This is a genomic window from Pseudomonas sp. Xaverov 259 (genome assembly GCF_019352915.1).
Classification (GTDB): Bacteria; Pseudomonadota; Gammaproteobacteria; order Pseudomonadales; family Pseudomonadaceae; genus Aquipseudomonas.
Genome location: NZ_JAAAFV010000031.1, coordinates 356,537 through 471,879 on the forward strand (window position 1 = coordinate 356,537; position 115,343 = coordinate 471,879).

The 115,343-nt window shown below is 59.9% G+C and carries 98 protein-coding genes and 1 pseudogene (1 of these 99 cut by a window edge); 41 read left to right on the forward strand and 58 right to left on the reverse strand.

Annotated features, from left to right (window positions below; all coding sequences use genetic code 11):
• The 6 genes from K0H48_RS12080 to pepN all read left to right on the forward strand — a co-directional run.
• The coding region (locus tag K0H48_RS12080) for an ATP-binding protein (RefSeq protein ID WP_219267630.1) at positions 1-490 on the forward strand (490 nt) is incomplete at its 5' end.
• Entirely contained in the window at positions 490-975 is a 486-nt protein-coding gene (locus K0H48_RS12085; RefSeq protein WP_219267631.1) for a hypothetical protein, read from the forward strand. The genes K0H48_RS12080 and K0H48_RS12085, both read left to right, overlap by 1 nt.
• On the forward strand, positions 975-1,898 hold the full coding sequence (locus K0H48_RS12090) for a lipopolysaccharide assembly protein LapB (protein ID WP_219267632.1): 924 nt from the start codon (positions 975-977) through the stop codon (positions 1,896-1,898). The genes K0H48_RS12085 and K0H48_RS12090 overlap by 1 nt, the downstream gene beginning before the upstream one ends.
• 79 nt (positions 1,899-1,977) lie before the next feature.
• A complete protein-coding gene (locus tag K0H48_RS12095) occupies positions 1,978-2,238 on the forward strand; it encodes a YeaC family protein (RefSeq protein ID WP_017138108.1) in 261 nt (86 codons plus the stop codon).
• Entirely contained in the window at positions 2,235-3,065 is an 831-nt protein-coding gene (locus tag K0H48_RS12100) for a DUF2797 domain-containing protein (RefSeq protein WP_219267633.1), read from the forward strand. The genes K0H48_RS12095 and K0H48_RS12100 overlap by 4 nt, the downstream gene beginning before the upstream one ends.
• A 14-nt stretch (positions 3,066-3,079) precedes the next feature.
• A complete protein-coding gene (pepN, locus tag K0H48_RS12105) occupies positions 3,080-5,737 on the forward strand; it encodes an aminopeptidase N (protein WP_219267634.1) in 2,658 nt (885 codons plus the stop codon).
• Between the two features lie 46 nt (positions 5,738-5,783).
• On the opposite strand, the gene K0H48_RS12110 is transcribed toward pepN, so the two are convergent.
• Positions 5,784-6,830, reverse strand: a complete 1,047-nt coding sequence (locus K0H48_RS12110; RefSeq protein ID WP_219267635.1) for an aldo/keto reductase — start codon at positions 6,828-6,830, stop codon at positions 5,784-5,786.
• A 161-nt stretch (positions 6,831-6,991) separates the two neighbouring features.
• Between K0H48_RS12110 and K0H48_RS12115 the strand changes: the two genes are divergently transcribed.
• The 4 genes from K0H48_RS12115 to K0H48_RS12130 all read left to right on the forward strand — a co-directional run bounded on the left by K0H48_RS12115 (position 6,992) and on the right by K0H48_RS12130 (position 9,866).
• Positions 6,992-7,708 (forward strand): YafY family protein, encoded by a 717-nt coding sequence (locus tag K0H48_RS12115; protein WP_138815155.1) that lies wholly within the window; start codon positions 6,992-6,994, stop codon positions 7,706-7,708.
• Between the two features lie 51 nt (positions 7,709-7,759).
• Positions 7,760-8,095, forward strand: a complete 336-nt coding sequence (locus tag K0H48_RS12120) for a nuclear transport factor 2 family protein (RefSeq protein ID WP_219267636.1) — start codon at positions 7,760-7,762, stop codon at positions 8,093-8,095.
• Positions 8,096-8,110: 15 nt separating this feature from the next.
• Positions 8,111-9,217, forward strand: a complete 1,107-nt coding sequence (zapE, locus tag K0H48_RS12125; RefSeq protein ID WP_219267637.1) for a cell division protein ZapE — start codon at positions 8,111-8,113, stop codon at positions 9,215-9,217.
• Between the two features lie 157 nt (positions 9,218-9,374).
• Positions 9,375-9,866, forward strand: coding sequence for a GNAT family N-acetyltransferase (locus K0H48_RS12130; RefSeq protein WP_200433755.1), 492 nt, complete (start codon positions 9,375-9,377; stop codon positions 9,864-9,866).
• Between the two features lie 113 nt (positions 9,867-9,979).
• Here the strand turns inward: K0H48_RS12130 and K0H48_RS12135 are convergent, their stop codons facing one another.
• The 4 genes from K0H48_RS12135 to K0H48_RS12150 all read right to left on the reverse strand — a co-directional run bounded on the left by K0H48_RS12135 (position 9,980) and on the right by K0H48_RS12150 (position 14,772).
• Positions 9,980-10,192 (reverse strand): hypothetical protein, encoded by a 213-nt coding sequence (locus K0H48_RS12135; protein WP_219267638.1) that lies wholly within the window; start codon positions 10,190-10,192, stop codon positions 9,980-9,982.
• A gap of 142 nt (positions 10,193-10,334) precedes the next feature.
• Entirely contained in the window at positions 10,335-12,572 is a 2,238-nt protein-coding gene (locus K0H48_RS12140; RefSeq protein WP_219267639.1) for a TonB-dependent siderophore receptor, read from the reverse strand.
• A gap of 128 nt (positions 12,573-12,700) precedes the next feature.
• Positions 12,701-14,443 carry a phosphoethanolamine transferase CptA gene (locus tag K0H48_RS12145; RefSeq protein ID WP_219267640.1) on the reverse strand — a complete coding sequence of 581 codons (1,743 nt, stop codon included), beginning with the start codon at positions 14,441-14,443 and terminating at the stop codon, positions 12,701-12,703.
• A gap of 152 nt (positions 14,444-14,595) precedes the next feature.
• Positions 14,596-14,772, reverse strand: a complete 177-nt coding sequence (locus K0H48_RS12150; RefSeq protein ID WP_256666243.1) for a DUF6026 family protein — start codon at positions 14,770-14,772, stop codon at positions 14,596-14,598.
• 225 nt (positions 14,773-14,997) lie between these two features.
• Between K0H48_RS12150 and gnd the strand changes: the two genes are divergently transcribed.
• Genes gnd through K0H48_RS12165 form a run of 3 tightly spaced genes read left to right on the forward strand, consistent with a single transcriptional unit; the run spans position 14,998 to position 18,367 of the window.
• The gene (gene gnd, locus K0H48_RS12155) at positions 14,998-16,026 is read left to right on the forward strand and encodes a phosphogluconate dehydrogenase (NAD(+)-dependent, decarboxylating) (protein WP_368862134.1); all 1,029 of its coding nucleotides are present in this window, start codon (positions 14,998-15,000) and stop codon (positions 16,024-16,026) included.
• The gene (zwf, locus tag K0H48_RS12160) at positions 16,023-17,546 is read left to right on the forward strand and encodes a glucose-6-phosphate dehydrogenase (protein WP_219267641.1); all 1,524 of its coding nucleotides are present in this window, start codon (positions 16,023-16,025) and stop codon (positions 17,544-17,546) included. The genes gnd and zwf overlap by 4 nt, the downstream gene beginning before the upstream one ends.
• The gene (locus tag K0H48_RS12165; RefSeq protein ID WP_219267642.1) at positions 17,543-18,367 is read left to right on the forward strand and encodes an HAD family hydrolase; all 825 of its coding nucleotides are present in this window, start codon (positions 17,543-17,545) and stop codon (positions 18,365-18,367) included. Before zwf ends, K0H48_RS12165 begins: the two co-directional genes overlap by 4 nt.
• A 67-nt stretch (positions 18,368-18,434) precedes the next feature.
• On the opposite strand, the gene K0H48_RS12170 is transcribed toward K0H48_RS12165, so the two are convergent.
• The gene (locus K0H48_RS12170) at positions 18,435-18,695 is read right to left on the reverse strand and encodes a hypothetical protein (RefSeq protein ID WP_017138124.1); all 261 of its coding nucleotides are present in this window, start codon (positions 18,693-18,695) and stop codon (positions 18,435-18,437) included.
• A 345-nt stretch (positions 18,696-19,040) separates the two neighbouring features.
• Here K0H48_RS12170 and K0H48_RS12175 point away from each other — a divergent pair, with 345 nt between their 5' ends.
• The gene (locus K0H48_RS12175) at positions 19,041-20,366 is read left to right on the forward strand and encodes a sigma-54 dependent transcriptional regulator (protein WP_219267643.1); all 1,326 of its coding nucleotides are present in this window, start codon (positions 19,041-19,043) and stop codon (positions 20,364-20,366) included.
• 122 nt (positions 20,367-20,488) lie between these two features.
• Here K0H48_RS12175 and K0H48_RS12180 read toward each other — a convergent pair whose 3' ends face one another.
• The 7 genes from K0H48_RS12180 to K0H48_RS12210 all read right to left on the reverse strand — a co-directional run bounded on the left by K0H48_RS12180 (position 20,489) and on the right by K0H48_RS12210 (position 26,444).
• A complete protein-coding gene (locus K0H48_RS12180; RefSeq protein WP_065931271.1) occupies positions 20,489-21,787 on the reverse strand; it encodes a transporter in 1,299 nt (432 codons plus the stop codon).
• A gap of 49 nt (positions 21,788-21,836) precedes the next feature.
• Positions 21,837-22,586, reverse strand: a complete 750-nt coding sequence (locus K0H48_RS12185) for a hypothetical protein (protein WP_219267644.1) — start codon at positions 22,584-22,586, stop codon at positions 21,837-21,839.
• 37 nt (positions 22,587-22,623) lie between these two features.
• The gene (locus K0H48_RS12190) at positions 22,624-23,301 is read right to left on the reverse strand and encodes a C39 family peptidase (protein ID WP_138815168.1); all 678 of its coding nucleotides are present in this window, start codon (positions 23,299-23,301) and stop codon (positions 22,624-22,626) included.
• Positions 23,302-23,363: 62 nt separating this feature from the next.
• Positions 23,364-24,047, reverse strand: a complete 684-nt coding sequence (locus tag K0H48_RS12195) for a hypothetical protein (protein ID WP_017138129.1) — start codon at positions 24,045-24,047, stop codon at positions 23,364-23,366.
• 67 nt (positions 24,048-24,114) lie between these two features.
• Positions 24,115-24,678, reverse strand: a complete 564-nt coding sequence (locus tag K0H48_RS12200; RefSeq protein ID WP_219267645.1) for an adhesin — start codon at positions 24,676-24,678, stop codon at positions 24,115-24,117.
• Positions 24,675-25,133 carry a hypothetical protein gene (locus K0H48_RS12205; RefSeq protein WP_219267646.1) on the reverse strand — a complete coding sequence of 153 codons (459 nt, stop codon included), beginning with the start codon at positions 25,131-25,133 and terminating at the stop codon, positions 24,675-24,677. Before K0H48_RS12205 ends, K0H48_RS12200 begins: the two co-directional genes overlap by 4 nt.
• Positions 25,134-25,448: 315 nt before the next feature.
• Positions 25,449-26,444 carry a FecR family protein gene (locus K0H48_RS12210; RefSeq protein WP_219267647.1) on the reverse strand — a complete coding sequence of 332 codons (996 nt, stop codon included), beginning with the start codon at positions 26,442-26,444 and terminating at the stop codon, positions 25,449-25,451.
• 152 nt (positions 26,445-26,596) lie between these two features.
• Here K0H48_RS12210 and K0H48_RS12215 point away from each other — a divergent pair, with 152 nt between their 5' ends.
• Entirely contained in the window at positions 26,597-26,866 is a 270-nt protein-coding gene (locus tag K0H48_RS12215; protein ID WP_138815173.1) for a PepSY domain-containing protein, read from the forward strand.
• Between the two features lie 17 nt (positions 26,867-26,883).
• On the opposite strand, the gene K0H48_RS12220 is transcribed toward K0H48_RS12215, so the two are convergent.
• Entirely contained in the window at positions 26,884-32,028 is a 5,145-nt protein-coding gene (locus K0H48_RS12220; RefSeq protein ID WP_219267648.1) for a DUF6543 domain-containing protein, read from the reverse strand.
• Between the two features lie 183 nt (positions 32,029-32,211).
• Here K0H48_RS12220 and K0H48_RS12225 point away from each other — a divergent pair, with 183 nt between their 5' ends.
• Positions 32,212-33,249, forward strand: coding sequence for an Ldh family oxidoreductase (locus K0H48_RS12225; protein ID WP_219267649.1), 1,038 nt, complete (start codon positions 32,212-32,214; stop codon positions 33,247-33,249).
• 50 nt (positions 33,250-33,299) lie between these two features.
• Here the strand turns inward: K0H48_RS12225 and K0H48_RS12230 are convergent, their stop codons facing one another.
• Positions 33,300-33,620, reverse strand: coding sequence for a YqjD family protein (locus K0H48_RS12230; protein WP_056860283.1), 321 nt, complete (start codon positions 33,618-33,620; stop codon positions 33,300-33,302).
• 163 nt (positions 33,621-33,783) lie between these two features.
• Between K0H48_RS12230 and K0H48_RS12235 the strand changes: the two genes are divergently transcribed.
• A complete protein-coding gene (locus K0H48_RS12235) occupies positions 33,784-34,038 on the forward strand; it encodes a hypothetical protein (protein WP_003190904.1) in 255 nt (84 codons plus the stop codon).
• Here the strand turns inward: K0H48_RS12235 and K0H48_RS12240 are convergent.
• On the reverse strand, positions 34,031-34,930 hold the full coding sequence (locus tag K0H48_RS12240; protein ID WP_219267650.1) for a LysR family transcriptional regulator: 900 nt from the start codon (positions 34,928-34,930) through the stop codon (positions 34,031-34,033). The two genes, K0H48_RS12235 and K0H48_RS12240, sit on opposite strands and share 8 nt — an antisense overlap.
• Positions 34,931-35,021: 91 nt before the next feature.
• On the opposite strand from K0H48_RS12240, the gene K0H48_RS12245 reads away from it, so the two are divergent.
• Positions 35,022-35,948 carry a carbon-nitrogen hydrolase family protein gene (locus tag K0H48_RS12245; RefSeq protein ID WP_219267651.1) on the forward strand — a complete coding sequence of 309 codons (927 nt, stop codon included), beginning with the start codon at positions 35,022-35,024 and terminating at the stop codon, positions 35,946-35,948.
• 110 nt (positions 35,949-36,058) lie between these two features.
• Here the strand turns inward: K0H48_RS12245 and K0H48_RS12250 are convergent, their stop codons facing one another.
• From K0H48_RS12250 to K0H48_RS12260, 3 genes are read right to left on the reverse strand one after another with little or no spacing between them, the layout of a single operon-like run.
• Positions 36,059-36,610 (reverse strand): GNAT family N-acetyltransferase, encoded by a 552-nt coding sequence (locus K0H48_RS12250; protein ID WP_219267652.1) that lies wholly within the window; start codon positions 36,608-36,610, stop codon positions 36,059-36,061.
• 5 nt (positions 36,611-36,615) lie between these two features.
• Positions 36,616-37,077: an LEA type 2 family protein gene (locus tag K0H48_RS12255; RefSeq protein ID WP_017138141.1), complete on the reverse strand. Its 462-nt coding sequence runs from the start codon at positions 37,075-37,077 to the stop codon at positions 36,616-36,618.
• 13 nt (positions 37,078-37,090) lie between these two features.
• Complete coding sequence (locus tag K0H48_RS12260) at positions 37,091-38,518, reverse strand: nucleobase:cation symporter-2 family protein (protein WP_138815179.1); 1,428 nt, start codon at positions 38,516-38,518, stop codon at positions 37,091-37,093.
• 235 nt (positions 38,519-38,753) lie between these two features.
• Here K0H48_RS12260 and K0H48_RS12265 point away from each other — a divergent pair, with 235 nt between their 5' ends.
• Positions 38,754-40,379 (forward strand): methyl-accepting chemotaxis protein, encoded by a 1,626-nt coding sequence (locus K0H48_RS12265; RefSeq protein WP_219267653.1) that lies wholly within the window; start codon positions 38,754-38,756, stop codon positions 40,377-40,379.
• 152 nt (positions 40,380-40,531) lie between these two features.
• Here K0H48_RS12265 and K0H48_RS30930 read toward each other — a convergent pair whose 3' ends face one another.
• The 3 genes and pseudogenes from K0H48_RS30930 to K0H48_RS12275 form a co-directional block, all read right to left on the reverse strand.
• Complete coding sequence (locus K0H48_RS30930) at positions 40,532-40,996, reverse strand: M10 family metallopeptidase C-terminal domain-containing protein (RefSeq protein WP_307877365.1); 465 nt, start codon at positions 40,994-40,996, stop codon at positions 40,532-40,534.
• A gap of 18 nt (positions 40,997-41,014) precedes the next feature.
• Positions 41,015-41,614: pseudogene (locus tag K0H48_RS30935) on the reverse strand (M10 family metallopeptidase C-terminal domain-containing protein); the annotation flags it as partial.
• 984 nt (positions 41,615-42,598) lie between these two features.
• Positions 42,599-43,714, reverse strand: a complete 1,116-nt coding sequence (locus tag K0H48_RS12275) for a Gfo/Idh/MocA family protein (protein ID WP_219267654.1) — start codon at positions 43,712-43,714, stop codon at positions 42,599-42,601.
• 285 nt (positions 43,715-43,999) lie between these two features.
• On the opposite strand from K0H48_RS12275, the gene K0H48_RS12280 reads away from it, so the two are divergent.
• From K0H48_RS12280 to K0H48_RS12300, 5 genes are all read left to right on the forward strand, one after another.
• Entirely contained in the window at positions 44,000-45,052 is a 1,053-nt protein-coding gene (locus K0H48_RS12280; protein WP_219267655.1) for a YCF48-related protein, read from the forward strand.
• Positions 45,053-45,066: 14 nt separating this feature from the next.
• Positions 45,067-47,442 carry an RND family transporter gene (locus tag K0H48_RS12285; RefSeq protein WP_219267656.1) on the forward strand — a complete coding sequence of 792 codons (2,376 nt, stop codon included), beginning with the start codon at positions 45,067-45,069 and terminating at the stop codon, positions 47,440-47,442.
• A gap of 188 nt (positions 47,443-47,630) precedes the next feature.
• Positions 47,631-47,927 carry a DUF5629 family protein gene (locus tag K0H48_RS12290; protein ID WP_200434153.1) on the forward strand — a complete coding sequence of 99 codons (297 nt, stop codon included), beginning with the start codon at positions 47,631-47,633 and terminating at the stop codon, positions 47,925-47,927.
• The gene (locus K0H48_RS12295; RefSeq protein ID WP_219267657.1) at positions 47,914-49,089 is read left to right on the forward strand and encodes a lactonase family protein; all 1,176 of its coding nucleotides are present in this window, start codon (positions 47,914-47,916) and stop codon (positions 49,087-49,089) included. Before K0H48_RS12290 ends, K0H48_RS12295 begins: the two co-directional genes overlap by 14 nt.
• A gap of 155 nt (positions 49,090-49,244) precedes the next feature.
• A complete protein-coding gene (locus K0H48_RS12300) occupies positions 49,245-49,424 on the forward strand; it encodes a hypothetical protein (RefSeq protein ID WP_056860271.1) in 180 nt (59 codons plus the stop codon).
• Between the two features lie 128 nt (positions 49,425-49,552).
• Here K0H48_RS12300 and K0H48_RS12305 read toward each other — a convergent pair whose 3' ends face one another.
• The 4 genes from K0H48_RS12305 to K0H48_RS12320 all read right to left on the reverse strand — a co-directional run bounded on the left by K0H48_RS12305 (position 49,553) and on the right by K0H48_RS12320 (position 55,495).
• Complete coding sequence (locus tag K0H48_RS12305) at positions 49,553-50,146, reverse strand: glutathione S-transferase (RefSeq protein ID WP_219267658.1); 594 nt, start codon at positions 50,144-50,146, stop codon at positions 49,553-49,555.
• Positions 50,143-53,781 carry an AAA family ATPase gene (locus tag K0H48_RS12310; RefSeq protein ID WP_219267659.1) on the reverse strand — a complete coding sequence of 1,213 codons (3,639 nt, stop codon included), beginning with the start codon at positions 53,779-53,781 and terminating at the stop codon, positions 50,143-50,145. Before K0H48_RS12310 ends, K0H48_RS12305 begins: the two co-directional genes overlap by 4 nt.
• Entirely contained in the window at positions 53,778-55,019 is a 1,242-nt protein-coding gene (locus tag K0H48_RS12315) for an exonuclease SbcCD subunit D C-terminal domain-containing protein (protein ID WP_219267660.1), read from the reverse strand. Before K0H48_RS12315 ends, K0H48_RS12310 begins: the two co-directional genes overlap by 4 nt.
• A gap of 176 nt (positions 55,020-55,195) precedes the next feature.
• Positions 55,196-55,495 (reverse strand): hypothetical protein, encoded by a 300-nt coding sequence (locus K0H48_RS12320; protein ID WP_219267661.1) that lies wholly within the window; start codon positions 55,493-55,495, stop codon positions 55,196-55,198.
• 430 nt (positions 55,496-55,925) lie between these two features.
• On the opposite strand from K0H48_RS12320, the gene K0H48_RS12325 reads away from it, so the two are divergent.
• Positions 55,926-56,492, forward strand: a complete 567-nt coding sequence (locus K0H48_RS12325; protein WP_219267662.1) for a hypothetical protein — start codon at positions 55,926-55,928, stop codon at positions 56,490-56,492.
• A 331-nt stretch (positions 56,493-56,823) separates the two neighbouring features.
• Here the strand turns inward: K0H48_RS12325 and K0H48_RS12330 are convergent, their stop codons facing one another.
• The 8 genes from K0H48_RS12330 to K0H48_RS12365 form a co-directional block, all read right to left on the reverse strand.
• Positions 56,824-58,464, reverse strand: coding sequence for a BatD family protein (locus tag K0H48_RS12330; protein ID WP_219267663.1), 1,641 nt, complete (start codon positions 58,462-58,464; stop codon positions 56,824-56,826).
• Positions 58,461-60,200, reverse strand: a complete 1,740-nt coding sequence (locus tag K0H48_RS12335) for a tetratricopeptide repeat protein (protein WP_219267664.1) — start codon at positions 60,198-60,200, stop codon at positions 58,461-58,463. The genes K0H48_RS12330 and K0H48_RS12335 overlap by 4 nt, the downstream gene beginning before the upstream one ends.
• Positions 60,197-61,285: a VWA domain-containing protein gene (locus K0H48_RS12340; RefSeq protein WP_219267665.1), complete on the reverse strand. Its 1,089-nt coding sequence runs from the start codon at positions 61,283-61,285 to the stop codon at positions 60,197-60,199. Before K0H48_RS12340 ends, K0H48_RS12335 begins: the two co-directional genes overlap by 4 nt.
• On the reverse strand, positions 61,278-61,772 hold the full coding sequence (locus K0H48_RS12345; protein WP_219267666.1) for a DUF4381 domain-containing protein: 495 nt from the start codon (positions 61,770-61,772) through the stop codon (positions 61,278-61,280). Before K0H48_RS12345 ends, K0H48_RS12340 begins: the two co-directional genes overlap by 8 nt.
• On the reverse strand, positions 61,769-62,701 hold the full coding sequence (locus tag K0H48_RS12350) for a DUF58 domain-containing protein (RefSeq protein WP_017136649.1): 933 nt from the start codon (positions 62,699-62,701) through the stop codon (positions 61,769-61,771). Before K0H48_RS12350 ends, K0H48_RS12345 begins: the two co-directional genes overlap by 4 nt.
• Positions 62,702-62,706: 5 nt before the next feature.
• Positions 62,707-63,666, reverse strand: a complete 960-nt coding sequence (locus K0H48_RS12355; protein WP_003174327.1) for a MoxR family ATPase — start codon at positions 63,664-63,666, stop codon at positions 62,707-62,709.
• A 192-nt stretch (positions 63,667-63,858) separates the two neighbouring features.
• The gene (locus K0H48_RS12360) at positions 63,859-64,209 is read right to left on the reverse strand and encodes a hypothetical protein (RefSeq protein ID WP_219267667.1); all 351 of its coding nucleotides are present in this window, start codon (positions 64,207-64,209) and stop codon (positions 63,859-63,861) included.
• Positions 64,210-64,334: 125 nt separating this feature from the next.
• Positions 64,335-66,053: a DUF6543 domain-containing protein gene (locus tag K0H48_RS12365; protein ID WP_219267668.1), complete on the reverse strand. Its 1,719-nt coding sequence runs from the start codon at positions 66,051-66,053 to the stop codon at positions 64,335-64,337.
• A gap of 481 nt (positions 66,054-66,534) precedes the next feature.
• Here K0H48_RS12365 and K0H48_RS12370 point away from each other — a divergent pair, with 481 nt between their 5' ends.
• A complete protein-coding gene (locus tag K0H48_RS12370; RefSeq protein ID WP_138815196.1) occupies positions 66,535-71,403 on the forward strand; it encodes an NAD-glutamate dehydrogenase in 4,869 nt (1,622 codons plus the stop codon).
• A 189-nt stretch (positions 71,404-71,592) separates the two neighbouring features.
• On the opposite strand, the gene K0H48_RS12375 is transcribed toward K0H48_RS12370, so the two are convergent.
• From K0H48_RS12375 to K0H48_RS12395, 5 genes are all read right to left on the reverse strand, one after another.
• The gene (locus K0H48_RS12375) at positions 71,593-72,201 is read right to left on the reverse strand and encodes a hypothetical protein (RefSeq protein ID WP_219267669.1); all 609 of its coding nucleotides are present in this window, start codon (positions 72,199-72,201) and stop codon (positions 71,593-71,595) included.
• A 232-nt stretch (positions 72,202-72,433) separates the two neighbouring features.
• A complete protein-coding gene (locus K0H48_RS12380) occupies positions 72,434-73,384 on the reverse strand; it encodes a tetratricopeptide repeat protein (protein ID WP_219267670.1) in 951 nt (316 codons plus the stop codon).
• Between the two features lie 189 nt (positions 73,385-73,573).
• Positions 73,574-74,260: a GntR family transcriptional regulator gene (locus K0H48_RS12385; RefSeq protein WP_219267671.1), complete on the reverse strand. Its 687-nt coding sequence runs from the start codon at positions 74,258-74,260 to the stop codon at positions 73,574-73,576.
• 17 nt (positions 74,261-74,277) lie between these two features.
• Positions 74,278-74,979, reverse strand: a complete 702-nt coding sequence (locus K0H48_RS12390; protein ID WP_219267672.1) for a FadR/GntR family transcriptional regulator — start codon at positions 74,977-74,979, stop codon at positions 74,278-74,280.
• A gap of 172 nt (positions 74,980-75,151) precedes the next feature.
• Complete coding sequence (locus tag K0H48_RS12395; RefSeq protein ID WP_200433441.1) at positions 75,152-76,477, reverse strand: C4-dicarboxylate transporter DctA; 1,326 nt, start codon at positions 76,475-76,477, stop codon at positions 75,152-75,154.
• A gap of 217 nt (positions 76,478-76,694) precedes the next feature.
• Here K0H48_RS12395 and K0H48_RS12400 point away from each other — a divergent pair, with 217 nt between their 5' ends.
• Positions 76,695-77,324: a DNA-3-methyladenine glycosylase I gene (locus K0H48_RS12400; RefSeq protein ID WP_219267673.1), complete on the forward strand. Its 630-nt coding sequence runs from the start codon at positions 76,695-76,697 to the stop codon at positions 77,322-77,324.
• A 158-nt stretch (positions 77,325-77,482) separates the two neighbouring features.
• Here K0H48_RS12400 and K0H48_RS12405 read toward each other — a convergent pair whose 3' ends face one another.
• The 8 genes from K0H48_RS12405 to K0H48_RS12440 all read right to left on the reverse strand — a co-directional run bounded on the left by K0H48_RS12405 (position 77,483) and on the right by K0H48_RS12440 (position 84,962).
• Positions 77,483-78,250 (reverse strand): SDR family oxidoreductase, encoded by a 768-nt coding sequence (locus tag K0H48_RS12405; RefSeq protein ID WP_056860254.1) that lies wholly within the window; start codon positions 78,248-78,250, stop codon positions 77,483-77,485.
• A gap of 22 nt (positions 78,251-78,272) precedes the next feature.
• Positions 78,273-79,340, reverse strand: a complete 1,068-nt coding sequence (locus tag K0H48_RS12410) for a phosphotransferase family protein (protein WP_219267674.1) — start codon at positions 79,338-79,340, stop codon at positions 78,273-78,275.
• Between the two features lie 130 nt (positions 79,341-79,470).
• Positions 79,471-81,363 (reverse strand): pilus assembly protein TadG-related protein, encoded by a 1,893-nt coding sequence (locus K0H48_RS12415; protein ID WP_219267675.1) that lies wholly within the window; start codon positions 81,361-81,363, stop codon positions 79,471-79,473.
• 90 nt (positions 81,364-81,453) lie between these two features.
• Positions 81,454-82,404 (reverse strand): 2-hydroxyacid dehydrogenase, encoded by a 951-nt coding sequence (locus K0H48_RS12420; protein ID WP_219267676.1) that lies wholly within the window; start codon positions 82,402-82,404, stop codon positions 81,454-81,456.
• A gap of 96 nt (positions 82,405-82,500) precedes the next feature.
• Positions 82,501-83,025 carry a cysteine hydrolase family protein gene (locus tag K0H48_RS12425; protein ID WP_219267677.1) on the reverse strand — a complete coding sequence of 175 codons (525 nt, stop codon included), beginning with the start codon at positions 83,023-83,025 and terminating at the stop codon, positions 82,501-82,503.
• 182 nt (positions 83,026-83,207) lie between these two features.
• The gene (locus K0H48_RS12430) at positions 83,208-83,822 is read right to left on the reverse strand and encodes a TetR/AcrR family transcriptional regulator (protein ID WP_219267678.1); all 615 of its coding nucleotides are present in this window, start codon (positions 83,820-83,822) and stop codon (positions 83,208-83,210) included.
• A 135-nt stretch (positions 83,823-83,957) separates the two neighbouring features.
• Complete coding sequence (locus tag K0H48_RS12435) at positions 83,958-84,404, reverse strand: hypothetical protein (protein WP_219267679.1); 447 nt, start codon at positions 84,402-84,404, stop codon at positions 83,958-83,960.
• A gap of 57 nt (positions 84,405-84,461) precedes the next feature.
• Positions 84,462-84,962 (reverse strand): DUF4822 domain-containing protein, encoded by a 501-nt coding sequence (locus tag K0H48_RS12440; protein ID WP_219267680.1) that lies wholly within the window; start codon positions 84,960-84,962, stop codon positions 84,462-84,464.
• Positions 84,963-85,377: 415 nt separating this feature from the next.
• Between K0H48_RS12440 and K0H48_RS12445 the strand changes: the two genes are divergently transcribed.
• Positions 85,378-86,655, forward strand: coding sequence for a serine/threonine transporter (locus K0H48_RS12445; protein ID WP_219267681.1), 1,278 nt, complete (start codon positions 85,378-85,380; stop codon positions 86,653-86,655).
• 200 nt (positions 86,656-86,855) lie between these two features.
• On the opposite strand, the gene acnB is transcribed toward K0H48_RS12445, so the two are convergent.
• Positions 86,856-89,465, reverse strand: coding sequence for a bifunctional aconitate hydratase 2/2-methylisocitrate dehydratase (acnB, locus tag K0H48_RS12450; protein WP_219267959.1), 2,610 nt, complete (start codon positions 89,463-89,465; stop codon positions 86,856-86,858).
• Positions 89,466-89,859: 394 nt separating this feature from the next.
• Here acnB and K0H48_RS12455 point away from each other — a divergent pair, with 394 nt between their 5' ends.
• Positions 89,860-90,330, forward strand: coding sequence for a DUF1289 domain-containing protein (locus K0H48_RS12455; RefSeq protein WP_219267682.1), 471 nt, complete (start codon positions 89,860-89,862; stop codon positions 90,328-90,330).
• A gap of 136 nt (positions 90,331-90,466) precedes the next feature.
• On the opposite strand, the gene K0H48_RS12460 is transcribed toward K0H48_RS12455, so the two are convergent.
• Positions 90,467-91,330 (reverse strand): universal stress protein, encoded by an 864-nt coding sequence (locus K0H48_RS12460; protein ID WP_219267683.1) that lies wholly within the window; start codon positions 91,328-91,330, stop codon positions 90,467-90,469.
• Positions 91,331-91,479: 149 nt separating this feature from the next.
• On the opposite strand from K0H48_RS12460, the gene K0H48_RS12465 reads away from it, so the two are divergent.
• Positions 91,480-92,082, forward strand: a complete 603-nt coding sequence (locus K0H48_RS12465; protein ID WP_138815212.1) for a tRNA-(ms[2]io[6]A)-hydroxylase — start codon at positions 91,480-91,482, stop codon at positions 92,080-92,082.
• Here K0H48_RS12465 and K0H48_RS12470 read toward each other — a convergent pair.
• The 5 genes from K0H48_RS12470 to K0H48_RS12490 are packed head-to-tail and all read right to left on the reverse strand — an operon-like array spanning position 92,038 to position 97,349.
• On the reverse strand, positions 92,038-93,237 hold the full coding sequence (locus tag K0H48_RS12470) for an MFS transporter (protein WP_219267684.1): 1,200 nt from the start codon (positions 93,235-93,237) through the stop codon (positions 92,038-92,040). The genes K0H48_RS12465 and K0H48_RS12470 overlap by 45 nt on opposite strands.
• 44 nt (positions 93,238-93,281) lie before the next feature.
• Entirely contained in the window at positions 93,282-93,668 is a 387-nt protein-coding gene (locus tag K0H48_RS12475) for an ectoine synthase (RefSeq protein WP_219267685.1), read from the reverse strand.
• Positions 93,669-93,680: 12 nt separating this feature from the next.
• Positions 93,681-94,799, reverse strand: a complete 1,119-nt coding sequence (locus K0H48_RS12480) for a hypothetical protein (RefSeq protein WP_219267686.1) — start codon at positions 94,797-94,799, stop codon at positions 93,681-93,683.
• Positions 94,792-95,796 (reverse strand): class I SAM-dependent methyltransferase, encoded by a 1,005-nt coding sequence (locus K0H48_RS12485; protein WP_219267687.1) that lies wholly within the window; start codon positions 95,794-95,796, stop codon positions 94,792-94,794. The genes K0H48_RS12480 and K0H48_RS12485 overlap by 8 nt, the downstream gene beginning before the upstream one ends.
• Positions 95,797-95,813: 17 nt before the next feature.
• Complete coding sequence (locus K0H48_RS12490; protein WP_219267688.1) at positions 95,814-97,349, reverse strand: class I adenylate-forming enzyme family protein; 1,536 nt, start codon at positions 97,347-97,349, stop codon at positions 95,814-95,816.
• A 565-nt stretch (positions 97,350-97,914) separates the two neighbouring features.
• On the opposite strand from K0H48_RS12490, the gene K0H48_RS12495 reads away from it, so the two are divergent.
• Together K0H48_RS12495 and K0H48_RS12500 are read left to right on the forward strand one after the other, a co-directional pair.
• The gene (locus K0H48_RS12495; RefSeq protein ID WP_219267689.1) at positions 97,915-98,622 is read left to right on the forward strand and encodes a winged helix-turn-helix domain-containing protein; all 708 of its coding nucleotides are present in this window, start codon (positions 97,915-97,917) and stop codon (positions 98,620-98,622) included.
• On the forward strand, positions 98,623-99,900 hold the full coding sequence (locus tag K0H48_RS12500) for an ATP-binding protein (RefSeq protein WP_219267690.1): 1,278 nt from the start codon (positions 98,623-98,625) through the stop codon (positions 99,898-99,900).
• A 142-nt stretch (positions 99,901-100,042) separates the two neighbouring features.
• Here K0H48_RS12500 and K0H48_RS12505 read toward each other — a convergent pair whose 3' ends face one another.
• The 3 genes from K0H48_RS12505 to K0H48_RS12515 form a co-directional block, all read right to left on the reverse strand.
• Entirely contained in the window at positions 100,043-100,834 is a 792-nt protein-coding gene (locus K0H48_RS12505; protein ID WP_219267691.1) for a MipA/OmpV family protein, read from the reverse strand.
• Between the two features lie 17 nt (positions 100,835-100,851).
• Positions 100,852-102,675 carry a serine hydrolase gene (locus tag K0H48_RS12510; protein ID WP_219267692.1) on the reverse strand — a complete coding sequence of 608 codons (1,824 nt, stop codon included), beginning with the start codon at positions 102,673-102,675 and terminating at the stop codon, positions 100,852-100,854.
• 94 nt (positions 102,676-102,769) lie between these two features.
• Positions 102,770-103,258 (reverse strand): GFA family protein, encoded by a 489-nt coding sequence (locus tag K0H48_RS12515; protein WP_219267693.1) that lies wholly within the window; start codon positions 103,256-103,258, stop codon positions 102,770-102,772.
• Between the two features lie 91 nt (positions 103,259-103,349).
• Between K0H48_RS12515 and K0H48_RS12520 the strand changes: the two genes are divergently transcribed.
• From K0H48_RS12520 to K0H48_RS12535, 4 genes are read left to right on the forward strand one after another with little or no spacing between them, the layout of a single operon-like run.
• Complete coding sequence (locus K0H48_RS12520) at positions 103,350-104,465, forward strand: AAA family ATPase (RefSeq protein ID WP_219267694.1); 1,116 nt, start codon at positions 103,350-103,352, stop codon at positions 104,463-104,465.
• Positions 104,462-104,908 carry a hypothetical protein gene (locus K0H48_RS12525; RefSeq protein ID WP_219267695.1) on the forward strand — a complete coding sequence of 149 codons (447 nt, stop codon included), beginning with the start codon at positions 104,462-104,464 and terminating at the stop codon, positions 104,906-104,908. Before K0H48_RS12520 ends, K0H48_RS12525 begins: the two co-directional genes overlap by 4 nt.
• Positions 104,895-106,700 (forward strand): hypothetical protein, encoded by a 1,806-nt coding sequence (locus K0H48_RS12530; RefSeq protein WP_219267696.1) that lies wholly within the window; start codon positions 104,895-104,897, stop codon positions 106,698-106,700. Before K0H48_RS12525 ends, K0H48_RS12530 begins: the two co-directional genes overlap by 14 nt.
• Complete coding sequence (locus K0H48_RS12535; protein WP_219267697.1) at positions 106,693-109,587, forward strand: bpX6 domain-containing protein; 2,895 nt, start codon at positions 106,693-106,695, stop codon at positions 109,585-109,587. Before K0H48_RS12530 ends, K0H48_RS12535 begins: the two co-directional genes overlap by 8 nt.
• Here K0H48_RS12535 and K0H48_RS12540 read toward each other — a convergent pair.
• Positions 109,574-110,473 (reverse strand): LysR family transcriptional regulator, encoded by a 900-nt coding sequence (locus K0H48_RS12540; RefSeq protein ID WP_219267698.1) that lies wholly within the window; start codon positions 110,471-110,473, stop codon positions 109,574-109,576. The two genes, K0H48_RS12535 and K0H48_RS12540, sit on opposite strands and share 14 nt — an antisense overlap.
• 264 nt (positions 110,474-110,737) lie before the next feature.
• Between K0H48_RS12540 and K0H48_RS12545 the strand changes: the two genes are divergently transcribed.
• The 5 genes in view from K0H48_RS12545 to K0H48_RS12565 are tightly spaced (at most 28 nt apart) and all read left to right on the forward strand, a layout consistent with a single transcriptional unit that may run on beyond the window.
• Positions 110,738-111,556, forward strand: a complete 819-nt coding sequence (locus K0H48_RS12545; RefSeq protein WP_219267699.1) for a MaoC family dehydratase N-terminal domain-containing protein — start codon at positions 110,738-110,740, stop codon at positions 111,554-111,556.
• Between the two features lie 28 nt (positions 111,557-111,584).
• Positions 111,585-112,748, forward strand: a complete 1,164-nt coding sequence (locus K0H48_RS12550) for an acyl-CoA dehydrogenase family protein (RefSeq protein ID WP_219267700.1) — start codon at positions 111,585-111,587, stop codon at positions 112,746-112,748.
• A gap of 10 nt (positions 112,749-112,758) precedes the next feature.
• Complete coding sequence (locus tag K0H48_RS12555) at positions 112,759-114,108, forward strand: MmgE/PrpD family protein (RefSeq protein ID WP_219267701.1); 1,350 nt, start codon at positions 112,759-112,761, stop codon at positions 114,106-114,108.
• A 9-nt stretch (positions 114,109-114,117) separates the two neighbouring features.
• Entirely contained in the window at positions 114,118-115,311 is a 1,194-nt protein-coding gene (locus tag K0H48_RS12560) for a CaiB/BaiF CoA-transferase family protein (protein ID WP_219267702.1), read from the forward strand.
• A 15-nt stretch (positions 115,312-115,326) separates the two neighbouring features.
• A protein-coding gene (locus K0H48_RS12565; protein ID WP_219267703.1) for a CoA ester lyase crosses the window boundary here: on the forward strand, positions 115,327-115,343 show its 5' portion. It continues 799 nt past the right edge of the window; the window shows 17 of its 816 coding nt (coding positions 1-17); it begins with the start codon at positions 115,327-115,329; the stop codon falls past the right edge of the window.

Here is a 115,343-nt window from a genome sequence, read left to right on the forward strand (position 1 = left end):
GGTCAGCCAGTTTTTGTCTGAGATGGACGGCTTTACCAATGACAACCACGGCGTACTGATCCTTGCCGCGACCAACGTGCCGTGGTCGGTGGATTCGGCATTCCGTCGCCCCGGCCGCTTTGACCGGGTGCTGTTTGTGCCGCCACCGGATCGCGCTGCGCGCGAAAGCATGCTCAAGGTGATGATGAAAGGCCGGCCGATGGCGGATGATATCGACTTTGCCTTTCTGGCCAAGAACACCTCAGGCTTTTCCGGCGCGGACCTCAGTGAACTGGTGGAAACAGCCGCTGATGAGGCCATTGAAGCATCGATTGAAAGTGGCACCGAACAGTCTATTTGCGACCGCCATTTCAAGGCAGCGTTGAAAGATGTACGTGCCACCACCCTGGAGTGGCTGACCACCGCGCGCAATTACGCGCGATACGCCAATGAAGGCAATCAATATGACGAGGTGCTGGCCTTCCTCGACAAACACGGGAAGGGTCGCTGATGGCGCAGTACGGCGGATATCGCATTGAAGACGAACCGCGCCCGGGCGCCCTCGCCAAGTGGGCCGTTTCCCCGCTCTGGCCATTGCTGGGTTTGATGTTGGGCGGAGCATGGCTGGGCTTGCCATGGTTTGTGTTCAATTCCATTGCCGTCGGCAGCCCGACACGGGTGCGTGAATGGATCCTGGCTGGTGTGGCGCTGGTCGGCAGCCTAATGATCGGCTTGGGGCTGATGCAATTGGTGGGTTTTGGCTACGTCCAGACCCAGGCTGAAATTCAATACGCGTTGCTGGTGCTGGTCGTGTGGAAATTGAGTATTGGCTACATGCTCTATATGCAGCAGAACGCGACCATCGAGATTTATCAGTACTACGGCGGCGTGCTCAATCGCTTTGGTCTTCCATTGGCGTTGATCGGTGGTTTTGTGCTTAAGGGCATGGTTGTCAAATGGGTGCCCAGCACCCTTTGGTATCTGGTGGTGAGCTGATGAATACCGACTATCTGTTGCAATTGGCTTATCAGCGTCTGCAGGCTGATCACAATGACGGCGCCATCGACGCGCTGCGCCAACTGTTGGCCAGTGATCCGCACTCGGCCGAAGCCCATGCACTGCTGGCTATCTGTTTGATGAACATGCGTCGCGTCCATGCGGCCAAGCGCGAAGTGCAATTGGCGCTGGCCGCCGACGCGCAGTTACCAATGGCCCACTACGCCGCTGCCCAGGTGGCGATAGCCATGCGCAAATTCAGCTTGGCCCAGGAACATTTGACCCAGTTATTGGATATGGAACCGCTCAACCCCAGCAATCACCGCTGTCTGGCGGAGCTTTATCAGTTGACCGGCCGTCTGGCCCAGAGCCGTGAGCCGCTGGAAAAAGCGCTGGAGCTGGCCCCTGATGATGCCGCCAATTTGGTAGCCATGGCGCAGTTTCATCGTACGAGCGCTCACTGGGATCAGGCGTATCAGTTCGCGCGCGAGGCGTTGCAGGCCGATCCAGGTAACGCGGGCGCCGTGGTGGTGCTTGGCCATTTACTGCTGCGCGAAGGCGATATCAATAGCGCCCGTGACCATGCGATCTGGGCATTGCAGGAAAACGCCACGAACGTTGCGGCACTGCATCTCCTGACGGCAGTAAAAGCCCGCAGTAATGTGTTTTTGGGGGCCTGGTGGCGTTTCAATAATTGGATGAGCGAGCGCAGCGCTACCCGGGCCATTGTCCTGCTGCTGTTTATGTTCGTGATCTATCGTGTGGTAGTCATCACCCTGACGGCCCATGATTACCCCCAGTTGGCCCAAATGATTGATTGGGTATGGCTGGGGTTCGCTGCCTATACCTTCGCCGCGCCGCAGATCTTCCGGCGTTTGCTCGAAAAGGAGTTGGTCCAGGTCAAGTTGTCCAAGGAGTTCTGACGTGTCGTTATCGAGCCCCACCGTCCATTGTCATCATTGCATTCGCTGAACCAGCGACCGTTATAAAGAGGTTGTGCACATGTCGTCCTTTGCTGAAATGATCGAAAACATCACCCCGGACATCTACGAGAGCCTCAAGCTGGCGGTGGAAATCGGCAAGTGGTCCGATGGCCGCAAGCTCACCGCCGAACAGCGCGAGCTGTCGCTGCAAGCGGTGATCGCCTGGGAAATCCAGAACCTGCCCGAGGAGCAGCGCACCGGCTACATGGGCCCGCAGGAGTGCGCGTCGAAGTCGGCGCCGGTGCCGAACATCCTGTTCAAGTCGGATGCGATCCATTGATTGAAATTGGTCGCGGTGCAGTCAGCAAAATGTCGGCGCAACTCGGTGAGCCGACCGTTCAATACGCGTTTCGCCTGGGCGACATCGAGGTGCCGGTCAACCCGTTGATTGGTACCCACGTGCGCCTGGAATACCTCGGTGCCATTCATTGCAGCCATTGCGGCCGCAAGACCAAGACCAGTTTCAGCCAGGGTTATTGCTACCCATGCATGACCAAACTGGCCCAGTGTGACCTGTGCATCATGAGCCCCGAGCGTTGCCACTACGACGCCGGCACCTGCCGTGATCCGGGCTGGGGCGAACAATTCTGCATGACTGACCACGTGGTGTACCTGGCCAACTCGTCGGGCATCAAGGTCGGCATCACCCGCGCCACCCAGTTGCCGACCCGCTGGCTCGACCAGGGCGCCAGCCAGGCGCTGCCGATCATGCGCGTGGCGACCCGTCAGCAGTCCGGTTTCGTCGAAGACCTGTTCCGTAGCCAAGTGGCCGACAAGACCAACTGGCGTGCTTTACTCAAGGGCGATGCGCAATCGGTGGACCTCAAGCAGGTGCGCGATGAGCTGTTCGCCACCTGCGCCGACGGCTTGCTGGGTTTGCAGGAACGCTTTGGCTTGCAGGCCATCCAACCGGTAACCGACATCGAGCCGATCGAAATCCGTTACCCGGTCGAGCAATACCCGACCAAGATCGTCAGCTTCAACCTGGACAAGAACCCGATTGCCGAAGGCACGTTGCTGGGGATCAAGGGCCAATACCTGATCTTCGACACCGGCGTTATCAACATTCGTAAGTACACGGCCTACCAGCTCGCCGTGCATCAGTAAAAAGGATGCTATCCATGCGCACCGAACAACCGAAGATGATCTACCTGAAGGACTATCAGGCGCCGGACTACCTGATCGAAGAGACGCACCTGACCTTCGAGTTGTTCGAGGACCACAGCCTGGTCCATGCGCAACTGGTGATGCGCCGCAACCCCGAGCGCGGCGCCGGCCTGCCGCCGCTGGTGCTCGATGGCCAACAGTTGGAGCTGTTGACGGTCAACCTGGGTGACAAGCAGCTGACCGAGGCCGACTACCAGTTGACCGACAACCACCTGACCCTGCACCCGACCCGCGAAACCTTCACGGTCGACACCAGCGTACGCATCCATCCGGAAACCAACACCGCCCTGGAAGGCCTGTACAAATCCAGCGGCATGTTCTGCACCCAGTGCGAGGCCGAAGGTTTCCGCAAGATCACTTACTACCTCGACCGCCCGGACGTGATGAGCACCTTCACCACCACGGTGATCGCCGAGCAACACAGCTACCCGGTGCTGCTCTCCAACGGCAACCCGATTGCCAGCGGCCCGGGTGAAGACGGCCGCCACTGGGCGACCTGGGAAGACCCGTTCAAGAAACCTGCCTACCTGTTTGCGTTGGTGGCCGGTGATTTGTGGTGTGTTGAAGACACCTTCACTACCATGACCAACCGCGAAGTGGCGCTGCGCATCTACGTCGAGCCGGAAAACATCGACAAGTGCCAGCACGCCATGACCAGCCTGAAAAAATCCATGCGCTGGGACGAAGAAACCTACGGCCGCGAGTACGACCTCGACATCTTCATGATCGTGGCGGTCAACGACTTCAACATGGGCGCCATGGAGAACAAGGGCCTCAATATCTTCAACTCCAGCGCCGTGCTCGCCCGCGCCGAAACGGCCACCGATGCTGCTCACCAGCGCGTCGAGGCGATTGTTGCCCACGAATACTTCCACAACTGGTCGGGCAACCGCGTGACCTGCCGCGACTGGTTCCAGCTGTCGCTCAAGGAAGGCTTCACCGTGTTCCGTGACTCGGGCTTCTCCGCCGACATGAACTCGGCCACGGTCAAGCGCATCCAGGATGTGGCCTACCTGCGCACGCACCAGTTCGCCGAAGACGCCGGCCCCATGGCCCACGCGGTGCGCCCGGACAGCTTTATCGAGATCTCCAACTTCTACACCCTGACCGTGTACGAAAAGGGCTCGGAAGTGGTCGGCATGATCCACACCCTGCTTGGCGCTGAAGGCTTCCGTAAAGGCAGCGACCTGTACTTCGAGCGCCATGACGGCCAGGCCGTGACCTGCGATGACTTCATCAAGGCCATGGAAGACGCCAATGGCGCCGACCTCAGCCAGTTCAAACGCTGGTACAGCCAGGCCGGTACGCCGCGTCTGGCGGTGAGCGAGTCGTTTGATGCCGCGGCCAAAACCTACAGCCTGACGTTCCGTCAAAGCTGCCCGGAAACCCCGGACAAGGTTGAGAAGCTGCCGTTTGTGATTCCGGTGGAATTAGGCCTGTTGGACGGGCAGGGCGCAGGTATCGCCTTGCGCCTGGCCGGTGAAGCGGCAGTTGGCGGCACGTCGCGGGTGATTTCGGTGACGCAAGCCGAGCAGACCTTCACCTTCGTCGATATCGCAGAAAAGCCGTTGCCTTCGTTGCTGCGTGGCTTCTCGGCGCCGGTGAAACTGAGCTTCCCGTACAACCGCGACCAACTGATGTTCCTGATGCAGCACGACAGCGATGGCTTCAACCGCTGGGATGCCGGCCAGCAATTGTCGGTGCAAGTGTTGCAGGAGCTGATCGCCCAGCATCAGCAAGGCCAGGCCTTGAAGCTCGATCAGCGCCTGATTGACGCACTGCGCAGCGTCTTGAGCGATGAAAGCCTGGACCAGGCCATGGTCGCCGAAATGCTCTCGCTGCCAGGCGAAGCCTACCTGACGGAAATCAGCGAAATCGCGGATGTGGAGGCCATCCACGCCTCCCGTGAGTATGCCCGTAAGCAACTGGCCGAGCACCTGTTCGAAGCGCTGTGGCTGCGTTACCAGGCCAATCGCGAGCTGTCCAAGCAAACGCCTTATGTGGCAGCGGCCGAGCACTTCGCGCGGCGCGCCTTGCAGAACATCGCGCTGTCGTACCTGATGCTCAGCGGCAAGCCTGAAGTGTTGGCCGCCACCCTGGATCAGTTCGACACCAGCGACAACATGACCGAGCGCCTGACGGCATTGGCGGTGCTGGTGAACTCGCCGTTCGAGGCGGAAAAAGCCCAGGCGTTGGCGGTGTTTGCCGAGAACTTCAAGGACAACCCGTTGGTAATGGACCAGTGGTTCAGCGTGCAGGCGGGCAGCACGTTGCCGGGCGGGTTGGCGCGGGTCAAGGCGCTGATGGAGCACTCGGCTTTCAATATCAAGAACCCGAACAAGGTGCGCGCACTGGTGGGTGCATTTGCCGGGCAGAACCTGATTAACTTCCATGCGGCGGACGGCTCGGGTTATCGCTTCCTGGCGGACCTGGTGATCCAGCTCAATGGCTTCAACCCGCAAATCGCTTCGCGCCAGTTGGCGCCGTTGACTCGCTGGCGTAAATACGACAGCGCCCGTCAGGCGCTGATGAAGGCGGAGCTTGAGCGCATTCGCGCCTCCGGCGAGCTGTCGAGCGATGTGTTCGAGGTGGTCAGCAAGAGCCTTGCATAAGTTGGGCGCATAAAAAAACGGCCTGAACAGGCCGTTTTTTTTCGTCTCAAATAACCGGTGGTCGCGGTGTGTCTGCGCCGTGGTCGAGCGCGAAGCGCTCCGAGATAATCCCGTGGGGCACGCCCAGTGGGATCGCGCCGGCGCTGTCCAGGCGGGTCACTTGCTCGGTCGACAACTGCACCTTGAGCGCGCCTAACGTGGCATCCAGTTGCGCGCGGGTGCGTGAGCCGAGGATCGGGATCAGCGCCGTAGTCGAACGCCGGGCCTTTTCCCGCAGCCAGGCGATGGCGACGTGGGTTGGGCTTGCCTCCAATTCGCTGGCAACCGCCAGCAAGGTATCGAGCACGGCCGTTTCGCGCGCGCTATGTTCGGAATGGATGAGCATGCCCAGTTTATTGGCGCGATTGTCGTCCAGGCTTTCACGGTATTTGCCGGTAAGGAAGCCACCACCCAACGGCGACCACAGCGTGGCGGCCAGGCCCAAGGCCTCGGCCATCGGCAGCACTTCACGTTCGGCGCTGCGTTCGACCAGGCTGTATTCCACCTGTACGCCAATGATCGGCGCGAAGTTGCGCACTTCTGCCAACAGGTCGGCGCGGGCGATGCGCCAGGCCGGGAAGTTCGACAGGCCGGCATAGTGGATCTTGCCGGCGCGCACCAAGTCATCGAAGCCGCGCAGTATCTCTTCCATCGGCGTGACGTTGTCGCTCATGTGCGCCCAGAGCAAGTCGATGTGCTCGGTGTTCAAGCGTTTGAGGCTTTCTTCGACCGCCCGCACCATGTTCTTGCGGTTATTGCCGAGCTTGATCGTGCCCTCATCGGACGGTTGGGTGCGCAGGCTGTACTTGGTGGCAACCACCAGGTTGTGGCGCTCGGCGGCGATAAATTCCCCCAGCAGCTTTTCGGCCTGGCCGAACTGGTAACCGTTGGCGGTATCGAGGAAGTTGCCGCCTGCTTCGAGGTAGCCGTCGAATATCTGCTTGGCTTCATCGCGCTCGGCGCCATGCCCCCAGCCCGTGCCGAAATTGCCGGTGCCCAAGGCCAGTTCCGATACCTGCAGACCGCTGCGGCGGCCAAAGACTTTATTGCGCATACAAAGACTCCTGAAGGGGATGTGTGATTTATAAATGTCTGCAAACATGTATTAAATATGATCCTGGTAATTTATTCGGTCAAGGGCCTTTTTTACTGCTGACGTTTTCTGACAGGGGGCTCTGCTAAGCTGCGGCACTTTTCTTTTTCGGCGGGGCCAACGTGTCGCGTACCACTCGTTTACTCACGTTGTTGCAGGCCCTGCGGGGCAAAAAACGGCCGGTGACAGCAGCCGTACTCGCTGCGCAGTTGGAGGTGTCCGAGCGCACGCTGTACCGCGATATCGCCGAGTTGACGGCACTCGGCGCGCCGATTTTTGGTGAGGCCGGGGTGGGCTATGTGCTGCGCAGCGGGCTGTTTTTGCCGCCATTGATGCTCAACGCCGAGGAAACCGAAGCCATCGTGTTGGGCTTGCGCTATGTGGACCAACGCGGCGATGACGTGCTCAGCCGTGCGGCCGCCAATGCCTTGGCGAAAATCGCCGATGTGCTGGATCCGGCTGCCCAGGAAGCCTTGCGTAACCCCACGCTGCTGCCGGGGCCACCCGGCTTTGGCTACCCGGAAAACCGCGTGCCGCTGAATGTGTTCCGCGAGGCTATTCGCAACCAGGCCAAGTTGCATATCGATTACGCCGACGCCAGCCAAACCCAGAGCCAGCGGCTGATCTGGCCGCTGGCATTGGGGTTTCTCAATGAGGTCCGTGTGATCGTGGCCTGGTGCGAGTTGCGCGGCGCTTATCGTACGTTTCGCACCGATCGGGTGGCCGCAGCAGACGCCCACGGTGAGCGTTACCCAGGCCGGCGCAGCGACCTGCTGCGCGGCTGGCGCAAGTTGATGGAACAGAATGATGCGGGACCCTTTACTCCTGACAAAAACTGACACACCTCTGGCTTAGCATGGCGCCATAAATCACTAAAAAGGAGCTGTACCATGTCTTCTCCAACGTTGGCCCCCGCCATTGCAGCCTACATAGCCGCGACCAATACCGGCGACACCTCAGCGATTGCCCAGTGTTTTGCCGACGATGCCAATGTGTTCGATGAAGGCGAACATCAGGTCGGCCCGGCAGCCATTGCCCGCTGGGTCGAGGACACCGGACGGCGTTATCAGCCACGTGTTGAAGTGATCAACGTGCAACATCGCACCGGCAAGGTTTTGGTCAGCAACGTGGTCTCCGGCAATTTCCCCGGTAGCCCACTGGAGCTGCGTTACACCTTCCGCCTGAACGCGCAGGGCAAGATTTCACGGCTGGATATCTCGCTGTAAGTCATACTGGCACGCATGACTTTCGACTCGCCGCTCGCCGCCTACCAACACGCCATCGCCCAGCAAGGCTTCGTGCCCGACGATGCCCAGCATCGGGCGGTACAGGCCCTGCAGATCTGCTTTGAGGCCTTGCACCAAGGCCGCTCGCCGATTCCCGGGGTTTACCTGTGGGGGCCGGTGGGGCGGGGCAAGACCTGGCTGATGGACCAGTTCTATCAGAGCCTGCGCGTTCCCGCGCGGCGCCAGCATTTTCATCACTTCATGGGCTGGGTGCACCAGCGCTCTTTCCAGCTCAGTGGCATCCAGGACCCCTTGCAGGCATTGGCGCGCGAACTCAGCCAGGACGTGCGCGTGTTATGTTTCGACGAACTGTTCGTCAACGACATTGGTGACGCGATCATCCTCGGCCGCCTGTTCCAGGTGATGTTCGAGGAAGGCGTGGTCATGGTTTGCACCTCCAATCAACCGCCGGACGATCTGTACGCGGGCGGCTTCAACCGCGAGCGCTTCCTGCCGGGTATCGAGGCGCTCAAGCAGCATATGCACGTGGTGGCAGTGGACGGTGATGAAGATCACCGTTTGCATCCAGGTGTGGGGCTGCAGCGCTATTGGGTCAATCAGCCGCAAGCGCTTGCCACACTGTTCAAACAGTTAAGTGAAGGCCAAGTGACCAGCACCGGCGCTGTCAACGTCGGGTACCGTTCGATAGTGGCGGTGCAGTCCAGCGACACGGTGCTCTGGTGTCGGTACGCCGAGCTGTGCGAGCAACCCTTGGCGGCGATGGACTTCATGCAGCTGTGTGACCGCTACAAGGCGATCCTGCTGGGTGAAGTGCCCAACCTGAGCGCACAAAAACGCCCGGCGCGGATTGCCCGTGGCACCGAAGATGCGGCGCAGCGCGTGGTGGCGGGTGATCGTGAATTGCCTGAATTGTCGGTACACGATGACAGTGTGCGGCGCTTCATCGCACTGGTGGATGAGTGCTACGACCGCAAGGTGCCGTTGTTTATCGAGGCCCAGGTGCCGTTGGCAAGCCTTTATACCGAGGGTTATCTGGAATTCGCGTTCCGGCGCACCCTGAGCCGGTTACAAGAAATGCAACTGCAGCGGTTCGGCGCCTAGGAAATATCCCAGGCCAGAAGTGCTTGTTGGGGGGCACAACCTTCGTTATTTCCGTCAGGTATTTGTAGCTAATCTCCTTCATCTGCGCCTGGCTCCCCGCTTACAATCGTCCCTTCAAAGGGAACCGATTCCCTTGTTGTCGTGATTGAGGAAGGAAATGGACACCCCAGACATCCTGGTGCTGCAAGCCAGCTACACCAACCCCGTGCATGCCGAAGCCATTGGCCAGGTGCTCAACCATTACGCTGAAGACCCGATGGGTGGCGGTCACACGCTGCCAGCCGATCTGCTGCAGCAACTGCCAGCCGAACTGGCCAAGCGCCCCCACGCTTTCAGCGTACTGGCGTTTGTCGGCGGGGAGCCGGCGGGTTTGGTCAATTGCTTTGAAGGGTTCTCGACGTTTGCCTGCCGCCCGCTGATCAACGTACACGATGTGGTGGTGATGAATCAGTTTCGTGGCCTGGGGCTGAGCCAGAAAATGCTGCTCAAGGTCGAAGAGATTGCCCGTCAGCGCGGTTGCTGCAAGATCACCCTGGAAGTGCTCGAAGGCAATGACGTGGCGCAAGCGGCCTATCGCAAGTTTGGTTTTGATGATTCGATCTTTGATCCCGCCCATGGCCGCATGCTGTTTTGGAGCAAGCCGCTTTAATCACGATGGTTAATATAAACAGCATAAAAAAAGGCGCCATTAAATGGCGCCAAATTAACCTTTGCCAAAGGAGCGGATTGGCACAGGGGCATGCGGATTAACTAAAGATTAAATCAGCTGTTAGGTTGTTGCTCGGCACTGGACTGTTCGGTCTTTACATTCTTGCCGTCAGCCAGTGCGGTTTTGTCTGTGGTGCCGTGAATTTGCTGCTGGGTGAAGGCGAAGTTGTTGTAAAACTCCTTCGAGCGCTCTGAACCGCCCTCTGCGAAGGCGGCTACGGAGGTCAGGCTCATCAGGCTGGCAAGCATCAAGGTCGAAAGTTTCATGGCAGTATTCCCATTAAGAGTGAGTGGTGTCTGATCGCTCCGTGATCCGATTCATGGAGCGACTATGGGGCTGTCTTATTAAGTGGGAATTAACATGGAACTGCCCCGAAGTTAACGTTTTTGTTAACTTCGGGGTTGCCATTTATAGCCGCCAATCCACTGCCAGCGTGATAGAGCGCGGGTCTCCCCAATACACGCCATTATAAAAACCGACGCGCTCGTAATATTTTTTATCAAATAGATTATTGACGTTGATCGACGCCGAAACATGTTCGTCGAATTGGTAGCGCGACATCAGGTTGACCACGGTGTAGGCCTGCTGCGTAATTTTGGTGCTTTCGGTCACCAGGCGCCCGTTGCTGTCCCGGGCACCGGTAGGGCGTGGGGCAAACTTGTAGAAATCGCTCTGCCAATTCACCGCGCCACCCACCGTCAACCCGCGCCATTGGCCCGGCAGGCGATACGCCGTGGACAGTTTCAGCAGGTTGAGTGGCTGGTCAGTGTTGTTGCGCTGTTTATCACCATTGACCGAGTGGGTGTAGGTGTAGCCGGCCGTGAGGTTCCAGTCCGGCATGACCTCGCCCGATGCCTCCACCTCAAAGCCCTGCACCTTGTTGCCCTTGCCGCCGGACTTGTAAAACTGCTCGCGCGTGACCGGATCCGGCGGGGCGCTGTTATCGAGTTCGGCGACGTTATCCTGGGTGCTCCAGAAGTACGCGGTGGCCAGGTTCAGGCGCTCATTGAGCAGGCTGCCCTTGAGCCCGACTTCGTAATTGCTGCCCACCACCGGCTCCAGGTACTTCTTGCTGGAATCGCGCTCATCCTGAGGGTTGAAGATATCCGTGTAGCTGGCATACACGGTGTACTCGGGGGTGATGTCGTAGAGCAGCCCCGCATACGGCGTCCACATATCGTTGTGGGTCTGGCTGGTTTTGGTCGATTGGGTCAGCTGGTTATTGTCGCTGTACTGCGGCGAGACGCTTTCGATTTCCCAACTGCCATAGCGGCCACCGAGTACCGCGTGGAGTTTGTCGGTGAGGCTCAGGCGCGTCGCCAGGTAACCGGCTTTCTGTTTTTTGCTGCTGTGTTCGCCTTTGAGGCCGGTGGTGCGGTCGGGGAATTTTGGGATGCTGCCCATGTGTTGCCAGTCTTTGATGTCTTCATAGCCATCGGGGGTGCTGTAGCGCTGAAACGGCGATGAGTCGCGCTGCTCGGATTCGCCATACCCCGCCATCAACTCATGTTCACGGCCAAGCAATGAATAGGTCCCGGCAAGGTTGAAATCCACCACGTCCATTTTTGATGTGCCGACCATCTGGTTGGTCCAGGCGTTCATGCCGCTGCCATCCGGGTTGGGGTAGCCGGCGCCGCCGTAGTACACCTTGCCATCAGTGTCACTCTGGCGATGCGTGTAGGCGGCTTTGAGGCGCCAGTCGGCGGACAGCTTGTGATCGATGGAGGCGAAGGTGGTCTTGTCTTTGAGCGGCCAGGAACTCCAGTCGGCCGCCAGGTTGGCCGAACGTGACAGCCGCGCCTTGCTGCCATCGCTGTTCCAGTAGGGCAGGGTGCCCCAGGAGGTGCCTTGCACATGCTTGTTCTGATAGTCCAGGCCGACGGCGACCACCGTGTCGTCGGTCAGGTCGCCCTCGAGGATGCCGTAGCCGACCTCCCGCTGCATGGCGTAATTGTCGCGATAGGACTGGCTGTCGCGATAGGCCAGCACTGTGCGCCCGCGCAGTCGCCCATCAAACGCCAGGGGGCCGCCCACATCAACGTAGCTGTAGTAATTGTCATGGCTGGCGCCGCTGACGCCGGTCTTGGCTTGCCAGTCGGCGGTCGGGCGCTTGCGGATCATGTTGACCGTGGCCGACGGGTCGCCCGCGCCGGTGGTCAGGCCGGTGGCACCGCGCACTACCTCTATGCGGTCGTAGATGATGGTGTCGGCATCCGGCTTCATGCGCCCGTAGGTGCTGAGCATGCCGTCGACCTGATAGTTGCTGATCGAATAGCCGCGGGAAGAGTAACCGACCCGATCCGAATCCATGTGCTGCACCGTTATGCCTGTGGTCTGGCGCAGCACGTCAGTCAGCGTATTGAGGTTGAAGTCATCCATCTGCTGACGGGTAATCACCGAAACCGATTGCGGGGTTTCCTTGATGGACATGTTCAGCTTGGTGGCCGTGTTCATCGAGCCGGTGGTGTAGGCCCCGGTGTGTTCGGTGGTCGCGCCCAGGCCTTCGGCGGTGATGCTGGTGGCACCCAGCTCAAGGGCGCGTTGCGGGGCGTGCTCGGGATCGGTTTCAGCCAGCAGGTCCGGGCTCAGCGTGACGCTGAGCAGGCCAAGGGTGAAGGTCATGGAACGGGTAAAAGGCGCGAACATCGCGGCAGACTCCTTGTCGTCTTTGCGGCCTTCTCAGTAAGAGAAGGCCTTGGCTCAAAGACGAAAGGGCGCGCGGAACTTTAGGCTTAAACGAGAATGATTGTTATCTTTCTGTTACAAGGCTCAGTCTATTTTGCTACCACTTCAGAGGCGTCCGGCTTCTTTGGTTTGATCAGGCTGAAATCAATCAGGCCCTTTTTCTGCCCGATGTAAGGGTCACCAATCAGCAGCGGGCGTGGCTTGAAGCTGTCGTTCACCAGGCTCTTGCTGCGGTCCCACTCATCGAAGCTCAAACCGGCCATGTCGGCCCAGGTGTGGATCAACTGCGAGCTGCTGTAAGGCCGCTGCAAGTCGCTGGCAAAGCTCCAGTCATGGGTTTCGCGCCACTTTGGCGAGGCGTAGGCCATGAACGGGATTGTGTACATTGGCGCCGTCGGTTTGCCTTCATTACGGCCCAAGGTGCTGTGGCCGGCCGAGTCGAACACGTCTTCGCCGTGGTCCGAGAGGTACAGCAGGAAGCCGTTGGGGTCGGTCTTGGCGTAATCCTTGATCAGGCTCGACACCACGAAATCGTTGTACAGCACCGCGTTGTCGTAGCTGTTGTAGGTCGGCAGCTGATCATCGCTGACACCGGCGGGTACGCCCTGGCGATCGGTGAACTTGTCGAAAGTCGGCGGGTAGCGGTACTGGTAGCTCATGTGCGTGCCCAACAGGTGCACCACGATGAACTTGCGCTCGGCAGGGTCGGCCAACGCCTTGGCGAACGGTGCCAGCACGTCGCCGTCGTATTGGCGGGCGTTCTGGTTGCGGTTGTTGTTGAGGTACACCTGCTCGTCAGCCTGCTCGGAAAAAGTGGTGAGCATGGTGTTGCGCTTGGTCATGGTCTGCTGGTTGGTGATCCAGTAGGTCTTGTAGCCCGCCTGTTTCATCACGCTGACGATCGACGGCGTCTTCAAGTACAGGTCGGGGTTCTCTTCGTCGGCAAACGTCAGCACCTGCTGGAGCGCTTCGATGGTGTAGGGGCGCGGTGTGATGACGTTGTCGAATACCGCCAACTGGTCGCGCAGCTTGTCCAGTTCCGGCGTGGTATTGCGCGGGTAGCCGTAGAGGCTCATGCGCTGACGGTTGGTGGACTCGCCGATCACCAGCACCAGGGTCGACGGCTGGTCGGCCATGGTGTCCTTGAGGTTCTTCAGGGGCGGGATTTTGCTGGCGCTGGTGAGCATGCCCTGCATGCTGTTGAGCTGTTCGGTGTAGCGGCGGTAGGCAACGATCATCTGCCATGGCACGGCGGGTTCGACGCGGCTTTCGAAGCCGTCGATGGCCAGTTCCATGGTCGGGTTGGTCGCAATCTGCTTGACCAGCGGGTAACCGACCACGGCCAGCACAATCGCGGTGGCTGCCAGTAGCGCCTGGCCACGCGGCAGGTAAACCGGACGCAGGCGGGTCCAGAGGAACACGGCCACGGCGGTATGGGCGATAAACGCCAGCACGATCCACCAAGCGAAGTACTGAGTCGCGTATTCGCCCGCTTCAGAGATGTTCGACTCGAACATAATGAAGATGACGCTTTGTGAAAATTCCTGCTGGTAGATGAAGAAATAACCCAGGCTGGCCATCGAGCAGGCCCACAGCACCACGCCGATCAAGGCCGCGAGCAAGCGCGTGCGCTTAGGGAACAGCAGCATCGGCGCGAGCCAGAACGCGCTCAGGAAGAAGGCTTGGCGAAAACCACTGAAACCGGAGGTGCCGGTCAGTTGGATCAGAAGTTGGGTAATACCCGAGAAATACCAGAAAAACAGGAACAACCAGCCAAGACCGGCCCAATCAAAGCCTTTCGCAGACTTGGTGCTGCGTTTGAACATCGCCATCCAGTACTCCAACCCGATAATTGCTCAGTCGCTGCGCAGGAATGCACGCGACAGTGGGCCGCCGCGTGTGCGTGGCCCTATTCGGCGGGAGTATCGGGAGGAGGATGTGAAAACTTCGTGAGTTATTTCTAAAGGCTTTGTTCAGCCTGTGTTCAGCAAAGTGCGGGCTGGGCGCCGGATGCCAGGTTGACCTGCGCTTGAAGGTGTGCGCGCAGGCGCAGGACTTCCTGCTGCAGTTGATCGCGCTCTTCTTTCAATTGGCGCAATTCATCGCGACGGACGCTGACGTAGAGGGTCTGTGGCGGTCGGGTCATCTGTGCTGTGCTCATTGCTTACCTCGCAAATAGCCGGTAGATCGCGGTGCCGGAACGCGTCAATCGAGGTTCTCGGCAACAGTCGGAAGCAATTCTGAATTCTTTTTTGGGTCAATGGAACTTTTTTATTTTTGGTGGTCACTGTGACTTTTTCGGCGGTGATGCTGAAACGATGGCATTTTTTTGTCATGAAACTACACGGATCCGCTCTGGACTAACCCTCATTAGCCTCATTGCGCTATAAACTATGTCACACATTTATTTAGCAGTAAGGAGCATCAGCACATGCAACTGGGGATTATCGGACTAGGCCGCATGGGCGGTAACATTGCGCGGCGCCTGATGCTCAATGGGCATACCACCGTTGTATACGACCGTAACGAAGCATTCGTCAAAGCCTTGAGCGAGGAGGGCGCCACCGGCGTCGCCGACCTCAAGGCCCTGGTAGCCGGCCTGCAAAAGCCGCGCGCTGTATGGGTGATGTTGCCGGCAGGCGCGCCCACCGAAGACACCATCAATACGCTCAGTGAGTTGCTCGAAGACGGTGACGTGATCATCGACGGCGGCAACACCATGTACAAAGATGACATCCGTCGCGCCAAGGCCTTGTCGGAAAAGGGCCTGCATTACGTCGACGTCGGCACCTCCGGCGGCGTCTGGGGCCTGGAGCGCGGCTATTGCATGATGATCGGCGGCGACGTCGAGACCGTGCAGCGCCTCGACCCGATCTTCGCCAGCCTGGCACCGGGCCTGGGCAGCATCCCACGCACCAAGGACCGTTCGGCCTCTGCCGACAGTCGCGCCGAACATGGTTACATCCACGCAGGCCCAGCCGGTTCCGGGCACTTTGTGAAGATGATCCACAACGGCATCGAGTACGGGATGATGCAGGCCTTCGCGGAAGGCTTCGATATCCTCAAGACCAAAAATTCGGAAAGCCTGCCAGAGCACGAGCGTTTCGACCTCAACGTTGCCGACATCGCTGAAGTCTGGCGCCGTGGCAGCGTGGTTTCGTCCTGGTTGCTGGACCTGACCGCTGATGCATTGGCCACCGACCCGAAACTCGACGGCTACTCCGGCTCCGTGGCCGACAGTGGTGAAGGCCGCTGGACTATCGAGGCCGCCATGGAGCAAGCCGTGCCGGTACCGGTGCTGTCCACTTCCTTGTTCGCCCGCTTCCGTTCCCGTCAGCAGAGCACCTACGGTGACAAAATGCTGTCTGCCATGCGCTTCGGCTTTGGTGGCCACGTGGAGACTTCCAAAAAATGACCGCTAACGGCAAGAAACCCAAGGCCGAACCCGCTCCACCCACTACCTTGTTTCTGTTTGGCGCCCATGGCGACCTAGTCAAGCGCCTGCTCATGCCGGCGCTGTACAACCTGAGTCGCGACGGGCTGCTGGGCGACGGCCTGCGCATTGTCGGCGTTGACCACAACGCCATCAGTGACGCCGATTTCGCCAAGAAGCTTGAGGACTTCATTCGCACCGAGGCCGCCAGCAAGGTCCGGGGCAATGCCGAAAACGCCCTGGACCCCGAGCTGTGGGCGCAGTTGGCCAAAGGCATCAGCTACGTCGAGGGCGACTTCCTCGACGACAGCACCTACGCCGACATCGGCAAGAAGATCGCCGACAGCGGCACCGGTAATGCCGTGTTCTACCTGGCCACGGCACCGCGCTTCTTCGGTGAAGTGGCGCAGCGCCTGGGCAGTGCCGGTTTGCTCAACGAAACCGATGACGGTTTCCGTCGTGTGGTGATCGAGAAACCGTTCGGTTCGGACCTTGCCACCGCCGAAGCACTCAACGCGTGCCTGCTCAAGGTAATGAGCGAGAAGCAGATCTATCGCATCGACCATTACCTGGGCAAGGAGACGGTGCAGAACATCCTGATCAGCCGTTTCTCCAACGTGCTGTTCGAAGCGTTCTGGAACAACCACTACATCGACCACGTGCAGATCACGGCGGCGGAAACCGTCGGTGTCGAGACCCGGGGTAATTTCTTCGAGAAAACCGGCACCTTGCGCGACATGGTGCCTAACCACCTGTTCCAGCTGCTGGCGATGGTGGCCATGGAACCACCAGCGGCATTTGGCGCCGATGCAGTGCGCGGTGAAAAGGCCAAGGTGGTGGGTGCGATCCGCCCGTGGTCATTGGAAGATGCGCGCGCCAACTCGGTACGCGGCCAGTACAGCGCCGGCGAAATCGGCGGCAAGTCGCTGCCCGGTTACCGTGAAGAAGCCAATGTTGCGCCTGACAGCAGCACCGAGACCTTTGTCGCCCTCAAGGTGATGATCGACAACTGGCGTTGGGTCGGTGTGCCGTTCTACCTGCGTACTGGCAAGCGCATGAGCATTCGCGACACCGAAATCGTGATCTGCTTCAAGCACGCGCCGTATGCGCAGTTCCGCGACACGGATGTGGATGAGCTCAAGCCCACCTACCTTAAAATCCAGATCCAGCCAAACGAAGGCATGTGGTTCGACCTGTTGGCCAAAAAGCCCGGGCCGGCCCTGGAAATGGCCAACATCGAATTGGGTTTCGACTACAAGGACTTCTTTGAAATGCAGCCGTCGACCGGGTATGAAACCCTGATCTACGACTGCATGACCGGTGACCAGACTTTGTTCCAGCGCGCTGACAACATTGAAAATGGCTGGCGTGCGGTGCAGCCGTTCCTGGATGCCTGGAAGGAAGATGACGCGATACAGGCCTACAAGGCCGGTGAAGATGGCCCGGCGGCGGCCGATGAGTTGCTGGCCCGCGATGGTCGCAGCTGGCACAGCCTAGGATGAGTGATGCAGCGATTCATCCCATCCAGTTGGTGCTCAGTGATGTAGACGGGACCTTGTTGCACCCTGACCACAGCCTTAGCCAGCGCACCGCCGACACCGTTCGGGCGTTGCGTGACGCCGGGGTATTTTTCAGCCTGGCCAGCGGGCGTCCGCCCAAGGCCATGCTGCACCTTATCGAAACGTTTGGCATCGATGTGCCGGTAGCCGGTTTTAACGGTGGCACGTTGATCAACCCGGATGGCAGCATCCTGGTTGCTCATCACCTGCCGGCGGAGGCAGCGCTGGTGACCCTGGCGCTGTTTTCGGCCGAGTTGGACGTGGAAGTCTGGGTGTTCGCCGATGGCGATTGGCTGCGCCGTGACCCGCCTGGGCCAATGGTGCAGCGCGAAGCCGATGGCTTGGGCTATGGGCCAGTGGTGGTGGAGAGTTTTGAGCCGTACCTGGACCGGGTCGACAAGTTTGTCGCTGCCAGCAACAACACGCAGTTGTTGATCGAGCTGGAAGCGCAGTTGCAGCCCAAGGTGCAGGGTTTGGCGCAGGTATCACGCTCGCAGCCGGTGTACCTGGACGTCACCGCCATGCTCGCCAACAAGGGCGAGGCGTTGAAAACCCTGGCTGCGCACCTCGGCGTGCCGATGCAGCAAACGGCGGCTATCGGCGACGGCGGCAATGACCCGGCGATGTTTGCCGTGGCGGGTTTGTCGATTGCGATGGGGCAGGCGGAAGAAACCGTCAAGCGCCAAGCCAGTGTGGTCACCGGCAGCAATGTCGAGGACGGCGCAGCCGAAGCGATCGAGCGCTTTATTCTCGCACCGCGATAAGTTGCTGAGGTTGTGATGTTCAACTTCCGATCATTGTTCGGCAATGATCGGAAGTTATTGCCCAGTCTTACTTCTGCATAACCCATGACTGTAACTGGTAGCCGTTTTTGTCGAGCTCGGCACGTGCCTGCAACAACAATTCTTCCAACTGAGCCGGGTCGGTATAAGTACTCGAAGACAGCTGTTTGCTGCCGATGCGGGTATTGGTACGGTCGATGACGCTCAGGCTGAGGGCGCCATTGCCATCGTGCCAGGCCACGCACTGAAAGGGCTGGAAGGCACGGTCTGCGATCAAAAGAGCTTCGTTGATGCGGAGCGGGGCGTTCATGTGGGTCTTCTCTCTAAATGCCCAGTCAGTTAAGTACCGTCGGTTGGGCGAGCCAGACGGTGAGTTACTTGTACTGATGCACGATGGCAGGGTACGGGTCACATCTTAGAGCAAGAAATTTCAACTTTTCGTGATTGACGTCATGTAAGCGGCTGTTTTGAAAGCGCATTGAGTGTGGCGGTCACGGTTGATTTTTTTGTCCGCAGCGACGCCGAGATGGCTTTGTGCCCAGACTTATAGCGAAACGGTACAAAGGCTGCGTCAATAACTTGCTAGTGTTAGCGCCAGGCCGCACAAACCGTTGTTTATAAATAACTTTAACAATTTTGGCGCCAAGGAATAGTCATGGTTGTTACACCTGTCCAACGACGCTTGCTCGTAGTCGACCCGTGCGACGATTGCCACCAGCTATTGCCCGGTCTGCACAGTGCGGGCTGGGAAGTGGACAGCTGTGCGCTCGCCGCCGTAGGCGACAGGTCGTGTGATGTGGGGCTGTTGCGCCTGCAGCCGTATCACCTGGAGCGCCCCGAAGCGGTCAAGGAGTTGATCAGCCGCAGCGGCACCGAATGGATCGCCGTGCTCAGCCAGGACGTTTTACGCCTGCAAAATGTCGGCGATTTTGTCTGTGAATGGTTTTTTGACTTCCACACCCTGCCGTTTGATGTAGCTCGCGTGCAGGTCACCCTGGGGCGCGCATTCGGCATGGCGCGCTTGCGCGGCAAAGGCCACGCACTGATCGACGCCCAGGAACATGAGCTGCTGGGCGATAGCCGGCCCATTCGAGAGCTGCGCAAATTACTCGCCAAGCTGGCACCTACAGAGTCGCCGGTGCTGATCCGCGGCGACAGTGGCACCGGCAAAGAGCTGGTGGCCAAGACCCTGCATCGCCAATCCCAGCGCCATGCCAAGCCCTTTGTCGCGATCAACTGCGGCGCGATTCCCGAGCACCTGATCCAGTCCGAGCTGTTCGGCCATGAAAAAGGCGCGTTCACCGGCGCTCACCAGCGCAAGGTTGGGCGTATCGAGGCAGCCCACGGTGGCACATTGTTTCTCGATGAGATCGGCGACTTGCCCATGGAGCTGCAAGCCAATTTGCTGCGCTTCCTGCAGGAAAAGCAGATCGAGCGCGTCGGTGGCAGCCAGCCCATTCCGGTGGATGTGCGGGTGCTGGCAGCGACACACGTGGACCTGGAAGCGGCGGTTGCGAAGGGCACCTTTCGTGAAGACTTGTATTACCGGCTGAATGTCCTGCAGGTGCTAACCGCCCCACTGCGCGAGCGGCACGGCGACGTGGCGATGCTGGCCAACCATTTCTCACGCTTCTACAGCCAGGAAACCGGGCGCAGGCCGCGCAGTTTCAGCGAGGATGCCCTGGTTGCCCTGGGCCAACACCCGTGGCCGGGCAATGTGCGCGAGTTGGCGAACCGCGTGCGCCGTGGCCTGGTACTGGCAGAAGGGCGCCAGATCGAAGCCGGTGACCTGGGGTTGCAAGGTGAGCAGGCAATTGCGCCGCCGATGGCTACACTGGAAGATTACAAGCACCGCGCTGAACGCCAGGCGTTGTGCGATGTGCTCAACCGACACAGCGATAACCTGAGTATCGCGGCCCGCGTGCTCGGCGTGTCCCGGCCGACGTTCTACCGGTTGCTGCACAAACACCAGATCCGCTAGGGCGGGTAAACCGAAAAGCCCCGCAACGACCCTTATCGTTGCGGGGCTGATCGTTCCCACGCTGATCGTTCCCACGCTCCGCGTGGTAATGCCTCCAAGGACGCTCCGCGTCCCCACTAACGCTAAAAGTAATACGGAAATTTCAAGCTGAACGTAAAGTCCGGCGCATCATCCGTCATCCCAATCGACAGGTTCGGCACGATCGTCAGGTTATCCGACGCCGCAATCGTCATGCCCACGTTGAAATACCCGGCGTTGGCATCGCTGGATACCACCGATTGCCAGTCCTGGCCGCTCTGCTTGACCTTGCTTTTGCGTTGCACCAGGTCAGACACCGAGAACGACATGCTCATCTTCTCGTTGAGCGCGAAGGCCACCCCGACACCGAGCTGGAAGCTGTCACCCAGGCTGACTTTGCCCGGGATCTTCTGATTGAGGTTGGGGCTGATATCGCTGAACGAGTCTTCGAAGTTATGGGTATAGGACAGCGAACCGAACAGCACCGCCGGGTCGAACGTCTTGACCAGCGAAATGCCAGGCGTGACCGACCACACCCCGTTACCGGTCGGCAGGCTTTCCGGCACGGCGAGGTTGTTGTTGCTGGCTTGCTCGATCAGCTTGATGCCATAGGGTTCCTTGCCGGTGGGCGCCTTGACCCGCAGCGACACCACCGCATCCGGCAGGCTGGCGCTCTCATCGAGGAACTTATAGGCGATGCCGAAGTTGACATCACCAATGGTGGGATCGCGGCTGACGGAGGCTTCCGAGGTATTCTTGGCATCGCCGCCGGCACCACCAGACTGGTACGTCGCTTCGCGATACACCACCGGCACGTTCAGGTCGAACTGCCAGCGGTTGTCCAGGTTATAGCGGCCGGTGAGGTCCAGGGTCCAGCTGTCCGACTTGATCCGGTCCAGGTTGATATTGCCCAGGAAGATCGAGTCCAACGCCAGAAAGCCGTTGAGTGACAACTGGCGCGCGTCATAGCGGGCGTAGGTGAGCCCGGTTTCAAAGCTGAACTTGCCATTGCCAAAAAAGCCGCTGGCCTCGTTGTACAAGTTGCTCACACTTTGTGCCGGGGCGGAATCGTCCTTCAGGCTTTGCCCGTAGGAACTGCTGCCTGCCGCGCCACCGGATGCGGCGGCTGCGCCCACGCCGGCCACCGCCGTACCGCCTTTTTGGAAGTCGGCGGGGGATTTGGCCAGGCGTTTGGGCGTCGGTGTTGCGGGCTGATCTTCTACTTGCCTTACGCGTTGCTCCAATACGGCCAGTGCTTTTTGCTGCACTTCATAACGTTGCTTGAGCTCCAGCAGTTCCTGCTTCAGTGTTTCGATATCGGCATCCGGCGCGGCGTACAGCACCGAAGCGGGCAGGAGCGTACTCAAACAAATTACGGCACGTAACGATAAAGATCGATGCATGAAATAAGCCGTCCCTTTCTAATGCGTAAGTGTCGAGGCTCAGCGTAGTTCAATAACCGGAAGGGCGTAGGCCTTTGAGTTGGTCCAGGTTCAGGTTCTGCGTGATGTTGTTCAAACCGTTGTTGCCCATGACCACATTAAGTTGGGTCAGGTTGTTCACGAAGTTGCTGTTGCCTTGAATAACCGTGCCTTGCAGCACATTGCCGGCACCGATTTGCTGCACCACATTGCCTTGATTGTTATTGGCCTGGAGAGCCATTTGCAGCCCGCCGTTTTTAGCCGTGACCGTGACCTGGCCGGCGGCAGTGCCACCCGTGATCGGCTGGCCGGCCATCAGTGCCTGGCCCGACTGCACGTAATTGGCTGGCGCCAGGCCGTTTTTCGTCACGTTGATATCCACGCCATTGTTGGCCGTGTTGCCATCGCCCGCTGCGCGCACGCTTTGCGTGACACCCTGGCCAGTGCCGAGGCCGGCGCCGCCGATAACGGTGCCCTTGCCATCAGGCTGTTTGATCACCCCAGTGCCGTCGTTACCGGTGATTTGCACATAAAACTGCGGCGTGACGGTGGAGGCATTGACTTGCATGTTGGCGGTGCCGGTCACGGTCGCGCCGGCGGCATTGGTCCAAGTGCTGCTCATCACTATGCCAAAGCTGATAATCCGCCCGGGCATCACATAACGCCCGCGCAACTCGGCCATTTCCGCGTCCTTGAGCTCGATCGGCTTGAATGCCGAAGAAGCATAGGCAGGTGCTGCGGCTGCCAGGCATATCACCGTCAGCCAGCGTCGAGTGTTCATCGTTTGCTCCTGGAGCGTCCTGCTCCTTATTGCGCTTCTAGAAGAAGTCGCTCTGGATAAAACCGAAGTCCATCAATTCACTGTCGCGTACCGGGCTGAACTCGTTGAACTGGTTCTTGGCCGTCAGCGGCGCGCGGGGTGTGAGCAAGGCGTTGGTCTTGTCGTAACCCTCACCAATCACCGCAAACACAATGCCGTTCCAACCCTTGACGAAGTCGTCCTTGGCATAGCGCTTGTTGCCCAGCACGGGATCGCCGATATACACCCAGTCTTTGTCGGCCCGTTGCAGCACGACAAAGTGCTTGTAGCCACGAATGTCCAGCAACACCACCACCGGCACTTTCACGGTGACCAGCACTTCAGGCGTGATCCGGTAACCCTTGGCGCGCATGTGGATGCTTTCCAGGTAGCGCTTCATGTCCAGCATCGAGAAGCCTTGGGTGCGCACCAGGTCCTGGTCGGCGTTGACCAGCATGCCCTTGATCACGTGGTCTTCGTCCACGTCCATCCAATAGGCTTGGCGCAGGATGGTCGCCAGCGCGGCGGCGCCGCAGCTGAAATCGGTTTTCTGTTCCACCAGGTTGGCGAACTTGCGCTCGCGGATGCTTTCGACCTTCTTGTACACCACCGCGCCGTTTGGCATGACAACGGCCATTTGCGCCGCCCATGTCGGGCCGGTGAGTGCAAGCAGAAGGAAGGCAGCTGTGAGGCGCATGATCGTATGACCTGCTGGACACTGGAAATAAAAAGGGCCTTGTTGCCAAGGCCCGATCTGAATCAGAAGCGAGTGATTGCTACGTTGTTCTGACCTTGGTTGTTGCTGCCCGACAGAACGTTGGAGTTCGAGACCCCAGAGCTGTAGTTCATCGAGTTGTTCACGCTGGCGTTGTTGACCACCGGTTTGGTGCTGCCCCAGCCGTGGCCGCTGGCCAGGTTGAGGGTCAGGTTGCCCGACACATCCTGCACGCCAGTGACGGCTGCAGCACCGCTGTCGCCATTACCCGAAGCAATTGCAACGCTGTTGCTGCCTTGGTTGGAGGTGCCCGATGCGGCGTTCAACTGAATCACGCCGGAAGCGTGGTTGCCGCTGTCGTTAAGGGAAGCGTTGTTTCGAGTGCCGCTGTTGGCCACAAAGTTTCCGGTGTTCGATTGAGCGGTGCCGGTGGCGGCGAATACGAAATCCGCATCCCCGGAAACGATGGCAACGTCGTTTTTGCCTTGGTTGTTGTCGCCGCTCAGCACGTTGCCGTTGGCCACGCCACTGATGTTGTTGTAGGAGTCATTGGCCGACGCGTTGTTTTTGGTTTTGTCATTAAGTACCACGTTGCCATGGTTGCTCTGACCGTCCTGTGTGGTCGCAGCAGCCGTGGTAGGCGCGTGATAACCGCCCGCTTGAGCAGCAACAGCCATGAGCGCAGCGAGAGCGAAAGCCAGTGGTTTAAGAGCCATTGAAGTTTTCATGGTGTATCTCCTTGCTTCTAATTAGTTGGTTAAGTGTTGGTACGGTCTAGCTATGGACTCAGCTCCATCAGTTGAGTCGTAAGTTCAGGGTGTTAGCCACTCGGTTCCCCACCCCGGCGCTCTGGTTGACCTGAACCACTCCACGGCTGCCGGTGAAGGCCTGGTCGCTGGTAACGACCTGGCGGCTGCCAGTGGTAGGGGTCAACCCTGAGTCGGTTGCAAGCGCAACGTTCTGTTGCGACATGACGCTGTCGTCGATGCTTTGCGGGCCAGCATTCACGCTGATGCGCACGGCATTGATCATCTGGTTCTGGGCCCCGGCGGACTGGTTGACGCTCAGTGCACCGTTGCCATTACTGAAAGAGTTACGCTGGATCGCGGCGTTGGCGTTCAGGGAGCGGTCGGCGGGCGCGCCGCTGATTTTTTGCGTGACCGCAATGTTGGCCTGGGCGTTATGCCCCACCGCGATGGCGACGTTGTTGCTCAGTTGCTGCTGGTCGCCGGCGGCCTGGTTGATCGTCACCACACCGTTGTATTGCTTGCCCGAGTTATCAAGGGTTGCGTTGTTGTTGCTGTCGGCCATCGCCGCAGTGCAAGCGAGGGCTGCAAGAAGCATCCAGGAGTGGTTCATTTCATCGCTCCCCCAACCATGCCGCTGATGTTGTTCAGCGGCGCGAGGCCGCTGGAGATCGCGCCGTTGACGGTGCCAGCAATGCTGCTGCCACTGCTGCCGTGGCCGGCCGCGCCGGCGGCGCCCAGGTTGCTGGTGCCACCAATGTTGTTCAGGCCGGGAATGCCGCCATTGGGCATAATGCTGCGCGTAATGCTTGAGCCACTGCTGATACCGGCAATGTCGTTATCGCTGAGCTCATGGTTCATGGCGCGATTGACTTGAGCCGACGGGTTGGCATTGACGGTGTTGGGGTAGGGGTCCTGGCCGCGTGGGCGACCTATTGCATAAGGTTGAACCTGGCGTTCAATCACGATCACGCCATCACCTGCCGCAAGCACGGGAACGCTCACGCTGGCACTCAGTGCACAGCCGATCAGCAGGAGGCTCAGTGAGCCTGGATTGTGTGTGTCCATGGCAGTGTTCCTTATTCTTCACGCTGACCCTAAACAGCGTTGCCAGGAACAGAGCAGAACGCGTGCCGCTTTTTATTTATTGTTGATATTCAGAAGGTTGGCGTTAAATCGAGGCAAAGTGATAACGGTGCTGTTTCATCGTTGAAACAGTGTCGCCGTCAACAGGCATGCCCGGCCAAGCCTCAAGGGTGTCTCAGCGATGTAACACTGCACGTGACAAAGCCATGAATGCGCACCGGGCGGGCGATTCAAGCGAGGGAGGTGTTTCAAAAATGGACACTTTGGGCGCGAGCGAACCGGCTGTTGCGGGCAGGCTCAGCCCTTGGGCGTTTTACGCGGGATGGAATTGAGTACCGGGTTGCCGTCCTGGTTCTGGGTCAGGTAGACCGGCAGCACCTTGGGCAGGGAAGGCACGAGGTTGTTGACCTCATTGATGTTGTAGATGCCGCCGATGCGAATCGCCCCGGTACTGGCATCGGCCAGCATCACCGGTTTGTTCAGGTAGCGGTTGATCAGCGGCAACGCGTCCGTCAGGGCCAGGTTGTCGAGTACCAGTTTGCCCTGGCGCCAGGCCAGGGCCGCATCATTGGGATTAATCGCCGCGATCTGCGGGGTGGCATCGCCCAGGTTGTAAGTGGCCTGCATGCCTGGGGTCAGGGGCACGCTGGCGTGCTCCTTGTCGCTGGAAATCTGCACCGAGCCCTCAAGCAACATCACCCGCACCTGGTCTTCATATTTCCAGACATTGAACTGAGTGCCGGTCACCCGCACTTGGCCTTCGCCCGCCTTGACGACAAACGGGTGAAGGCGGTCATGGGTGACTTTGAAAAACGCTTCGCCCTTGTTCAAGGTCACGCGGCGTTGGTCCTTGTAATGGCTGTAGACCAACTCGGTGCCCAGGTTCAATTCAACCTGGCTGCCGTCGCCGAGGGTTACTTTGCGCAAGCCAGTATCGGCTTCGAAGTGCTCGTAGGAGCTTGGCAACCAGCCCGCTTCCCAGCCGGTAAAGGCGGCCAGCGGCAGGGCGGCGAGGCATAGTGCGGCAGCCACTGCATAGGTGCGCAACCGGCGGCGTGGCTTGAATGGCAGCACCACAGCAGCAAGTTCGCTGCGTGGCAGGTGGTCAGCCACGTCCCAGATTTCCAGCATGGCGGCATACTCAAAGGCATGCAGCGGGTGGGCATCGTGCCACTGTTCAAAAGCCCGACGTTCGCCCGCCGTGCAATCACTGGCATGCAGACGCATGCACCAATGCGCGGCGGCATCGGTGATCGCGTCATATTCGTCTTCTGAAAGGGGCTGTTGAGTCATTAAACCGTCCTGATTTCCCACATTCTAACCTCCCAAGGCGGATGGCGAGAACAGCCGTCATGGCGATTGCACATCAATTGGAACTTATTCTCGTTTGTAAATATCAGAAAACACAGGACACGAGTCCGTCATTCCCACAATGGAGAACGAATATGCTGAAGAAAACCTTAGTCGCCCTGTGTGCAACCACCGCACTGCTCAGCGCCGGCGCCGCCCTGGCCGATAAGCCGGGCGCCGGCTGGATCACCATCGAAAAAGCCATTGAAACCGCCAAGACCAAGGCCGGATACATCGAGGTCTACAGCGCTGAAGCCGATGACAACGGCTATTGGGAAGTCAAAGGGCGCAAGTCCGATGGCATCGTGTATGAAGCGCGTATCGATGGCGCTTCCGGTAACGTCCTGCGCGACCAGAAAGACTGATCCTCCCCGCCGGGGGCTTACGCCCCCGCATCCAGCATGCGACCCAGTTCCGTAATCAGGTAAGTCAAGGAGTCGGCATTGGTCAGGATAGTGTCGAAACGCTTGTCGACATCGCTCATGAATGCCACACGGGCGTCTGCAAGGGTCTTGGCCCCAGTGAGGTTGAGGGTTTTTTCCCGAAGATCTTCAGTTGACGTGCCAGGCCCGTAGTCCTCCCATGTCGCCGTGTAATCATCCCAGGCTTTGAACAGCATGTTGGCAGGCGTCTGCGTGGACAGTGCGTACTTGCGCAAGTCTTCCAGCTCGGTTTTCAGCGCTTGAGAGCCGCGCTTGGCCGTATCTATCAGGTCGGGGAAGGGGCGAACGGTATCAAGGTAGGCGAGATCTTCGGTGTTGAGCTTCAGGTGCGTCAATTCGTGGATCAGCACGCTGGCCCTCGCGTGGGGCGAGATGTCGAACGGAGAACTCAAGCGGCCACGGTAGACGTTCATGTTCGGATAGAAAAACCGCTCGAGCAAATAAATCCTGCGCTCTGGGTCACCGACAATAGTAAAAGCGTATCGATGGTCCATATCTGATCGGCTGGTACCACTGACAAACCGCATTGAATCCCTGCGGGTCAAGCTCGAATCGCACAGCTCCTCCAGCATCCCATGGACGATGCTCTTGAGCCTGTCTACTTGGGCAGCGCTCAAACTGAAGACGCCGAACATCTCGCCCAAAAAAAGGCCCATGCGGCTATTGGGGTCGCGTTGTGCTGAGAACAGCACAAGGTTGCGATGACAATTGTTGGTGTAATAAGTCGCAATATTCAACGCTTCATTGATCACTTGGGCTTGCCAGCTCGACAGTGCGGCAATTTCCAAAATACCTCTTGCTTCGATATTGATCGCGTCCTGTTCGCCGCTGCGCGTCCTCATGCGCGACAGGGTTTTGCCGAAACGTGGAATGTGCTGGTTGAGGTCCAATACCCATTTGCCCTGTTGGTTTCGGCCTGCAAAAGGGCCTTTCAGTTGATCTTTTTCCAATCGCCAATGTTTTGCGGTTTTCTTGACCGCATACACTTTGCCTGCAACGGGCACATAGTTTTTCAATGTTGTCTTGTCCGTGTAAACGTGACTGGAAGCATCAAGCTCCAGATCGGTCAATGCTACGTCGTGTTCTTCCAAAGGCTGCAGCCGCGTGCGTGAAGGGGCAGTGACGCGCAGGGAGGACAACTGCGTGGCGGTGGGCAGGGTTTCATCCGACAAGTCGGCTTCGGTCACTTCTGTCTCGTTGGGCGGCGGCGCTTGGGTGCCCTCAAGCTCGCTACGCAGCGCAGCCATTTGCGCCACGCCCTTGATGAAGTCCTTCAGAGCGGCTTTCCATTGGTGCAACTGCAATGCGTCGGCTGAGCGTTTGAACAGCGAGTAGCTGCGCCACACCGTCAGCGGGTATACGAGCTTTCCGGCCATGAACTGCACAGCCTTCGGGATGCCCTCGCCCAGCAGATGCGTGACTCTGTCCCAGAGTGACTTGGCGCCGTCCTCGAACTGGCTGGCAAGCATCTTGAGCAATATCAAGGTGTTGTCATTGAACAGAAGGTGCAGGGCATTGCCGGTGACCGCGGTGAAGGCCAGCCGGATGTCGAGGGGGGTATGACGGTTGTTTTGCAGCAAGTTTCGGTACGTAGCCTGATGAGGCGCCTCCAGGTGCTGGATGATTGAATCCTGAAGCTCTCCCGGCTTGCCCACCTCATCCAGCAGGGCTTGCTCGTTCTTGTACTCCTTGAGCACGTGGCTGTCGCTGTAAGGCGCAAACATCACCACCGGGCCAGCACTGCCGGCTGCTGGGCCCACCAGGTACATGCCCAGCACCTTGGCGGGCGTAGCCCCTTCGGTTGCAATCAACTCCAAGGGCCGAAACGTGGCCGCTGCGCTGTCCAGCGCCGCTCGCGCCACGGCGTCGGGCATGTCGAACACCTGTTGCACGCTACTCAGCGCCTGCGCTGTCAGCCGTTCTTGTAGCCTTTGCTCATGGGCGTACTGCAACGTCTGCCAGGGCAATTGTTGGCAAAACAAGCGCCGGCGTTTGCGCCCCTCATCCGTTTTGGGGTCCAGCCGGCTTTGCACCAGCTTCTGATAGACGCTTTTCAGATCGAGCTGGCGGACCATTTGCACCACGGCACTGGCATCCAGTGAGGCGGGCAGGGCAGTGGCGGTCCGTGAGCGGGGGAGAATGTTTTCGGCGTCCAGATCCGGCCAATGGCGCAAGGCAAAGTCGGTCAGGCTGTCGACATGCACGTCAAGGGCCTGGTGTACCGGAATCTGCACGTTATCGGGGTCCAGAGCCTGTCCGGGAAAGCGCGCCTTAAGCAAGGCCAGTAGTGCCGTGTGCGTATGCGTGCGCATTGAGGTGATGCCGTGCAGGTAGTCTTCTGCGTCCGGGGCGCTGTTGTGATACTGCTCGAGCAGTTCGGCGTGATGGATCTGATCCTTGGCAGGCGCCATGCCCAGCCAGACCGGCAGGGCCTGTTGATGGGCCATGGCACTCGCCACCGCCAGGGCCCGCGTAAGGTTGGTGGGTGCAGATTGCTCCAAGGCCGCGTCGATACGGTCTAGCAGGGCGGTAGCGGGCAATTTAATCGAAATCAATTGATCGATACTGTGCATGACATGGTCGCCGTAGGTTTTCAGGCGGTTGTCCAGCACGTTGTCGTCAATGCGTTGCAACTGGCCCAACTGATAAACCTGGTGTGGCGTACGCAATGAAAGCGCCAGGTTTTCCAGCAGGGGCAAGCGCTTGATCGGGTGCTGCAGACGTTGTGTTATCTCCTCGCGCAAAGCTTGCACAGAAGCGAACACTTCATACCCGCGTCGAGGCGTCCAGAGCACGGTCTGGCCCGAGCGCTGCGGGTCGATACCACCGCGCTCGGTCAGTACAAACAGGTTGGCCAGGGTGTGGGCGGTGTTGGATGTGCCCTGGTTCAGTGTCAAGGCGTAGGCATCTGGCAGGAATCCGTTCAGCGCGTGTCGGGTCAAGCGTACAAGGCTGTCGGTGCGTAGCAGAGTATCAACCACCGCCTCGCTGTCAGGTGGCAGTGTTTTACCCAACAGCCTCAGTTCGGCCTCACTGCGCAAGCCAAGCAACATCAAGTGCGCGTGTTTTTGGCTCATATTGCTCAGGTATAGAAGTGGAAGCTGGCGCATTTCGTGGTTGGCAAATACCTTCAACACTTGTTCATTGATCATGTTGAAGGTGCTCAGGGTCATGCTGGGCAACTTCAGGGCCAGATGCGGTTCGAGCTGTTGGTAAAACCCGGTGGTGCTGATGTTGGGAACGTTCGAAGTTTCACCGCTCAGGCGCTTGATGAAGTGGTCAACCATGCTCACGGACGTCAATGGCGGGCGCTCTTCGCGCTCCTGGGCATGGGTTGGGTAGGTGTTGATATAGATCTCCTCTGCCTTGAACGCGAGGCGCTGTGCTTGCAGTTCTGCATTCAAGGCGAGGGCGGCCATTGAGCGTAAAGTCGGGTGTTGTTTGCGCTCGGTTGTCAGCGCTTCTTCAGCGGCGCGCAGGCGCTGCAGGTGCAGTTTTGCGCGCTCGGCCTGCACCGTTGACGGCCGATCGTTACCGCTGGTGACGGGGTGCATCGTCCAGCGCCCGGCGGTTTCCAGTGCCGCCAGGCGACTGTCCAGCATCGTGCGAATATCCAGGGCGCAATCGAGCAACGCGTCCAGGTTTACCTGCCCATCACTGCGCCGGAAGAGGTCCATTGCGTGGTTCATATTGCTGACCTGCTTGGCCGCAATGTCTTCGAGCATGCCGGAAAAAACGTTGCCCGGAACCGGCTGGGCGGCGATGTCTATCCGGTTCAGGCCAATAAAAGTGTCGCGCTCATCCAGCGACAGAAAATTGAGCAACTCATCTTCGTGGCCTGCGGCCTTGAGCATGCTCTGTAACGTATCTTTGAGCGCCTGCATGTCCTTGAGTACCTGCACCCCACGCGACTGCGTGTACAGGTAGGCGTGGCTCTCGCTGATCAATAGCGTGCTGGCCAGTTCCACATAGTGCTGGTAGGGCGCATGCAGGCGTACTTTTTCCACGCTTAGTTTCTTGGCGTAAGCGTTACGGGTGCGCTGGTCTGGCAGAAACAATGCCTGAAGGGTGTGGCTTTCATCGGCGTTGAGGATTTGCTCCTGGCGCTTGAGCAAGACATCCAGGCGAAATTTATCCGCCATCACCTGGGTGAAGAGTTCCAGGCGTGAGGTTTCGTTGCCGATGTCCTCGTTCCAATAAGTCTTGAGCAGGCTGTCCAGCAGTTTTGACAGGCTGCCCGAAGTTTCTTTGATCAGGGTTTCCCAATACTGCTGATCTTGTTCGCGTTCTTCCGGGGTGAAGGCGCTGGTGATGTGTTTCGGGTTGTAATATTCACGGGTCTGGTCCTTGGGCCAGGCATGTTTCACATAAAACTGCAGGAGCGCTTCTCTCAACGGCAGGGAACTGACCCAGCGACGCTGACCGCCTGCCGGGTCCTGGATAAAAAAATCTACCCGTGTATCGCGTTGATCCAGGGTGGGGAAGTACGAGCGCGCCATGATACTGAGCAGCGTGTCGAGCATGCTGTACAGCGTGGGGGTCTTCTGCAACTGCTCCAATACGACGCGCACGTTGTCTTGCTGGCAGGCCTGGAGGGCTTGCTCCTGGTCTTGCATGACGGCGCCTTCGACAATGCTGGTGGTCAGCGTTATTGCCGTGCTGGCGGGCAAGGCGTTGCGCTGCGCAATCGACAGAAAGCTCATCAATTCGACACGCTGCAGCGCATCCGACAATTGCTCGGTGACCTCGGCAAGCAGGCTGGCAGGGTTGTCAAACACCTGAATGCCGCCATACGGCGTGTAAAGCAGCGCTTTTTTGTCGTCCGGGGTCGGGCTCATCAAAAAGGCGCCGGCAAGGGGGATAGGCGGCTGGCCCGATACGTTGATCAACAGCCTTTCGACACTCATGGGGTAGGTTTGCCGCTCAGGGTCTTTGCGTGCGGCATCGGAGGCCTGGTACACCGTGTGCAGCCAGTCGAGGTCTTTGACGCTAAGCCCCAACGCGCGCTCACGTTCGCTCGGCGAGTTTCTTTTAATCGGCAGCAGGAATTCGTCAAAAAAGTACGCAGGGGTTACGCCGGTCATGGGCTTGCTCCATCGAGTAGGGGAGCGACAGGCTAAGGACGCCTGAACGGCGGGAGGGGGTAACTATTGAGGCCCGTCGCAAGTTGACAGCAGGCACTGTGCGTGGTGTTTAATCGAACACTTGAATGTCCATTCGTTGCCTCTCCTAATCATAAAAACGTAATCATAAAAACGGAGCTTCAAATGTCTGCGCAGTCTCCGACAGTGGCCAAGGCTTCAACCGCAATCGGCTTCACCGAGTTAGTGGGCTTGCTACACCAGGTCTTTGTTCGGCATGGCACCTCGGCGCAGGTGGCCGCGATCCTTGCGCACAACTGCGCCAGCGCCGAACGTGACGGCGCGCATAGTCACGGCGTGTTTCGTATTCCAGGCTATGTGTCGACGCTTAACAGCGGCTGGGTCAATGGCAAGGCTGTGCCTGTGGTCGAGGACGTAGCCTCGGGCTTTGTGCGCGTGGACGCCGATAACGGCTTTGCCCAGCCGGCACTGGAGGCCGCACGCCCGCTGTTGGTAGAGAAGGCGCGCAGTGCCGGGATCGCGCTGCTGGCGATTCGCAACTCCCACCACTTTGCGGCACTCTGGCCCGATGTCGAGCCTTTCGCCGAGGAAGGCCTGGTAGCCCTCAGCGTGGTCAACAGCATGACCTGCGTGGTGCCCCATGGCGCGGATCGACCGCTGTTCGGCACCAACCCCATTGCCTTCGCCGCGCCGCGCGCCGATGGGCCACCCATCGTGTTTGACCTGGCCACCAGCGCGATTGCCCATGGCGACGTGCAAATCGCTGCACGCAAGGGCGAGCGCTTGTCGCCGGGCATGGGCGTGGACAGCCTGGGCCAACCGACCCAAGACCCCAAGGCCATTCTTGAAGGCGGTGCGCTGTTACCGTTTGGCGGCCATAAAGGCTCGGCACTGTCGATGATGGTCGAGTTGCTGGCGGCGGCGCTCACGGGCGGTAATTTTTCGTTCGAGTTCAATTGGGCCGATCATCCCGGTGCGCGAACCCCCTGGACCGGCCAATTGTTGATTGTGATCGACCCGAGCAAAACCGCCGGGCAAGGCTTTGCCGAGCGCAGCCAGGAGCTGGTGCGGCAGATGCATGCGGCGGGGTTGCGGCGGTTGCCAGGGGATCGGCGCCATCGCACACGGGCGAAGTCGCAGGAAACCGGCATCGAGATCGATGCGCAGGAACTCAAGCAGTTACAGGCACTGGCAGAAGGGTAAAAGAAAAGGCTGCGCCAGTGGCGCAGCCTTTATCACGCAGCCTCTATGTCTTAGTTACGACGACCCAGCAACAGGCCGACCACCAGGCCAAAACCTGCGGAAATCGCCACGGTCTGCCATGGATGGCCACCAATATAGTTCTCGGTGGCGTCCACTACCGGCTTGCTGCGTTCACGCACGTTGGACACCGAATCCAGCGCTTGCTTGAGCTTGATAGCGACCTGCTCGCGCAGCGTCTCACCTTCTTCGCCTACCAGCGAAGCGCTGCTTTTGAGCAGCTTGTCCGACTCTTCGATCAAGGCCGTCAGTTCACTGAAAGCTTGATCCTTGATTTGATCTTCGACAGCTTGGGCGGCAGTTTTGCGGGCCATTGTGTGACTCCTTGCGAGTGAATGTGACAGTGAACAATGGAGTGTCGGGCTTGGCTAAAAGTTGCAGTTTTTTTGCTGTGAGCGGTTTGCGGGCAAAATCCGAATCAGGATATTTCGACCTACAGTGTAAGATGTCACCTATTTGTGCAGCAGGTAATTCAACATGAGCTTCAATCTGGCCAACAAAACCCTCGCCGAACGCGCCGAGCTGGAAGATGAAAAGTCCCGCCTCTACGACCTGTGGCAAACCAACCTGGGCAAGGCCAAGGGCGAAGCCGCGCGTTTGTTCGGCGAGCGTGCCAAGCGCAAAGGCAAGTGGGCCGAATGGGTGCGTGCCGAGCTTGATGGCATGTCGCCGCCGGAGTTTTCCAACATGGTGCGCAGCGAAGTCAACAAACTGATGGCCGCCGCTAAGTAAAGCTGGCCACAATCGCTTCGCGTACTTTGAGCAACAGCGGATCCAACTGCGCCTGGGTACGCCAGCCCAGCTCCACCGGGTAGCGTGGCAACGTCAGTGGGCAGGGCAGTACGCGCAAGCCGGTCATCTGCGCAATCGCCTCGGCGGCATGCCCGGGGATGGTCGCCACCGCCGCACTGCCCTTGAGCAAAAACGGCAGCCCGGCGAAGTGGCTGGTGGACGCACACACCTGGCGGCTCAACCCGTGCGCCGCCAACCCTTCATCGGTAATCCCGATAAACCCGCCCGACGACACCAGCACATGCTCGCGTGCCACGAACTCCGCAAGGCTGATGCCTTCTTGGCCCGGCGCCAGGCTGTGCGGGTCGACCAGACAGCGGTAATCGCCTTCGCCCAGCACGTGCCGGCTCAACCTGCGCTCGGCAAAACCGCCGGCGGTAATCGCCAGGTCCAGGCTGCGCTCAAGCAGCGCGCCTGCCACGATCTGGCTGTGGGTCTGGCGGAAAATCACGCGCAGTTTCGGCGCACGCCGGGCAATTTCTGCCATCAACTGCCGGCCATGGGCAATTTCGAAGTCATCGGACAAGCCCAGTACCACCGAGCGCCCCTGATAATTCGGGTTGTCCGGGTTAATCATCTCCAGGCTTTGTCGACAACGGTCCAGTGCCTCGCTGATCACCGGTTTCAACTGGTTAGCGCGCAAGGTCGGCGCCAGCCCACGCCCGGTGCGCACGAACAGCGGGTCGCCATACAGGTCACGTAAACGCCGCAAACCGGCGCTGATCGCCGATTGCGTGACGCCCAGGCGCAAGGCTGCGCGGCTGGCGCTGGACTCATCGTGCAAGGCTTCGAAGGTTTTCAACAGGTTCAGGTCAACCTGGGCGATATTCATTTGGTTCATATCATTTAGCACTGAGGAGGGCTTTATTCATGATTGCCGCTCGCCGGAGAATGGGCAACCCCCTTTATCTGGAGTGAACCTGATGCCCATTTCTACCGTGGCGGCGTTGCAGATCGGATCCTTGCCGGGTGGCAAGGCTGACACCCTGGCCCATATCCTCACCTATGAGGACGCGATTGTGCGCAGTGGCACGCAATTGGTGGTGATGCCCGAAGCGTTGCTCGGCGGTTATCCAAAGGGCGAAACCTTCGGCACGCAATTGGGCTACCGATTGCCGGAAGGCCGCGAAGCCTTTGCGCGCTATTTTGCCAATGCCATCGATGTGCCGGGCGCCGAGACCGAGGTGCTGGCCGGGCTGTCCGCGCGCACCGGTGCCAGTCTGGTACTCGGGGTGATCGAGCGCAGTGGCAGCACGCTGTATTGCACCGTGCTGTATTTCGAACCCACCGGCGGCCTGGTAGCCAAGCACCGCAAGCTGATGCCCACCGGCACTGAGCGGCTGGTCTGGGGCACGGGCGATGGTTCGACCTTGCCGGTGATCGACGCTGCCGTCGGGCGCTTGGGCGGCGCGGTGTGCTGGGAAAACATGATGCCGCTGCTGCGCACGGCGATGTACGCCAAGGGCGTGCAAGTGTGGTGCGCGCCCACGGTGGATGAGCGTGAAATGTGGCACGTGAGCATGCGCCACATTGCCCATGAAGGTCGCTGCTTTGTGGTGAGTGCCTGCCAGGTGCAGGCCTCGCCGGCGGCGCAGGGTGTGAAGATTGCCAACTGGCCGTCAGAGCGCCCGTTAATCGCCGGCGGCAGTGTGATTGTCGGGCCGATGGGTGACATCCTCGCCGGGCCGCTGGTGGGGGAAGAGGGCTTGCTGACCGCGCAGATCAACACCGATGATCTGGTGCGGGCGCGCTATGACTATGACGTGGTGGGGCATTACGCGCGGCCGGACATATTTGAGTTGGTAGTGGATGAACGCGCCAAACCGGGCGTGCGCACACTGACAGATTAAACACGGTAAAAATGTGGGAGCGGGCTTGCTCGCGAAAGCGGTGGGTCAGTCACCCTGGATACTGCCTGAAAAACCGTCTTCGCGAGTAAGCCCGCTCCCACATTGGACTTTCACTGTTTGGAAGATCTGAATGCCAACCACTCTTGGCGGGTAATCTCCCAAATGTCGCGTGGCAACCTACCTTCTACGAACTCACCCATCTGCGTGCGGATCAAGCGCATTCCCGTGCGCTCGGAAATCCGCCGCGACGCCTGATTAGGCGCGGCCTTGGGCACGCGCATCAGCGGACGTTCGAGCACATCGAACCAGTACTCCGTCACCGCCGCACAGGCTTCGGTCATAAAGCCCTGGCCTTGCCATTGGGGCCCCAGCCAGAACCCTCGGTTGTCGTCTTGCTCGTCCGTCAGGTTGATATTGCCGATCAACTGTTGCGGCGCGTGTTTAAGACGGATCGACCAATGCCATTGGTCGCCACGGGCCATGCCCGGCAATGCCACCTGTTCCAGATAGCGGCGAGCGCCGTCGGCCGGGTACGGCCAGGGCACCTCGGCATTCAGGTAACGCACCACATCCCAATGTGCGAATTGTGCTTGGGTGTCCTCGGCATCCTCCAGGGTCAGCGGGCGCAGGATCAGTCTTTCGGTGAATAACGTCGGTTGCATGGCCGTTACCAGGTCGCGGTGTTGGGCAGGTCCAGGGTGCCACGCTCCACAAAGCGCATAGTGCCGAACAGGCCACCTGCGAGTTTGCCGCGCAGCGTATAAGGCAGGTTGTTCAGGCTTTGGGTCTGGCTCAGGCCCAAGGTCTGACGCAATACAGAAAACGCCGAAACGCTCACCGGCACCATCAGCACCGTCTCGGAAAAGCGTGGGATGCTTCCGGCCTGATCGCTCACGCCGGACGCCAATGGGCGCCCATTCACGTCCAGGTCCAGGGCCACACCACTGTAGTCGATCGCCGTTTCGTTGGGGTTTTGCACCCGCAACTTCACGGCGAAACGCACTTCCAGGTCCTGGCTTTGCAGCGGCTCGATACCCACCACACTGATATTGACCGGGTCGCGATTGGGAAACAGCGCGCAGGCGCTCAGGGTCAGCAGCAGTAACGATAGAACCATGAGCTTGCGCATAACAAAGGTGCTCCTATTTCGTGACGTCCGGATCCTGCATGACCTTGAGGGTAGAGGACTCCGGATCAAATTCATCCTCTTCCAGCTCTAAGAACTCCTCCGGCAGGAAAATGTTCAGCAGGATTGCACAGAACGCACCCACCGTGATCGGCGATTCAAAGATGTTGTGCAGCGCCTTGGGCAGGTCGCGCAGCACTTCCGGCACGGCGGCCACGCCCAGGCCCATGCCTAAGGAGATCGCCACGATCAGCACATTGCGCCGGTGCAGCCCGGCTTCGGCGAGGATCTTGATCCCGGCCACGGCCACGGTGCCGAACATGATCAGCGTGGCACCGCCCAGTACCGGCTTGGGCATCAGTTGCAGCACTGCGCCGATCATCGGGAACAGCCCCAGCAGCACCAGCAGGCCGGCAATAAAATACGCGACATAGCGGCTGGCCACGCCGGTCAGCTGAATCACACCGTTGTTCTGGGCGAAGGTCACCATTGGCAGGCTGTTGAACGTTGCCGCCATCGCCGAGTTGAGGCCGTCGGCCAGCAGGCCGGACTTGATGCGCTTGATGTACAGCGGACCCTTGACCGGCTGCTGGGAAATCATCGAGTTGGCGGTCAGGTCACCGGCAGCCTCCAGCGGCGAAATCAGGAAGATCACCGCCACCGGTATAAACGCTACCCAATCGAATGAGAACCCATACTTGAACGGCACCGGCACACTGATCAACGGTACTTGGGGCAGGGCAGCCAGATCCACACGGCCCATCATCCAGGCCACGACAAAACCCAGGCTCAGGCCGATCACGATTGAGCCCAAACGCAGGAACGGATTACTGAAGCGGTTAAGCACCACGATGGTCAGCAGCACCAGTGCGGCCAAGCCCATGTTGCCCGCTGCGCCCAGATCGCTGGCACCATAGCCGCCGGCCATGTCGGTGACCGCCACTTTGATCAGTGACAAGCCCATCAGGGTAATGATGGTGCCGGTCACCACCGGGGTAATCAGTTTGCGCAGCTTGCCGATGAACTGGCTCAGCACCACCTCGATAAACGCGGCGAAAAAGCAGATGCCGAAAATCGTCGAGAGGATCTCATCGGTGCCGCCGCCTCGGGCCTTGACCATAAAACCCGCGCTGAGAATCACGCTGATAAACGAAAAGCTGGTGCCCTGCAGGCACAACAGGCCGGAACCCACCGGGCCGAAGGTGCGCGCCTGCACAAAGGTGCCAAGCCCGGACACGAACAACGCCATGCTCACCAGGTAAGGCACTTCGCTTTCCAGGCCAAGCACGCCGCCGACGATCAGCGTGGGCGTGATGATGCCGACAAAGCTGGCAAGCACATGTTGCAGCGCGGCAAAAATCGCTGCGGTGAAGTGCGGGCGGTCTTCCAGGCCGTAGATCAGGTCGGATTTATAGCGCGGGCGAGGAGCTTGAGCGTCAGACACAATGCGGGCTCGGGTCAGAAAATGGAGGCGCAGGATGCCAGAAAGTGCCAATCGTCAGAAGTGTAAAAAAATATTTATAAACCGCCTGCATAAAACCCGAAGGGCTGCCGATACTCCGTATAGGCCCACACAACTATTACAACAGTGGTGACCAAGGTCTGAGCAGCGCGTTGACGCTGACTGATCGTTTCGCGGCAGGGACGCTCGCAAACACTTCTTCTGAGAGCAACCCCCTATGTCCCTACGTCACCTGAATATTGCCCCTCGCGCGTTTCTCGGTTTCGCATTCATTGCGTTGTTAGTGGTGCTGTTGGGGGTGTTTGCGGTCAACCGCATGACGCAGATCCGTCAGTCGTCGGTGGACATGACCTCCACGCAATTACCCAGCGTCACGTACCTGGGCAACATCACCGAAAACGTGCTGCGTTTGCGCATCCTCTCTTTTCGCGTGCTGGTCAACCGTGAGCCAGCCGGCCTGCAGGAAGCCGAAACCCGCATGGGTGTGCTGGTCGACAAGGTAAAAACCGCCCAGGCCGGGTATGCGCCGCTGCCGGCCGGGCCGGAAGAAGCCGCGTTGTACAAGACATTTGTCAGCACGTTGGACAACTACCTCAAGGCCCAGGCCGACATGCTGGCCTTGTCCAAACAAAACAAAGTCGATGAAATGCGTACGTTGATCAACACCCGCATCAAGGACGGCACCGACCTGATGGGCGAGCAGCTCAACAAGCTGATCGCCATCAATGCCGCCGATGCCAAGGATGCCGACACCTTGGCCGGGTCGAGTTATCAAGGCGCGATCACCGGCGTTATTGTCTTCTCGGTCGCGGCCGCCGTGCTGACCGTACTGCTCGCCTGGCTGCTGACCCGCAGCATCGTCACACCGCTGCGCAAAGCCGTGGAAGTGGCCCAGACCATTGCCAGCGGCAACCTCACCACCGTTATCAAAGACGCCGGCAAGGATGAGCCTGCGCGCCTGCTGGGCGCCTTGTCGGCGATGCAAACCAACCTGCGCCAGACCATCCAGCACATCGCCGGCTCGGCCACGCAGCTGGCTTCTGCCGCCGAAGAACTCAGTGCCGTTACCGAAGAAGCCTCCAAAGGCCTGCAACAGCAAAACAATGAAATCGACCAAGCCGCCACGGCCGTCAACGAGATGACCGCCGCCGTCGAAGAAGTGGCGCGCAATGCGGTGTCCACCTCCGAAGCTTCCGGCCAGTCCAACCAGGCGGCGCGGGAAGGGCGTGACCGCGTGGTGGAAACCGTCGGCGCAATCCAGACCATGACCCAGGATGTGCAAAACACCGCCCTGATGATTGAAGGCCTGGCCACCCAGGGCCGTGATATCGGCAAGGTGCTCGATGTGATCCGCGCAATTGCCGAACAGACCAACCTGCTGGCGCTCAACGCAGCGATTGAAGCGGCACGGGCCGGTGAAGCCGGGCGTGGGTTTGCCGTGGTCGCCGATGAAGTCCGCGCCTTGGCGCACCGCACGGCGCAATCGACCCAGGAAATTGAAAAAATGGTCGCCGGTATCCAGAGCGGCACCGGCGAAGCCGTGCAGTCGATGCAGCAGAGCAACCAACGCACCCAGACCACCCTGGAGCTGGCCCGCGCGGCCGGTGTGGCCCTGGAGCAGATCACCCAGTCGATCAGCCTGATCAACGAGCGCAACCTGGTGATCGCCAGCGCCTCGGAAGAACAGGCCCAGGTCTCCCGTGAAGTGGATCGCAACCTCGTCAACATCCGTGACTTGGCGACTCAGTCGGCGGCGGGTGCTAACCAGACCAGCGCGGCCAGCCATGAATTGTCGCGCCTGGCGGTGGATTTGAATGGGATGGTCGCGCGGTTCGTTATCTGATTGGTCGGGGTGAGCCGCCCTGACACTGCTTACTTTTCAAGCCCTTTGAGACGGTCAGTAATGACCGTCATTCAAACGGTTAAGGCCAATCATATCCTGGCTGTTGATCGGCTTGAAACTTTTGATCAAAAAGTCAGACTGGCGATTTCCCGTCATATCGACACCCACTTGGTGTTGATACTTACATTGTCGACCAGGCCGCCAACGCTGGAGCGTGAACCCGGCATAAGGTTGATGCGTTGGTTGTGGTCGAAACCTGAAAAGTCCAAGGTGTCATTACCTTTAGGGTCTATCACAGTCAAAGCAGGTTTATCGGTGGAAGAGGTCAGCCGCATGCCTGGCTTAGTGGTCGTGGCGTTGAACTCGAAGACGGTATCACCGGTATCACCGGTATCAACTTTATCGCGTAATGCGAGTGGGAGCAGGTTCAATGTAGGCGCTGGCTTTTTATTAATGTGCCAAGGCGCCGGGCTGGGCGTTGCCTGAGGGGTGGGTGATGCCGTCGGTGATTGTGAGCCCGCGTTAATCAAAATGTCAGTGGGCTTTATTGGGCTTTTGCTCATAATCAACAGCACGGACTTAGCGTTGCCATTTACATCAAGAATCAACCAGTGCATCTTGACGTTTTTATCATAGCCCAGCAGCAGTTCGCCTTTGCGCCCGCTCAGCTTGCCGGCTTGATCAGTGGGAACGATGGTGAAGATGGGGTTTGATATACCCGCGTTTTTCAGGACCTTGGAAAGATCAATTTTGTCGACACCACTGACGAAGTCGTTAAGGATGTCCGGGTTTTTCAGCGTCGAGTCACTGGCCCGCTTGTAGACAAATGTATCAGCGCCGCCGCCGCCGTACAGCGTGTCGGCGCCGGCGTTGCCGGTGAGGCGGTTGCCGACCTGATTGCCGATCAGCACATCACGCCCTGAGCCACCGATGGCGTTTTCTACCACAACGCCCTTGGCGATAGACACATTACCTTTCCGGTCGCCGACGTCTGAAAGAGACTCGGCATTCAGATTGATCTTCTGGTCTTGTGCGTAACCGGAAAAATCCAGAGTGTCGTTACCCCCGTTGTCCCAGACGCAAAAGGCCGCCAGGTCGCTGGAGGAGGTCAGACTATAGTAGTCACGCTCGGCGTTGGCGTTGAATCCATAAGTCGTATTACCCCTTCGGGTATTGTTATTGGCGCCGTAGAGTTTTTGAGTAGCTGCAATGTCGCCCATCATTGGGGTGGAGGTACTTTCCGACCATTTAAAGCCTTTTTCGTCAGGGCGCGCCCACCAATTAGTCGTGTAAGACATGGCGGTATGGGTTTTATTGTTCTCGGGATACTGACCCTGCGGATGGTCGAGTCCCAGGCTATGACCGATTTCGTGAATCATTGATGAGTTTATAGGTAAGCCTTTTTCACCCACTCCGATCGCGATGCTCATGCTGCTGGTATCACCAACCGGCAGGTTGGCGACACCGCCCACCCCGGGGCTGCCTTGAACTAGTATGGAGGCGTCCGCGCCTTTGCCGTTCTCGATAAAGGTAACCTTGGCGACATCTTCCCATGCGCGAATTGAATCTCTGAAGGCTTTTTTTCTGCCCTCGCTGAACTCCATTGCTCCAGAATTTTTGCGCCAGGCATGTTCTGGATTGGACAAGTCAATAAATTTATAGGCGACCGTTATCTTGCCATCGCCGTTTGTATCGGCGAATTTAAATCTTCTACGGATCAAATCTTTTGCAACTTTATCTGAGACTGAAGGAGGGGCAGGACTGTTAACTGTCGACGCGGTCGTATGATCGGGTGCAGACAGGGATGCGCCAAGATTTAACGGAGCAGGTGGGTGGGGTCGAATATTCAATGGGTTAACGCTCGATAAGTTTATAAGTGGCTAAGGTAATAAGTAATTTGAAGAGGTCGGGCAATAAAATGAGGGGTTTTTGCAGAGGGTGCAAGCAGGTAAATATTTCGCTGTGTGAGTTATTTGTTTAGGGTATTTCGAGGTGTAAGGGGGGGGTTGAATGTTGATGTTATTGCACGCGAAAGTGAATAAGTGATGGGTCGAATAGAGGAATGTAGTTGCGCGAAAAGTGGCTGGATCAGCCATTCATGTTTAACCATCACCGCGCAATGGTTTCGTCCGCTTAAACTCAAGGTGTAAGTAGCTGAGTTTGATAGTGGGTGGGTATGCACGGTGCACACCCACCCGGTTGGCTAGGACTGGCGCAGTTTAAAGCGCCCCTACGTTGACCCAGCGTTCTTCTTGAGCCGCCAGGCGAATCGCCGTTGCCACCCGCTCCACCGCCCAGGCGCCGTCAAAGTCGGTACCGTGCGCGCCTTGCCCCGCCAGCGCCATGATCAGCTCCTGCACTTCCAGGGTCTTCAGCTCGTTGTAACCCAACTGATGCCCGGCGGCCGGGCTGAACGCGGCATAGCCGGGCAGCGCAGGGCCAGCGAGTAAACGCTGGAAGCCGTCCTGGCCGGCGCGGCATACGCGCAGTTCATTCAGGCGCTCCTGATCGAACGCCAAGGTGCCTTGAGTGCCGCTGATTTCAAAACTCAGGTGGTTCTTGTAACCCTGCTTGAGCCAACTGCTGCTCACCGTACCGCGTGCGCCATTGGCGAAGCGCAGCAAGGCATGCACCTGGTCATCCACAGCGATCGATTTCCGGTCGCTGCTGCCTTTGACGGCAGGGCGTTGGGCATGCACGGTTTGCGTGTCGGCACACACGCTCACCACGTCGCCCACCAGGTAACCCGCCATCGACAGCAGGTGGCTGCCCAGATCCGCCAGCGCGCCACCGGCATGTTCCACTTCACAGCGCCACGACCACGGCGAGGTCGGGTCGGCCATGAAGTCTTCGCTGAATTCGCCCTGGAAGCTGATGATCTCGCCCAGTTCGCCGTCGACAATCATCTGTCTGGCCAGGCCAATCATTGGGTTGTGCTGGTAGTTGTAACCCACACGCGTGACCACGCCAGCCGCACGTGCAGCGCGGCGCATGGCGTCGGCCTGCTCCAGGCTGACGGCCAAGGGTTTTTCGCAATACACCGCTTTGCCCGCCGCAATGGCCGCCATCGCCATGGGGTAGTGCAAGTGGTTGGGCGTGGTGATGGCCACCACATCGACGTTCGGGTCATTGACCAGCGCCTGCCAGTCACCGTGGGCCTGGGCAAAGCCCCAGGCCGTGGCGCAACGCTGGGCGCGTTCGGTGTCGGCATCGGCCAGCGCCGCCAGCTTGAGGTGTACCGGCAGTTCGAATACCGCGCGGGCATTGTTGAACGCCAACGCATGGGCGCGTCCCATGAAGCCTGTGCCGATCAAGCCGATTCCGAGTTCACGCATCGCCGTGGTCCTTTGGATTATTGTTTTCAGGAGGGTTATTAATGGAATAAAAATTCCCATAATTCAATAGATGGAATAAAAATTCATTAATCAGCCTGGGTAATGCAGGCATATTCAGGCCAGCGCCAAACACCCTCAGTTAACAAAAGATAACGTAGCGCCGATTGTCAGACGATTCCAAAGCCCGATAGGATGGCCCCTGCTTCCTCCAGGCGCTCTAGATTGCAGGTTTCAGAGCCCGGGAAGGCGAGACCACCTAACAATAATAAATGGGGAGAAAGGTCTATGAGTGAGCCTGTCATGGGTTGGGCTGTTTGCCGCCCGCGCGCCGCACGCAGGGTTGCGATGCTGGCCACAGCGCTCTCGCTGCTTGGGGTGTTGTCCACCCCCGCGCTGGCAACCGGCGACACCAGCAGCGCACAGCCGGTATTTGCAATTGAGTCCCCCAAGGCCGCCAAAGGCCTGATGATCGACGTGGTGCATGCCGGCAAGCGCCTGGTGGCGGTCGGCGATCGCGGGCACATCCTGTATTCCGATGACCAGGGCAGTACCTGGACCCAAGCCAAAGTGCCGACCCGGCAACTGCTCACGGCGGTGTATTTCGTCGACGACAAACACGGTTGGGCGGTGGGCCATGACGCACAGATCCTGGCCAGCACCGACGGTGGCGCCACTTGGGCCCAGCAATACCAGGACCTCAAGCGCGAAGCGCCGCTACTCGATGTGTGGTTCAAGGATGCCGAGCACGGCCTGGCCGTGGGGGCCTACGGTGCGCTGATCGAAACCACCGACGGCGGCAAAACCTGGGACGACGTGAGCGATCGCCTCGACAACGAAGACCAGTTCCACCTCAATGCCATCGCCGCTATCAAGGGCGCCGGCCTGTTTATCGTCGGCGAGCAGGGCAGCATGTTCCGCTCCAGCGATGACGGTCAGACCTGGGAAAAACTCGAAGGCCCTTATGAGGGCTCGCTGTTCGGCGTGATCGGCACCGCCCAGCCGCAGACCCTGTTGGCCTATGGCCTGCGCGGCAACCTCTACCGCTCCAGCGATTTTGGCAGCACCTGGGAGCAGGTCGAGTTGAATGCGGCGCGTGGTGCTCTGGAGTTTGGCTTGTCGGGTGCGACGTTGCTCGATGACGGCGCCATCGTGGTGGTCGGCAATGGCGGCAGCGTGGTGATCAGCCACGACGACGGCCAGACCTTCAGCGTATTCAACCGCCCGGATCGCATTTCGCTCTCCTCGGTCACGGCAGCGGGCAATGGCAACTTGATTCTGGCGGGCCAGGGCGGCGTTCGTGTTGCCAAGCCAACCGGCGCTGAACTCGAAAAACAATAAGAAGGCGGGAAAGAATGAGCAGTCATCACAACGATAAAGCGACCTTTCTTGAGCGCCTGATCTTCAACAATCGCCCGGCAGTCATCGTTATCTGCCTGCTGGTGAGTATTTTCCTGTTCTGGCAGGCGACCTTGATCCGCCCGTCCACCAGCTTTGAAAAGATGATCCCCCTCAAGCACCCCTTCATCGAAAAGATGATGGAGCACCGTAACGACCTGGCGAACCTGGGCAACACCGTGCGCATCTCGGTGGAGGCCAAAGACGGCGATATTTTCACTAAGGAGTACATGGAGACCCTGCGTCAGATCAACGACGAGGTGTTCTACATCTCCGGTGTTGATCGCTCGGGCCTCAAGTCGTTGTGGAGCCCCAGCGTGCGCTGGACCGAAGTCACCGAAGAGGGTTTTGCCGGCGGTGAAGTGATCCCGCAAAGCTACAACGGCTCGCCGCAGAGCCTCGACCAACTGCGCAACAACGTGCTCAAGTCCGGCCAGGTTGGGCGTCTGGTGGCTAACGATTTCAAGTCGAGCATCGTCGATATTCCGCTGCTCGAGTCCTACCCGGACCCACAGGACCAGGGCAAGCTGATGGCCCTGGACTACCGTAAGTTTTCCCATGAGCTGGAAGACAAGATCCGCGACAAGTTCGAAGCGCAAAACCCTAACGTCAAAATTCACATCGTCGGTTTCGCCAAGAAGGTCGGCGACCTGATCGACGGCCTGGTGATGGTGGTGCTGTTCTTCGGCATCGCCTTTGTGATCACCTTGATTCTGCTGTTGTGGTTCACCAACTGCCTGCGCAGTACCGTCGCCGTGTTGAGTACCACACTGGTGGCGGTGATCTGGCAATTAGGGCTGATGCACTTTTTCGGTTTCGGCCTGGATCCGTATTCGATGCTGGTGCCGTTTCTGATCTTCGCCATCGGTATTTCCCATGGCGTGCAGAAGATCAACGGCATCGCCCTGCAATCCAGCGAGGCAGATAACGCACTGACCGCCGCGCGGCGCACGTTCCGGCAACTGTTCCTGCCCGGCATGATTGCGATCCTCGCCGACGCCGTGGGCTTTATCACGTTGCTGATCATCGACATCGGCGTGATCCGCGAACTGGCCATTGGCGCCTCCATCGGCGTGGCGGTGATTGTGTTCACCAACCTGATCCTGCTGCCGGTGGCGATCTCCTATGTCGGCATCAGCAAGCGCGCCATCGCCAAGAGCAAGAAGGACGCGCACCGCGAACACCCGTTCTGGCGCCTGCTGTCCAAATTCGCCAGCCCGAAAGTCGCGCCAGTCTCGGTTCTGCTGGCGCTGGTCGCCTTCGGCGGCGGCCTCTGGTACAGCCAGAACCTCAAGATCGGCGACCTCGACCAGGGCGCACCGGAACTGCGCCCGGATTCGCGCTACAACAAAGACAACAATTTCATCATCAGCAATTATTCCACCAGCTCCGATGTACTGGTGGTGATGGTCAAGACCAAGGCTGAAGGCTGCTCGCGTTATGAAGCCATGGCGCCCATCGACCAACTGATGTGGAAAATGCAGAACACCGAGGGCGTGCAGTCGGCGATCTCGCTGGTGACCGTGTCCAAGCAGATGATCAAGGGCATGAACGAGGGCAACCTCAAATGGGAAACCCTGTCGCGCAACCCCGACGTGCTGAACAACTCCATTGCCCGCGCCGACGGTCTGTACAACAACAATTGCTCCCTGGCACCGGTGTTGGTGTTCCTCAACGACCACAAGGCCGAAACCCTCGACCGTGCCGTGCATGCGGTGCAGGACTTCGCCAAGGACAACAACAAGGATGGCCTGGAATTTATCCTCGCCGCCGGTAACGCCGGGATCGAAGCCGCCACCAACGAGGTGATCAAAGAGTCGGAGCTGACCATCCTGATCCTGGTGTACCTGTGTGTGGCGACCATGTGCATGATCACCTTCCGCTCCTGGGCGGCGACCCTGTGCATCGTGTTGCCGCTGGTGCTCACTTCGGTGCTGGGCAACGCTCTGATGGCGTTCATGGGCATCGGCGTCAAGGTTGCGACCTTGCCGGTGGTGGCGCTGGGTGTGGGGATTGGCGTGGACTACGGCATTTACATCTACAGCCGCCTGGAAAGCTTCCTGCGCGCCGGCCTGCCGTTGCAAGAGGCGTACTACCAGACGCTCAAGTCCACCGGTAAAGCCGTGTTGTTCACCGGTTTGTGCCTGGCCATCGGTGTGTGCACCTGGATCTTCTCGGCCATCAAGTTCCAGGCCGACATGGGCCTGATGCTGACCTTCATGCTGCTGTGGAACATGTTCGGTGCGCTGTGGCTGTTGCCGGCGCTCGCACGGTTCCTGATCAAACCCGAGAAGCTGGCGGGGCAGAAGGGTAACTCGTTGTTTGCGCACTAGGGATTTAACGGTTTTACTCGGTCAACCTGTGGGAGCGGGCTTGCTCGCGAATGCGGTGTATCAGTCGCCAGATGCATAGACTGAACGTCCGCATTCGCGAGCAAGCCCGCTCCCACATTAATTCCTGCTCCAACCTATAGGTTACCGCGTGGGCTATCATTGGCACTTTCCCCAAATGATTGACTGCCATGACTGCCGACACCGCTACCTTGCTCGATGCTTTTGAAGACTGCCAGATGGTCGAAATCGATGGGCTGCACACCTTTGATTTCAGCCTGGATGACCAGAAACTGTTGATCATTTGCATGGACGGTCGCGCCGAAAAGCGCTGGAGTTTCAGCCTGGAGCAAGTCAAAGCGGCCACCTTTGATGACACGTTGCAAAGCTGGACCCTTACCGGTGACTCGGGCGAGCATCGCCTGGTGTGCATGAGTGGCGTCACCGGCAACAATAACGACGAGGACGAAGCGGATGATGATGCGTAAATTCTGGCCCCTGCTGATGGCCGGCAGTGTCGGTGCGATGTCGGTGCAAGCCGCGCCGGCCGATACCTATGAACTGCTGGTGGGCAGCTACACCGCCGGCACCAGCGAAGGTATTTACCGCCTGCAGTTTGACAGCCGTACCGGCCAGTTCAGCGGTAAACCGGTGCTGGCGGCCAAGGCGGCCAACCCCTCGTGGCTGACGATCTCCAAAGACCAGAAGCACCTGTTTGTGGTCAATGAAAACGGCCCAGGGCAAAAAGACCCGGTCGGCCGTGTCAGCAGCTACAGCATCGACCCGCAGAATCATCAGCTCAGCCTGATCAACCAGGTGCAGAGCCTGGGCAACGAACCGACCCATTCCAGCCTGGCCGCTGATGGCCGTTACCTGTTCGTCGCCAACTATTCGGTACTGGAAGATCCGGGCGGCAGCCTGGCGGTGCTGCCGGTGGACGCCAATGGCAAGCTGTCGGCGCCGGTGCAACTGAGCGGGCACCCGGCCAGCCGCGTGAACCCCGAGCGTCAGGCCTCCAACCACGTACACTCGGTGGTGTCGTCGCCGGACGGCAAGTATGTGTTTGTGCAGGACTTGGGCGCCGACAAGGTGTTTGCTTACCACTACGATTCCAAGGCCAACCACGAACTGCCCTTGACCCCAGCCGATCCCGCCTTTGTGCAATTGCCACCGGGCAGCGGCCCACGCCACTTGTTGTTCAGCGCTGATGGCAAGCATGCCTGGCTGACTACCGAGATGAGCGCTCAGGTCGCGGTCTACGATTACAACGATGGCAAACTCAGCCAGACCCAGTTGGTGGATTTTGCCGCCGGGCAGCCAGTCTCTGACAAGGCCGGTGCGGCCGTACACGCCTCCAGCGACGGTAAATTCCTGTATGTGAGCAACCGCGGCACCGCCAACCAGATGCTGGTATTCAGCATTGACCCGGCCACCGCGCACCTCAAGGAACTGCAACGCCGTTCCGTGGAAGGCGACCACCCGCGCGAGTTCAGCCTGGACCCGAGCGGCAAGTTTTTGCTGATCGCCAACCAGAAAAGCAATGAAATCGTGGTGGTTGAACGCGACCCCAAGACTGGGATGCTGGGTAAAACCGTGCAGAAATTGCCGATCGATGCCCCCAGCGACCTCAAGTTCCTGGTGCGTCAATAAGCCACAGGCCCCGCACTGCGGGGCCTGACCCTTTGTATTAATTCTATTAATAGCGGCTACTGTTTCAAAGCATTTCTAAGGTTCAACCCTCGGGCGTAAGTTTGGTTCCAAGGCCTTCCCGGCCACCTAACCAAACGAACACAAGGGTTACCGCCATGAACTTGAACCTCTTCTCCATCATTGCCGCTTCCGCTGTTTCCGCCACCGTGGCATTGCCTGCTGCTGCCAGCGTGGAAGTCTCCGGCAAAAAATCCAGCACCACGGCCTACACCCAGAAATACCTGCAACAAAGCGCCAACTTCTATGCCGCACTGGACCACAAAGCCCAGCACTGACTACCAAGCAACACAGATCAAATGTGGGAGCTGGCTTGCCTGCGATGAAATCAACTCGGTGTATCAGTTGCACCGAGTCGTCGGCATCGCAGGCAAGCCAGCTCCCACATTTTGATTTGCGTGCAGCTTTAGGGCTTTGCCATTACCGCTACAAACAACGGCGATTCCAGAAAGCGCTGCAACCAATGCTGCAACCGCTCGTACGGCGCCTGCGCAAACCATTCGCGATCCACATGCGCAAACTGGCGCACAAACGGCGCCAGTGCCGCATCGGCCAGGCTCAAATGCTCGGCCATCAAGTAGTCATTTCCCGCCAGCAAACCTTCCAGCGTGTGCAAAAACACCTCGCCCTCAGCCCGATAATGTTCCATCGGCTGCTCCGGGTAGCGCTCGGCGTACTTGTATCGATTCAAATGATGTTTGAACACCTGGTCGTTCTCGGCGATCAGTGCCTGAACCCTCGGGTCGCCCTGTAGCAACCAATCATCAGGGTCGTGCTGCGCCAGTGCCCATTGCATGATCTCCAGGCTTTCCTCGATCACCCGGCCGTTCACACACAGCACCGGCACCGTGCCTTTGGGCGACAGCGCGAGCATCTCGGCCGGCTTGGCTTTGAGGCTCACTTCGACGATGTGCACGGGCACACCCGAATAGCGCAAGGCCAGGCGCGCCCGCATCGCATACGGGCAGCGCCGAAACGAATACAGCAACGCCTCGCTCACTTCACCTCCAGCGTACTCAAGCCATTGCCCTGGCGCTTGACCTGGATCTGCACCGGGATGCGTTCATGCATTTCCTGCACGTGGGAGATCACCGCCACCTTGCGGCCCTGGGCCTGCAGGCCGTCCAGCGCGTCCATTGCCAATTGCAGTGATTCGGGGTCGAGGCTGCCAAAACCTTCGTCGATAAACAGCGACTCAATCTTCAAGGTGCTCGACGCCATCGACGCCAGCCCCAATGCCAGCGCCAGCGACACCAGGAACGTCTCGCCCCCCGACAGCGAATGCACCGAGCGCAATTCGTCACCCATCTCGGTGTCCATCACCAACAGCCCCAACATGCTGCCGCCGCGCTTGAGGCGATAACGCCGCACCAGTTGGCGCAACTGCACGTTGGCGTGGTGTACCAGCAAGTCGAGGTTGTAGGCCTGGGCGATCTTGCGGAACGTGTCGCCGGTGGCCGAGCCGATCAGCGCGTTCAGCCTTGCCCAGCGCTGCCACTCGTCATAGGCCTTGGCGATATGCTCGCCCAGTACATGGTTGGCGTCCTGGCGACGTTGGTCTTCAGACTGGCGCGCACGCAATTCGGCGCAGCGGCTGTCGCCCTCGGCCAGTTGCTGATTCAGTGTGGCGAGACTGCTGTCCAGCTGTTCGGCGTCCAGGTTGCCATTGTGCAAGGCCTGGTGTTCGGCCAGGCGTTGTTCGCGCTCTTGCAGCAACACCTTGGCTTGCTCGACGGCTTTTTCGCTGTGCTGCAACTGCTGGCGCAAGGCGCTGACTTGGCTGTCATCAAAGGCCAGCAAACGTGTAAGCCCGTCGTTATCCAGTTGCGGGTGCTGCGCGCGCCATTCACTCAGGCGCGCGTCGAGGGCCTGCTGCTCGGCGGTCAGCGCCTGTTGGCGTTCCTGCAGGGCCTTGAGGTCGGCGGCCAATTGGATCAAAGCATCGCGAATCGCTTGCAGTTGTTGGTTGGCGTCGCTCTCGTGCTGGCGTGCGTGCGCCACAGCCTGATCCAACTGGTGCTGCCAGTGTTCGGCACTGGTGTGCTCGCCGAGCAAGGCGGTGAGTTGTTCCTGGGCCGCCTGTTGCTGTGTCGCCAGTTCGGTGACTTGCTGTTGCAAGGTTTCCAACTGCTGCTGGCGATGCTGTTGGTGGGTCTGCTCTTTTTCGATGGCCTGCTGACGTTCGTGTTGTTCAGCCAACTCATCACGCTGATGGCCCAACTGTTCCAGGCGCTGGCTGACATGCTGGTCGAGTTGCATAAAGGTCGCTGCCGGTTCACGGCGCAAACCGTCAAGCGTGTCGGCAGGCAGCAGGCCGGCGAAGGCGTGCAGTTCTTCGTCCAGGCGCTCACGGTCGTTGGACAGTTCGCGCTGCTGGTCCACCAGCAACTGGCGGGCTTGCTGGCTGGCATCCTGGGCGGCTTGCAGTTGTTGCTGCAAACGCCCGGCATTTTGTTGCAGGTTGAGCAGGGCGCCTTGGCGTTGCTCATCCTGGGCGATGCTTTGCGTCAACTGATTAAGCTGCTGGGCCAGCCAGGCGCTGCGCTTGGCGGCGTCCTGATTAAACAGCGAGGCCGACAATGGATGCGCTTGCAAGCTGGGGGCAAGGCCCTGTTGTTGCGTCGCCAATAGTTCCTGCTGTTGCAGGAACTCCTTCTGCTGGGCGATCAAGCCGCCCACTTCGCCACGCAGCTCGGTGAGTTTTTCTTTCAGCGTATCAACGGCTTTCTGCGCTGCGGCTTCTTCGTGTTCGTCATGGCGGCCAAGGCTTTGCAGCAAGGCCTCGGGCTGGTGATACGGATGCTCATGGCTGCCGCACACCGGGCACGGTTGGTCGTCCTGCAACTGCTCGCGCAACTCCTCGACGCTGGCACTGCGCGCCAAGCGCTGGCGCTCCAGCAGTTGCTTGGTGACCAACAGGGTTTGCTCGGCCACCGTGAGGTCGGCCTTGGTTTGCAGGCCCGTCTGGTTCAGTTGTTCACGTTGCTGCTGCGCGTCTGCGAGTTTTTGCGTCAGCGCGGCACTCTGTAGATCCAACTGTTGTTGGCTGTCCCACAAACGTGTGAGGTCTTCGAAGGCGCGTTGCTGCTTGCGGTTGTCCTGCAGCAGGCTTGCGAGTAATTGGACCTGCTCGGCGACGGCGTGCGGTTCGGCACCGGCTTCCTGGTACAGCAGGTCCAAGGCTTCTCGTTGCTGGGTGAATATTTCGGCAGCGGTAGTGGCGCGCTCCTCGAGTTGCGGCAGTTCTTCCTGGCCCTTTTTCAGGCGACTGCCAATCACCATCAGATGTTGCAGGCGCTCGCGTTGATAGGTCCAGCCCTCACTCAACGGTGCCAGGGCGGCGCTGCGTTCAAGCTCGGCCGCCAGGCGCTGCAAACGTCCTGCGACTTGGGCTTGTTTTTCCAGCAAGCCATTGAGCAAGGTCTGGCCCTGCGTGCAGGCGGTGTCCTGCTGTTGTTGGTCGTCGCTGCGTTTGGCCAGGTCTTTGCTCAGGTGAGCGAGGGTGCTCTGCTGTTCAACCGCCTGGCGCAATAAAGGCACGGCGTCGGCCTGGTGTTTCAAGGCGTCAGCCAAGGCCACTTGGGCGGCGGCCTGCTGCTGTTGCGCGTGCTCCTGACGTGTATGCAACGCGGTTTGTTGCTCAAGGTGCTGTTGGATCTGCGCCGCAAGTGGCGTGAGCAAGGTGTCGAGTTCAGCCAGGCGTGCGAACTGATGGCGTTGCGGGGCTAATTGCTCCAGGCGGCTCAGGTCCTGGCGTTGCTGGCCTTGGCCTTCCCACTGTTGTTGGGCTTGCTGCAACTGTTCGGTGGCGCTGAGCTGGCGCTCCTGCCATTCGCGCAGCTCCTTGAGCCAGGTGTGTTGCAGCTCCAGCTGCTTGAGTTGGGCCTGCTGGGTCTTGAGTTGCTGCTGCTCCTGGGCCAATTGCTGGTCAAGTTCGGCGCGGGCCTCGGGCTCTAGCGGCACCAGGCCGGTGGCCTGGTCTTGCAGCTGTTTATGCGCGTCCCGGGCATCCTTGGCCTTGTCAAAGGCGCGGCGGCCAAGCTGGGTGTACAGCGCGGTGTCGGTGAGCTTTTCCAGCAGTTCGCTGCGCTCATTGTCATTGGCCTTGAGGAACGCGCTGAACTCACTTTGCGCCAGCAATACGGCACGGGTGAACTGCTCGAAGTTCAAGCCCAGGGCCAGTTCCAACTGGGTTTTGTATTCGGTTTTCTGGCTGGCCAGCAGTTGGTCGCTGTCCAGGTCGATCAGGCTTTGCCGGCTGTTCTGCAACTTGCCGCTGGCCTTGTCACGGGCACGGTTGGCTTCCCAGCGCGCCCGGTAGCGACGGCCGTTGACGCCGACGAAATCCACTTCGGCATACCCACCGCCGGTGCCACGGCGGATCAAGGTGCGCGGGTCACCGATGGAGATATCGCTGTCGGCATCCGGCATCTTCGCCTGGCCGGTGTCGCCCAGGCGCGGCACGGCGCCAAACAGGGCCAGGCACAAGGCATCGAGCAGGGTGCTTTTGCCCGCGCCGGTTGGGCCGGTAATCGCAAACAGCCCGGCGCTGGCCAGAGGCTCGGCGGTAAAGTCGATTTCAAAGGGCCCGGCCAGGGAGGCGAGGTTTTTCAGGCGGATGGCGAGGATCTTCATGGCTGTTCGCCCTCCTGTTGTACTTCCTGGAGCAGCACGGCGAAATCCTTCAAGGTCTGTTCATCCACGTCACTGCCGTAGTTGTCCTGCCAGGCGCGGCTGAACAGCTCCTGGGGCGTGAGCTGGTCAAGTTCGACCAGGCGCTCGGCGTCCGTCTCGTCGCTGCCGCGTTTGCCCGCGTATTCGGCGGCGATGCGCACCAGGCGCACGGCCTTGCCTTGCAGGGCGGTTTCGATTTGCTGGCGCAGGTCCGGTTGCGGCTCGTCGAGGCGCACGCGCACTTCCAGCCAAGGGTGGCGCTGGGTTTCGGCGAGCAGGTCGATGTCGGGCAACTCCGCCAACTGCGCGAGGATATCCGCCAGTGGCGCGGCGTCCAGGCGTTGCAGGTTGACCGAGCGCGGGATCAGGCGCGGCTCGACACCCACCAGCCGTTGGCCCTGGAAGGTCACATCGAGAATCTGGTGCTTGTAGCCGATTTCGGAAAACGACAGCGGAATGGGCGAGCCGCTGTAGCGAATGCGCTCCTCGCCATTGACCTGCTGCGGCTTGTGCAAATGGCCCAGCGCGACATAACTCACGCTGGCATCGAACAGGCTGGCAGGCAGTGCTTCGGCATTGCCGATAATCAGGCTGCGTTCGGAGTCTTCCGACACCGAACCGCCGGCCATATGCGCATGGCTGATGGCAATCAGCGCCTGACCTTTTTTGCGTTTGGCATTGGCGGCCGCGATCAGCCATTCGTGTACTTGGCCGATGCCGCGCAAATAATCATCACCCAAGTGCGCGCCGGTCACTTCCGCCGGGCGCAAAAACGGCAGCGCCAGGCACCAGGCGGCGATCTTGCCTTTGGCGTCCGGCAGCGGGATCAGCAGGCGCTCGGCGTCCAATTGGCCATCATCCAGCCACAGCACGCGACCCAACGCATGGGTGCGCAAACGTCGCATCAACGGCGCGGGCAGCTCGATACGCGAACCGGAGTCGTGGTTGCCGGCGATCATCACAATGGTGAGTTTGGGGTTTTGTTCGTGGGCACTGATGATGAAATCGTACAGGCGCTCCTGGGCCTTGAGAGGCGGGTTGACCGTGTCGAAAATGTCGCCAGCGATCAGCAGCGCATCCGGTTGCTCGGCTTTGAGTTGGCCCAGCAGCCACTCGAGAAAACACGCGTGTTCGTAGTCGCGTTCCTGGCCGTGAAGGTTTTGGCCAAGGTGCCAGTCGGAGGTGTGGAACAGACGCAAGGCGAACTCCGTGGAGAAGATGAAAAGGAGGGGAGTTTACCTGTAAAACACACACTCGGTGCTCGCGGGTGACCCAGGTCGAATGTGGGAGCGGGCTTGCTCGCGAATGCGGTGGTTCAGTCAGTACATGTGTGACTGACACACCGCATTCGCGAGCAAGCCCGCTCCCACAGGGGTTACGCGGCGTTCATGCACTCCAGTGCGCGGTCGGCAAGGGTTTTGGCCTGGTTGATCAAGTGCTCGGTGGCGCCGGCCATGTGGCGTTCATCGCCTGTGAGCGCCTCGCGGGTGCTCGCTGCGGTGGCGGCTGCACAGCGCAGCAAGTCGCAGATTTGGGCGAGGGCGTCTTCGAAGCTGAGGTCGTGATGCACGGCGAAGGACGGCGGTGCGGCAGGTTGCAGGTAATGGCTGAGGGCGCGTTCAAAGATTTCGCGGTCGGGGGTGAAGCGGGGCGGGTCTGGGACGATTTTGGTCATGCGGATATTCCTACTGAAAAAGGAGCCATCCGGATGTCGGTCTCACTCGACAAAAGGGTGGCAGCTATGTGCAGGGTGAGAATACCGGACAGTAGGACTCCAGCCAGACCGAAGTCTGCCTGCACACAGCCGCCATAGAGCATGTTGCTCGCGGTTGCGGCGCTTGGCGCCTACTGGTTCACAGGTTCTCACACCCGATCGCTGATATGCAGCGACGGAGCGAAGGCTAGCCAGTGAAGTGAGCAGGCGCAAGGCCAAAGGATTGTCTAGGAAACTTCCCGCAAATTAAAGGGACATGGACTGCTGGCCTTTAATAATGCGCAACAATCCTTGGCATTTAGAGGGGAACCGGTTGCCTGGCGGCTGCCAACTACCTCGTGTGCCCCGCTTGGCGGTGGCCTCTCTCTATGTATTTTCAGGGGTTGTTCAGATGCTTAATTTTTCTATTGGTTTTCAATTCGTCAGGCCTTTGTTTGAGCAACTGCTAAGTCCTGCAAAAGTAACTGTCGCGCGCTCTACTTCTACAGTTGCCATCACCGGTGAAAAAGTCTTGGGCAGCGTGCCCACGCAGAACGTCCAGCGGCCCGAGAATGATCGTCGTAGCGCCGAGCAGATTATTCTCGACAACCCCATTCTAAAAAATCTGGGGCCTCAAAAAGACATCCACCTGGCACTCATCAAGGAACGTCTGGGTGACTGGACCGCCAGCAACGCTGACCCGGCGTCGAGGGCGGACGCTGCCTACAATGCTGCCCGGGTTCTCAACTGGATCGATACGTCGTTGACCGCAATAGGCGAAGACCGTGGTGAATACTCGAACAACGGCGTCCTGGAGGGCTACACCAGTACCGGTTACGCCGCATTCGGCACGCCAGCCGGGGCGTGGGAGGGGTTTATAGAGCATGGCTACGACATCCTGAATCGCGATCGTCGTCTGGAATGGACCAATGACGCGAATGTGACCGCTGAAGGCAACTACCGCGACACTTATCGTTAACGTTTGACTGAGGCTTGACCGCCGTTTAGGCCTGCCCGCACCACACCAACTGTGGGAGATGGGAAGTCTGTCGCACGCGGGCTGTTGTGGCGAGCAGGCTTGTCGAATCGTCGCACCGCCTGCGTTGGGCTGCGAAGCAGCCCCAGTAAAGGCACCGCAATTTTCCTGAAAGTACTCAGCGTCTGGGTTTGGGGCTGCTTCGCAACCCAACGCAGGACAAGCCTGCTCGCCACAGGAGAAATTGGCCGCCTTCAAAAGTTGTGAAAGTACCTATGGCCATCGCAGGCAAGCCAGCTCCCACAGGGGTTTTGTGGTGTGAGCTGGATCAAGATTACTTGGGATACAGCGGCGGCAAGCTGGTGCTATCCGTCGCCGTATCTTGCTCGCGCTCAACCATCGGGATGGCCTTGACCGCACGCCACAGGTCTTCACCCAGCCAATACTGGCCGCTCTCGCTGTACAGCGCGCCGTTCAGACCATCCAAGGCGTCCGACAACGGCACAAACCGCGCCGCCATATCCGCCAAGGTGTCCGGCTGTTGCCGCGCCCAGGCATCCAGCGCCTGGCGCGTGGCTTGCGGGTCGTTGGCCTGGGTGGCGCGCTTGAGGTCGTCCAATAGCGAGCGCGGGCTCGGGCCGGTTTGTACGGCGCGTTGCACTGCGGGTTGGCGACGCGCGCGCCACCACAGGCCGAAACCCAATAGCGTAGTGCAGGCCAGTATCAAGGTGCTCAGTTGCCACAGCCACAGGCGGTCATCGTCCGGTGCGGTAATCACCGTTGGCGTGGCGGGCGTGTCCACCACCAGGCTTGGGTTGGTCGCCACTTGCAGCGTGCGCGCGGGCAGGCTGGTGCGTTCCAGGTGATCTTCGTGGGTGTTCCACCACACCACTTCCACGGCGGGCATTTCCACGCTGCCGGAGCGGGTGGGCACCAGGGCTTCGCGGTCTTCACGGCTGCCGATCAGGCCACGGTCACTGTTCTGGTTAGCGAGCACCGGTTGGTCCGGGTAGCGGCGCAGGCCGTTGATGTCGCTGGTGGGCAGTGCCGATAGTTGTGCGCTGGACAGGCCTTCGGCCTTGACCGTGAGGCTGCGGGTCAGGGAGTCGCCGACCTGTACATGGTCAGGTTCAGGGTTCCAGGCTTCGCTCAGGGTCAGGCTGCGCGCAGGCAGCCAGGCGGCGTCGGTGGGGTAGAATTCCGGCTTGGGTTTGACGGTAAGTGCGATCTCGGCCGAGCTTACGTGAATCAACTTGCCCGGTTTGGTGCCTTGCAGCGTGTTCTCTTGTGGCGGACGCGATTCCACCAAGGTGGCGCTGAAGGTCTGCGCCGGTATCACCAGGGCGCCGCTGTGCTGCGGGTAGATCGCATAACGGGTTTCGATCACGCCGTGGCGAATACTGTTGATGACCTTTTCGTAGGTGCGCGACTCGCCTAGTTGTTCAATGCGCGCATCCGGGATTTGCAGCGGCGTGAGGCTGCTGTCGTCGTACAGCGACACCGAGTGGTACACGCGCACGGTCAACAGCGCCTGGGCCTGCACGTACACACTGCGCTGGTCGAGGTTAGCTTCGATAAATACCGGCGCGAGTTCGGCGCTGGTGTTCTGGCTGGCGGTTTCCAGCACTTGCAGGCTGATCGGCTGGGTCTTGAGCTCGCCCACTTGCAGCGGCGGAATCACCACGGTGCCGTTTTCCTTGGGTAGCAGCGTGATAATCCAGCGCGTGGTGGCGTGGTTATCGCCGCCCAAGGTGGTGAGCTGGTTGATCTGGCGCGTGCCGCTGACTTCAAACTGCGCATCCAGCGGTGACAAGTCGGGTTTGCCGAACTGAGTGACGTCGCTGGACTCCACCGTCAACTCCACCGTTTCCCCGGAATTGACGCGGCTGCGGTCGACACTCGCCACCAGGTTAGCCGCCTGGGCGTGGCCTGCCGAGAGAGCAAGCAGGAGCAGAAGGGTGGTGCGGCGGCTCATTGAGTCTTGTCCTGATGTTGTTGCTGTTCGTACCAGAATTTACGCCGCAGCAACTCGCCGGGGTTGTCCGGGATCTGTTGCAGCCATTGCTCAAGCGCCTGGCGATGCTCGCCATCGATGCTCGCATCGGCGGGGCGCAGGGGCGGGGTGGTGGTGTGCTCGTCCCCCAGCTCGCTGCCCGGTACGTCGTTGCCGCCGGCTTTGGGGGTGGCGCCCGTCTGGTTATCGCCGGCACTGGCCTGGCCTTGGCCCTGGGGCGATTGCTCGCCGCCCGTGGCACTTTGGCCGCTGCTGCCCGGTTGCGCAGTTTGGCCGGGTTGAGTGGTTTCGTCATCCTCATTTTTGACAGGCTTGGCCGGTTCCGGTTGGGCTTTTTCCTGGATCAGGGCCTCTACCAGCGCTTTGTTTTTCAGCGCCGGTTGCAGGTCGGGCTGGGCTTCGAGCGCTTGTTCATAAGCGTCGATGGCGGCTTCCAGTTCGCCGGATTTGGCCAGGGCATTGCCGCGATTGTAGTGGGAATACGCGTCATTGCCCTGGGCAAAACGCTTGATAGCCTCGGCATAGTTGCCCGCCTCATACAGGGCAACGCCTTGCCACTGCGGGTCTTCGAAGTGTTCGGCGGCCTCGCTCGGGCGTTTTTTCTTCAGCAGGTATTGGCCTTGCTGGTCGGGACGCAGCCACAGGTCCTGGAGTTCAAAGGCATAGCTGGGCTGCGGCGCGCCCAACAGCAGCAACGGCAAGCAGAACAGCCAGCCACGGCGGCCCGCACAGGCGGCGAGCAGCAGCAGTGGCAGCAGCAGCCAGTAACCTTGGTCGGCCCAGGTGTCGAGGTGCAGCAACTGGCCGTCATTGCGCAGTTGTTGCGGGCCGTCGAGCAGGTTGAGCTGGCGCAGGTCTTTGTCGTCCAGGCGCGCGGAGCGGTAACGCCCGCCCATTTCACTGGCGAAGGCCTTGAGCGTCGGGCTGTCGAGGCGCGGTACCAGGATGGCGCCCTGGTCATCTTTGAGGAACTCGCCACTTTCCTGGGTCACCGGCGTGCCTTCGCGGCTGCCGATACCGAGGATCGACAGGCTCGGGGCCTGGGCGCTCTGCAACTGCAGGCGGATGCCTTGGCGCTCCTGTTTGGACAGCGACGAGCCGACCAGCAACAGGCGCCCCTGGCCGAGGCCGGCCTGCTTGAGCAGGCTCAGGGCTTTTGCTACCGCCAGGTCGGCGCGATGGCCGGGCTCGGGCATGATCGAGGGGCGCAGCGCTTCGAGCAGGTTGTGGCTGGTGGCCAGGTCGTCCGACAGCGGCACCAGCGTGTGGGCGCTGCCGGCATACACGACGATTGCGGTTGGCGCGTTGTCGCGCGCTTGCAGTAAGTCGTAGAGCTTGCGCCGCGCCTGTTCCAGGCGGTTGGGCGGGCTGTCGGTGGCAAGCATTTCCGGGGTCAGTTCCAACAGCACCACCACCGGGTCGGCCGGTTTCTGGCTGTTCTGTTCAACCCTTTGCCAACTGGGACCCAGCAATGCCAGCACGGCCAGCAGCCAGGCGATGCCCAGTACCACCCACGGCGATTTGCTTTCGCGGCCATTGCCGCCACTGAGCAGCACCGCATGAAACGCCGGCGGCAAAATCATCTGCCAACGCCCGGCGCGCTTTTGCCGGTGCCACAGCTGCCACAGCAGCCAGCCGAGCAACGGCAGCAGCAACAACCACCAAGGGCGGAACCAGTGTGGCCACAGGTCGATCATCGACGCCTCCGCAAGCGCAGGCGTTTAAGGCGTTGGCGCCATTGCGGGTGCTGTTGCAGGAAAATGCCCTTGGTCGAGAGTTTGTTGAAAGCGCGTTGCAAGGCGTTGTTGGGCCAGCGTTCCTGCACCACCAGCAACATGCTCAGGATCAACGCCAACGCCAGCGGCGCGCTATACAGCGCCTGGGCCGGGCGAGCCTGGGTCGGCTGTTGCGCGACGGGCTCGAGCTGGTCCAAGGTTTGTTTGATTTTTTGCAGCTCGTCGCCGTCGCGGGCGCGGAAGTAGCGGCCACCGGTGGCGTCGGCGATGGCCTTCAAGGCCGGTTCATCCAGGTCCAGGCTCGGGTTGACGCCCAAGATGCCCAACGAGCCGGTTTGCTCCGGGTCGGCGCCGATGCCGATCGGGTAGATTTTCACGCCTTCTTCGGCCGCCAGGCGCGCAGCGGTCAGCGGGTCGATCTGCCCGGCATTGTTGGCGCCATCGGTGACCAGGATCAGCACGCGGCTTTGCGCCGGGCGCTGGCGCAGGCGTTTCAGGGCCAGGCCTATTGCATCGCCAATGGCCGTGTTTTTGCCGGCGATGCCGATACGGGCTTCATCCAGCCAGGTGCGCACGGTGCGTCGGTCGAAGGTCAACGGGGCTTGCAGGTAAGCCTGGCTGCCAAACAGGATCAGTCCTACGCGGTCGCCTTCGCGGCTTTCCAGGAAGTCCCCGAGCAAATGCTGCACCAGGCTCAGGCGGCTGACGTCATCGTCCTGCCAGTGCATATCCGGGAAGTCCATGGAGCCGGACACATCCACGGCCACCAGCAAATCACGGCCGCTGGCGGCAATCGGCAGCGGTTCGCCGAGCCATTCCGGGCGCGCGGCGGCGGTCAGCAGCAGCAGCCACAACACTACAAACGGCGCTTGCTGGCGCCAGCCGGGCAGGTTGACCCGCGCACGGCGGCGCGCCAGGCCTTCAAGGTCGGCCAGGTAGCTGACCTTCAGCGCGGGTTCGCCGCTGTCGGCCACTGGCAGGATGAAGCGCATCAACCACGGTAAGGGCAACAGGGCGAAGATCCACGGCCAGGCGAACTCAAACATGTTTGCGAATCCAGGTATCGACGGCTTGGGTCAGGCCGGCGATGGCCTTGTCGTCGAGTTTGCATTCGGGTTTGTAGGCGCCTTCGACCAACACCATCCAGCGCGTAAGGCCGGCGGCCGGGCAACGGTTGTCGAGGAATGCCAGCCATTTGCGGCCGTTGAGGGTGTGGCTCTGGCTGTAGGGGTAGTCGTTGCGGCACAGGCGCTTGAGCAGGCCATTGAGTTGTTGCAGCCAGGCACCGGCGGGTGCGCCGTCGTAGGGTTTGGGCATCAGCGCAAGTTCAGCCAGGGCGGCGATGCGCAGCGGGTCCAGCGGTTGTTCGGCGCGGGCCACGGGGCGGCGGGTGGGCAGGAAGCGGCGCGACCACCACAGGCCCCAGCCCAGCAGTGGAATCACCAGCAGCAACAACCACCAACCCGGCGCAGGCGGCCAGAACCCGATGGCCGGCGGGGCGATCAGTGGCTGCAGTTGGTCAAGGCTGCTCATTGCTTTTTAACCGGGCGTTGCGGGTTGAGGTATTCGCGCAGTTGCTCGACCATTTCGCTTTGGGTGCTCAGGGGCATCAATAGAATGCGTAGCTTTTGTGCCAACAGTTCCCAGCGCGCAATGCGTTCCTCGGCCTGGGCTTTATAAGCTTGGCGCAAATCGAAATTCAGCGTGTCCAGTTCCAATTGCGCGCCGCGCTCGGCAAAACGCAGCAGCCCGGCGGCGGGCAGGGCGTGGTCGAGCGGGTCGGAGATCGGCAACAACAACAGGTCGCAATGGCGTGACAGCAGGCTCAGTTGTTGCTCGGCGCCTTCGGTCAAGGCGCGCTCATCGCAGATCACAATCACCAGGCTGCCCGGGCGCAGCACTTCACGGCCACGGCGCAGGGCCATGCCCAACGCGTCGGCTTCGGGGCGGCTTTCGGTATTCAGGCTCTGGTTCACGCGCACCAGCCGGTTGAGCAGTTGCAGCAGGCTTTGCTTGCTGCGCCGGGGCTTGATTTCGTAGTGCTCGCTGTCGCCGAACACCAACCCGCCGACGCGGTCGTTGTGCCCCAGCGCGGCCCAGCCGATCAAGCTGGCGGCCTGGGCGGCGAGCACCGACTTGAACATTTGCCCGGAGCCGAAAAACAGCCGGCAGCTTTGCTCGACCATGATGAAAATCGGCCGTTCTCGTTCTTCATGGAACAGCTTGGTGTGCGGCTCCTGGGTACGCGCCGTCACGCGCCAGTCGATGGTGCGCACGTCGTCGCCGGCCTGGTACACGCGCACCTGGTCGAAGTCGACCCCGCGCCCACGCAGCTTGGAGTGGTGCAGGCCAATCAGCGGGCTGCGCTGGCTCGGCGTGGAAAACAGCTGCACTTCGCGCACGCGGTGGCGCATCTCAATCAATTCGCTGAGCGTGACGCGGATTCCATCGCCGGCATTCATGGGGTTCAAGCGACGGCAACGACGTCGAGAATGCGTTGCACCACGCGGTCCTGGTCAATGCCGGCCGCTTCGGCCTCGAACGACAGGATGATGCGGTGGCGCAGCACGTCGAACAGCACCGCCTGGATATCTTCCGGGCTCACAAAATCACGCCCGGCCAGCCAGGCATGGGCGCGGGCGCAGCGGTCGAGGGCGATGGAGCCGCGTGGGCTGGCGCCATAGGCGATCCACTCGGCCATTTCGGGGTCGAACTTGGCCGGGGTGCGTGTGGCCATGACCAGTTGCACCAGGTATTCCTCCACCGCATCGGCCATGTACAGGCCAAGGATTTCCTTGCGCGCCGCAAAGATGGCCTGTTGGCTCACACGCCGCTCGGGCTTGGTTTCGCCATTGAGCGCTTCGCCACGGGCTTGTTGCAGGATGCGGCGCTCGACGGCCGCGTCCGGGAAGCCGATCTTGACGTGCATCAGGAAACGGTCGAGCTGGGCTTCGGGCAGCGGGTAAGTGCCTTCCTGCTCGATGGGGTTTTGCGTGGCCATGACCAAAAACAGCGGCGACAGGTCATAGGTGCTGCGGCCCACACTGACCTGGCGCTCAGCCATGGCCTCGAGCAACGCCGATTGCACCTTGGCCGGGGCGCGGTTGATTTCGTCCGCCAGCACCAGGTTGTGAAAGATCGGGCCTTGCTGGAACACGAAGCTGCCGGTTTCCGGACGATAGATCTCGGTGCCGGTGATGTCGGCGGGCAGCAGGTCGGGGGTGAACTGGATACGATGGAACTGCGCTTCAATGCCTTCGGCCAGCTCTTTGATGGCCTTGGTCTTGGCCAGGCCCGGTGCGCCTTCGACCAGCATATGGCCGTCGGCGAGCAGGGCGATCAGCAGGCGATCGATGAGTTTTTCCTGGCCGAGAATCTGCGTAGAAAGAAAGGTTCGCAGCGCAAGCAGCGCTTCACGATGTTCCATCGATGACGGTTCCTGGAGAGATGAGCCCCAACGTCGAGAAAATCCGCCGGGCCTGGGGCGTCTACTTTAATGCATCGTGGGGTGTAGCGACTAACGGCTCGGGAGGTATTTTTAGCAAAACTTGTAGGATTTTTGTGTGCAGGGCACAAATTCCACTGAGGGTTGCTCAGCATCTGTGGGAGCTGGCGTCGTTTAAATCCGGATAAAGGTGCCGGTGTCTTTAAGTATGTTCTGCAAGGTTTCTTCCACTTCAGCCATATCCGACACAGCGGTGGTGTGGGTGATCTCCAGACAGTCTTTGCCACCCAGCGCATCGGCATCGCCAGCTGCCAGTTCAATCACCAGGGTGGTATCACCCAAGGTGACTTTCAACCCATCCAGGGTCGACGGCTCATAGTCCCAGGTCAGCTCAACCTCATCTTCATCCGGGTAACGGCTGAGCATGAACATTTCGCCATTTTTGCCGTGGCAACACAGCATGGCCATGTTGTCTTCTTCTTCGTCGCAAGATGTGGCGATCAGGTGGGGGGTGGTCAGTTGCATGGGCAGTCCTCTATAAAGCAGCGTACTCGAACGACGGGGGTAATTTTGCCATCGTACAAACGTTTACGCTGCTTTTAAGTAGATTGGATTGCCCCTGCCACCCCAGATGTCGCACTTGCAGTGGGTTATTTCGACAAAATAGTTGCCTTTAACACGGTTTTTATCGGTCCGGTGATGGGCTCTGCAGCCTTGCCAACCCCCGCAGTAAATAGTGGCTTGAACGCATTGAATACACCGAAAGTAATCCTGTCATCGGCGTTTGCGCGGTCGTTGGCTTTGTCGTGAATACCCACGCCCGCTTCCAGCAATCCGGAACCCACACTCAGCGCCGTCAGCACGACGCCCACGGGAGGCAGTGCCAAGCCAATGGGGGTTGCAAGCAGAAGCGCGCCATCCAACCATTTTTTTGCCTTAAGAATTGTCTGCTTGTTGTGGTCTGTGTTCAGCACGAACTCCTGGTCGGTACTGGCTTTCATGCTTTTCTCTGTGTGCTCTTGAACCTCTTTGAAGGGGTCGCCCGTGATCTTTTTGCCATCAAATACGCCACCCTCTTTCCAATAGCCTTGCCCTTCCAGGAAGTCCACAGCGCCTGGCTCTTTAATGTGCTGCCGAATAAGATCCAGTCGCGCATCGAAGCCTCTTTTAAATAACGAAGACGAAGCATCCTTTGGCGAGAAATGTTTTTTGAAAGCGGCAGCTTTATCGTCGTCAATCAATTGGCTGGCCAGCCATTTATTCATCGCTTGCGGCGAATCGAACGAGTGGATGGGGGACGAATTGCCTGGAATGTATAGAAGCGTTTTCTGAGTATTGACGTCTCTGGTATAGAAAATGTCAGTGGAGTGGAAGCCATTGAAACTCAGAAACTTGGTCTCCAGGCTTGGGTCTGGCGTGTGCGGTTTAACCAGTGTTTCAAGTCCTGCATCCAGATAGGTTTGGTTGCCGGGTATGCCGACGAGGTTCATGGCGATCTTTGTGCCTACCTCGTCCAACGAGCGCTCATGATGTTGGGCGTGCGCAGCATTAAGGTAGGAGACTTTGGCAAGTGCCGTATAGGACTCACGGGTTTCAGGCGACCACTTGAAGTTCAGGTACTGGTCGTAGGGTTTTTTATACGCATGCTCCCAGACCATTTTTTTGAAGTCTGCCGGTGGGATCTGAACATGTTGGCCCGCGCCGTAAGTGGCGGGTGCGTCGGGCGAGGGCTCAGCCACAATGCCGTGATAATAAGTATTGAAATTGCCCACGAGTGGCCGTGGGAAAGTGCCGTCCCAATTGGGCTTTTCCGTGTGGCGTGAATTAGGCTGTATATCGAAGGGTTCGGTAGGTTGTCCTTCGGGCGCCTCTTGCTTTCCAGTCATCCCCTTAGGCCGTGGCGTGTGTTGAATATTCAGGCGTGCCGCATCGGCCAGGGAGATTTTTTGTGTGATGACCGCCTTGTGAGGCGTGGTGTTTTTGTCATAAGCAAAAGTTACCAGAAAAGTTTTTTCCGGATCGACGTCGGCCCCCCACTTTTGTTTAATCTGTGCTGCCACATGCTCTGAGGTATGTTGAGTGGCGGACATGAAGGGTTTGGACTTGTCGGCTGCATACCTGTCGAGCGCGTTGTTTCTTTTTAATGGCTCGGAAAAATAAGAGGCTGGCCTGCTATCGTGTTGCACGGCAGGTTGTTCTGGCGGGACGGTCTGCTCGCCCCACTTCAACTCCGGACGATCCCAGTTTAATTCAGGGAGGGAAGGGTTATTATGGGCTTGGCGCGGTGTTGGGTAAGTGGGAACGCCATACGGTACACTCGGGGAGACGGTGATAGTACTCTGACTGACAGTTGCACTTATGCTGGTCATACTAAAAGCTCACTTCTATTAATCAGTGGGCCGTCCGTGGTGTATTTGCGCAATCGATGCTGTAGGCATCGAGTCAGTTCTAATTGGTCGATCGAGCCGTATTCACTCCATTCAAAGTGCCTATGGCCTCAACAGAAAAAATCTATCGACCTACGCGCCCAGGTGTAGAGCGCTAGAGAATGTTCAGCGCTGCCTGCCCTTGACCGAATATGTCGCCGTACGGAAAGCAACCGTCTTCCTACACTCGTTAAGCTGCGCAGTGGATGCGCCACCGTCAGGCCGTTGACCTGCCCGTCGTTCCGTCACCTGCCAACCGGCGCATCCGATGTGACTTGATCGCCTTGCGCAGCTTCACCCACCTGTCACCCTGATTCGTTTAAGGTGCTTGTTATCAGTACCGACGAACAGAGCTGACGGTCTCCTCGCAAGGGGATAACACGCGACGCTTCCATCAATAACAAGCCCAAGCGGAGTACCACAGATGGCGTTCTTCACCGCAGCCAGCAAGTCCGACTTCCAGCATCAACTGCAAGCGGCACTGGCGCAGCACATCAGTGAACAGGCACTGCCACAAGTGGCGCTGTTCGCTGAGCAATTTTTCGGCATTATTTCCCTGGACGAACTGACCCAGCGTCGCCTTTCCGACCTGGCCGGTTGCACCCTGTCTGCCTGGCGCCTGCTTGAGCGCTTTGACCACACCCAACCGCAAGTGCGGGTCTACAACCCCGATTACGAACGTCATGGCTGGCAATCGACCCACACTGCGGTCGAAGTGCTGCACCATGACCTGCCATTTCTGGTCGACTCGGTACGCACCGAGCTGAACCGCCGTGGCTACAGCATCCACACCCTGCAAACCACCGTGCTCAGCGTGCGTCGCGGCAAAAAAGGCGAGTTGCTGGAAATCCTGCCAAAAGGCACCCAGGGCGAAGGCATTCAGCAAGAATCGCTGATGTACCTGGAAATCGACCGTTGCGCGAATGCCGCCGAACTCAACGTGCTGAGCAAAGAGCTTGAGCAAGTGTTGGGCGAAGTGCGCGTGGCCGTGGCCGACTTCGAACCGATGAAAGCCAAGGTCCAGGACCTGCTGGCCGGTATCGACGCGAGCCAGTTCAGCATCGACGGCGAAGAAAAAGCCGAGATCAAGAGCTTCCTGGAATGGCTGGTGGGCAACCACTTCACCTTCCTCGGCTATGAAGAGTTTGTGGTACGTGACGAGGCGGACGGCGGTCATATCGAATATGACACCGGCTCCTTCCTCGGTCTGACCAAATTGCTGCGTGCCGGCCTCACCGCCGAAGACACGCGCATCGAAGATTATGCCGTGGCCTACCTGCGTGAACCGACCGTGCTGTCGTTCGCCAAGGCCGCACACCCAAGCCGCGTACACCGCCCGGCTTACCCGGACTATGTGTCGATCCGTGAGATCAGCGCCGACGGCAAGGTCATCAAGGAACACCGCTTCATGGGCCTCTACACCTCGTCGGTGTACGGCGAAAGCGTGCGGGTTATCCCTTACATCCGCCGTAAAGTCGCGGAAATCGAGCACCGCTCGGGCTTCCAGGCCAAGGCGCACTTGGGCAAAGAGCTGGCCCAGGTGGTTGAAGTGTTGCCGCGTGATGACCTGTTCCAGACTCCCGTCGACGAGCTGTTCAACACCGTGATGTCGATCGTGCAGATCCAGGAGCGCAACAAAATCCGCGTGTTCCTGCGCAAAGACCCGTACGGTCGTTTCTGCTACTGCCTGGCCTATGTGCCGCGCGATATCTATTCCACCGAAGTGCGCCAGAAGATCCAGCAAGTGCTGATGGATCGCCTGAAAGCCTCGGACTGCGAGTTCTGGACCTTCTTCTCCGAGTCCGTACTGGCCCGTGTGCAGCTGATTCTGCGGGTGGACCCGAAGAACCGCCTGGACATCGACCCGGTTCAACTGGAAAAAGAAGTGGTGCAGGCCTGCCGCAGCTGGCAGGACGACTACGCCAGCCTGGTGGTGGAAAGCTTCGGCGAAGCCCAGGGCACCAACGTGCTGGCAGACTTCCCGAAAGGCTTCCCGGCCGGTTACCGCGAGCGTTTTGCCGCGCATTCGGCCGTGGTCGACATGCAGCACCTCAACAGCCTGACCGAAGCCAACCCGCTGGTGATGAGTTTCTATCAGCCGCTGGGCCAGGTCTCCGGCCAGCGTGAGCTGCACTGCAAGCTCTACCACGCCGACACGCCACTGGCGCTGTCGGACGTGCTGCCGATCCTGGAAAACCTCGGCCTGCGCGTGCTGGGCGAGTTCCCGTACCGCCTGCGTCACGCCAATGGCCGTGAGTTCTGGATCCATGATTTTGCGTTCATTGCCGCCGAAGGCGTGAACCTGGACATCCAGCAGCTTAACGACACCCTGCAGGACGCGTTCGTGCACATCGTGCATGGCGATGCCGAAAACGATGCGTTCAACCGCCTGGTACTCACCGCCGGCCTGCCTTGGCGCGACGTGGCGCTGCTGCGTGCTTACGCCCGTTACCTCAAGCAGATCCGCCTGGGTTTCGACCTGGGTTACATCGCCAGCACCCTGAACAACCACACCGACATCGCTCGCGAGTTGACCCGGTTGTTCAAGACCCGCTTCTACCTGGCGCGCAAGCTCACCGCCGACGACCTGGAAGACAAGCAGCAACGCCTGGAACAAGCGATTCTCACGGCCCTGGACGATGTTCAGGTGCTCAACGAAGACCGCATCCTGCGTCGCTACCTGGACCTGATCAAGGCCACCCTGCGGACCAACTTCTACCAGACCGACGCCAACGGCCAGAACAAGTCGTACTTCAGCTTCAAGTTCGACCCGCGCGCGATTCCTGAGCTGCCCAAGCCGGTGCCGAAGTTTGAAATCTTCGTGTACTCGCCGCGCGTTGAAGGCGTACACCTGCGCTTTGGTAACGTTGCGCGTGGCGGCCTGCGCTGGTCCGACCGTGAAGAAGACTTCCGCACCGAAGTGCTCGGCCTGGTAAAAGCCCAGCAGGTGAAGAACTCGGTGATCGTGCCGGTGGGCGCCAAAGGGGGCTTCCTGCCGCGTCGCCTGCCATTGGGCGGCACCCGTGACGAGATCGCGGCCGAGGGCATCGCCTGCTACCGCATCTTCATTTCGGGCCTGTTGGACATTACCGACAACCTCAAGGACGGCGCCCTGGTGCCACCGGTCAACGTCGTGCGCCATGACGACGATGACCCGTACCTGGTCGTTGCGGCGGACAAGGGCACTGCGACCTTCTCCGACATCGCCAACGGCATTGCCATCGACTACGGCTTCTGGCTGGGCGATGCGTTCGCGTCCGGTGGTTCGGCCGGTTACGACCACAAGAAAATGGGCATCACCGCCAAGGGCGCGTGGGTGGGCGTGCAGCGTCACTTCCGTGAGCGCGGCATCAACGTGCAGGAAGACAGCATCACCGTGGTGGGCGTCGGCGATATGGCCGGTGACGTGTTCGGTAACGGCTTGCTGATGTCCGACAAGCTGCAACTGGTCGCGGCCTTCAACCACCTGCATATCTTCATCGACCCGAACCCGAACCCGGCGACCAGCTTCGTCGAGCGTCAGCGCATGTTCGAGCTGCCGCGTTCGGCCTGGACCGACTACGACACCAGCATCATGTCCGAAGGCGGCGGGATCTTCTCGCGCAGTGCCAAAAGCATCGCCATTTCGCCACAGATGAAAGCGCGCTTCGACATCTCGGCCGACAAGCTGACCCCGACCGAACTGCTCAACGCCTTGCTCAAGGCGCCGGTGGACCTGTTGTGGAACGGCGGTATCGGGACTTACGTCAAGGCCAGCACCGAAAGCCATGCGGACGTGGGCGACAAGGCTAACGACGCGCTGCGCGTGAATGGCAACGAGCTGCGCTGCAAGGTAGTGGGCGAGGGCGGTAACCTCGGCATGACCCAGCTGGGTCGTGTGGAATTCGGCCTCAATGGCGGCGGTTCCAACACTGACTTCATCGACAACGCCGGTGGTGTGGACTGCTCCGACCACGAAGTGAACATCAAGATCCTGCTCAACGAAGTGGTGCAGGCCGGTGACATGACCGACAAGCAGCGCAACCAGTTGCTGGCGAGCATGACCGACGAAGTCGGCAACCTGGTGTTGGGCAACAACTACAAGCAGACCCAGGCGTTGTCCCTGGCCGCCCGTAAAGCCTACGAGCGCGCCGCTGAGTACAAGCGCCTGATGAGCGACCTCGAAGGCCGTGGCAAGCTGGACCGCGCCATCGAGTACCTGCCGACCGAAGAGCAGCTTGTCGAGCGCGCTTCCACCGGTAAGGGCCTGACCCGTCCCGAGCTGTCGGTGCTGATCTCCTACAGCAAGATCGACCTCAAGGAAGCCCTGCTCAAGTCGCTGGTGCCGGATGACGACTACCTGACCCGTGACATGGAGACCGCGTTCCCACCGAGCCTGGTGGCCAAGTTCGGCGAAGCCATGCGTCGCCACCGTCTCAAGCGCGAGATCGTCAGCACCCAGATCGCCAACGACCTGGTCAACCACATGGGCATCACCTTCGTTCAACGACTCAAAGAGTCGACCGGCATGAGCCCGGCGAACGTGGCCGGTGCTTACGTGATCGTGCGTGACATCTTCCACCTCCCGCACTGGTTCCGTCAGATCGAAGCCCTGGACCACCAGGTTTCTGCTGACGTGCAACTGGAGCTGATGGATGAACTGATGCGCCTGGGCCGTCGTGCCACGCGCTGGTTCCTGCGCAGCCGTCGCAACGAGCAGGACGCTGGCCGTGACACCGCGCACTTCGGTCCGCACCTGGCGGCGTTGGGCCTCAAGCTCGACGAACTGCTGGAAGGCCCGACCCGCGAAGGCTGGCAGAACCGCTACCAGGCCTACACCGAAGCCGGCGTACCGGAGTTGTTGGCACGCATGGTTGCAGGCACTACCCACCTGTACACCTTGCTGCCGATCATCGAAGCCGCTGACGTGACCGGGCATGACGCCGCCGAAGTGGCCAAGGCCTACTTCGCCGTCGGCAGCGCGCTGGACTTGCCGTGGTACCTGCAGCAGATCAGCGATCTGCCGGTGGCCAACAACTGGCAGGCCCAGGCTCGCGAAGCGTTCCGCGACGACGTGGACTGGCAGCAACGGGCGATCACCATCTCGGTTCTGCAAATGGCCGATGCGCCACAAGACATGGAAGCCCGCGTGGCCCTGTGGCTTGAGCAGCACCAGGACATGGCCGATCGCTGGCGCGCAATGATGGTCGAAATCCGTGCAGCAGTCGGCACGGACTACGCCATGTATGCGGTCGCCAACCGTGAGTTGCTTGACCTGGCGTTGAGCGGTCAGTCGGTGCTGCAACCGGCTTGATCCCGCTGTAAATCAAAAAGCCCCCGCATCGTGAGATGCGGGGGCTTTTTTGAATCACACGATTGATCAAACACTTAAATCAACTGTGGGAGCTGGCTTGCCTGCGATAGCGGTCTTTCAGTGAAAGCAGGGCTAGCTGACCCACCGCTATCGCAGGCAAGCCAGCTCCCACACTGTGTCCAGGCATTCTCACGCGCCGGCAGCGCCCAAACACGGCTGGATAACTTGTTTCAACCCACTGTTGTTTGCCGGCAATGTGAAGGTTGCCGTCAGCGGCTGGCCGCCTGCCATGGCAGGCGCCAACAAAAGTTTCAACGTCTGGCCCCGTGCGGCATCACTGGCCCAGTAGGCCAGTTCATCGCGCGGCACCTGAGTGCTGAACGCAAAGATCGTCCCTATCTGGAAAGACCCGGCGTAAGCCCAAACGCCGCTGACCGCAAGCTCGATGGCCGTGCGAGTTCCCGTAGTCATACGCAACGGCCCATTAGTGCTGGCGTCTTTGCCATGAAATGGCTCAATGTCGAAGCCCAGCACTTCCGGCGTTATTTGCAACGCCAGCCCGGCCGTTGGGTTGCGTGGGTGACAGCTGATTTCCAGGCTGGCCTTGGTGTGGAAATCGTTATAAGCGCTGTCACCAAAAGTCCGTGCGGTGGTCAACATCGGGCTGTCGACGTCGGGCCGCTCAAGCAACCACACGGGGTTCGCAGGCGTAATGATTAGGTCGTCACTGGCCTGTGCAGACGCATAGAGTGCTGGGATGAAAAGGGCGGTGACCAGTGCAACGGTAAAGGTTTTCATAACAGTATTAATCTACGTTAAGGGAATGACCACATTGTGCAGAAGGACGGCCATTTTATCTGTCAGCAAGTTCGCAAAGGCCTTCGCATGGTTTAACGGCGGCTGTAGGCCAACAAGACTGATGGGGCAAGCACCTCAACGAGGCTGTGGCGCGGCCTTGCGTTGAACAGCAGCCCCGGTTTGCAGATAATCCAGATGCGCGGGCTTTTTTATTGACGTCGATTTCAAGGTGTCAAAAAGGGCTGCCCACGACGATCATCGGTTGAAGCACACTGAATACCTTTGGCGTGGTTTCCTGAAGGTCGGTAAGGATAGCTTCATAGTCCACAGTATTTGGCAAGTGATGCATCAAGGCCCAATAGTCCGATTCAATAATGGGAAGTTGCATCGCACCTGCCGTTTCCTGCAGCACCAATTTAAATAAGGCGCAGGCTTTGGGCAGGTTTCGTTCAAGCCCATACGTGCGGTGGGTCTTGGTCTTGTCTCGGGATAAGCCTGCCAGTGCGTAGGCATACTCAATCAGCCCATCCAATTGTCCCATCTCAGCCAACTGAATGATCCGCTTCTGCTTTTGTTCGGTACTCACCGTTCCGTCTTCTGCGAAGGCGAGTCTGTACACGGCTGGGCGATGCCCTGCGTCGGCAGAACGTTGGATCAGATCTGCGATCACTGCCTCTCGATTCTGAGTATCGGCTAACAGTTTCGGTGTCTGCTCGTAGGCTTGGGCGAGCTCATAGAGCGCCCAGGGATCGTCTGTGGCGGCAGCTTTGTTCAGCCACTCGATTTCCAGTGTCATAAAGTACAGGTAGATCATTGCAGGGACGGTATTGGCGTTTGCGGCGTTGGTTGCCAACTCCTTGGCTTTTGCCAGCGACTCGTTGTCTCCCAGCCGCATCAGCGCCGGTATGTGGTTCTGCGCGGCAGCAAGCAAAAGCCATTGCCTGGTGGCGGTTGTCACACGGCGTGCTCCTCCGTCCAGCACCGATTGGCAGGTGGCCATTGCGTATTGCGAATCCAGGTCTCCGGCGGCACCTGCTATGGTCAGGTGGAATCTGGCTTTCTTGTATCGGCCCAATCTGAACAGCGCGAACCCGGTGTCTTTGGTCGTTTGCGTCAATTCATTAAGCGTTGAGTTCAATTGGCTCGGGAGCGTGCTGGCCTCAGCTTGCAGTTGTGTGATCAACGAAAACAGAGGTGTCAGTACTTGTTATTCGGTGGGCATATCTCATACCTGTAATAAGCACTCAATTTGTGCGACATACAGGTTATGCAGAGCGCCTGGGGCCAGGGCGTTAATTACTTACTGCGCTGCGGTTTGGCAAACACTGAAAGGCGCCGCCGCTCCCACCGAATGACCTTCATGCAGGTGAGATCACTGGTGTTTCAATAGTTTGCTCTCAAGGTGATCCAGATGGCGGGTCATCAGGCTTGTCGCACTGTTCACGTCGCGTTGCTCGATTGCGTCGACAATTGCAAGATGCTCCTGCCACGCGCAGTACGTGCAGGCTCTCGCTTCATATTGAGCGATGATCAGCGAAGTCAACGGCACCAAGCTGTTGAGAAATTGCGCCAACGGCGCGTTGCGTGCCATCGCTGCCAATTGCAGGTGGAACTCCCCCGATAACCGAATCGCCGGGCCGCGCTGGTCGCGTTCGATGCAGTCGCGTTCCCGCGCGATCAGCTCGCGCAACTGGCGAACTTGCGTCGGCGTTGCGTTCACGCAGGCCAGTTGTACCACGGTCATTTCCGTGAGCCGCCGGGCTTCGAGAATCTGCCGCGTTTGCTGCGCATCCGGTGCCGCCACCTGGGCGCGCTGGTTGGGGCGCAGGATGATCACTTGCTGATGGGAGAGTTTAGCCAGCACGCGGCGAATCACGCTGCGGCTCACACCAAAGGTTTCGCCCAGGCTCTCTTCGGTAAAGCGGCTGGCCGGGGCGATGCGTTGTTCGAGGATGGCGTCGAACAGGCGTGGGTAGATGTCATCCACCGAAGGTTTTTTACCGCCAACCAGGCGCAGGGCAGGGAGGACGGCATTGCGTTGCAGGGCGTGGGCGTTCATGGCCGGTCTCCAAAAAATCAGCTGCCCAGATGGTCGTCCGGGATATTCAAACGAATGCCCATGCGCAGGCCTTCCTGGAGAATGTGCCGACGCATTTCGGCGCTGGCCAGGGCGCTGTTTTTGTTGCGAATGGCGCGCACCACGGCGTCGTTTTCCTGCAGGCGTTCGGCCAGGTGTTCAGGCGAATTGCGCAATACCTGGGCGCTTTGCTTGAGGGCGTTGCTGGTCTGCTGCACCACGTTCTGGAAGATCGGGTTGGAAGTCAGCGCGAACAACTCTTCATGAAAGCCGATGTAAGCGTTCATGCCGGCTTCGGCATCACCGGCATCCAGGGCTTCGCGCATGTCCATCAAGGTCAGGCGCAATTGGCCGACTTCCTTGCTGCTGATGGACTGGGCCACCAGGCCGACAATGAAGGGTTCGAGGGTGTAGCGCAGTTGCAGGATATCTTCGAGGCTGGCGTCGGCCACCGCGTCGCTGGCGTGCGGTTCGCTGACGCTGGTTTCCAGCACGACCACGCCTTTGCCGGGCATCGAGCGCACCAGGCCGAGGGTTTCCAGCACGATCACGGCTTCGCGCAGGCTCGGGCGGCTGATGCCCATCTGCTCGGCCAGTTCACGCTGGCCGGGGAGCATATCGCCCTGGCGCCACTGGCCCCGCTTGAGTGCGGCGCGCAGTTTTTCTACGACTGAGTTGACGACGGTTGAAGTGCTGATCACGTCTACGTCTCCTTGGATGTTGCCAATACGATGGTCAAATTAGCGATGATCAAAATGTGGGAGCGGGCTTGCTCGCGAATGCGCAGTGTCAGCCAATGGATTTATCAACTGACCCGCCGCTTTCGCGAGCAAGCCCGCTCCCACATTTGATTTGTGTCGCTCATAGACTGGATTAAAACTCCTGATGCGCCGGCAGCACCGGCTTCTTGGCCTGGAAGGCATACCCTTGCTGGCCATCGAGCACCTTGTTGGCACGCTCGATATCAATATCTTTTTCCCAACGGGCGATGGCCACGGTGGCGACGCAGTTGCCGATCAGGTTAGTCAGCGCGCGGCCGATGCCCATGAACCAGTCCACCGCCAGCACCAGCACCAGACCCACCACCGGAATCGCCGGGATCGCGGTCAGTGTGGCCGCCAGAATCACCAGCGCCGAACCCGGAATGCCGTGGGCACCTTTGGAGGTGATCAACGACACCAACAGAATGGTCAGCAAGTCGGTCATCGACAGCGGTGTGCCGGTGGCATTGGCGATAAACACAATGGCCAGGGTCAGGTAGATCGAGAAACCATCGAGGTTGAACGAGTAACCGGTCGGAATCACCAGGCCGACGGTGGAGCTGCCAATGCCCAGGTGTTCCAGTTTACGCATGATCTGCGGCAATACCGCGTCGGAGGAGGCGGTGCCCATCACGATCAGCAGTTCTTCACGCAGGTACTTGAGCAGCGGCAACATGCGCAGGCCCGACAAGCGCATCACCAGGCCCAGCACCAGCCCGACAAAGGCAAAGCAGGTCAGGTAGAACAAGCCCACCAGGCTGCCCAGGTGTTGCAGTGAATCCAGGCCATAGGTGCTGGTGGTGAAGGCGATGGCGCCGAATACGCCGATCGGCGCCAGGCGCACGATCATGCCCATGATGCGAAAGATCACATGGCTCAGCTCGTTGATCAGCCGCGAGATGCCGGAAGCGGCTTCGCCGACCAGGTTCAGCGCGCTGCCGAACAGCACCGAAAACAGCAGCACTTGCAGCACATTGTTGTCGGCAAAGGCGCCGATCACCGAGTTGGGGATCAGGTCCATCAGGAACTGGCTGGTGCCGCGAATGTGCTGGCCCTTGTCGGCCAGCTCGTTGAGGCCGGCGGACGACAGCTGCTCCAAGTGAATATTGGCGCCTTGGCCGATACCGGTGCTGAAGGCCATGATCAGACCGATCACCAGGGCGACGGTGGTCAGTACTTCGAAGTAGATCACTGATTTCAAGCCGATGCGCCCGACTTTCTTCAAGTCGCCAGCACCGGAAATACCGCTGACCACCACGCAGAATACGATCAGGCCAATCAGCATTTTGATCAGCTTGATAAAGCCGTCACCCAGGGGTTTGAGTTGCGAGGAGAATTCGGGAAGGGCCAGGCCGCAAATGATGCCGAGCATCAGGCCAATCACGACTTGCAGGAAAATCGAACGCGAGCACCATCTGAGCATGGGAGGGATCTCTATTCGGTGCCCTGGTGGTTCCAGGGCTTAATTGTTGTGGTCTTACCGGTAAGTCCAGTGCGCGGCCAGTCTACGCTGGGTTTTTTTCAAATCACAAGTAAATATTCGACGGTTGTCAGGTCCCGGTCTGACCAGTTGGTCGGTAAGGGCGATGCTTGAGCGGTTGGCAGGCGGGAATTTTTTTCGCTTATCATCCGCGCCTTGATTGGCGAGGTGATGCATGGATAAACCGGGACTGACCACCGACGCAGCCGGGCAGACGCACTGCACCTGGCGCACGGCCGCCGCCGAATACCCGCGTTACCACGACAGCGAGTGGGGCGTGCCGGTCGCAGACGATATCCAGCTGTACGAGAAGATTTGCCTGGAAGGCTTTCAGGCGGGTATGGCGTGGATCACCATTTTGCGCAAGCGCGAGCAGTTTCGCGCAGCGTTCGAAGGCTTTGATTTTCGCCACGTTGCGCACTACGGCGAGGCCGATATCGAGCGGCTGATGAACGACCCAGGCATCGTGCGCAACCGCGCGAAGATCGTCTCCGCCATCAACAACGCGCGCAGGGCCTGTGAGCTGGTGGACGAAACCGGTTCACTGGCGCGCTGGTTGTGGGCGTTTGAACCCACGCCAGAGGAACGCCCGGCGGTGGTGGACATGGCTTACTGGACCGGCAACCCGACGTCACCGGCGTCGATGCGTTTGTCCAAAGCCTTGAAGAAGCGTGGCTGGACCTTTGTTGGCCCAACCACGATGTACGCGCTGATGCAGGCGATGGGGATGGTTAATGATCATCTGGAGGGCTGTGTTTGCCGACCGCGCATAGAGGCGCTACGGCAAGAGTTTAAGCGTCCTTGAGCTAATGAGGGCGCTTGCTCCCGCTGGATTGCGAGCGGTTACACGATTTTTTAGGGGCGCTTCGCACCCCAGCGCAAGCAAGCTTGCTCGCCACAGTAAGCTTGCTGGCCACAGTAAGCCCGCTCCCACAGGGTTTTTGTGGGGGCTGCAAGGTCAGGTCAGGACAGGAAGCCACCGTCCACATTCAATGACACACCGGTGGTGTAGCTGGAGGCGTCACTGGCCAGGAACAGCACCGCACCGGCCATCTCGCTCGGGTCGGCCACGCGCTTGAGCGGGATCTGCGCCAGGGCCATCTTCAGGATCGAGTCGTTCTTGACCAGCGCCGAGGCGAATTTGGTGTCGGTCAGGCCCGGCAGCAGGGCGTTGCAACGGATGCCGAATGCGGCGCACTCCTTGGCAAACACCTTGGTCATGTTGATCACGGCGGCCTTGGTCACCGAGTAGATGCCCTGGAATACTCCTGGGGAGATGCCGTTGATCGAGGCCACGTTGATAATGCTGCCGCCGCCGTTGTCGCGCATCAGCTTGCCGGCTTCCACGGACATGAAGAAGTAGCCGCGAATATTCACGTCAACGGTCTTCTGGAACGCGCCCAGGTCGGTGTCCAGCACGTTGCAGAATTGCGGGTTGGTCGCGGCATTGTTGACCAGGATATCCAGGCGCCCGAACTGCTCACGGATGCCGGCGAATACCTGGGTAATCTGCTCCATTTCGCCAATATGGCAAGCCACGGCAGTGGCTTTGCCGCCGGCGGCGATGATTGCGTCGGCCACGTGCTGGCAGCCTTCGAGTTTGCGGCTGGAGACGATCACATGCGCGCCTTGCTGGGCCAGCAGCTTGGCGATGGCTTCACCAATGCCACGGCTGGCGCCGGAAACAAATGCGATCTTGCCGTCAAGGTCGAACAGATGGGTCTTGGACATGCTGGGTTCCTTGCTCTTGTAGTCAGAGGGCTGATTTAGCGATGACATTCAGGCTCATTTGCTCCAGCAGCTTGTTCATATGGATGAACTGCGCAAAGCGTTTGTCCTGGGTCTGGCCGTGGAAAAAGCGGTAGTAGATCTGCTGCACAATGCCGGCCAGGCGGAACAGGCCGTAGGTGTAGTAGAAGTCGAAATTGTCGATCTGGATGCCCGCACGCTCGGCGTAGTAATCCACAAACTGGCGGCGCGTGAGCATGCCGGGCGCGTTGCTCGGCTGGCGGCGCATCAGTTGCACGGGCGCAGGGTCTGCGGCTTCGATCCAGTAGGCGAGGGTATTGCCCAGGTCCATCAGCGGGTCGCCCAACGTGGTCAGTTCCCAGTCCAGTACGCCGATGATCTGCATCGGGTTGTGCGGGTCGAGGATCACGTTGTCGAAGCGGTAATCGTTGTGCACGATGCTGGAAGTCGGGTGGTCGGCCGGCATCTTGTCGTTGAGCCACGCGCGCACCTTTTCCCAGCTGGGTGCGTCGGGTGTCAGGGCTTTTTCGTAGCGGTCGCTCCAGCCGCGGATCTGGCGTTCTACATAACCTTCGGGCTTGCCCAGGTCGGCCAGGCCGCAGGCGGCGTAATCGACTTGGTGCAGTTCGACGAACTTGTCGATAAAGCTTTTGCACAGCGCCTCGGTCTTGGCCGCGTCCAGGCCCAGTTCGGCCGGCAGGTCGGAGCGCAGGATGATGCCGTTGACGCGCTCCATCACATAGAACTCGGCGCCGATCACCGACTCATCAAGGCAGTGCATATAGGCTTTGGGGCAATACGGGAAGCCGTCCTTGAGCTGGTTGAGAATGCGGTACTCGCGGCCCATGTCGTGGGCGGACTTGGCCTTGTGGCCAAACGGCGGGCGGCGCAGCACGAATTCCTGGCCGGGGTATTCCAGCAGGTACGTCAGGTTGGATGCGCCACCGGGGAATTGGCTGATTTTGACCGGCCCGGCAAGGCCCGGAATATGCGCCTTGAGGTAGGGATCGATGAGGCTGGCATCAAGTTCTTCGCCGGGGCGAATCTGGGTCGATTGGTCGTTAAGCGCCATGCTTATCCCTTCTGCTTATTCTAAAGGCCTTGGACTATTGGCTAATCTAATGCGCACCGCCGCCCATCGACAAGGTCGGGGCGGCTTAATAGGTTAGCGTGTTGCACGATGATCAGCGGGCCTGATGTGCTCAAATCACCAGCATGGCCCGGCCACCGGGGTTGCAGGACAGGTTGGCACCGATTTCGACTTTTGCCAGGTCGATGCCAAGGCCGGCGAGCAGGTTGTTGACGATGGGGTCGAGCAGCGGGCCGAGCAGCCCGGCAATCAAGCCGCCCAGGGTGGTGAGCAAGCCGTTGACCACGCCCGTGACCAGGCCCAGCACCGCGCCCAACAAGCTGGCCATTTTGGGCGGGTGGTTGATCAGTTGGATGCCGGTGAGTGTGTCCTTGAGGCTACTGACCGCGTTCGAGCTGGCGAATGCGTAATAGAGCGGTTGCTGGTTGATCGCGGGCGGATCGGTGTAGGTGTGCGCCCGCGCGGTTTTCAGCACGTCACTGTCGATTCGGATGCCCAGGCCGCCCGCCGCAAAGGCTTGCCTGTCGCCACACACGCCCGTGCCGCGCTTGCAGGTTTTAGTGCCGATATCCACCACCGGGTACTCGTCCACCTTGAGTGTTTCTGTGGACGAGTACAGATTCTTGGGGTCAACCTGGCCAATCATCGCGCGCAATGCCGAGGTTTCGCCGAGTACCGACAACGACTTGTTGCCGCTGTCGCAACTGTAGCCAGTGACCCTGGCGCTGCCGCCAGCGGCTTCGAGGGCAATGTCGAGGGTGTCGCCGATTTGCAGGCTGGCGACCAGGCAACAATTGGGGTCGAGCAAGCCAAACAGGCCGCCCAACAGGTCACTGAGCGCTTGCACCACGCCACCCAGCAGGTTGTTGACCAGCGTGACGATCGGCAGTTTGACCGAGATCAAGGTGCGCACTTGGGCGGTGCGCACATAGATGGGCTGCTTGGCGATATCTTTCGGGTTACCGATGCTGGAAACCTGCCCGGGCTCGATCACTTTGGTCGACACGGTCACGCCGAGCAGGCCCAGTACATCCACCGGCAACTCCACGGCAACTGCGCTGGCCTTGTTCGACAGCTGCACAAAGCCCTGGATCAGGTTGAACAGTTGCAGGTTCACATCCAGCGCACTTTTGTCGGTGCCGTTCTGGATGTTGATCAGGTCGCCCAGGTGCAGGATCTGCGTGCCCGGCGCAATCAGCTTGATGGCTTCCAGGTTGTTGATCACCACTTTGACCGCATCACCGCCCAGCTTGAGCACATCAATGGCTGCCTGGATCAGTTGGCCGACAGTGGCGTCGGTCTTGAGCAGTTGGTCGTAGTTACCGGCGCTGACTTTCAATTGGATGGCCAGCGCATCCAGGTACTTGAGCAAGCTGATATCGGTATTGAGCAAGCCGTTCCAGCCTACTGCGTCCAACTGCAACTTGCCTCCCAGCAGGCCGCCGATCAAGGCGTTGAGGGCGACGGACTTGGTGCTGTCCACTGTCAATAAGGTGCTGCGAACCGTCAGCTGGGCAACCGTGGGCGTTGGCGCGGCGGCGACAGCGGTGGCGCTCAGCAGTGTTGTCAGGTTGACGGGCTGGCGCGAGAACAGCGTGAGCAAGCCATGGGCGAGGCTGGTGTGTACGCGATGGGTAGCAATCACCCGGATAGCATCGGTTTTGCTCGGGTCGGCGCTGAACGTGCGCATAAAGTCCGCGCCGGTGGCCAGGGTGCCGCAGGCGGTCGCCAGCGTGCGATTGTCGTCAAGGCTAAAGTTGTTGCGCGCCGCGCTTTCGGTCGCAAACTGCGCAGCATTGTTAGTGGGCGCCGCGCATTTGCCGCTGCGGCTCACCGCTTCCAGCGCGGCCGTATCGGCCACGCGCTGCAATTTGCGCTTCTCCAGGTACAGGCGACCGCTGTCGACCACCAGCAGCAGAAACAGCAGCGCAATACCGAGGGTTACCGCGCCTATCAGGCCGATGGCGCCGCGTTGGCGCGCCGGGCCGAGTCCATGGCCAATCATTGTGCGTTCCTTCGCCGGTCCTGCACCGACGTCCTGAGCTTCCCCGCAAGCAGTGTAGTCAGGTTTTGCGTCAGCGCTGGCTAATCGCTACTAGGTGCGTGGCGGCAGGGTAACCGGCGTGAGCACCGGGCGGCCGGCGAAGTATTCCACCAGGTTATCGGCCACACGTTGCACGGTGTCGTGGGCCGCTTCCGGCGACAGGCCCGCCACATGTGAAGTGAGTACGGTATTGCTCAGGCGCTTAAGGGCCTCGGGCACTTTCGGCTCATCGTCGAACACATCCAGCGCCGCACCGCCGATACGCCGTTGCTCCAGCGCAGCCACCAGGTCGGCGGTCACTACCACGCTGCCGCGTCCGATGTTGACCAGGTAACCGTTCGGCCCCAAGGCGTCCAAGGCATGGCGATCAATCAGGTGACGGGTGCTGGCCCCGCCGGGTGTGGCCAGGATCAGGAAGTCCGAGGTGCGCGCCAGCTCTACGGCGGTTGCGCAGTAGGTGTAGTCCACATCATCGCGAGGCTGGCGGTTGTGGTAACTCACCTCCATGCCAAAGCCGAGGCTGGCACGTTTGGCAATCTCCATGCCCACTGCGCCGAGGCCGAGGATCCCCAGTTGCTTGCCGCCCAGGGAAGGGCGCATCACTTTCGGCCATTCACCGCGCCGCACTGCCGCATCGGTCTGGGGAATGCCGCGTACCAGCGACAGCAGCAACGCCATGGCGTGGTCAGCCACTGACGGCGCATTCACGCCGGCGCCGTTGGTGACCACGATCCCGCGATTGCTCGCCGCCTGCAGGTCCACGTGCTCATAGCCGGCGCCGATTACGCAGATGATCTCCAGCAGCGGCAGTGCCGCGATTTCCTCGGCATACAGCCCCAGCGGGCCACGGGTGAGTACCGCCTTGATCTGCGCGCCGTGGGCTTTGATCGCTTGGGCACGTTCGGCCGGTGTGGGCGCCAGAATCACATGAAAGTCGTTGCTCTCGATGATTTGCAGGTATTCATTGATGGTTTCAACCAGGACCAGAACAGTGGTGGACATCGGAAGGCTCTTCCTGAAGGGTTTGATAGGAGGAGTATGCGGGATTTGTAAGACGGAACGATTTGTTCAATCAGAAAAAATCCCGCACGGGCGCGGCTAGAACTCGACGTCCTGGGCTTTCACCCGCTTCACAAATGCCCCCGCCAAGGTTGCATTGTGATGCTCGATGATCGCCTTGGCCGGCAACGTCGGAGTGTCCATGCAGGTATGGCCGTCTTCGGGCAGTACCACCGAAAACCCAAGCTCCACCGCCACTCGGCACGTGGCGTCGATGCAAAACTGGGTTTTCATGCCGACCACCACCAATTCATCCACCTGCGCTGCCGCCAGTTGTTGCGCCAGCTCAGTGCCCAGGAAGCAACTTGGGTGGGTTTTGTTGAACAGGCGGTCGCGGGCTTCGTCCACGTCGAGACCGTGCCACAGTTGCCAGTGTGGGCTGCCAGCCGCAATCGGCGACCCCGTCGGGCCAGTATGGCGGGCCACGAAGATAGGGGCGTTGGCCTGGCGGGCACGCTGGATAAGCTGGTTGATGGTGCCGAGCACGCGTTCGCGCTCGAAGGGCTGTTCCGGCCCATCGTATAAACCGGTTTGCATATCGATGATCAACAGGGCGTTTGCCATGGTCTTGCTCCTTGCAGTGGCCAGCGGGCGGGGCAATAAAAAGGCCCCGTCCATTGCTGGCGGGGCCTTGGGGTGTTTCTGGGTGTTTTTAGCTTACGCACCCACAGCCACCGCACGACCCGCCATAAGCGGTCGTGGTGGTGGTGCGGGTGAGGCGGCGCTGAATCAGGTTCATGGCCCGATCATGCTGGGGCGGATGCGTGGCTGTCAACGGCGCTGTCCGAACTCTGCTCTTGCAGTAGGGTGTTTCTTGCAGCTTCGAGGAATTCATCTGACAAGCTGCTGCCGCGTGTGGCACGGGCGAGGGTGACGGCACCAATCATCATTGCGTACTTGGCGAGCATGGCCTGACGGTCTTCATCCTGAAGCTGCGCAAAAACCTCCAGTGACTGTTCAACGCCGTCGATAAAGGTGTGTTGCAACGCTGTGTCGGCGGGCTCATGGCACATGTCCGGGGTGAAGGCCGAAATGGGGCAGCCGTCGCCAGGATTGTCACGGTGGTGGGTGGATAAATACGGACGCAGGATGGCCTCACGGGCAGCATGCACATCATCACTGCGGCTGATTTTTTCCTGCCAGCCCAGGTTCGCTTGTTCGAACGCCTTTTGGCACGCCTCAGTGGCCAGTGCTTCCTTGGACGCGAAGTGCCCATAGAAACCGCCGTGGGTCAGGCCAGCCGCAGCCATCACGTCCGACAGGCTGATACCGTGCAACCCGCGCTCGCGAAACAGGTGCGTGGCCGCCTCCACAATGATTTCGCGGTTGAGTTCGGCTTGTTTACGGGAGACGCGAGGCATGGCGGGGCTCTCAGGATGCAGGCGGATACTGACTGAAAAGTACAGTAACGGGACCGATTCGAAAATAGATTTGTTGTGGAATGTATTCTCCGCGCGATGCCGCAGATTTCTCAAGCGGCAGCCGCCACACTGCCATTATTGGGCGGGGTCCGCCTGCCGCGCCTGGATTTGCTCTGCCTGCGCGATCGGCCGGAAATCATAGGTAGGATAAAATTCCGTTGTGTATGCGCCCCAGGCAGTGCGCTCTATCGCCAGATTGACCTCTGCCAGGCGCGAAGCCGGCAGGCGTAGCACAACGATCTGTCCGATACCCATGGTTACATTCCAACTGACCACTTCAACCCCGGCTGGAGGAAATGCCTTGTGAAACGCTTGCTTGGCCAATTGTGTCTTCAATTCGCTCAAGGGCCGCGACTGATCATGTTTGAGAAACACCGTTAACATAATGGCGTTATCAGGGGTGGCAGCCACAGTGTTTACGCTGGAGGAAGCGGTGGTGTTGGCAGTGGCTGCTCCGGGCAACAGCGCAATACTCAACAGCACAGGTATTAACAGTGACAGGAGGGCGTTGAATGGGTTCATCTTGAGCACCTTGCAGGCTATGAATTTACAGGTCGTAGTGTCTGGCGTGAGTGTTCATTAGTTCGACAGTGCAGTTTTTATCGGCCCGATATAAGGCGCATGCACGACATAAATTCGAACAAGAGGGTTGTTGGCAACCATGTCGCGAGGTACTTCACGAGAGTAGGTGAACTCGTTCTTGTCGAGTTTTTCCAGGCGCCTGACCACGGTTTTGACCTGGCCCACATCGGGCACCAGAATATGGGTGTTCTTGTCGCCGGTGACCAGGAAGTAGCCGCCACCGCCATCGGCGTATTTTGAAAGCCCGGTGTCCGCGTAGAAGAACTCATAGCGGTTGCGCTGCGGGTCCCACATTGATATGCCCACCACACCGGGGTAGTTGGCCTTGACGTCCTTGTCTGGCGCACCCTCGATATAGACTTTGGTGGTCAGCCATTGCGGGGAAGAGGCCAGCGCCTGCACATCCCGGTCAGGTTCGGTTGCCGTTGCGTAACTTTCGCTGGATTTAAATAAGCCGATTAGAAACAGGCCGGTTAATACAATACTGAGCGTTCTCATTCTTGAACTCCTGAGGCTGTTGACAAAGAGTCTGGCATGTTTTTTTTGTGCGAGGGGCGGGACGATCTTAGTTTGTGCTCTGGCGGCGGCTCAATAGTTATGTATGGTCCTGTAACAGTTAAGAGTCTATTTCAGTGGAAATGTAATTTAGATGTAGGGTGTGTCTGTTTTTAATGTCGGACACTTCTTTTAAGTTGTTTTTTAAACGGGTTGGGGCGACTCCATAACCTGCCGAAGCCTCTGAAAACTGCCGTCCGCACCCCTCCTTGAGCGGCTGCACCGCTCAACCATTCCTCAGCTAAGTCTTTGCTTATTCGAGAGAATCCCGGACAATCCGGCCCCTTCTATGGTCGAGGCGCTGCCTGTCAGGTTTTTCTGACTCGCCCCGGCCGTGTAAATGCGGAGATCCGACCGGATGAATGATCAGGCCAATAGCGTCGACGAACGCTATGCAACGACACCTGCAACCCTCACAAGCTGGAGCCGCCAGGACACCACCTGGATGCTCGGCCTGTTCGGCACCGCCATTGGCGCCGGTACTTTGTTTTTGCCGATCAACGCGGGCCTGGGCGGCTTCTGGCCCCTGGTGATCCTGGCATTGCTGGCGTTCCCGATGACGTTCTTCGCTCACCGTGGCCTGACGCGTTTCGTGCTGTCCGGCCGTGCCGGCTCCGACATCACCGACGTGGTCGAAGAGCATTTCGGCCTCAAGGCCGGTGCGCTGATCACCTTGCTGTATTTCTTCGCCATCTTCCCGATCCTGCTGATCTACAGCGTGGCCCTGACCAATACGGTCAGCAGTTTCATGGAGCACCAACTGCACATCATGCCGCCTCCACGCGCGATCCTGGCCTTTGTGTTGATCCTCGGCCTGCTGGCCGTGGTGCGTTGCGGTGAGCAAGTGATCGTCAAGGCCATGAGCCTGATGGTGTATCCGTTCATCGTCGCCTTGCTGTTCCTGGCGGTGTACCTGATCCCGCACTGGACCGGCGGCATCCTCAGCACCGTCAGCGAAGTCCCGGCGCCCTCCGTGCTGCTCAATACCCTGTGGCTGGCGATTCCGGTGATGGTGTTCTCATTCAACCATTCGCCGATCATCTCGGCCTTCGCGGTTGACCAGAAACGCCAGTACGGCGCCAACGCCGATGCGCGCAGCTCGCAGATCCTGTGCCGTGCGCATCTGTTGATGGTGGCAATGGTGCTGTTCTTCGTGTTCAGCTGCGTACTGACCCTGTCGCCAGCACAACTGGCTGAAGCGAAAGCGCAGAACCTGTCGATCCTGTCGTACCTGGCTAACCACTTCGACAACCCGACCATCGCCTTTGCCGCGCCGTTGATTGCGTTCGTGGCGATTGCCAAGTCGTTCCTGGGCCACTACATCGGCGCCAGCGAAGGGCTCAAGGGGCTGGTGCTAAAAACCGGTCGTCGCCCGGCTGCCAAGTCCCTGGACCGCATGACCGCCGCCTTCATGCTGGTAGTGTGCTGGCTCGTTGCCACGCTTAACCCGAGCATCCTCAGCATGATCGAAACCCTCGGCGGCCCGATCATCGCCTCGATCCTGTTCCTGATGCCGATGTACGCCATCCGCAAAGTACCGGCCATGGCCAAGTACCGTGGGCAGGCGTCGAATGTGTTTGTGACGGCAGTAGGCTTGGTGGCGATTACGGCGTTGGTGTATTCGCTGGTTGCTTGAGCCTTGATGCGGTCTGTATGACTGCACAGGTTTAAAAATGTGGGAGCTGGCTTGCCTGCGATAGCGGTGGTTCTATCACTGTATTTGGTGACTGATCCACCGCTATCGCAGGCAAGCCAGCTCCCACAGTTGTTTGTATTGCAGGCATAAAAAAACGCCGCGCATCTTGCGATGCGCGGCGTTCTTTAAATCACCACATCTTAGGCTTGAATCACCGGGATGTTGGCGCTTGCTGCGATCTTGCGGAACTCGGCGATCTGGTCGAAGTTCAGGTAGCGGTAAACGTCACTGGCCATGGTGTCCAGTTTCGCTGCATAACCCATGTACTCTTCGACGGTCGGCAGGCGACCCAGAGTGGAGGCGACTGCCGCCAGTTCTGCCGAGGCCAGGTAGACGTTCGCGCCATCACCCAGACGGTTCGGGAAGTTACGCGTCGAAGTCGACACAACCGTCGAGTTCGGCTCTACACGTGCCTGGTTGCCCATGCACAGCGAGCAGCCCGGCATTTCCATGCGCGCGCCAGCCTTGCCGTAGATACCGTAGTAGCCTTCTTCGGTCAGTTGGTGAGCGTCCATCTTGGTCGGCGGCGACAGCCACAGACGGGTTGGCAGCTGACCCTTGACCTGCTCCAGCAGCTTACCGGCCGCGCGGAAGTGACCGATGTTGGTCATGCACGAACCGATGAACACTTCGTCGATCTTCTCGCCGGCAACACTGGACAACAGACGGGCGTCGTCCGGGTCGTTCGGTGCGCAGAGGATCGGCTCGTTGATTTCGGCCAGGTCGATCTCGATGATTTCGGCGTATTCGGCGTCGGCATCGGCTTCCATCAGCTGCGGGTTGGCAACCCAGGCTTCCATCGCTTGGGCGCGACGTTCCAGGGTACGTGCATCGCCGTAGCCTTCGCCGATCATCCAGCGCAGCAGGGTGATGTTGGAGTTCAGGTACTCGGTGACCGAATCCTTGGACAGCTTGATGGTGCAACCGGCAGCCGAACGTTCAGCCGAGGCGTCGGACAGCTCGAAAGCTTGTTCCAGCGTCAGGTCGTTCAGGCCTTCGATTTCCAGGATGCGGCCGGAGAAGGCGTTCTTCTTGCCTTTCTTCTCTACGGTCAGCAGGCCAGCCTGGATCGCGTAGTAAGGAATGGCATGAACCAGGTCACGCAGGGTGATGCCAGGTTTCATTTTGCCTTTGAAGCGCACCAGGATCGATTCCGGCATGTCCAGTGGCATTACGCCAGTGGCTGCGGCGAACGCGACCAGACCGGAACCGGCCGGGAACGAGATGCCCATCGGGAAACGGGTGTGGGAGTCACCACCGGTGCCGACGGTATCCGGCAGTAGCATACGGTTCAGCCAGCTGTGGATGATGCCGTCGCCTGGACGCAGCGAAACACCGCCACGGGTCATGATGAAGTCGGGCAGGGTGTGGTGGGTGGTCACGTCGATCGGCTTGGGGTAAGCCGCGGTATGGCAGAACGACTGCATTACCAGATCGGTCGAGAAGCCCAGGCACGCCAGGTCTTTCAGTTCGTCACGGGTCATAGGACCGGTGGTGTCCTGAGAACCCACGGTGGTCATCTTCGGCTCGCAGTAGGTGCCAGGACGAACGCCTTTGCCTTCTGGCAGACCGCAAGCCTTGCCGACCATTTTCTGTGCCAGGGTGAAACCCTTGCCGGTGTCGACAGGCGCTTCTGGCAGTTTGAACAGGTCGGTAGGGCCCAGGCCCAGTTCAGCGCGCGCCTTGTCGGTCAGGCCGCGACCGATGATCAGCGGGATACGGCCGCCGGCGCGAACTTCGTCCAGCAGAACCGGGGTCTTCATTTCGAAGGTGGTCAGGACTTCGTCGGTGCCGTGTTTGCAGACTTTGCCAGCATGCGGGTACAGGTCGATCACGTCGCCCATGTTCATGTTGGTAACGTCGAATTCGATTGGCAGTGCGCCGGCATCTTCCATGGTGTTGTAGAAGATTGGAGCGATCTTGCTGCCGAAGCAGAAGCCGCCGGCGCGCTTGTTCGGCACGTTAGGAACGTCGTCGCCGAAGAACCACAGTACCGAGTTGGTTGCCGATTTACGCGACGAACCAGTACCCACCACGTCGCCGACGTAGGCGATCGGGAAACCTTGGCCGCGCATCTCTTCGATCTGCTTCATCGGGCCGGTTTTGCCTTGCTCGTCCGGCACGATGCCTTCGCGTGCCATTTTCAGCATGGCCAGGGCGTGCAGCGGGATGTCAGGGCGGGACCAGGCGTCCGGGGCAGGGGACAGGTCGTCGGTGTTGGTTTCGCCGGTGACCTTGAAGACGCGCAAGCTGATCTTGTCGGCCAGGGTTGGGCGGTTGCGGAACCACTCGCCGTCAGCCCAGGACTGGATCACGCCTTTGGCGTGCTCGTTGCCGTTCTTGGCTTTTTCGGCCACGTCGTGGAACGCATCGAACATCAGCAGGGTGTGCTTGAGTTGGGCGGCTGCGACAGGGGCCAGCTCGGCATCGTCCAGCAGCTCGACCAACGTCACGATGTTGTAGCCGCCTTGCATGGTGCCAAGCAGTTCAACAGCGCGTTTCTTGTCGATCAGGGGAGAAGTGACTTCGCCTTTGGCCAGGGCGGACAGGAAGCCGGCCTTGACGTAAGCAGCCTCGTCAACGCCTGGTGGAATGCGGTTGGTGATCAGGTCAACGAGAAATTCTTCTTCGCCAGCCGGAGGATTCTTCAGCAGCTCGACCAGGCCTGCGGTTTGTTCGGCGTTAAGCGGCTGGGGAACGATACCCAGTGCTGCGCGCTCTTCGATATGTTTGCGGTAGGCTTCAAGCACAGTTATTACCCTCATCAGTGGTCCCACGGGACGCTCATCCAGAAATGAACGGCACGCATGCGCTCGGGGGCTTTTTGGGCCGCAAAGCCAGCGCTGCCGGCATTCCTCACAGAAGCTGCTTTCAAAGTTTTACGCCTGCAGAACGGAGCTGATGAGGGTTGGCGCGGGCTCTGACCTACCGGGTCGAACCTGCGCCAACACCGTTCTGAAGGAACGACTGTGCTCGTGACGCTTTGAAAACAGCTTCCAGCGGATTATTGGCGCCTTACAAGGCCGGGTGATTCTACGGCAAAAAAAATCTAAAGGTAAGTTACCTAACCAAGTTTGCTGGGTGATCAACCTTAGACAAAGGGCTAACATGGTGCACCGTTTCGCTGATTTGTGTGCCTTGCCCATGTCCAACCAAGCCATCAAGACCCCCTGCGTTGGCCTGTGCTCCACGGTATACGGCGATCTCGTGTGCCGCGGTTGCAAGCGTTTTCACCATGAGGTGATCCAGTGGAATGGCTACAACGAAGAACAAAAACGTGCGGTATGGCTGCGTTTGGAGCAACTGTTGGTGCAGGTGATGGCCGGCAAACTGGAAGTCTTCGACCCCAAGCTGCTGCGCGCGCAGCTTGAGCAGCGCAAGATTCGCTTTGTGCCACACCAGTCCGAGTACTGCTGGGCGTACCAGTTGATCGCCCGAGGCGCGCGGGTGATTTCCAACCTCGAAGCCTATGGCATGGTGCTGCTGCCGGAGTTTCGCGGCTGGGCACTCCCGGATCTGCGGGATGCCATCGATCGTGAGTTCTTTATCTTGTCCGAGGCGCATTACCAGCGCTATATCGCGCCGGGGTTCCTGAAGGACGCACTGGGCCACTGACCGCAGAGGTCAATGTGGGAGCTGGCTTGCCTGCGATGGCGGTAGATCAGCCAAGGGTGTTTTGACTGAAAGGTCGCTATCGCAGGCAAGCCAGCTCCCACATTTGATCTCCATGGTCTGAGGAGGCTATGTCAGGTCAGGCCTTGGTAGCCAGTTCCTGCAGATGATCCATCAACTCCTGCGGCTTGAGCACCAGCACATCACCTTCCACCGCATCCAGCACCACCTCCGCCGTATTGCCAATCAGCGCTCCGGAAATTCCTGTCCGCGCCACCGTGCCGATAATGGTCACCGCCGCCTGCAAGCTGTGCGCGGCATGGGGAATCAACACATCCGCCGGGCCTTCCTCGATATGCAGGTGGGTGTCGTCGATATCAAACTCAGCCTGGAACGCCTTGCACTGCTCGCGATAGCGCGCCTCGATGGTTTCCTTGAGCTGGAAGGTCGGGTCTGCCGCCGATAGCATCGGCGACGGGTGGGCACTGATCACGTGCAGTTGCGCCTTGGCCAAGCGGGCTATGTCGAAGCCATGGTCGATGATGGTGTTGTGCAGCGCCTGGTGCTCGCTGTCGTTGTTGCCCACATCAATCGCCGCCAGCACCACCTTGCCGGCCCAGGGCGTCGAAGTTTTCACCAGCAGCACCGGAGTAGGGCAGTAGCGCAGCAGTTTCCAGTCTGCCGGCGTCAGCAGAGCCTTTTTCAAAGGGCTGTCTGGAAAGTGCTGCTTGATCACCAGGCCGCAGCCTTCGGCCTGCTGCACGTCGATGATGGTTTCATGCAGGCTGTCATTCCACGCCTGCTCGGTGGTCACGCTGTAGCCGTCCTCCTGCAGGCCGGACTTGAGCAGGCTCAACAGCGCCGAATGCTCGTGCTTTTTGTCGCATACCAGCAAATGCAGGTGTGCGCCGGTGACCCCGGCAATCAGCTTGGCACGCTTGAGGGCCAGGCTTTCTGAATGCTCAGGTTCGATAACCACCAGGATGCTGCGGATGGCTTGCATGGTCGGGGTCTCCAAAGGGTGGGCCTGGAACAACTATAGTTGCTGCCTGCCAGACGTCATGTTGATGCACATCAAGGCGCGCGACTGGTGGTCTGCGGCGGGGTCGGTATAATCGCCGGCCTTTTGTGATCCTTTTGCCCGTGAGCCCGATGAACCTGCCAGAAATCCACGAATTCCTCGGCTGCCGCACCCCTGATGCCTGGGTCCAGGCCGCGTTGGCCGATCAGCACACCCTGCTGATCGACCACAAGAACTGCGAATTCAAAGCCGCCAGCACCGCCCTCAGCCTGATCGCCAAGTACCACGCCCATGTGGACCTGATCAACATGATGTCGCGCCTGGCCCGTGAAGAGCTGGTGCACCATGAACAAGTCATGCGCCTGATCAAAAAGCGCAAGGTCGAGCTGCGTCAACTGCATGCCGGCCGTTATGCCTCAGGTTTGCGCAAGGTGGTGCGCAGCCATGAGCCGGTCAAGCTGGTGGACACGCTGGTGGTCGGCGCCTTTATCGAGGCGCGCAGTTGCGAGCGTTTCGAAGCCCTGGTGCCGCATTTGGACGAAGAACTCGGCAAGTTCTACTTTGGTTTGCTCAAAAGCGAGGCCCGGCACTTCCAGGGTTACCTGAAGCTTGCCTACCAGTATGGCGATGCCAAAGACATCGCCCAGGTCATCGAACGGGTGCGCGCCGCCGAGCAGGAACTGATCGAGTCACCCGACATCGAGTTCCGCTTTCACAGTGGCGTGCCAGCCTGAGGCGACGGCCACGCCGATCAGCGCGGTGATCCCGGCTAGCAGCAAGATCACCGTTTGCGTGCCCAGCGGCGCCGCCAGCACGGCAATCAACAAACCCGCCAGCGGCTGCGCCAAGTTGTTGAGCAACGTAATCACGCCGACTGTCTTGCCGAAGTCCTGCACCGGGATCACTCGCTGGCGAGTGCTGCGCATGTACACGTTGAACATCTTGTCGAAGCCGGTGATCAGCAAAAATCCCAGGGTGTAAGCCCACAAGTTGGGGCTGACGGCCATGATCACTGCCCCCGCCGCGATCATTGAATACGACAGCCCGCCCAGCACCTTCAGCGGCAGGCTGGAGCGCGCCAGGTAAAACAGAATGACGATGGTCACCACCGCGCCGGCAGCCTGCAACAGTGCATAGGCATCTTTGCCGGCGGCGAACAGGCCAGTGACCATGGCCGCAGACGTCGCCAGCGTGACCCCGATAATCAGGTTGACGCCCACCGCCAGGGCAATGACCCGCTTCAGTTCCGCCAGCTTGCGGATGTGCCCGACGGCAATGCGCAGCGGCTGCAGCCAGATATCCTGATGCTGCTCAAAGCTTTCCAGGCTGACCGTGGTGTTGCGTTGCCACACCAACATCGCCAGGTCCGCCAGCACAAACAGCCCGGCAATGCCCACCACCACCCACGGCCACGCCCACACCTCCAACATCAGCGCCGCTACCAGTGGCCCCAGCACCAGGCCGCTCTGGTCGGCGATCTGCGAGTAGGACAAGGTCTTGGCATAGGTGTAATGCTTGAAGATATGCGGCATCACCACTTCACGCGCCATGATGCCCTGGGTCGTCAACACGCCGCACAGCGCAGACAGGATCACCAACCAATAGATACCGTCGAACACGCCATACAACACCACCGCCACCACGCACGCCAACGCGCGGTAAACCTGGCTGATATGCAGGATGCGCACCGGCGAGAACTTGTCGCACAATGCACCGCATACCGGGAACGCCAGGTAACGCGGCAGTGACTCGACAAAGAACGCCAAGCCGGCCCACGACACACTGTTGGTGGTTTGGAACACGATCAGCGGCACGATAAACAACAGAATCTGGTCCGCCAGCCGCGACAGGAACAGCGAGATAAAAAAAGCCAGGTAGTCCTTGCGCATGGTGCTCTCGTATCAATGGATCAAAGCGTCAACAAACCGGCTGCTTAATAGCTTGAGCCGGCGGTATCGGTGAGGTTATGGCGCTCATCGCCACGAAGCGGCGGGTTGAACACGCTCACCAGTATCAGATCCTGATTCACGCCACCGCGCAGATAATGCCGGTCATGTTGGTCCAGGACATACATATCGCCCGGGCGGATCGGGTAGATATTGCCGTCCATATCTTCAACCTCACCTTCACCAGCGATGCAGTAACAGGCTTCCAAGTGATTGCGGTAGTGCAGCAGCGACTCTGTGCCAGCACGCACAACGGTATGGCAGACGGTATAGCCCATTCCGTCTTTCTCCGTCAGCAGGCGGTGACTGGTTCCAGCGCCCCATTCAACAAAGTGAGCGGTGTTCTCAATATCGGTCTTGTTGCGAACAAACATGGTCGTCTCCTGTTAATGCTGGGCGTTAAGGCAGTGATGGAGTTCTGAGGTGGCGCTCGCCAACATGGCCGAGTCCCAGTGCACGTCACGGTGGGCGGCCATGGTCTGCAGGTCGCGCCAATGCCTGTGCAACGGGTTCTCGGTGGTCATCAGCGAGGCGCTGCTGTGTTCGACCAAACGCCGTACTGCTTCGACGCATTGGTGGGTGAGGTAGCTGCGATCACGCTTGAGGGCCAGCAACTCGCGCTCGGTGAGCGCGCGTTGTGCCTGGCCCGACGCATGCAGACGATCGACCAGTGAATCAAACAGCGCACCGGCTGCTGTCAACTGCGCGCCACTGTGGGCCGCGCGCTCAAGGGCGATGGCGCAAGGGGCTGTGGTATCTCGTGCCAGTGCCTGGAGGTGCAGCTCATAAGCGCCCTCGGCGCATCCCAGAATTGGGCCGATGATCGACGTCGTGATGAAAGGCACGATGGGTACGCAGTACAGGTACTCGTGCCCGGCCCCAGCCGGCCGGTGGCCAAACACGTGTTGAAGTGGAAACACTTCGTGATGAGGCACCAGCAGATCGGGTGTCACTACATCGTGAGAGCCTGTCGCGCGCATGCCCGTGGTATCCCAGGAATCGAGTACAACGACGTCTTTTTTCGCTATGACAACCAGGCAGCGTTCGCTGGCGCCGGCCGTGGGATGGTTGGGGCATGGGGCATTCAGGATCAACCACGTGGCATGTTCGATGCCGGAACTGAAGCGCCATTGACCACTGACGCGCATGCCCTCAGGTTCAAACCAGAATCGACTGTCCAGGCCTGCTGACGCGGAGGCAAATAGTTGGGGCGTGCCTGTACGGTAGAGTTTCGCCTCGAAGGCCTGGTTCAGGCGTGCGGCGATGGCGGCATGTCCGCCCACCAGGCTAATCAACCAGCCCGTCGACGCACATGCCCTGGCTGCCGTCCTGGATGAGCGCACCAGCGTTGGCCAGCCAGGCAATGTCGGTTGCGCCCGGCGCGGGCACACTAACGACAGCAAGCCGCTGGTGTGCAATTCACTGAGTGTTTGATCGCTCAATTGGCGATTTTTGTCGGCCAGGGCTGCGCGTTCGCGCCACCTTGATAGATAAGCTTCAGGCATTGGGCGCTTCCTTTTGTGTCTGCTTGCCCAGGCAGGCGTGTTCGAAGCAAAAGGAGCGCGGTTGGTTGACTGGGCCAAGCAAATCAATGAATTGCTCAATATGGTCGAGTTCGTCTGAGGCAACGAACTCGCAGAAGTTGGTGCTGTTCCATAGCAGGAACACGTACTTGAAGTGCCGCTGAAGGGCTGCCACCAGCACGTCCATGCACACTTGGCCGTTTGCCATCTGATCGAGCATTTGCAAGCGCTTCCACTCGATTTCTGCGGCGGTGAAGTAACGCGTCTTGAAGTCCTGGTCCTTCAACGCCTCTCGGCGCAGATACTCTTGAGGGTCGACGTGATTGACCTTTTCTAAAAAGAACGCGAGGCCGCCTGGCTTGAGTAGCGGTTTGACATGGCTGAGCTGTAAGTCGCGGTCCTGGGTGTAAAACTGGAAGGCCGCGGTTTCGTAAAGGTAATCAAAACCTTCGGCAAATCGTGCAAGAGGCGGTGAGCCAAGTAGCGCCGGGCTGACTTTGAAGAACGACTCCGGGTAGAACAGCGAGTGTTCGGGGCTTGCAAACCGGTCGAAGGCGAGCTGATTGGCACGGTTAGGCGAGCAGGTCAGTGTCTGCACCAGGCCGGCAGAGTGAGCTGCCAGCGCGCGGCCGTTGCTGCCGTCGAAGGCGTCGACTTCAAAAAAACTGAAGCGTTGCTCCGGCCCTGTGCGGCGGGCCTGGGAAAGCCGGGTGAGCGCCACACCAATGCGTGCCATTTCCTCAAGAATGTACGGCACGCTGGCCAGGAAATGTGAAAACAGTGGGCCGGCCTCAGCTACCAGTTGATCGTGATAAGCGACGACATCGGCGTCAACGATTGTCTCGCGCAGGTGGCTGGTGAGTGGGCGCGAAGGAACCTGTGTGGAGCCAGTGGCCAGGCTGTGAAAATGCTCGGCCAGTTTAAACATCGAGCTGTTTTGTAAGTCTGTTTCGAGCCTACTGTTGTGCAAGTGATCCATCGAATCGCTCCTTGATGTCAAGCCAGGCCTTTGCCGGTCGTCTTGCCTGAATCGGTTTGCGGCAATGCGTCCATAAACGCCCACTGCGCAGGGACCATGTGCCAGTCCATATGCCGTTTGCAGTATTCATGCAGTGCGGCTTCGCAACTTGAATCATGGTTGCGCTCCAGCACCACACAAGCCTTGGGCAAAAATCCGGCAGACTCATCCGCCACAGGCACTACAACCACTTGGGCGACGGCCGGGTGAGAGGCCAGGCACTGCTCTATTTCGCGCGGGTTGACATTCCATATGTTGCGTGCAAATACATCATCCTTGCGGGCGACGTAATAGAGAAAGCCTTGATCGTCTCGCTTGAAGAGGTCGCCCGTGCAATAGAATCTTTGTGCACCGACTACACCGGTCTTGATAGCCGTATGAGTAGCCTCGGGCATTTTCCAATACTCCAGCAACAGGTAGTCGCTGCTCACCCAAAGTTCACCAATAACTCCCGGCTGTGTTATCTGTTTGCCTTCCTCATCGACAATAAGTGAGGTGACGCCGGGTAAGGGTTTACCAACTGAAGTGGGGTATTTATCAATGTAATCAGGTGGCAAGTAGCTGACCCGTTTGCATTCGGTCAGCCCATAGTTGGAGTAAATCTGAACAGCGGGAAGTGCAGCACGAATGCGTTTTATGTGGCGGGTATACAGCGGCTGGCCACTGCTGGAAATGTAGCGCAGACGAGGCAGTTGACGTTGCCAGTGTTGTTTTGTTTCGGCCAGCAGGAAAAATATCGGCGGGAAGATGTGCATGCCAGTCACCCCTTCGCGTTCCGCGACCTTCAGCACCGCGTCTGCATCCTGAGGCGGGCGACTTTCAATGACCGACGTGCCACCGAAATACAAGGGCATCAGGATGTTGTACACGCCGTAATCGGAAGCCAGTGTGGAATAGCTGAGGATCACGTCGTCGGGTGTGTTGTTCAAATAGGCGGTAACGCTCGTCGTTGCGGCAACCATGATTGAGTGGTTAACGACCACACCTTTTGGATTGAACGTCGAGCCGGACGTATAGAAGATCGAGGTGATGCGGGCGTTGTCCTGCAGGTCGGGAAGTGCTGCCTGCGCAACGTCGGGCGCCAATACGGCGTGGTCTAGAGAGATGACCTCAGGCGGCGTTGCCTCAGCGTCGCCGATCATTATTATTCGTTCTAAATCGGTGTCCCGACCCAGTGTTTCCAGCGCCTCGCAGCCTTGGGTGATGAGGACCCTGGCACCGGTATGCTTGAGTTGGTGAACCAGTTTCTCGCGGCTGTAAGTGGGGTGCGTTGCCGCCGTAATTGCACCCACGCGCAGGACGGCGAGATAAGCGGCAATGAGATCGATGCAGATCGGTGAATACAGGGCGACGCGATCGCCTGGTTGAACACCGCTGGCGACCAGCAGTCGGGCTATTTGTGTCGTTCTTGCTTGAAGCATTCCATAGCTGCAATGGACGGCATCGAGCGCAACAGCGCACTTGTGCGGGTGGCGGGAGGCGTTATGTTCGATGACCTCGTGATACAAAAGCATGGTGTGTACCTGTATTCAATAACACGCTTAAATAAAGACAGAACGGCTGTGTAAGCGCGGTTCGCTAAATTAAATAAGGGCTGTGTTTGAATAAGGCGCTGAGGTAAGCACCAGGGGTAGCAATCGATAAAAGTTGCGAGTGCACGATATCACCCCTTTGATATTTATTTTAATTATCTTCCATGACTTTCATCGGCAGGTGTCGCTGAAAAGTGCATGGATAGTTTCATTGGCGTTGTTGGGCTGTCAACGACGGCCGCGTCACTGTTTTGTCACTGCGTCGTGACAATTTAAGGCGTTTGCTCAATAAATGTTAGTGTCGAAACTTCCGAAAATGACGTGAGTTATGGCTGTCAGAAAAATTACGATTTTTCTTGGGCAAGGCTGCGAACGCCGCGATTTGATACGTTAAAAACTCCGGGTGAAATGTTAAAAACCTTTAAAAACATGAAGGTTGTTCGAAAGCCCCACAGAAAGGCGTTTTTTGCTGCGCCCAGTACCTTTTCAGGCCAGCTTGCCACCTATAATGCTCACACTTCAATCCGCGCATCCACACTGAGAACTTATGGAAAACCTGGGTCTGGGCAAGGTCCTGCTCGTTGAGGACGATGAAAAGCTGGCAGGGCTGATCGCGCACTTCCTGTCGCAACATGGTTTCGAGGTGCGCGTGGTGCATCGGGGTGATGAGGCTTTGGCGGCCTTTCTCGACTACAAGCCGAAGATTGTGGTGCTCGACCTGATGCTGCCGGGCCAGAGCGGGCTGCACGTGTGCCGGGGGATTCGTAACGTGTCCGACACGCCCATCGTCATCCTTACCGCCAAGGAAGATGACCTGGACCACATCCTGGGCCTGGAGTCGGGCGCCGACGACTACGTGATCAAACCGATCAAGCCGCCGGTATTGCTCGCCCGCCTGCGTGCCCTGCAGCGCCGCCAGGTGCCGGAGCCCACGGTGCGTGGTGCGCTGGAGTTCGGCCGGCTGTCAATTGATCGCAGTTGCCGGGGCGTCAGCCTGGGCGGTGAGGCCATCGACCTCACTACCATGGAGTTCGAATTGCTGTGGCTGCTGGCCAGTCACTCGGGGACTATCCTTTCGCGCGACGACATCCTCAACCGCATGCGCGGCATTGCCTTTGACGGCCTGAACCGCAGTGTCGACGTGTACATCAGCAAGTTACGCAGCAAGCTCAACGATAATCCGCGCGAACCGGTGTGCATCAAGACCATCTGGGGCAAGGGGTATCTGTTCAATCCGTTTGCGTGGGAGGTCTAGATGCTGCGCCTGTTTCTGCGCCTGTATGTGATCCTGGCGCTGGGTTTGGCCGGGGCGATCTGGCTGGTCAACTACACCTTCGATGAGTTACTGCCCGAGGCCAACGAAGTCTATAACCGCGAAGCCTTGCGTGGGCCGGCCTATGGCCTGGTCGAGCAACTGCGCCCGGTGCAGGGCGCGGCCCGCGATGCGCGCCTGGCTGAGCTGCAACCCCATTATGGTTTGCGCCTCAAGCTGATACCGCGCGACACCCTGGCGCTCAATGACCGCGAACAGCAACTGTTGGCGGGCGGCCAGTTGGTGGTGCGCGGCGACTTCATGGAGTTCCTGACCCCCATTGATGGCGGCCCGCAACTGCTGCAGATCAAGCTGCCGGAAGAACCCAAATGGTTGTACCTGTGGGCCTATGGTTTCCTGGGCGTGAGCCTGGCCATCGTCCTGTATTTTTGGGTACGCCCGCATTGGCGTGACCTCGAGCATATTCGCCTGGCCGCACAGCGCTTTGGCGATAACGACCTCGCCTCGCGCATCCTGCTGCCACGCCGTTCGACCGTGCGAGAGCTGGCCGGGCACTTCAACCAGATGGCCGAGCGTATCGAAAGCCTGATCGCCAACCAGCGTGAACTGACCAACGCGGTGTCCCATGAATTGCGCACGCCGATTGCGCGCCTGTCATTTGAGCTGGATCAGCTCAAGCAGCAGGCCGACCCGCGCCAGAGCCGCGAATTGATCGCTGATATGTACTCGGACCTTGGCGAGCTGGAAGAAATGGTCTCCGAACTGTTGACCTATGCCAGTCTGGAGCGCGGCGCCACCCAGGTGACGCGGGAAAATATCGAAGCGCATAGCTGGCTCGACAGCGTGATCGGCAGTGTGGCGCTGGAGGCCGAGGCGGCGGGGGTGCAGTTGTCGTTGCGCACCTGTGAGGTCGACTTTATCCAGATCGAACCGCGCTTTATGGCGCGTGCAGTGATCAACCTGCTGCGCAATGCCATTCGTTATGCCGAGCGCCGTGTAGAGGTGTCGCTGGTCAAGTTCGGTAATGGCTACGAAGTGCGGGTCAATGACGATGGCCCTGGAGTGCCGATGGAGGGGCGGTCGAAGATCTTCGAACCGTTCCTGCGCCTGGATGCCAGCCGCGATCGCCGCACGGGAGGCTTTGGCTTGGGCCTGGCGCTGGTCAAGCGTGTCAGCCAGTGGCACGGCGGGCAGGTGGAAGTGCTGGATTCGGAGTGGGGCGGGGCGTCATTCAGGATGACCTGGGCCTACGCCGAGTAACCCTTGAAACCCACACTGAATGGGTGTGACAACCCCTTCAATGTGGGAGCTGGCTTGCCTGCGAATGCGCGGTATCAGTCAACAGATCAATTGACTGACACACAGCAAGTCTCCTCCCACAGATTCTGATTGGGCTATCCGATCAGAACGTATATTCCAAAACCCCCATCACCGACGTCTGCAACCGTCGCTCCACGATCGGGCTCTTGCCCGCTTCATCCGCCAGGTACTGCACATCCAGCAAGGTTGAGAACTGGGTGTGCTCGCTGATCGGCAGGCTCCACACCAGGTTCATGCCATTGCTGATGTTGCCCGCGCCGGCCTTGTAGGCCTTGAAGCGGCTTTGCGCGGCCTGGCCGGTGGTCACGCCATACCAGGTCTGCAAGTAGTTGCGGTCGCCAAAGTGGCTGCTGAGGCTGGCATCCACCGAACCGTAGCGGCCTTCATACAGGTTGGTGCCCAGGCTCAGTTCCAGGTGGGTGTAGGCCTTGCCGGTGTCTTTGCGGTCGTTCTCCTTGAGTGCATGTTCCAGGGTCGCGCCAACAATCACACCGCCCAGGTTATAGCTGGCGCTGACGCCCAATTGCGGGCGGGCCTTGATCTCGCCCATGCCTTTAAGGCGTTTGGAGCCGGCATGCAGGCTTTCGTTTTTGTCCTTGCGCGCGGCGCTTGCGCCGACATACGCGCTGAAGCTCAGGGCATTGCCTTCGTAACCCCAGCCCAGGCCCTTGTCGGTGTCGAGGAAAATCCCCCACGGGCTCACGACTTTGCCGCCCAGCAGTGGCGCGGTCATGCGTTCGTCGCTACCGCTGTAGCGCGGCAGGTTGCCTACGCCGGCCTTGAGGCTGTATTGCCAGTCTTCGGCAATCGCGGTGTCTGCAGCCGCGAGCAGGCACAGCGAGGTGAATGACAGGCAGAGGTTTTTTGAGCGCATCTGGGTATTCGTCCTTGTTAAAAATTCAACAGGTTGTTGGGCGATTGCGTGCGTTTGAAGGAGTAACCCGAGGCGCTGAGGCCGTTGACCTGGCGGCTTACGGTATCGCCCAGGCCGTAGCCGTTGCCGGCCAGCACCGCGTGGGCGTTGTCGACGGGAAGCAGGATGTAGTCGGTGAGTGGCTCGTTGTGCAGTTGGCCGCGAATCACCAGGAAGCCTTCCTCCAGGCGCACGCTGATGCCGCTCAACGGCGCGTCGGGTTCATGGGTGTTGAGCACCTGATAGGTGCCGATGGTGGAGGCCCAGGCCAGCGGCAGCGGCGGCGGGTCGATGCGTTCACCGATGGCCAGGCGTTGGCCATGGCTGCGGGCCGTGAGCACTTGGCGACCCTGCACCGTGACCACGTCCAGTTGTACGCGGCCCAAATCACCGAGGTCCTTGAACCAGAGGCCGAAGACTTTTTTCTGCGCGCGCAGCCAGCCGTGCTCGTCGCGCAACAATTCGAAGTCAAACCCGGCCAGTTCACCGGTCAGCCGATCGCCCTCATCCTTGACCCGGAACACGCCCCAGGCCGTGGCATAAAACCCGGCCAGGCGCTTGCGGTCGACGGCGGCGGGTACCTGGCGCAATTTGAGCCCATGGCTGGGCGCCTGGCAGTCGTCGGCGCACACGGCCTGCCCGGTTTGCGCCTGGAGCATCAGGCGCAGGGTTTCGGTGGCCAGGCGCGCGACCAGTTCTTCGGCGTTGCTGTCATTGGCCATGATGATCACCGCCAGTTGCTGGTCTGGCAGCACGCTCAACTGCGCGGCAAAATCATCGCCGCCGCCACTGTGCTGGTAGGTGCGCACGCCGGGGGCGACGGGTTCATCGCCGCAGGGTGCGAGGAACCAGCCCAGGCCCATCTGGCAATCGAAGTCCAGGGCATTGCCAGTGTTTTGCTGGGTGAACATCTGATCAATCGACGGGCTCTCAAGCACACGGGTGCCTTTATAGAGGCCATGGGCAAACAGCATCTGCACGTAGTGGCTGAGGTCTTTGGGGCTGGCCCACAAGCCGCCGGCCGCCAGGTCACGCACCTGGGCATCGGTACTTGCCACGCCGTCTTCGTACCCGAGGGCGCGAAAGCTCAACTGCGTGCCGGTGCCGACAAAACTCGACTGGTTCATCTCCAGGGGCTTGAGCAGGCGGCTTTGCAACTGGGCTTCGAAACTTTTACCGCTGCTGCGCTCAATGGCTGCGCCGACCAATGAATAACCGAGGTTGGAATAGGCCACCTGCGAGCCCGGCGGGCTGCTCAGCCATACGCCGGACACGCGCATCGGCATCTGGCCCATGGCATAGGTGCTGCGCACGTCACGCAAATGTTCGCTGGGCAAGCCGGATTGATGACTGAGCAAGCGGCGCAGGGTGATGTCGCGGTCGGCGGCGGCCTGGTCAGTGTGAAAGCGCGAACGCACGTAAAATTCGCGCAAGGTCTGCTGGATCGGTGCATCGAGGGCCAGGCGCTGTTGCTCGACCAACTGCATCGCCGCGGTGGCCGTCAGTAGCTTGGAAATACCGCCGGCGCGAAACGCCGTGTTGGCGGTCACCGGCACCCCCTGGGCCTTGTCGGCCAGGCCAAAGCCGCGCGCCCAGATCAGCTCCTGACCATTGACCAGCGCAATTGACAGGCCCGGCACATTCTCCCGCGCCATCTCCTTCGGAATACGCGCTTGCAGGTAACGGATGATCGCGCCGTAATCGCCCTTGGGAATCGCCGGCGGGGCAGGCGGCTGCACGTGGCAGCCGAGCGTGCCGAGCAGGCAGCCCCATAACGGAATACCGCGCAATGTGCGAAACATGAAGAGCACCCGAAAGGTGGTTTGGATGCTCGAATGCTAGGGCCAAGCCGGCCAACAATCTTTGAGAGCTTTGTCGAGAAACTGTCAAAGAGTGTTAACGCGTCAGCCCCAAACGTTCATGCCACTGGGCGATGGATTCTTCGGGGTATTCGTCGAACTGCAAATCGCCTTTGCGCACACTGACTTCGACCCATGGCGCCTTTGACCCGAGCATCAGGTGGGTGTGTTCCGGCGGCACCGGCAACGGCGTGTCGATGGCCGAGGCAAACGGGTGGATCAACTCCGGCCATTCCGGGCTGAACAGCCACAGGGCGCTGGCGCACTGCGAGCAAAAATGCCGTTCGGCAGTGCTCGCGTGCGCACGGCTGGCGCCCTTGGGCTTGAGGCGGGCGTGGTAGATCGAGATGTGTTTGCGTCCCTGCACCTTCAGGCTTTGCGTATCGCCGGCAAGGTTGATCGCATAACCACCGCCGCCTTGGGTCTTGCGGCAGATCGAGCAGTAGCAACGCTGATAAGGGTAGGGATGCTGGCTGTTCAGGCTGAATGTTACGGCGCCGCAATGGCAGGATCCTTCGAGTTGCATGAGCTGACTCCTCAAGGCAGTTTGTAACAACGCTTTGCTAATACCTTAGCCTCAGGCAAGATTCCCCGCTTTGGTTTCAGGGAAGATACCCATGATTGCTCAGTTGCAAAGCGCTGCCACGCAAATCCGCCACGCTGTGCGTAAGGCGACCGAAGGCTTGGTCGGGCGCGAGCAATTGGCCGAGTTGATTGTGCTGGCGGCGGTCGCCCAGGAACACATTCTGGTGATCGGCCCGCCTGGCACGGCCAAGAGCGCCGTGGTGCGCCGTGTGGCGCAGTCCATGGGTGGGCGTTACTTCGAATACTTGCTGGGGCGCTTCACTGAGCCGTCGGAGCTTTTTGGTGCCGTAGACCTGAAGAAATTGCGTGAAGGCACGGTGGAAACCGACGTCAGCGGCATGCTGCCGGAGGCCGATATCGTATTTCTCGATGAAGTCTTCCTGGGCTCGACCGCCATCCTCAATACCTTGCTGGGCGTGCTCAACGAGCGCCGCTTTCGCCGTGGCCATACTCAAATTCAATGCCCGCTGCGGGTGTGTGTCGGCGCGGCCAACGGCTTGCCGGACGATGAAGCACTGGCGGCGTTTGGCGACCGCTTCCTGTTGCACCTGTTCGTCGATTCAGTGCCGGACAATCAACTGGAAGCCATGCTGGCGGGCGGATGGCAGTCGGAGCAGCGCCCGGTGCAACAGTTGCTGGGGCTGGCCCAGTTGGACACGCTGAGCCAGGCCCTGAAAAACGTCGATCTGGGCGCGGTGCGTCCAGCCCTGGCCCAGGCGATTCGGCGCCTGCGCGAAGCCGGCATACAGTTGTCGGATCGCCGTATCGTCAAGTCGCAACGGCTGATCGCGGCCGCCGCGTTGCTGAGCGGGCGGCTGCAAGCCAGCGACGCGGATCTGTGGCCACTGCTGTATGTGCTGCCCACTAGAGAGACTCAGCAGCATGGCCGCGAGGTGCTGCGCGACCTGTTTGCCGCGTCCAGCAACAGCCATTTGTTCAGTGCGGTCGAAGAGGCCACCTTGCAACCGATGTCGCGCTTGAATCGCCTGCTGGAAACTGCGCAAGACTACCTGGCCCGCAGCGAGCCGCCCGACAGCCCGGCGCTCGAAGGGCTGCTGCGCGAGATCGACGCCAACTTCAATAGCCAGACAATGCCGGAACCCTTGCAGCAGGTACGCGGGCAACTGTCCCGAATGCTGACGCCATGAGTGCCGACCACTACGCCTGGACCTGGCGCCCAAGGCAGGTGCCTGCCGAGCCTCAAGCCGCCGTCGCATGGGGCGACGCCGCGCGCCGCTTGCATGCGCGCTTGCTGCTGCTCGCAGATGAGCAGGCTGCTCGCTTGCACGCTACCGCCAATGGCGATGTATTGGTCGTCACGGGGGCGGCGGCGGATTTGCCGTGGGTCGACGGCGTCGAATACGCCGCAGTACACCCCGGCGCACCGGGGCTGTGGCTGCCGACCAGTTGGGAGCCGACAGTGCCGGTAGACCTGCTCGGACAGGCGCTGTCGGCGCGTTTCAAGCGCTCGCCCTTGCTGTTGTGGCGCGAACCGCAAGCCGTAGTGCCGTTGGATCGCCTGTTGCCGGTGACGGTTGAACACCTTCAGCGCATCGCGACGCAGTGGGGCGCCAGCCATGCAACTGCCTGAAGCCCTGCAACCCTGGCGCCAGTGGCTGGAGTGGTTTGCGCCGCAGCATTTGCCGCTGTTCGCCGATTTGCTTGGGCGCCTTAACCCGTTGCTGGGGCCACTGCGCGGTAAGCAGCAAGGCGGGGTGCCTGAGCCGGATGGCGTGGGCGATCTGCAACGCCGTGGGCCTTACGAGCGCCTGCTTTCCAGCGAATGGCTGCTGGCCGATGAAGTGCCGGATGAGTTTATGCGCCGGGCTGTCGGCGGCGAGCATATGTTCATGGCGCCGCAGTACCGCGCCCGTGAAGCCAACCGCCTGATTGTCGTGCTGTTCGACGCCGGCCCGTTGCAGTGGGGCGCCGCGCGGCTGGTGCATATCGCCTTGCTGATGCTGCTGGCCCGGCGTGCCGAGGAGGCGGGGGCGCAGTTGCGTTGGGGCATCCTGCAAGGCGCGCCGCTGCTGCATGAATTCGATGGCGCTGGGCAGCTCAAGCGGTTGCTCAAGGCGCGCACCTATGAAAGTGTCGCCCCGGAGCAGTGGCACGCCTGGCAGGATTGGCTGGCCACGCAGGGTGAGACCTTGGGTGAGTGCTGGGCAGTCGGGCAACGCTTGCCCAAGGACACCACCAAGACCTGTACGCACCGCGTGCAGGTGCAGCGCAGCCTGGATGGGCACAGCCTGTCATTTGAGTTGCAGGCCGGGTCGGTACGGCGCGTGCTGCTGCCGATGCCGGATGAGGCGCGCGCGGTGCAACTGCTCAAAGGCCAGTTCGACGATGAAGTCCAGGCGCCGCCGCCGAATCTCGCACGTGCGGTGCCACGCGTAGCCTTGACCTTGCCGCCGGTAATCTCCAGTGCCGGTAACTATGTGGCGCTGCGCCTGCTCGATGAGGCGGGCATGGTGGTGATCAAGCTGCCGCACAAAAACCAGAAAAAGTCGCTGGAGGTCCGACGCCGCCTGTGGGGCAAGCATCAGCGTGTATTGAGCACCACCTTTCACCACCGCAGCCTCGGCGCCGTGTTGAGCGACAACGACAGCCTGACGTTCTGGAACATTCCCGGTATGCCCACCGTCGACAAACCCGATCGTGAACAGCTGCAACTGCCACCGGGCACCGCGACGTTCCTGCCGAGTGTCTGGCTGAACAGTCAGAACTCCGTGCGTGTGTACTTGCTCGACAGCCAGGGGCGGCTTGCCTACTGGAAGTCGCGTCAACTGTGCCAGGTGGCGGACGACGTGATGAGCCTGGTGCAGGTCGACCCTTTGACCATCGCTTATGTGCGCAGAGAAGGCGGGCAGATCGTCGCGTATTCGGGGTCTGCCGACGGTTTACGCTCCAATGGTCATGCGGTCGGCTCGGCAGCGGGCGTCAGCCAGGTGCTGCTGGCCGCCAACTTTTACTGGCGCCAGTACTGCGGCGGTTGCGCACTGCTGACCACCCAGGACGGCCACCAGAGTTGGCGCCTGGTGACCCATGAAAGCTTTCCGGCGAAACACGAACAGATCGACTTGGCGCCGGGCTGGAAAGCCATCGGCCTGCACTATACGTACGCCCAACGGCCGCTTTACTCACTGGTGCTGCTGGGGCCGAACCAGCACAGCGTCGGGCTCTACGCCGAGGGGCAACAGCGCACGTTGTTTACCACCTCTGCGCCGATTGCCCGCGCGAGCTTTTGCCCCATGAGCGGCTTGATCGCTGCGCTGACCACTGACCGCGAACTACTGGTTTACTCGGTTGGCGAGCGCTCCATGCGTTTGCAAGTGATGTGCAACCAGGCACCGCAGCTCACCCAGGAAGCGGCCAATGCTTGAGCCAGAACACATGCTGATTCGACGCCCGCTACTCACCGGGCACCAACAGATTGACGGCCTATGGTTTGCCGCCGAGCGTTTTGATGAGGGCGAGCGCAGGCGCCTGATCCTCAAGTATTGGCAAATCGACGCGCGCGCCTACCGCTTTGCCGACGGCGACTTGCTGCAGTTCCACACACCTTGCCCAGTAAACTGTGAAAGCCTGCACGGCTGGCCGCTGATCCGCCAGGGCCTGGGCTTGTCGTCTGCCGCGCTGCACCCTGAGGAATTGCGCGGGCTGCCCGTTGCCGATGTGTGGCTGGTACGCGGCAGCCAGATCCATGCACTGCAGCTGCGCGACGCACAGGTGCTGACGCCGGGGCTGTGGCTGGACATCAGCACCTACACGCTGCTCGACACGTTTGACTGCCATACCCCATTGCCTGCAACGCTGCCGGATGCACTGATCACCGACCTGCGTGAAATCCTCGGCGGGCCGCTGGAGCCGGTCAGCCCGGAGCGTGAAGCAATAATGCAAGCGCTGCTGGAGCGCCCGCGTCAAACGTCGAGTAAAGGGGCTGGCGCCAGCACGTCGCCTGCGCAAAACAACACGGATAGCGCCCGCGAAGTCTCTTCCCCGGTGCTGAAAATCGTGATTGGCTTGCTACTGTTGGGGGGGCTGATCCGCCTCTTCGGCCAGAGCGAGCCCGCTGCTGTGCTGGCTGCGCACACACAGTCCTTCAGCGGTATGCTCCTGGGCAGCGTGATCTGGATGGTTGTGATCACCGCGCTGCTGTTCGGGTTGAACCGCTTTCTGCACCGTGGCGCGTCGGCCCCCGCCAAAGCGGCGCGCCGGCCGGTTGCCCGCGCACCCGCTGACCCAGGCATCGCTGCGCGTGCCACCCCGCGCAGGCACAAACCTGCCGCGTGGCGCCGCCTGTTGACCCGGCTGACCCAACATTCCCAGCTATCCAAGCTGTATGGCAAACGCCAGGCCGCCTACATGCAGCGCATGTTGGAGATGTTCGAAGACGGCAATTTCGAAGAAGCCTTGCGCCACGCGATCCCCTTGAACGGCGGTACCTCCAGCGGTGAACAGAGCTTTGGTACGCCTCAGCGTCGCGAGGATTTGAGCCTCAGCCAGCAGGATGGCCCGGCGCGCTCGATGCTGTTTGAAGACGACTTGGCCGAGCACTTGCGCCAGGTGTATCGCCAGACGTTTGAGCGCCTGGACCGTGCCGGTCGTATCGAGGAAGCGGTGTTTGTCCTTGCCGAATTGCTCAAGGAGCATCAGCAAGCCCTCGATTACCTGGAGAAACACGCGCGCTATCAGCAGGCCGCCGACCTGGCCCTGGCTTGGGACATGCCGCCTGCGGTGATCGTGCGCCTGCTGTGCCTGGCCGAGCAGTGGCAGCGTGCCGTGCTGGTGGCGCGACGCGACAATGCGTTCGCCGACGCCGTGGTGATGCTCCACGCCAAGTCGCCGGAAGCCGCCGACCGCTTGCGCCTGGAATGGGCCGAGTCGTTGATCGCCAAAGGCCTGTGGTTGCAAGCCGTCGATGTGATCTGGAGCCTCCCCGCAGAGCGCCCACGCGCCGCGCAATGGCTGCTCAACGCCGAGGCGGCCGGCGGGCGCTTGGGCATTGAGGCGCTGGTTAAACGCGCGATCCTGTTGCCCGAAACACTGCACGCTTACGGGCCGTGGGTCGAGCAATTGCGTGACGACCCTGCGCGAGCCAGCGAACGCGCCGCCCTGGCGCAGGCCTTATTGCTGCACAAGGCCAACACCGCCGCCCTGGCCTGGTTGGCCGGTGCCACCGTGCAGGCGATTCTGGCCGATCAATTCAGCGATCAAGGCCAATTGACCCATAACCAGCTACAAGCACTGGTCAAGATGAGTCGCGACAAAGCGCTGCAGGCGGACCTGCCGGGCCAGGCGCTGAAGCGTACGCCCGTGGTCTCGCTGGAACGTTCGGGTGAAACCCGCGAGTGGTCTGCGCCGGCCGCGGGCAGCCGGCCGATTTTCGACGCCGCACCGCTGCAAGACCAGCGTTATCTGGTGGCGCTGGGCGAGGCGGGTGTGATGGTGGTGGATGCGGCGGGCACAGTGTTGTTTCACTTTGCTGTACCGGCGCAGAAAATCGTTATTGCCCATAGCCGACAGGTCGCATTGGTGCTGATCTGGCGAGGAAATGTATGGCGCGTGAGCAAACTGGACCTGGTCAATCGTGTCGCCAAAGACCTCGGTATGCTGGCCATGGATGTCTTTGCAAACGCCTTTGATGGCAGCAACTGGACCATCGGCAAAGGCGCGCAGTTGCGCGTGGTGGATGTTGATCGTGGCTTTGAAACGCTCTGGCATGTGAGTGATCTACCAGAGCCGGTACGGGCCATCAAGGTGGATGAACACAACGAATACCTGTGGTTGTCAGCGCCGGGCGGGTGCCTGATGCTGTGGCATTATCGTCTGCCGGAGCGGCGTCTGGTCAGCCGCGAAAGCGCGTTTGACATTGTAGCGACGGACTTCCAGGTTCCCAGTGCCACCGCTGAATCGGCGCAGTATCTGATCAAGCACGATGAGGGAACACCCGTTCTGGTACTTAAGCAGCACGGGGTTCGAAAGGGCTATAGGTTGCCTGGCAACTTGCCGGACGAAGAATGGGATGAGTCCGTCAGCCCGTTTCTATTTGAGGACTGGTTGCTGATCAGTTATCGGGTTGAGCAGCAGGACACCTGCTGGCACGTGATCCACCGTGCCAGCGATCGGCTTTGCGTCACGTTGCACTGGCCGCAAGCGCCGGCCCAGCTTCGCCGCCTGGGGTCTGATCTGTTGCTGTTCGATGGGCAGGGCCGGCTGAGCCATATCAATATCGATAACGCCAGCCAGCGCAACATCAGCCTGCACTGAGTGTGTCCGGCATCAAGGTGGCGATCAACGCCCGAATGGTGCCGGGCAAAGCCTCAAGCTCGCGCACCAGGATACTGCGCTCGCGAATCGCCCACGGCTCATCAAGCTTCACCGTCACCAACTGCATGGTACGGCTGTGCCGAGTGGCCGCAGACTCGGGAATGATACCAATGCCTACGCCAGCCTCGACCATCCGGCAGATCGCTTCGAAGCTCGACACCTGGATACGCAGCGATAGATGCTTGCCGAGGCGATCGACGTGTTCACGCAAAAAACTCAACAACGTGCTGCCTTCGTGCAAGCCGATGTGCTGGTAGGCCAGGGTCTGTTCCAGGGTCACTGAAGGCTGGTCGGCCAACGGATGACCGACCGGCACCATCAGCACCAACTCATCGGTGCTGAAATGCAACACCTGCAAACCCGCCGCCTCAACCGGCCCGGCAATGATGCCCATGTCGCTGGTGCCATCGAGCACGCCACGCACAATATCCCGGGACAAACGCTCCTGCAGGTCGACGGTCACGCCCGGGCGCTGGGACAGAAAACCCGCCAGCACCTCCGGCAGAAACTCGGTCACCGCCGTGGTGTTGGCGAAGATGCGGATATGCCCGGCCGAGTCCACGCCGTATTGGGTGAACTCGCTTTTGAGGTAGTCCACCTGGCGCATGATCAGGCGCGCATGGTGCAGCAACCGTTCGCCCGCCGGGGTGATCTCCACGCCACGGCTGTCGCGGTACAACAGGCGCGTGTCGAGTTGGCCTTCCAACGCCTTGATGCGCGCACTGGCGGCGGCCGGCGAGAGGAACGCCCGCTTGGCGCCCTGGGTGAGGCTGGGGGATTCGGCGATATGGATAAACAGGCGCAGGTCGGCGAGATCGAAATGCATGGCGGCTCCTGTGTGAACACGGACTTCATCACAACAAAGATCTAAATGTGGGAGCGGGCTTGCTCGCGAATGCGCAGTGTCAGTCGATACATCTGTAGCTGATACACCGCATTCGCGAGCAAGCCCGCTCCCACAATGGATAGGTGGCGTAACTGTTGGCGTTCAGCATAACCGAACGCTGGTTTATTGAAATGCAAATTCTCAGAACGGGCAGGCGCTTGCATGATCCGGGGCAGACACTCACTGCCCGAGGACCTGCACCCGATGAGCGCCACTGACTGGATCGGCCGAAGCGAAACCGCCCACGACCACTTGAGCCATAACCTGCTCAAACGCATTGCCGCCACCTTCGGCGAGGCTGTGCCGGAACAGGGCGCCGATTTGCCGCCGCTGTGGCAGTGGTGCTTTTTCCAGGACCCGCTGCCGGAATCGGCCTTGGGCACAGACGGCCACCCGGCCCGTGGCGGCTTCCTGCCGCCGGCCGACAACCGCAATCGCATGTGGGCTGGTGGGCGTATCGAGTTCCTGCACGCCTTGCGCGCCGGTGAGGCCGCGACCCGCGTGTCGACCATCACCCAGGTCGAAGAAAAGACCGGCCGCAGCGGCTCGCTGTTGTTTGTCACCGTGCGCCACGACTATTCCCAGGAGGGCCGCCTGGCGATCCGCGAAGAACAGGACATCGTTTACCGCGAACCCACGCCGCCCAAACAGGGTAGCGGCGACGCCTTGCCCGAAGGCGAATGGCAGGAGTCGATCAGCCCCACGCCAACCCTGCTTTTCCGCTACAGCGCCGTGACCTTCAACGGCCACCGCATCCACTACGACTACCCCTATGTCACCGACACCGAAGGCTATTCAGGCCTGGTGGTACACGGCCCGTTGATCGCCACGCTCAACCTGCGCGCGTTTTGCCGCGCCCATCCCGACGCAACCCTGCGCCGCTTTGCCTATCGCGGCGTGCGCCCACTGATTGCGCCGCAGCCGTTTGCTGTGGGTGGGAGGGTGATTGAAAACGGGGTTGCAGAACTGTGGGCTGGCAATGCAGACGGTCTGGTTCAGAAAGCCGAAATCCACTTCGAATAATCCAAGAACAACAGGCGGAGAGCCGTTAATGAACCCCAATGACAACGAAGAACTCAATGCCATCCGCGAAGGCGTGCGCGCCCTGTGCGCCGAGTTCGATGCCGCTTACTGGCGCAGCATCGACGAACAAAAAGGCTTCCCCGAAGCCTTCGTCAAAGCCCTGACCGACGCCGGCTGGCTGTCGGCGATGATCCCGGAAGAATACGGCGGCTCCGGCCTGGGCCTGGCCGAGGCGTCGGTGATCCTCGAAGAAGTCAACCGCTGCGGCGGCAACTCCGGCACCGTGCACGGCCAGATGTACAACATGTTCACCTTGCTGCGCCATGGCAGCGCAGCGCAAAAAAGCTTCTACCTGCCCAAGCTCGCCAGCGGCGAATTGCGTCTGCAATCGATGGGCGTGACCGAGCCCACCACCGGCAGCGACACCACCAAAATCAAGACCACGGCGATCAAGCGTGGCGACAAGTACGTGATCAATGGCCAGAAGGTCTGGATCTCGCGCATCCAGCATTCCGATTTGATGATTCTGCTGGCACGCACCACGCCGCTGGCCGAAGTGAAGAAAAAATCCGAAGGCATGTCGATCTTCCTGGTCGACCTGCGCGAGGCCATCGGCAACGGCCTGACCGTGCAGCCCATCGCCAACATGGTCAACCACGAAACCAACGAACTGTTTTTCGACAACCTGGAGCTGCCCCTCGACAGCCTGATCGGCGAGGAGGGCAAAGGCTTCAAATACATCCTCGACGGCCTCAACGCCGAACGCACGCTGATTGCCGCCGAGTGCATCGGTGATGGCCGTTGGTTTATCGAAAAAGCCAGTGCCTACGCCCGCGACCGCGTGGTGTTTGGTCGCCCGATCGGGCAGAACCAGGGTGTGCAGTTCCCGATTGCCGAGGCACATATCGAAATCGAAGCGGCGGACCTGATGCGCTGGCGTGCCTGTGAGGAATACGACAGCGGCAAGAACGCCGGGGCCAGCGCCAACATGGCCAAGTACCTGGCCGCCAAGGCGTCCTGGGAAGCGGCCAACGCCTGCCTGCAAACCCATGGCGGCTTTGGTTTTGCCTGCGAGTACGACGTGGAGCGCAAATTCCGCGAAACCCGCCTGTACCAGGTGGCGCCGATCTCCACCAACCTGATCCTGTCCTACGTGGCCGAGCACCTGCTCGAACTGCCACGCAGCTTCTGAGGGCCTGACCATGAGCCATACCCACGCCTTGTGTCGGTTTCTTGCAGACCTTAATTACGAACAATTGCCGGAAAACGTGCTGGCACGCACCGAAGACCTGTACCTGGATTGGCTGGCCTCGGCGCTGGCCAGCCAAGGCGCGCACCCGATCCCGCTGTTTGAACGCTACGCACAAAAAATGGGACCCACCAGCGGCCCCGCGCAGGTGATCGTCAATGGCGGCAGCACTAGCGCGTATTTTGCGGCGCTGGTGAACGCCGCATCCTCACACCTGGTGGAGCAGGATGATCTGCACAACAGCTCGGTGCTTCACCCGGCGACCGTGGTGTTTCCGGCCGCGCTGGCTGCTGCCCAGGACCTCGGCAAATCCGGCCGCCAGATGCTGCTGGCCTCGGTGGCGGGCTATGAAGCCGGAATTCGCATCGGCGAATTCTTGGGCCGGTCCCACTACCGCATCTTCCACACCACAGCCACCGTCGGCACCCTGGCGGCGGCGGTTGCCGTGGGCAAACTGCTGGACTTTAACCAAGAACAGTTCATCAACCTGCTCGGCAGCGCCGGCACCCAGGCCGCCGGGCTGTGGGAGTTTTTGCGCGATGCCGCCGACTCCAAGCAACTGCACACCGCCAAGGCGGCGGCGGATGGCTTACTCGCGGCGTATTTGACGGCGGACGGGCTCACCGGCGCACGCAATATTCTGGAAGGCGATCAAGGCTTGGCAGCGGGCATGTCCAGTGATGCCGAGCCTCGCAAGTTATCGGCCGACCTTGGCAGCCGCTGGGCGCTGCTGGAAACCTCGTTTAAGTTCCACGCCTCATGCCGTCACACCCATCCGGCCGCCGATGCGCTGCTGGACTTGATGCAGCGCGAAGGGCTGGGCGCTGCCGATATCGCCACGGTTCAAACGCGTGTCCATCAAGGTGCCATCGACGTGCTCGGCCGCGTGACCACGCCTGCCACTGTGCATCAGGCCAAATTCTCCATGGGCACTGTGCTCGGCCTGATCGCCGTGCATGGCAAGGCCGGGCTCACCGAGTTCCACGAACTCGCGCTGACCGACCCCGCCGTCTCGGCTTTTCGCGACAAGGTCAGCATGACCCTCGACGCAGAAGTTGACGGCGCCTACCCGCAGCGCTGGCTGGGCCGCGTCACTGTCACCACGCTCGATGGCCGCACGCTGCAGGGCGCCATCGACGAACCCAAGGGCGACCCGGGCAACACCCTGAGCCGGGAGGAGCTGGCGGATAAATTTCAGCGCCTTGCCCAATTCAGCTGTGCGCGCACTCCCGCGCAGGCCACTGCACTGATCGAAAAGGTCTGGAACCTGCGCGATGCAGCGTCCATGACTGACTGGCTTTGAGGAAGCATCATGACTAATCAACGACCGCTGGACGGCATTACCGTTATCAGCCTGGAGCACGCGATTGCCGCGCCATTCTGCACCCGCCAGTTGGCGGACCTCGGCGCCCGTGTGATCAAGATCGAACGGCCCGGCGCCGGTGACTTTGCCCGTGGCTATGACGAGCGCGTGCGTGGCCTGGCCTCGCACTTTGTGTGGACCAACCGCTCCAAGGAAAGCCTGACCCTGGACCTCAAGCAGGACGAGGCGGGCGACATCCTCCACAGCCTGCTGGCCGATGCCGACGTGCTGGTGCAGAACCTCGCACCCGGTGCGGCGGCACGTATGGGCCTGTCGTTTGAGGCGATGCATGAGCGTTTTCCACGGCTGATCGTCTGCGATATTTCCGGCTATGGCGAAGGCGGGCCTTATGAGAAAAAGAAAGCCTACGACCTGCTGATCCAGAGCGAGGGCGGCTTTTTATCGGTGACCGGTGGCCCAGGCGAAGACCAGATGGCCAAGGCCGGATGCTCGATCGCGGATATCTCCGCCGGTATGTACGCCTACAGCGGCATCCTCTCGGCGCTGCTGCTGCGCGGTAAAACGGGGCAGGGCAGTCGCATCGACGTGAGCATGCTCGAAAGCCTGGTGGAGTGGATGGGCTACCCGATGTATTACGCCTTCGACGGCGCGCCCCAGCCGCCACGGGCCGGGGCCGCGCATTCAACGATCTACCCGTATGGGCCGTTTCCCACCGGCGACGGCGGCACGGTGATGCTCGGGTTGCAGAACGAACGCGAATGGGCGGCCTTTTGCGACAAGGTGCTGCTCACGCCTGAGCTGGCTACCGATGAGCGTTTCTCGGCCAACTTCAAGCGCTCGGCCAACCGTGAGGCGCTGCGCCAGATCATCGTTGACAGCTTTGCGCAGTTGGACGCGCAAGCTGTGATTCAACGCCTGGAAGACGCGCAGATCGCCAGTGCCAGGGTCAACGACATGCAAGGCGTGTGGGACCACCCGCAACTCAAGGCGCGTGACAGCTGGCGTGAAGTCGCAAGCCCTGCGGGGCCGCTGCCGTCACTGTTGCCACCGGCGCGTAATGCCGCGTTTACCCCGCGCATGGACGCCGTTCCCGCTTTGGGCCAGCACAGCCAGGGCATTCTCGGTCAGCTTGGGTTTACGCCGGAAGCTGTAGACGGCCTGCGCGCACGCGGCGTTATCTAACAAGGAATTCAAGTGATGCCAAAGCCCTTAGT

Coding starts and splice junctions, on each gene's coding strand:
- K0H48_RS12320 (WP_219267661.1), bottom strand. CDS start 55,495: ATGACCAAAATCGTCCCAGACCCGCCCCGCTTCACCCCCGACCGCGAA.
- K0H48_RS12510 (WP_219267692.1), bottom strand. CDS start 102,675: ATGTTTCGCACATTGCGCGGTATTCCGTTATGGGGCTGCCTGCTCGGC.
- K0H48_RS12135 (WP_219267638.1), bottom strand. CDS start 10,192: ATGAAACTTTCGACCTTGATGCTTGCCAGCCTGATGAGCCTGACCTCC.
- K0H48_RS12205 (WP_219267646.1), bottom strand. CDS start 25,133: ATGGACACACACAATCCAGGCTCACTGAGCCTCCTGCTGATCGGCTGT.
- K0H48_RS12415 (WP_219267675.1), bottom strand. CDS start 81,363: ATGATTGGCCATGGACTCGGCCCGGCGCGCCAACGCGGCGCCATCGGC.
- K0H48_RS12350 (WP_017136649.1), bottom strand. CDS start 62,701: ATGAATGCCGGCGATGGAATCCGCGTCACGCTCAGCGAATTGATTGAG.
- K0H48_RS12190 (WP_138815168.1), bottom strand. CDS start 23,301: ATGCGCCTCACAGCTGCCTTCCTTCTGCTTGCACTCACCGGCCCGACA.
- K0H48_RS12385 (WP_219267671.1), bottom strand. CDS start 74,260: ATGAACGCCCACGCCCTGCAACGCAATGCCGTCCTCCCTGCCCTGCGC.
- K0H48_RS12185 (WP_219267644.1), bottom strand. CDS start 22,586: ATGAACACTCGACGCTGGCTGACGGTGATATGCCTGGCAGCCGCAGCA.
- K0H48_RS12460 (WP_219267683.1), bottom strand. CDS start 91,330: ATGCAAGCCATCCGCAGCATCCTGGTGGTTATCGAACCTGAGCATTCA.
- K0H48_RS12485 (WP_219267687.1), bottom strand. CDS start 95,796: ATGGATCACTTGCACAACAGTAGGCTCGAAACAGACTTACAAAACAGC.
- K0H48_RS12215 (WP_138815173.1), top strand. CDS start 26,597: ATGCTGAAGAAAACCTTAGTCGCCCTGTGTGCAACCACCGCACTGCTC.
- K0H48_RS12295 (WP_219267657.1), top strand. CDS start 47,914: ATGATGATGCGTAAATTCTGGCCCCTGCTGATGGCCGGCAGTGTCGGT.
- K0H48_RS12310 (WP_219267659.1), bottom strand. CDS start 53,781: ATGAAGATCCTCGCCATCCGCCTGAAAAACCTCGCCTCCCTGGCCGGG.
- K0H48_RS12330 (WP_219267663.1), bottom strand. CDS start 58,464: ATGAGCCGCCGCACCACCCTTCTGCTCCTGCTTGCTCTCTCGGCAGGC.
- zapE (WP_219267637.1), top strand. CDS start 8,111: ATGACTTTCGACTCGCCGCTCGCCGCCTACCAACACGCCATCGCCCAG.
- K0H48_RS12535 (WP_219267697.1), top strand. CDS start 106,693: ATGCTTGAGCCAGAACACATGCTGATTCGACGCCCGCTACTCACCGGG.
- K0H48_RS12095 (WP_017138108.1), top strand. CDS start 1,978: ATGTCGTCCTTTGCTGAAATGATCGAAAACATCACCCCGGACATCTAC.
- K0H48_RS12435 (WP_219267679.1), bottom strand. CDS start 84,404: ATGAACCCATTCAACGCCCTCCTGTCACTGTTAATACCTGTGCTGTTG.
- K0H48_RS12505 (WP_219267691.1), bottom strand. CDS start 100,834: ATGCGCTCAAAAAACCTCTGCCTGTCATTCACCTCGCTGTGCCTGCTC.
- K0H48_RS12325 (WP_219267662.1), top strand. CDS start 55,926: ATGCTTAATTTTTCTATTGGTTTTCAATTCGTCAGGCCTTTGTTTGAG.
- K0H48_RS12285 (WP_219267656.1), top strand. CDS start 45,067: ATGAGCAGTCATCACAACGATAAAGCGACCTTTCTTGAGCGCCTGATC.
- K0H48_RS12555 (WP_219267701.1), top strand. CDS start 112,759: ATGAGCCATACCCACGCCTTGTGTCGGTTTCTTGCAGACCTTAATTAC.
- K0H48_RS12560 (WP_219267702.1), top strand. CDS start 114,118: ATGACTAATCAACGACCGCTGGACGGCATTACCGTTATCAGCCTGGAG.
- K0H48_RS12165 (WP_219267642.1), top strand. CDS start 17,543: ATGAGTGATGCAGCGATTCATCCCATCCAGTTGGTGCTCAGTGATGTA.
- K0H48_RS12410 (WP_219267674.1), bottom strand. CDS start 79,340: ATGGCGCTTAACGACCAATCGACCCAGATTCGCCCCGGCGAAGAACTT.
- K0H48_RS12400 (WP_219267673.1), top strand. CDS start 76,695: ATGGATAAACCGGGACTGACCACCGACGCAGCCGGGCAGACGCACTGC.
- K0H48_RS12090 (WP_219267632.1), top strand. CDS start 975: ATGAATACCGACTATCTGTTGCAATTGGCTTATCAGCGTCTGCAGGCT.
- K0H48_RS12225 (WP_219267649.1), top strand. CDS start 32,212: ATGTCTGCGCAGTCTCCGACAGTGGCCAAGGCTTCAACCGCAATCGGC.
- K0H48_RS12275 (WP_219267654.1), bottom strand. CDS start 43,714: ATGCGTGAACTCGGAATCGGCTTGATCGGCACAGGCTTCATGGGACGC.
- K0H48_RS12440 (WP_219267680.1), bottom strand. CDS start 84,962: ATGAGAACGCTCAGTATTGTATTAACCGGCCTGTTTCTAATCGGCTTA.
- K0H48_RS12280 (WP_219267655.1), top strand. CDS start 44,000: ATGAGTGAGCCTGTCATGGGTTGGGCTGTTTGCCGCCCGCGCGCCGCA.
- K0H48_RS12290 (WP_200434153.1), top strand. CDS start 47,631: ATGACTGCCGACACCGCTACCTTGCTCGATGCTTTTGAAGACTGCCAG.
- K0H48_RS12475 (WP_219267685.1), bottom strand. CDS start 93,668: ATGTTTGTTCGCAACAAGACCGATATTGAGAACACCGCTCACTTTGTT.
- K0H48_RS12120 (WP_219267636.1), top strand. CDS start 7,760: ATGTCTTCTCCAACGTTGGCCCCCGCCATTGCAGCCTACATAGCCGCG.
- K0H48_RS12545 (WP_219267699.1), top strand. CDS start 110,738: ATGAGCGCCACTGACTGGATCGGCCGAAGCGAAACCGCCCACGACCAC.
- K0H48_RS12515 (WP_219267693.1), bottom strand. CDS start 103,258: ATGCAACTCGAAGGATCCTGCCATTGCGGCGCCGTAACATTCAGCCTG.
- K0H48_RS12175 (WP_219267643.1), top strand. CDS start 19,041: ATGGTTGTTACACCTGTCCAACGACGCTTGCTCGTAGTCGACCCGTGC.
- K0H48_RS12360 (WP_219267667.1), bottom strand. CDS start 64,209: ATGCAACTGACCACCCCCCACCTGATCGCCACATCTTGCGACGAAGAA.
- K0H48_RS12145 (WP_219267640.1), bottom strand. CDS start 14,443: ATGGCGATGTTCAAACGCAGCACCAAGTCTGCGAAAGGCTTTGATTGG.
- K0H48_RS12265 (WP_219267653.1), top strand. CDS start 38,754: ATGTCCCTACGTCACCTGAATATTGCCCCTCGCGCGTTTCTCGGTTTC.
- K0H48_RS12195 (WP_017138129.1), bottom strand. CDS start 24,047: ATGAAAACTTCAATGGCTCTTAAACCACTGGCTTTCGCTCTCGCTGCG.
- K0H48_RS12180 (WP_065931271.1), bottom strand. CDS start 21,787: ATGCATCGATCTTTATCGTTACGTGCCGTAATTTGTTTGAGTACGCTC.
- K0H48_RS12170 (WP_017138124.1), bottom strand. CDS start 18,695: ATGAACGCCCCGCTCCGCATCAACGAAGCTCTTTTGATCGCAGACCGT.
- K0H48_RS12240 (WP_219267650.1), bottom strand. CDS start 34,930: ATGAATATCGCCCAGGTTGACCTGAACCTGTTGAAAACCTTCGAAGCC.
- K0H48_RS12425 (WP_219267677.1), bottom strand. CDS start 83,025: ATGGCAAACGCCCTGTTGATCATCGATATGCAAACCGGTTTATACGAT.
- K0H48_RS12355 (WP_003174327.1), bottom strand. CDS start 63,666: ATGGAACATCGTGAAGCGCTGCTTGCGCTGCGAACCTTTCTTTCTACG.
- K0H48_RS12365 (WP_219267668.1), bottom strand. CDS start 66,053: ATGACCAGCATAAGTGCAACTGTCAGTCAGAGTACTATCACCGTCTCC.
- pepN (WP_219267634.1), top strand. CDS start 3,080: ATGCGCACCGAACAACCGAAGATGATCTACCTGAAGGACTATCAGGCG.
- K0H48_RS12480 (WP_219267686.1), bottom strand. CDS start 94,799: ATGCCTGAAGCTTATCTATCAAGGTGGCGCGAACGCGCAGCCCTGGCC.
- K0H48_RS12200 (WP_219267645.1), bottom strand. CDS start 24,678: ATGAACCACTCCTGGATGCTTCTTGCAGCCCTCGCTTGCACTGCGGCG.
- zwf (WP_219267641.1), top strand. CDS start 16,023: ATGACCGCTAACGGCAAGAAACCCAAGGCCGAACCCGCTCCACCCACT.
- K0H48_RS12405 (WP_056860254.1), bottom strand. CDS start 78,250: ATGTCCAAGACCCATCTGTTCGACCTTGACGGCAAGATCGCATTTGTT.
- K0H48_RS12550 (WP_219267700.1), top strand. CDS start 111,585: ATGAACCCCAATGACAACGAAGAACTCAATGCCATCCGCGAAGGCGTG.
- K0H48_RS12140 (WP_219267639.1), bottom strand. CDS start 12,572: ATGTTCGCGCCTTTTACCCGTTCCATGACCTTCACCCTTGGCCTGCTC.
- K0H48_RS12370 (WP_138815196.1), top strand. CDS start 66,535: ATGGCGTTCTTCACCGCAGCCAGCAAGTCCGACTTCCAGCATCAACTG.
- K0H48_RS12340 (WP_219267665.1), bottom strand. CDS start 61,285: ATGTTTGAGTTCGCCTGGCCGTGGATCTTCGCCCTGTTGCCCTTACCG.
- K0H48_RS12465 (WP_138815212.1), top strand. CDS start 91,480: ATGAACCTGCCAGAAATCCACGAATTCCTCGGCTGCCGCACCCCTGAT.
- K0H48_RS30930 (WP_307877365.1), bottom strand. CDS start 40,996: ATGCACTGGTTGATTCTTGATGTAAATGGCAACGCTAAGTCCGTGCTG.
- K0H48_RS12300 (WP_056860271.1), top strand. CDS start 49,245: ATGAACTTGAACCTCTTCTCCATCATTGCCGCTTCCGCTGTTTCCGCC.
- K0H48_RS12335 (WP_219267664.1), bottom strand. CDS start 60,200: ATGATCGACCTGTGGCCACACTGGTTCCGCCCTTGGTGGTTGTTGCTG.
- K0H48_RS12150 (WP_256666243.1), bottom strand. CDS start 14,772: ATGAGCACAGCACAGATGACCCGACCGCCACAGACCCTCTACGTCAGC.
- K0H48_RS12540 (WP_219267698.1), bottom strand. CDS start 110,473: ATGCATTTCGATCTCGCCGACCTGCGCCTGTTTATCCATATCGCCGAA.
- K0H48_RS12430 (WP_219267678.1), bottom strand. CDS start 83,822: ATGCCTCGCGTCTCCCGTAAACAAGCCGAACTCAACCGCGAAATCATT.
- K0H48_RS12420 (WP_219267676.1), bottom strand. CDS start 82,404: ATGTCCACCACTGTTCTGGTCCTGGTTGAAACCATCAATGAATACCTG.
- K0H48_RS12130 (WP_200433755.1), top strand. CDS start 9,375: ATGGACACCCCAGACATCCTGGTGCTGCAAGCCAGCTACACCAACCCC.
- K0H48_RS12245 (WP_219267651.1), top strand. CDS start 35,022: ATGCCCATTTCTACCGTGGCGGCGTTGCAGATCGGATCCTTGCCGGGT.
- K0H48_RS12495 (WP_219267689.1), top strand. CDS start 97,915: ATGGAAAACCTGGGTCTGGGCAAGGTCCTGCTCGTTGAGGACGATGAA.
- K0H48_RS12445 (WP_219267681.1), top strand. CDS start 85,378: ATGAATGATCAGGCCAATAGCGTCGACGAACGCTATGCAACGACACCT.
- K0H48_RS12530 (WP_219267696.1), top strand. CDS start 104,895: ATGCAACTGCCTGAAGCCCTGCAACCCTGGCGCCAGTGGCTGGAGTGG.
- K0H48_RS12250 (WP_219267652.1), bottom strand. CDS start 36,610: ATGCAACCGACGTTATTCACCGAAAGACTGATCCTGCGCCCGCTGACC.
- K0H48_RS12255 (WP_017138141.1), bottom strand. CDS start 37,077: ATGCGCAAGCTCATGGTTCTATCGTTACTGCTGCTGACCCTGAGCGCC.
- K0H48_RS12520 (WP_219267694.1), top strand. CDS start 103,350: ATGATTGCTCAGTTGCAAAGCGCTGCCACGCAAATCCGCCACGCTGTG.
- K0H48_RS12230 (WP_056860283.1), bottom strand. CDS start 33,620: ATGGCCCGCAAAACTGCCGCCCAAGCTGTCGAAGATCAAATCAAGGAT.
- K0H48_RS12455 (WP_219267682.1), top strand. CDS start 89,860: ATGTCCAACCAAGCCATCAAGACCCCCTGCGTTGGCCTGTGCTCCACG.
- K0H48_RS12085 (WP_219267631.1), top strand. CDS start 490: ATGGCGCAGTACGGCGGATATCGCATTGAAGACGAACCGCGCCCGGGC.
- K0H48_RS12210 (WP_219267647.1), bottom strand. CDS start 26,444: ATGACTCAACAGCCCCTTTCAGAAGACGAATATGACGCGATCACCGAT.
- K0H48_RS12235 (WP_003190904.1), top strand. CDS start 33,784: ATGAGCTTCAATCTGGCCAACAAAACCCTCGCCGAACGCGCCGAGCTG.
- K0H48_RS12525 (WP_219267695.1), top strand. CDS start 104,462: ATGAGTGCCGACCACTACGCCTGGACCTGGCGCCCAAGGCAGGTGCCT.
- K0H48_RS12490 (WP_219267688.1), bottom strand. CDS start 97,349: ATGCTTTTGTATCACGAGGTCATCGAACATAACGCCTCCCGCCACCCG.
- K0H48_RS12500 (WP_219267690.1), top strand. CDS start 98,623: ATGCTGCGCCTGTTTCTGCGCCTGTATGTGATCCTGGCGCTGGGTTTG.
- K0H48_RS12375 (WP_219267669.1), bottom strand. CDS start 72,201: ATGAAAACCTTTACCGTTGCACTGGTCACCGCCCTTTTCATCCCAGCA.
- K0H48_RS12110 (WP_219267635.1), bottom strand. CDS start 6,830: ATGCGCAATAAAGTCTTTGGCCGCCGCAGCGGTCTGCAGGTATCGGAA.
- K0H48_RS12220 (WP_219267648.1), bottom strand. CDS start 32,028: ATGACCGGCGTAACCCCTGCGTACTTTTTTGACGAATTCCTGCTGCCG.
- K0H48_RS12470 (WP_219267684.1), bottom strand. CDS start 93,237: ATGCGCAAGGACTACCTGGCTTTTTTTATCTCGCTGTTCCTGTCGCGG.
- K0H48_RS12345 (WP_219267666.1), bottom strand. CDS start 61,772: ATGAGCAGCCTTGACCAACTGCAGCCACTGATCGCCCCGCCGGCCATC.